Source organism: Streptomyces acidiscabies (genome assembly GCF_020010905.1).
Classification (GTDB): domain Bacteria; phylum Actinomycetota; class Actinomycetes; order Streptomycetales; family Streptomycetaceae; genus Streptomyces; species Streptomyces acidiscabies.
Genome location: NZ_JAGJBY010000001.1, coordinates 5336667 through 5450183, shown reverse-complemented (window position 1 = coordinate 5450183; position 113517 = coordinate 5336667). Strand labels below are relative to the sequence as shown.

99 protein-coding genes and 4 pseudogenes (2 of these 103 running past the window's edge) are annotated in these 113517 nt (G+C 71.1%); 45 read left to right on the top strand and 58 right to left on the bottom strand.

From position 1 onward, the window contains the following. The 5 genes and pseudogenes from J8M50_RS24785 to J8M50_RS24765 all read left to right on the top strand — a co-directional run. Window positions 1-644 carry the 3' portion of an L-aspartate oxidase gene (locus J8M50_RS24785; RefSeq protein WP_029184496.1) on the top strand. 1087 nt of this gene lie to the left of the window's left edge, so only the last 644 of its 1731 coding nucleotides appear in the window; its start codon lies off the left edge, out of view; the stop codon is at window positions 642-644. Window positions 645-727: 83 nt separating this feature from the next. Further along, on the top strand, window positions 728-1474 hold the full coding sequence (locus J8M50_RS24780; protein ID WP_010359050.1) for an SDR family oxidoreductase: 747 nt from the start codon (window positions 728-730) through the stop codon (window positions 1472-1474). 99 nt (window positions 1475-1573) lie between these two features. Next, window positions 1574-2164 (top strand): YceI family protein, encoded by a 591-nt coding sequence (locus tag J8M50_RS24775; protein ID WP_029184497.1) that lies wholly within the window; start codon window positions 1574-1576, stop codon window positions 2162-2164. An 18-nt stretch (window positions 2165-2182) separates the two neighbouring features. Beyond that, window positions 2183-2450, top strand: a pseudogene (locus J8M50_RS24770) (cupin domain-containing protein); the annotation flags it as partial. A 97-nt stretch (window positions 2451-2547) separates the two neighbouring features. Beyond that, window positions 2548-2826: a hypothetical protein gene (locus tag J8M50_RS24765; RefSeq protein WP_050987385.1), complete on the top strand. Its 279-nt coding sequence runs from the start codon at window positions 2548-2550 to the stop codon at window positions 2824-2826. Window positions 2827-3069: 243 nt separating this feature from the next. Here the strand turns inward: J8M50_RS24765 and J8M50_RS24760 are convergent, their stop codons facing one another. Next, window positions 3070-3798 carry an alpha/beta fold hydrolase gene (locus tag J8M50_RS24760; protein WP_010359054.1) on the bottom strand — a complete coding sequence of 243 codons (729 nt, stop codon included), beginning with the start codon at window positions 3796-3798 and terminating at the stop codon, window positions 3070-3072. A gap of 221 nt (window positions 3799-4019) precedes the next feature. Between J8M50_RS24760 and J8M50_RS24755 the strand changes: the two genes are divergently transcribed. Then, entirely contained in the window at window positions 4020-4544 is a 525-nt protein-coding gene (locus J8M50_RS24755; RefSeq protein WP_010359055.1) for a hypothetical protein, read from the top strand. Window positions 4545-4625: 81 nt separating this feature from the next. On the opposite strand, the gene J8M50_RS24750 is transcribed toward J8M50_RS24755, so the two are convergent. The 8 genes and pseudogenes from J8M50_RS24750 to J8M50_RS24715 all read right to left on the bottom strand — a co-directional run bounded on the left by J8M50_RS24750 (window position 4626) and on the right by J8M50_RS24715 (window position 12083). Next, window positions 4626-5525, bottom strand: a complete 900-nt coding sequence (locus J8M50_RS24750) for an SCO6745 family protein (RefSeq protein WP_010359056.1) — start codon at window positions 5523-5525, stop codon at window positions 4626-4628. Window positions 5526-5683: 158 nt separating this feature from the next. Then, the gene (locus tag J8M50_RS24745; RefSeq protein WP_010359057.1) at window positions 5684-6466 is read right to left on the bottom strand and encodes an MBL fold metallo-hydrolase; all 783 of its coding nucleotides are present in this window, start codon (window positions 6464-6466) and stop codon (window positions 5684-5686) included. A 71-nt stretch (window positions 6467-6537) separates the two neighbouring features. Further along, complete coding sequence (locus tag J8M50_RS24740) at window positions 6538-7356, bottom strand: enoyl-CoA hydratase/isomerase family protein (RefSeq protein ID WP_010359058.1); 819 nt, start codon at window positions 7354-7356, stop codon at window positions 6538-6540. 27 nt (window positions 7357-7383) lie between these two features. Next, window positions 7384-8382 carry an alpha/beta fold hydrolase gene (locus tag J8M50_RS24735; RefSeq protein ID WP_010359059.1) on the bottom strand — a complete coding sequence of 333 codons (999 nt, stop codon included), beginning with the start codon at window positions 8380-8382 and terminating at the stop codon, window positions 7384-7386. Between the two features lie 150 nt (window positions 8383-8532). After that, window positions 8533-9186, bottom strand: coding sequence for a LuxR C-terminal-related transcriptional regulator (locus J8M50_RS24730; RefSeq protein WP_010359060.1), 654 nt, complete (start codon window positions 9184-9186; stop codon window positions 8533-8535). Continuing rightward, window positions 9183-10312: pseudogene (locus J8M50_RS24725) on the bottom strand (low temperature requirement protein A). Before J8M50_RS24725 ends, J8M50_RS24730 begins: the two are co-directional and overlap by 4 nt. 56 nt (window positions 10313-10368) lie before the next feature. Further along, window positions 10369-11220 (bottom strand): alpha/beta fold hydrolase, encoded by an 852-nt coding sequence (locus tag J8M50_RS24720; RefSeq protein ID WP_010359066.1) that lies wholly within the window; start codon window positions 11218-11220, stop codon window positions 10369-10371. A 44-nt stretch (window positions 11221-11264) separates the two neighbouring features. Next, entirely contained in the window at window positions 11265-12083 is an 819-nt protein-coding gene (locus J8M50_RS24715) for an oxidoreductase (protein WP_040838189.1), read from the bottom strand. 167 nt (window positions 12084-12250) lie between these two features. Between J8M50_RS24715 and J8M50_RS24710 the strand changes: the two genes are divergently transcribed. Next, the gene (locus J8M50_RS24710) at window positions 12251-12814 is read left to right on the top strand and encodes a TetR/AcrR family transcriptional regulator (RefSeq protein WP_010359068.1); all 564 of its coding nucleotides are present in this window, start codon (window positions 12251-12253) and stop codon (window positions 12812-12814) included. 52 nt (window positions 12815-12866) lie between these two features. Here J8M50_RS24710 and J8M50_RS24705 read toward each other — a convergent pair whose 3' ends face one another. Further along, a complete protein-coding gene (locus tag J8M50_RS24705) occupies window positions 12867-13703 on the bottom strand; it encodes an ATP-grasp domain-containing protein (RefSeq protein ID WP_010359069.1) in 837 nt (278 codons plus the stop codon). A 158-nt stretch (window positions 13704-13861) separates the two neighbouring features. Between J8M50_RS24705 and J8M50_RS24700 the strand changes: the two genes are divergently transcribed. After that, window positions 13862-14545, top strand: a complete 684-nt coding sequence (locus J8M50_RS24700) for a class I SAM-dependent methyltransferase (protein WP_010359070.1) — start codon at window positions 13862-13864, stop codon at window positions 14543-14545. Window positions 14546-14984: 439 nt separating this feature from the next. Here the strand turns inward: J8M50_RS24700 and J8M50_RS24695 are convergent, their stop codons facing one another. The 4 genes from J8M50_RS24695 to J8M50_RS24680 form a co-directional block, all read right to left on the bottom strand. After that, entirely contained in the window at window positions 14985-15146 is a 162-nt protein-coding gene (locus tag J8M50_RS24695) for a hypothetical protein (protein ID WP_158002831.1), read from the bottom strand. 40 nt (window positions 15147-15186) lie between these two features. Then, entirely contained in the window at window positions 15187-15723 is a 537-nt protein-coding gene (locus J8M50_RS24690) for a hypothetical protein (protein ID WP_010359071.1), read from the bottom strand. A 162-nt stretch (window positions 15724-15885) separates the two neighbouring features. Continuing rightward, complete coding sequence (locus J8M50_RS24685) at window positions 15886-17145, bottom strand: SufS family cysteine desulfurase (protein WP_010359072.1); 1260 nt, start codon at window positions 17143-17145, stop codon at window positions 15886-15888. Further along, the gene (locus J8M50_RS24680) at window positions 17142-18560 is read right to left on the bottom strand and encodes a family 2B encapsulin nanocompartment shell protein (protein ID WP_050987386.1); all 1419 of its coding nucleotides are present in this window, start codon (window positions 18558-18560) and stop codon (window positions 17142-17144) included. Before J8M50_RS24680 ends, J8M50_RS24685 begins: the two co-directional genes overlap by 4 nt. A gap of 144 nt (window positions 18561-18704) precedes the next feature. Between J8M50_RS24680 and J8M50_RS24675 the strand changes: the two genes are divergently transcribed. From J8M50_RS24675 to J8M50_RS24650, 6 genes are all read left to right on the top strand, one after another. Then, the gene (locus tag J8M50_RS24675; RefSeq protein ID WP_029184499.1) at window positions 18705-19127 is read left to right on the top strand and encodes an OsmC family peroxiredoxin; all 423 of its coding nucleotides are present in this window, start codon (window positions 18705-18707) and stop codon (window positions 19125-19127) included. A 76-nt stretch (window positions 19128-19203) separates the two neighbouring features. Next, window positions 19204-19971: a hypothetical protein gene (locus J8M50_RS24670; RefSeq protein ID WP_010359077.1), complete on the top strand. Its 768-nt coding sequence runs from the start codon at window positions 19204-19206 to the stop codon at window positions 19969-19971. Continuing rightward, entirely contained in the window at window positions 19947-21449 is a 1503-nt protein-coding gene (locus J8M50_RS24665) for an NAD(P)/FAD-dependent oxidoreductase (protein ID WP_010359079.1), read from the top strand. Before J8M50_RS24670 ends, J8M50_RS24665 begins: the two co-directional genes overlap by 25 nt. Window positions 21450-21482: 33 nt before the next feature. Continuing rightward, window positions 21483-23282 carry a polyprenyl diphosphate synthase gene (gene uppS, locus J8M50_RS24660; protein WP_010359080.1) on the top strand — a complete coding sequence of 600 codons (1800 nt, stop codon included), beginning with the start codon at window positions 21483-21485 and terminating at the stop codon, window positions 23280-23282. Window positions 23283-23287: 5 nt separating this feature from the next. Then, window positions 23288-25429, top strand: a complete 2142-nt coding sequence (locus tag J8M50_RS24655) for an MMPL family transporter (RefSeq protein ID WP_178855081.1) — start codon at window positions 23288-23290, stop codon at window positions 25427-25429. After that, window positions 25426-25998, top strand: a complete 573-nt coding sequence (locus J8M50_RS24650; protein ID WP_010359082.1) for a hypothetical protein — start codon at window positions 25426-25428, stop codon at window positions 25996-25998. The genes J8M50_RS24655 and J8M50_RS24650 overlap by 4 nt, the downstream gene beginning before the upstream one ends. Before the next feature lie 195 nt (window positions 25999-26193). On the opposite strand, the gene J8M50_RS24645 is transcribed toward J8M50_RS24650, so the two are convergent. From J8M50_RS24645 to J8M50_RS24625, 5 genes are all read right to left on the bottom strand, one after another. Continuing rightward, the gene (locus J8M50_RS24645; protein WP_010359083.1) at window positions 26194-26859 is read right to left on the bottom strand and encodes a DUF5825 family protein; all 666 of its coding nucleotides are present in this window, start codon (window positions 26857-26859) and stop codon (window positions 26194-26196) included. Window positions 26860-26900: 41 nt separating this feature from the next. After that, window positions 26901-28802, bottom strand: coding sequence for a RiPP maturation radical SAM C-methyltransferase (locus J8M50_RS24640; protein WP_010359084.1), 1902 nt, complete (start codon window positions 28800-28802; stop codon window positions 26901-26903). Window positions 28803-29064: 262 nt separating this feature from the next. Continuing rightward, entirely contained in the window at window positions 29065-30822 is a 1758-nt protein-coding gene (locus J8M50_RS24635; protein WP_010359085.1) for an alpha/beta hydrolase family protein, read from the bottom strand. Then, window positions 30819-32096 (bottom strand): MFS transporter, encoded by a 1278-nt coding sequence (locus J8M50_RS24630; RefSeq protein ID WP_075693715.1) that lies wholly within the window; start codon window positions 32094-32096, stop codon window positions 30819-30821. Before J8M50_RS24630 ends, J8M50_RS24635 begins: the two co-directional genes overlap by 4 nt. A 512-nt stretch (window positions 32097-32608) precedes the next feature. Then, entirely contained in the window at window positions 32609-33220 is a 612-nt protein-coding gene (locus J8M50_RS24625; protein ID WP_010359088.1) for a hypothetical protein, read from the bottom strand. A 245-nt stretch (window positions 33221-33465) separates the two neighbouring features. Between J8M50_RS24625 and J8M50_RS24620 the strand changes: the two genes are divergently transcribed. The 3 genes from J8M50_RS24620 to J8M50_RS24610 all read left to right on the top strand — a co-directional run bounded on the left by J8M50_RS24620 (window position 33466) and on the right by J8M50_RS24610 (window position 37005). Further along, window positions 33466-34896 carry a DUF1996 domain-containing protein gene (locus J8M50_RS24620; RefSeq protein ID WP_029184501.1) on the top strand — a complete coding sequence of 477 codons (1431 nt, stop codon included), beginning with the start codon at window positions 33466-33468 and terminating at the stop codon, window positions 34894-34896. Window positions 34897-35009: 113 nt separating this feature from the next. Continuing rightward, window positions 35010-36140: an NUDIX hydrolase gene (locus J8M50_RS24615; protein ID WP_010359091.1), complete on the top strand. Its 1131-nt coding sequence runs from the start codon at window positions 35010-35012 to the stop codon at window positions 36138-36140. Window positions 36141-36636: 496 nt separating this feature from the next. Then, a complete protein-coding gene (locus J8M50_RS24610) occupies window positions 36637-37005 on the top strand; it encodes a hypothetical protein (RefSeq protein WP_141655650.1) in 369 nt (122 codons plus the stop codon). Window positions 37006-37035: 30 nt separating this feature from the next. On the opposite strand, the gene J8M50_RS24605 is transcribed toward J8M50_RS24610, so the two are convergent. Further along, a complete protein-coding gene (locus tag J8M50_RS24605; RefSeq protein ID WP_075662005.1) occupies window positions 37036-37659 on the bottom strand; it encodes a TetR/AcrR family transcriptional regulator in 624 nt (207 codons plus the stop codon). Between the two features lie 105 nt (window positions 37660-37764). On the opposite strand from J8M50_RS24605, the gene J8M50_RS24600 reads away from it, so the two are divergent. Further along, window positions 37765-38583: an SDR family NAD(P)-dependent oxidoreductase gene (locus J8M50_RS24600; RefSeq protein WP_010359094.1), complete on the top strand. Its 819-nt coding sequence runs from the start codon at window positions 37765-37767 to the stop codon at window positions 38581-38583. A 49-nt stretch (window positions 38584-38632) separates the two neighbouring features. Continuing rightward, window positions 38633-39469, top strand: coding sequence for an oxidoreductase (locus tag J8M50_RS24595; protein WP_010359096.1), 837 nt, complete (start codon window positions 38633-38635; stop codon window positions 39467-39469). 227 nt (window positions 39470-39696) lie between these two features. Here the strand turns inward: J8M50_RS24595 and J8M50_RS24590 are convergent, their stop codons facing one another. The 4 genes from J8M50_RS24590 to J8M50_RS24575 are packed head-to-tail and all read right to left on the bottom strand — an operon-like array spanning window position 39697 to window position 43116. Further along, window positions 39697-40512: an ABC transporter ATP-binding protein gene (locus J8M50_RS24590; protein ID WP_010359098.1), complete on the bottom strand. Its 816-nt coding sequence runs from the start codon at window positions 40510-40512 to the stop codon at window positions 39697-39699. A gap of 25 nt (window positions 40513-40537) precedes the next feature. After that, window positions 40538-41320: an ABC transporter permease gene (locus J8M50_RS24585; protein ID WP_010359099.1), complete on the bottom strand. Its 783-nt coding sequence runs from the start codon at window positions 41318-41320 to the stop codon at window positions 40538-40540. A 6-nt stretch (window positions 41321-41326) separates the two neighbouring features. Then, window positions 41327-42142, bottom strand: coding sequence for an ABC transporter permease (locus J8M50_RS24580; RefSeq protein WP_010359101.1), 816 nt, complete (start codon window positions 42140-42142; stop codon window positions 41327-41329). After that, the gene (locus J8M50_RS24575; protein ID WP_029184503.1) at window positions 42139-43116 is read right to left on the bottom strand and encodes an ABC transporter substrate-binding protein; all 978 of its coding nucleotides are present in this window, start codon (window positions 43114-43116) and stop codon (window positions 42139-42141) included. Before J8M50_RS24575 ends, J8M50_RS24580 begins: the two co-directional genes overlap by 4 nt. A gap of 439 nt (window positions 43117-43555) precedes the next feature. Between J8M50_RS24575 and J8M50_RS24570 the strand changes: the two genes are divergently transcribed. After that, window positions 43556-44410 (top strand): PaaX family transcriptional regulator, encoded by an 855-nt coding sequence (locus J8M50_RS24570; protein WP_010359105.1) that lies wholly within the window; start codon window positions 43556-43558, stop codon window positions 44408-44410. A 207-nt stretch (window positions 44411-44617) separates the two neighbouring features. Here J8M50_RS24570 and J8M50_RS24565 read toward each other — a convergent pair whose 3' ends face one another. Further along, a complete protein-coding gene (locus tag J8M50_RS24565) occupies window positions 44618-44968 on the bottom strand; it encodes a hypothetical protein (protein WP_010359106.1) in 351 nt (116 codons plus the stop codon). A 16-nt stretch (window positions 44969-44984) separates the two neighbouring features. On the opposite strand from J8M50_RS24565, the gene J8M50_RS49745 reads away from it, so the two are divergent. After that, complete coding sequence (locus J8M50_RS49745) at window positions 44985-45302, top strand: hypothetical protein (protein WP_010359107.1); 318 nt, start codon at window positions 44985-44987, stop codon at window positions 45300-45302. On the opposite strand, the pseudogene J8M50_RS49740 reads toward J8M50_RS49745, so the two are convergent. Further along, window positions 45264-45368 (bottom strand): annotated as a pseudogene (locus J8M50_RS49740) (Rieske 2Fe-2S domain-containing protein); the annotation flags it as partial. The gene J8M50_RS49745 and the pseudogene J8M50_RS49740 overlap by 39 nt on opposite strands. 540 nt (window positions 45369-45908) lie before the next feature. Here J8M50_RS49740 and J8M50_RS24555 point away from each other — a divergent pair. Continuing rightward, window positions 45909-46013, top strand: a pseudogene (locus J8M50_RS24555) (short-chain dehydrogenase); the annotation flags it as partial. Window positions 46014-46034: 21 nt separating this feature from the next. Here the strand turns inward: J8M50_RS24555 and J8M50_RS24550 are convergent. After that, a complete protein-coding gene (locus tag J8M50_RS24550; RefSeq protein ID WP_040838190.1) occupies window positions 46035-47264 on the bottom strand; it encodes a DUF418 domain-containing protein in 1230 nt (409 codons plus the stop codon). Between the two features lie 195 nt (window positions 47265-47459). Between J8M50_RS24550 and J8M50_RS24545 the strand changes: the two genes are divergently transcribed. Both J8M50_RS24545 and J8M50_RS24540 read left to right on the top strand, forming a co-directional pair. Continuing rightward, window positions 47460-47999: an RNA polymerase sigma factor gene (locus J8M50_RS24545; protein WP_010359113.1), complete on the top strand. Its 540-nt coding sequence runs from the start codon at window positions 47460-47462 to the stop codon at window positions 47997-47999. Continuing rightward, window positions 47996-48478: a hypothetical protein gene (locus J8M50_RS24540; protein ID WP_010359114.1), complete on the top strand. Its 483-nt coding sequence runs from the start codon at window positions 47996-47998 to the stop codon at window positions 48476-48478. The genes J8M50_RS24545 and J8M50_RS24540 overlap by 4 nt, the downstream gene beginning before the upstream one ends. 137 nt (window positions 48479-48615) lie before the next feature. Here J8M50_RS24540 and J8M50_RS24535 read toward each other — a convergent pair whose 3' ends face one another. Next, window positions 48616-49536, bottom strand: a complete 921-nt coding sequence (locus J8M50_RS24535; RefSeq protein WP_010359116.1) for a helix-turn-helix domain-containing protein — start codon at window positions 49534-49536, stop codon at window positions 48616-48618. Between the two features lie 175 nt (window positions 49537-49711). On the opposite strand from J8M50_RS24535, the gene J8M50_RS24530 reads away from it, so the two are divergent. Together J8M50_RS24530 and J8M50_RS24525 are read left to right on the top strand one after the other, a co-directional pair. Beyond that, the gene (locus J8M50_RS24530) at window positions 49712-51043 is read left to right on the top strand and encodes an aldehyde dehydrogenase family protein (protein ID WP_010359118.1); all 1332 of its coding nucleotides are present in this window, start codon (window positions 49712-49714) and stop codon (window positions 51041-51043) included. A gap of 46 nt (window positions 51044-51089) precedes the next feature. Continuing rightward, entirely contained in the window at window positions 51090-52202 is a 1113-nt protein-coding gene (locus J8M50_RS24525; protein ID WP_010359119.1) for an alkene reductase, read from the top strand. Window positions 52203-52296: 94 nt separating this feature from the next. On the opposite strand, the gene J8M50_RS24520 is transcribed toward J8M50_RS24525, so the two are convergent. From J8M50_RS24520 to J8M50_RS24470, 11 genes are all read right to left on the bottom strand, one after another. Beyond that, complete coding sequence (locus J8M50_RS24520) at window positions 52297-53385, bottom strand: MSMEG_0565 family glycosyltransferase (RefSeq protein WP_010359120.1); 1089 nt, start codon at window positions 53383-53385, stop codon at window positions 52297-52299. After that, window positions 53382-54218 (bottom strand): carbon-nitrogen hydrolase family protein, encoded by an 837-nt coding sequence (locus tag J8M50_RS24515; protein WP_010359121.1) that lies wholly within the window; start codon window positions 54216-54218, stop codon window positions 53382-53384. The genes J8M50_RS24520 and J8M50_RS24515 overlap by 4 nt, the downstream gene beginning before the upstream one ends. Further along, complete coding sequence (locus J8M50_RS24510; protein WP_010359123.1) at window positions 54215-55111, bottom strand: carbon-nitrogen hydrolase family protein; 897 nt, start codon at window positions 55109-55111, stop codon at window positions 54215-54217. Before J8M50_RS24510 ends, J8M50_RS24515 begins: the two co-directional genes overlap by 4 nt. Next, window positions 55108-56541 carry an MSMEG_0567/sll0787 family protein gene (locus J8M50_RS24505; protein WP_010359125.1) on the bottom strand — a complete coding sequence of 478 codons (1434 nt, stop codon included), beginning with the start codon at window positions 56539-56541 and terminating at the stop codon, window positions 55108-55110. The genes J8M50_RS24510 and J8M50_RS24505 overlap by 4 nt, the downstream gene beginning before the upstream one ends. Window positions 56542-56547: 6 nt before the next feature. Then, a complete protein-coding gene (locus J8M50_RS24500; protein WP_010359127.1) occupies window positions 56548-57630 on the bottom strand; it encodes an MSMEG_0568 family radical SAM protein in 1083 nt (360 codons plus the stop codon). Window positions 57631-57640: 10 nt separating this feature from the next. Then, window positions 57641-58165: an MSMEG_0572/Sll0783 family nitrogen starvation response protein gene (locus J8M50_RS24495; protein WP_010359128.1), complete on the bottom strand. Its 525-nt coding sequence runs from the start codon at window positions 58163-58165 to the stop codon at window positions 57641-57643. A 59-nt stretch (window positions 58166-58224) separates the two neighbouring features. Further along, the gene (locus J8M50_RS24490) at window positions 58225-59040 is read right to left on the bottom strand and encodes an amidohydrolase family protein (RefSeq protein ID WP_010359129.1); all 816 of its coding nucleotides are present in this window, start codon (window positions 59038-59040) and stop codon (window positions 58225-58227) included. Between the two features lie 7 nt (window positions 59041-59047). Next, complete coding sequence (locus J8M50_RS24485; RefSeq protein WP_010359131.1) at window positions 59048-60367, bottom strand: MSMEG_0569 family flavin-dependent oxidoreductase; 1320 nt, start codon at window positions 60365-60367, stop codon at window positions 59048-59050. Between the two features lie 134 nt (window positions 60368-60501). After that, on the bottom strand, window positions 60502-61440 hold the full coding sequence (locus J8M50_RS24480; RefSeq protein WP_010359133.1) for a sigma-70 family RNA polymerase sigma factor: 939 nt from the start codon (window positions 61438-61440) through the stop codon (window positions 60502-60504). 10 nt (window positions 61441-61450) lie between these two features. Further along, window positions 61451-62632, bottom strand: coding sequence for an NAD(P)/FAD-dependent oxidoreductase (locus tag J8M50_RS24475; protein WP_010359135.1), 1182 nt, complete (start codon window positions 62630-62632; stop codon window positions 61451-61453). 95 nt (window positions 62633-62727) lie between these two features. Further along, window positions 62728-63606: a helix-turn-helix transcriptional regulator gene (locus J8M50_RS24470; RefSeq protein WP_010359136.1), complete on the bottom strand. Its 879-nt coding sequence runs from the start codon at window positions 63604-63606 to the stop codon at window positions 62728-62730. 90 nt (window positions 63607-63696) lie between these two features. Here J8M50_RS24470 and J8M50_RS24465 point away from each other — a divergent pair, with 90 nt between their 5' ends. Further along, window positions 63697-65097 (top strand): MFS transporter, encoded by a 1401-nt coding sequence (locus J8M50_RS24465; RefSeq protein WP_010359137.1) that lies wholly within the window; start codon window positions 63697-63699, stop codon window positions 65095-65097. Between the two features lie 7 nt (window positions 65098-65104). Here the strand turns inward: J8M50_RS24465 and J8M50_RS24460 are convergent, their stop codons facing one another. Beyond that, entirely contained in the window at window positions 65105-67318 is a 2214-nt protein-coding gene (locus J8M50_RS24460; RefSeq protein ID WP_010359138.1) for an FAD/NAD(P)-binding protein, read from the bottom strand. 28 nt (window positions 67319-67346) lie between these two features. After that, window positions 67347-68465 carry a pyridoxal-phosphate-dependent aminotransferase family protein gene (locus tag J8M50_RS24455; RefSeq protein WP_010359139.1) on the bottom strand — a complete coding sequence of 373 codons (1119 nt, stop codon included), beginning with the start codon at window positions 68463-68465 and terminating at the stop codon, window positions 67347-67349. Between the two features lie 480 nt (window positions 68466-68945). Between J8M50_RS24455 and J8M50_RS24450 the strand changes: the two genes are divergently transcribed. The 5 genes from J8M50_RS24450 (at window position 68946) to J8M50_RS24430 (ending at window position 74351) form a co-directional block, all read left to right on the top strand. Continuing rightward, window positions 68946-69812 carry an isocitrate lyase/phosphoenolpyruvate mutase family protein gene (locus tag J8M50_RS24450; RefSeq protein ID WP_010359140.1) on the top strand — a complete coding sequence of 289 codons (867 nt, stop codon included), beginning with the start codon at window positions 68946-68948 and terminating at the stop codon, window positions 69810-69812. A 74-nt stretch (window positions 69813-69886) separates the two neighbouring features. After that, entirely contained in the window at window positions 69887-71011 is a 1125-nt protein-coding gene (gene aepY / locus J8M50_RS24445; RefSeq protein WP_010359141.1) for a phosphonopyruvate decarboxylase, read from the top strand. 34 nt (window positions 71012-71045) lie between these two features. Continuing rightward, complete coding sequence (locus J8M50_RS24440) at window positions 71046-72734, top strand: Sden_1168 family B12-binding radical SAM P-methyltransferase (protein ID WP_050370317.1); 1689 nt, start codon at window positions 71046-71048, stop codon at window positions 72732-72734. A gap of 9 nt (window positions 72735-72743) precedes the next feature. Next, window positions 72744-73637 carry an Sden_1164 family protein gene (locus J8M50_RS24435; protein ID WP_010359143.1) on the top strand — a complete coding sequence of 298 codons (894 nt, stop codon included), beginning with the start codon at window positions 72744-72746 and terminating at the stop codon, window positions 73635-73637. Between the two features lie 90 nt (window positions 73638-73727). Next, window positions 73728-74351 (top strand): LysE family translocator, encoded by a 624-nt coding sequence (locus J8M50_RS24430; protein WP_010359144.1) that lies wholly within the window; start codon window positions 73728-73730, stop codon window positions 74349-74351. Here the strand turns inward: J8M50_RS24430 and J8M50_RS24425 are convergent. The 5 genes from J8M50_RS24425 to J8M50_RS24405 form a co-directional block, all read right to left on the bottom strand. Next, window positions 74317-74955 (bottom strand): ribonuclease FAU-1 family protein, encoded by a 639-nt coding sequence (locus tag J8M50_RS24425; RefSeq protein ID WP_010359145.1) that lies wholly within the window; start codon window positions 74953-74955, stop codon window positions 74317-74319. The two genes, J8M50_RS24430 and J8M50_RS24425, sit on opposite strands and share 35 nt — an antisense overlap. A 107-nt stretch (window positions 74956-75062) precedes the next feature. Next, entirely contained in the window at window positions 75063-76157 is a 1095-nt protein-coding gene (locus J8M50_RS24420; protein ID WP_010359146.1) for an SGNH/GDSL hydrolase family protein, read from the bottom strand. A gap of 46 nt (window positions 76158-76203) precedes the next feature. Then, window positions 76204-78126 (bottom strand): alpha-L-fucosidase, encoded by a 1923-nt coding sequence (locus J8M50_RS24415; RefSeq protein WP_010359147.1) that lies wholly within the window; start codon window positions 78124-78126, stop codon window positions 76204-76206. A gap of 156 nt (window positions 78127-78282) precedes the next feature. Continuing rightward, window positions 78283-79377, bottom strand: coding sequence for an SGNH/GDSL hydrolase family protein (locus J8M50_RS24410; protein ID WP_010359148.1), 1095 nt, complete (start codon window positions 79375-79377; stop codon window positions 78283-78285). 225 nt (window positions 79378-79602) lie between these two features. Continuing rightward, window positions 79603-80442 carry an SDR family oxidoreductase gene (locus tag J8M50_RS24405; protein ID WP_029184509.1) on the bottom strand — a complete coding sequence of 280 codons (840 nt, stop codon included), beginning with the start codon at window positions 80440-80442 and terminating at the stop codon, window positions 79603-79605. A 97-nt stretch (window positions 80443-80539) separates the two neighbouring features. Between J8M50_RS24405 and J8M50_RS24400 the strand changes: the two genes are divergently transcribed. Together J8M50_RS24400 and J8M50_RS24395 are read left to right on the top strand one after the other, a co-directional pair. After that, window positions 80540-80911, top strand: a complete 372-nt coding sequence (locus J8M50_RS24400; protein WP_029184510.1) for a winged helix-turn-helix transcriptional regulator — start codon at window positions 80540-80542, stop codon at window positions 80909-80911. A 50-nt stretch (window positions 80912-80961) separates the two neighbouring features. Continuing rightward, the gene (locus J8M50_RS24395; protein ID WP_010359151.1) at window positions 80962-81471 is read left to right on the top strand and encodes a GNAT family N-acetyltransferase; all 510 of its coding nucleotides are present in this window, start codon (window positions 80962-80964) and stop codon (window positions 81469-81471) included. 58 nt (window positions 81472-81529) lie between these two features. Here the strand turns inward: J8M50_RS24395 and J8M50_RS49735 are convergent, their stop codons facing one another. Then, the gene (locus J8M50_RS49735; RefSeq protein WP_029184511.1) at window positions 81530-83074 is read right to left on the bottom strand and encodes a cellulose binding domain-containing protein; all 1545 of its coding nucleotides are present in this window, start codon (window positions 83072-83074) and stop codon (window positions 81530-81532) included. Between the two features lie 243 nt (window positions 83075-83317). On the opposite strand from J8M50_RS49735, the gene J8M50_RS24380 reads away from it, so the two are divergent. Next, complete coding sequence (locus J8M50_RS24380) at window positions 83318-86533, top strand: S8 family serine peptidase (protein WP_010359154.1); 3216 nt, start codon at window positions 83318-83320, stop codon at window positions 86531-86533. Window positions 86534-86706: 173 nt separating this feature from the next. Continuing rightward, complete coding sequence (locus tag J8M50_RS24375; protein ID WP_010359155.1) at window positions 86707-87657, top strand: D-alanyl-D-alanine carboxypeptidase family protein; 951 nt, start codon at window positions 86707-86709, stop codon at window positions 87655-87657. A 366-nt stretch (window positions 87658-88023) separates the two neighbouring features. Here the strand turns inward: J8M50_RS24375 and J8M50_RS24370 are convergent, their stop codons facing one another. Together J8M50_RS24370 and J8M50_RS24365 are read right to left on the bottom strand one after the other, a co-directional pair. After that, window positions 88024-88437, bottom strand: coding sequence for a VOC family protein (locus J8M50_RS24370; RefSeq protein WP_010359156.1), 414 nt, complete (start codon window positions 88435-88437; stop codon window positions 88024-88026). Further along, a complete protein-coding gene (locus J8M50_RS24365) occupies window positions 88434-89012 on the bottom strand; it encodes a dihydrofolate reductase family protein (RefSeq protein ID WP_029184512.1) in 579 nt (192 codons plus the stop codon). Before J8M50_RS24365 ends, J8M50_RS24370 begins: the two co-directional genes overlap by 4 nt. A 163-nt stretch (window positions 89013-89175) precedes the next feature. Here J8M50_RS24365 and J8M50_RS24360 point away from each other — a divergent pair, with 163 nt between their 5' ends. The 3 genes from J8M50_RS24360 (at window position 89176) to rsgA (ending at window position 92093) form a co-directional block, all read left to right on the top strand. Next, window positions 89176-89781 (top strand): dihydrofolate reductase family protein, encoded by a 606-nt coding sequence (locus J8M50_RS24360; RefSeq protein ID WP_010359158.1) that lies wholly within the window; start codon window positions 89176-89178, stop codon window positions 89779-89781. A 196-nt stretch (window positions 89782-89977) separates the two neighbouring features. Next, the gene (locus J8M50_RS24355) at window positions 89978-90895 is read left to right on the top strand and encodes an NmrA/HSCARG family protein (RefSeq protein WP_010359159.1); all 918 of its coding nucleotides are present in this window, start codon (window positions 89978-89980) and stop codon (window positions 90893-90895) included. 103 nt (window positions 90896-90998) lie between these two features. Then, window positions 90999-92093 carry a ribosome small subunit-dependent GTPase A gene (gene rsgA / locus J8M50_RS24350; protein ID WP_010359160.1) on the top strand — a complete coding sequence of 365 codons (1095 nt, stop codon included), beginning with the start codon at window positions 90999-91001 and terminating at the stop codon, window positions 92091-92093. Between the two features lie 15 nt (window positions 92094-92108). On the opposite strand, the gene J8M50_RS24345 is transcribed toward rsgA, so the two are convergent. Both J8M50_RS24345 and J8M50_RS24340 read right to left on the bottom strand, forming a co-directional pair. Continuing rightward, window positions 92109-92759 (bottom strand): histidine phosphatase family protein, encoded by a 651-nt coding sequence (locus J8M50_RS24345; protein WP_010359161.1) that lies wholly within the window; start codon window positions 92757-92759, stop codon window positions 92109-92111. 38 nt (window positions 92760-92797) lie between these two features. Continuing rightward, window positions 92798-93550: an SDR family NAD(P)-dependent oxidoreductase gene (locus J8M50_RS24340; RefSeq protein ID WP_010359162.1), complete on the bottom strand. Its 753-nt coding sequence runs from the start codon at window positions 93548-93550 to the stop codon at window positions 92798-92800. Window positions 93551-93726: 176 nt separating this feature from the next. Between J8M50_RS24340 and J8M50_RS24335 the strand changes: the two genes are divergently transcribed. From J8M50_RS24335 to J8M50_RS24305, 5 genes are read left to right on the top strand one after another with little or no spacing between them, the layout of a single operon-like run. Beyond that, window positions 93727-95046, top strand: a complete 1320-nt coding sequence (locus J8M50_RS24335; protein ID WP_010359163.1) for an aspartate aminotransferase family protein — start codon at window positions 93727-93729, stop codon at window positions 95044-95046. Further along, window positions 95043-96464, top strand: coding sequence for a class I adenylate-forming enzyme family protein (locus tag J8M50_RS24330; protein ID WP_010359165.1), 1422 nt, complete (start codon window positions 95043-95045; stop codon window positions 96462-96464). Before J8M50_RS24335 ends, J8M50_RS24330 begins: the two co-directional genes overlap by 4 nt. A 12-nt stretch (window positions 96465-96476) precedes the next feature. Then, complete coding sequence (locus J8M50_RS24325) at window positions 96477-97517, top strand: ketoacyl-ACP synthase III family protein (protein ID WP_010359166.1); 1041 nt, start codon at window positions 96477-96479, stop codon at window positions 97515-97517. Beyond that, window positions 97514-102688: a type I polyketide synthase gene (locus J8M50_RS49215; RefSeq protein ID WP_010359168.1), complete on the top strand. Its 5175-nt coding sequence runs from the start codon at window positions 97514-97516 to the stop codon at window positions 102686-102688. The genes J8M50_RS24325 and J8M50_RS49215 overlap by 4 nt, the downstream gene beginning before the upstream one ends. Next, the gene (locus tag J8M50_RS24305) at window positions 102675-103412 is read left to right on the top strand and encodes an alpha/beta fold hydrolase (RefSeq protein WP_223786259.1); all 738 of its coding nucleotides are present in this window, start codon (window positions 102675-102677) and stop codon (window positions 103410-103412) included. Before J8M50_RS49215 ends, J8M50_RS24305 begins: the two co-directional genes overlap by 14 nt. Window positions 103413-103419: 7 nt before the next feature. Here J8M50_RS24305 and J8M50_RS24300 read toward each other — a convergent pair whose 3' ends face one another. Genes J8M50_RS24300 through J8M50_RS24270 form a run of 7 tightly spaced genes read right to left on the bottom strand, consistent with a single transcriptional unit; the run spans window position 103420 to window position 112702 of the window. Then, a complete protein-coding gene (locus tag J8M50_RS24300) occupies window positions 103420-104376 on the bottom strand; it encodes a Gfo/Idh/MocA family protein (protein WP_010360142.1) in 957 nt (318 codons plus the stop codon). A gap of 4 nt (window positions 104377-104380) precedes the next feature. Further along, window positions 104381-106117 carry a B12-binding domain-containing radical SAM protein gene (locus J8M50_RS24295; RefSeq protein WP_010360140.1) on the bottom strand — a complete coding sequence of 579 codons (1737 nt, stop codon included), beginning with the start codon at window positions 106115-106117 and terminating at the stop codon, window positions 104381-104383. A gap of 49 nt (window positions 106118-106166) precedes the next feature. Beyond that, complete coding sequence (locus J8M50_RS24290) at window positions 106167-107894, bottom strand: B12-binding domain-containing radical SAM protein (protein ID WP_010360139.1); 1728 nt, start codon at window positions 107892-107894, stop codon at window positions 106167-106169. Beyond that, on the bottom strand, window positions 107887-109566 hold the full coding sequence (locus tag J8M50_RS24285) for a beta-ketoacyl synthase N-terminal-like domain-containing protein (RefSeq protein ID WP_010360138.1): 1680 nt from the start codon (window positions 109564-109566) through the stop codon (window positions 107887-107889). Before J8M50_RS24285 ends, J8M50_RS24290 begins: the two co-directional genes overlap by 8 nt. Beyond that, window positions 109563-110498, bottom strand: a complete 936-nt coding sequence (locus tag J8M50_RS24280) for a glycosyltransferase family 2 protein (RefSeq protein WP_079076215.1) — start codon at window positions 110496-110498, stop codon at window positions 109563-109565. Before J8M50_RS24280 ends, J8M50_RS24285 begins: the two co-directional genes overlap by 4 nt. Next, window positions 110495-110770 carry an acyl carrier protein gene (locus tag J8M50_RS24275; protein ID WP_010360135.1) on the bottom strand — a complete coding sequence of 92 codons (276 nt, stop codon included), beginning with the start codon at window positions 110768-110770 and terminating at the stop codon, window positions 110495-110497. Before J8M50_RS24275 ends, J8M50_RS24280 begins: the two co-directional genes overlap by 4 nt. A gap of 30 nt (window positions 110771-110800) precedes the next feature. Then, on the bottom strand, window positions 110801-112702 hold the full coding sequence (locus J8M50_RS24270) for a KedN5 family methylcobalamin-dependent radical SAM C-methyltransferase (RefSeq protein WP_100216935.1): 1902 nt from the start codon (window positions 112700-112702) through the stop codon (window positions 110801-110803). A gap of 497 nt (window positions 112703-113199) precedes the next feature. Here J8M50_RS24270 and J8M50_RS24265 point away from each other — a divergent pair, with 497 nt between their 5' ends. Then, window positions 113200-113517 carry the start of a PIG-L deacetylase family protein gene (locus tag J8M50_RS24265; RefSeq protein ID WP_010360132.1) on the top strand. 711 nt of this gene lie beyond the right edge of the window, so only the first 318 of its 1029 coding nucleotides appear in the window; the start codon lies at window positions 113200-113202; its stop codon lies beyond the right edge, outside the window.

Genomic DNA, 113517 nt, shown 5'->3' with positions numbered 1-113517 from the left:
ACCACAGCACCGACGTACGCGGTCTGTACGCCATCGGCGAGGCCGCCAGCGGACTGCACGGCGCGAACCGTCTCGGCGGCAACAGCCTCATCGAGCTGCTGGTCTACGGGCGCATCACCGGCCGGGCCGCCGCGGCCTACTCCGACTCGCTCACCGCACAGCCCCGCAGCGCGTCCGCCGTGTCCCGGGCCCGCGCCGAGGTCGACGGACTGCTCGCCGCCGACGGGCCCGAGAACGTCCGGGCGCTCCAGCGCGCCATCCGTAACACCATGACGGAACACGCCGGTGTCGTCCGTGACGAACAAGGTCTGCGTACCGGTCTGGCGGAGCTGGACCTCGTCGAGAAGCGCATGGAGAACGTCGGCGTCCATCCCGACATCGCCGGTTTCCAGGATCTCGCGCACGCCTTCGACCTGAAGTCGGCCGCGCTGGCGGCCCGCGCCACCCTCGAAGCGGCGCTGGAGCGCCGGGAGACCCGTGGCTGTCACAACCGCAGCGACTTTCCCGGCCTGGACCCCGCCTTCCGCGTCAACCTCGTCTGGTCCCCGGCGACCGGCATCACCCACGAGAGCATTCCCCCCGTCCCAGATGAGATCGCGTCCCTCATGGGCGAGGTCTCCACCGAGGGAAAGCTCGTCGAGTAGCCGGGGACCCTGTCACAAACACCGTGTGTACCCGGTCTTTCCTCATGCGGACGACATCGCACATTCCCGAAAGGATTCCCACCATGAAGGTCGTAGTCATCGGCGGCACCGGACTGATCGGCTCGAAGCTGGTCGCCAAGCTCAACGGGCACGGTCACGAGGCCGTGCCCGCCGCCCCCAACACCGGCGTCAACACCCTGACGGGCGAGGGCCTGGCCGAGGTCCTGACCGGCGCCTCGGTCGTGGTCGACGTCTCCAACTCGCCCTCCTTCGCGGACGACGACGTCATGGAGTTCTTCCGCACCTCGACCGCCAACCTCCTCAAGGCCGAGGCGGACGCCGGTGTCACGCACCACGTGGCGCTCTCCGTGGTCGGCACGGAAAGGCTCCAGGAGAGCGGCTACTTCCGTGCCAAGCAGGCACAGGAGCAGCTGATCAAGGACTCGGGCATCCCGTTCTCCCTCGTGCACGCCACGCAGTTCTTCGAGTTCATGAAGGGCATCGCCGAGTCGGCGACCGACGGTGACACCGTCCGGCTGGCCCCGGTCAAGATCCAGCCTGTCTACTCCGACGACGTGGCCGCCACCGTGGGCCGCACCGCTGTCGGCACCCCGGTCAACGGGGTGGTCGAGGTCGCCGGTCCCGACGTGTTCCAGCTGGACGAGCTGATCGCCACGGGCCTGGCCGCGAAGGGCGACCCCCGCAAGGTGGTGGCCGACACGCACGCGCCGTACTTCGGTGCGGAGTTGAGTGAGGACACGCTGCTGCCCGGTCCGGACGCGCACATCGGGGAGACCCGTTTCACCGACTGGCTCTCCCAGCAGGGCTGAGCCGGCGTCCCCGTGGGGCTTGTCGTGCCGCACTGCGCTGCGGCACGGCAGGCCCCATGCCTTTGTCTCACCTGCGGCACACACAGGAAGCAGCTCACCATGCCCACCCGGCCCTTTGTTTCCGGCCCTCGTACGTACCCGGCAGTGACCGGTGCCTACACCATCGACCCCGTCCACAGCACGATCGGCTTCTCCGTCCGGCGCGCCATGATCTCCACCGTCCGCGGCAGGTTCGGCCGCTTCGAGGGCCTTCTCCTCCTCGACGGCTCCGATCCGTCCCGGTCCGAGGCGTACGCCAGTGTCCAGACCGACAGTGTGGATACGGGGGTTTTGGACCGTGACACGCAGGTGGCGGGCCCCACCTTCTTCGACTCCGCGACGTATCCGCTGATGGCTTTCCGCTCCACGGGCATCTTCCCGGCCGGCGGCGACGCGTTCCGCCTCGCGGGCAGTCTGCGTATCAAGGACATCGAGCTGCCCCTGGACATCGACGTCGTCTTCGGCGGATCCGGCGACGACTCCTCCGGGCGGCACAGGGTCGGCTTCGCGGGTTCGGCCACGCTGCGGCGTTCGGACTGGGGGCTCGCCTGGAACACGCCGCTGGAGACGGGGGGCGTCCTCATCAGTGACAAGGTGACGCTGAGCCTGGACATCTCGGCGATCCGAACCGACCCGGAAACGACGGCCTGACCGGCCATCGAGGGGGCGATGTCACGAGACCCGGCGAGAACCAATACGTTGCGTGCCACCACCGTCGAAGCCGCACTCGTGGTTCTGGCACTCACGCCGAGCGGCCCTGGGGTCAGCGGCAGGATCCTGGCCCAGCAGACCATCGGCGATCACGACTACACCCTCCGCGAGATCACCATTCCCCCCGGGCAGGCGACAGGGTGGCACTACCACGACGGACCTCGTCCTTGAAGTCCTCTACGTCCTGCCGCACGGCGCCCCCTTCTCCCAGGACGCCCCGGAACCGCTGCGCGACGCGTTGTCACAACTCCCTTCGCTGCCCGGTCAATCCAGTGTCGACGGCCTGCGGCGGGTATCCGCCCGGGCCCCAGCGAAGGAGGACCATGGCAGGGACACATGTGAGCCGATGCGTAGCGAGCGATCACGGTTCGAGAGACACCCGGACCGATCCCGCCGTCACCGCCGCGTCGCTCGCTGCGGAGGCCGCGTTCCTCGATGAGCGGCTGAGCCTGCTCCGGGAGGCGATCGCCGCGGTGGACGCCCGCATGGACGAGGTCTCCACCCGGCTCAGGAGACTGCGGCGCCCGACGCCCGGGGGCCAGGCACCTTCCGGCGGAGAAGACGACACCGGGCTCGATCACTCGGCCACAGACCGTCTTTGACGGACCGTACGGGCGGACACCGAACAGGTCCTCTCCCGCGTCCACCGGACCGGCCGCGGGGTCACACCCTGAGCGGATCGCGGTCCCCCGCGGTGTGGCTCCCCGCCGGTGACGGTGCGGGTCACCGCTCCCGCCGTGACCACCAGGGCGTCGTAGGGGAGGTCGAACGCCGGTCCTGTCCGTCACCGCGCCCGCGGTCACCCCTGTCGCAGCGCTACCGCACACGTGTCCCGCGTCGCCTCGTCACACGTTCGCGCTCCAGTGCCTCTCAAGGATCTCGGCCACCTCCGCGGGCCGCTGGAGTACCGGCCAGTGGTTGCAGTCCATCTCGATCACCTCGGACCCGTGCAGGGAGTCCCCGAGCTTGTGTCCGAACTCGATCTGGCAGGCGGGGTCGAGCTTGCCCCAGAAGACCAGGCACGGCGCCGACACCGCGGAGAGTCCCGGCTCCCACTCCGCCCCCATGGTGACCGCAGACCGGTACAGCCTGAGGATGGAGTCCTTCATCGGCTCGTCCAGGCGGCTCATCATGTCCTTGGCCAGGTCGATGGGCACGTCGAAGCCCGCCGCCACGTCGTCGGCGAAGGACTCCGTCCGCAGTTCACTCATGAACCGGTCGCCTTCGACCCGGTCCTGCCAGATCTTGGCCAACGGGTGCCACACGTAGCCCGAGTTGACCGGACCATTGCCCCCGGCCCAGGTGCGGACCAGGTCGGGACGCAGGGAGGCGACGCGGAGGGTCAGGATGCAGCCCCAGTCGTGTCCGACGAGGTCCACCGGCTCACCGATCCGCTCCAGCCGTTCGACGAGCCAGTCGACGTACTCCTCCTTGGTGGCTCCGAACCCGGCCGGGCGCGGAGCGCCGAACCCGGGAAGGTCCCAGGCTTCCAGGTCGGTCCTGGCCAGGTGCTGTCGCACGCCGTCCCATACGTGGTGGGTGTCGGGAACTCCGTGGATCAAGATCGCGGGCATGATTCCTCCATCGACGGACGGCGCATTGTGTGCGAGAGACCTGAACACATCTTGGCACACGGTGTGTATCACCCGTCGCGCCCCACCGACAGTGGCAACAACTGTGTGCAAGCCGCCGGTGTTCTGCTGTGAAGGGCCCATGGTGCATATGATGCTCCGAAACAGCTGCCACCGATGTTCGGTCGGATCGCGGCAGGGAGAGTCGAGGTTGAGAGGGAGACATGGTTCCGGCATCTCGCGCGGCACACAACATTGAGATCACCGCTGAGAGCCTCCAGGAGGACCTCAGCCGCCTGGAGTTGCAGAAGCGGGCGCTGGAGAGGGAACTCGCCGCCGTTGTCGCCCATCTGGGATCCGTCCAACGGGCCCTGAGTGCCCTTGAGTACGTGATGGCGACCCCTGCGGAAGCGACGCCGGTCAGGACGGCGACCGCCCCTGTCACCCCCTCGGACGATGTCACCCCGGTCTCTCGGCGGCCCGCAGCCCGCAAGGGAGCCGGGAAGAAGCGGGAGCCCCTCTCACAGGCCGACACGGAGCGCACGTACGGCAGGCTGACCGAAGAGATCCTGGAGTACCTCGCACAGGTCGGTGACACCGATGTGCGCGCCCGCGATGTGGCAACGGCGTTGGGTCGCGCCACCGACAGTGGCAGTATCAACGCGATCCGCAGCACACTCGACCGCCTCGTCGGCGCGTCCCGGATCAGGCGTACCGGCCGGGGTCTGTACCGCGCCCAACGGCCCTGATCAGCGCGGTGCCCGAGGCCCACTCGGTCACGTGGACGAACCGCGTCTCAGGGGCAGCGGACCCGGCCTCGCGCTCTTCTCTCACGCGCTCTCTTCGCTGAGGCTGAGGCTGAGCCGGTCGACCGCCCACGGCATGAGCTCCTTGGCCACCGCGAGGCTGAACGGCCTCACCAGTGAACGGAGTTCGGCGCAGGCGGCCGGGCCGAGCGTGGTGTAAGGAAGCGCCGCCAGCCTGTCGGTGGTGTGCTCGATCTCCGCCCTGCGCCGCGTACCGTCCTCGGTCAGGGCCAGGTCGGGTCCGTCGTCGAGCCAGCCACGCTCACGCAGGTCCTCCACGGCCTGTTCCCACTGCTCCGGCGTCCACGCCCGCGAGTCGCGCAGCGCCGCCACGCTGATGTCGCCGGTGGCGGCGTGCGTGACGAGAGCCTCGATCCCGCTCAGCCCGGCAGCCAGCAGCGCCGCCACATGGCCGTCGCCACGGAACTCCCGCAGCAGCGTCTGCGCGTGCCAGAGCACGAGGTGGGGTGCGTCCGGCCACGGCAGTGCGGCGTGCGCGGCGAAGAGGGGGCGGCCCTGTGGATGGCTCACGGTCGCTTCAGCAGCGGTACGGGCCAGTTCCGCCGCGCGGACCAGCGCCGGTGAGGAGACGTCCGCGCCGAGGATGCGGCGGAGCGTGGCGTCGATCCCGGCGAGCCGGGCGGCGGTGAACTGCTGCGGCGTGGCGGCTTCCCACGCCGCGGGTATGGCTCGGCGTACCAACTGGGGGTTGAAGTTGTAGAACGTGGCGATGACCAGATCCGCCGGCGCGGCGCCGAGCGCGGCGGAGCGGGACGCGAAGTACCCCGTCCTGGCGTCCACGCCCAACTCGGCGTACTGGCCTGCGGATTCGGGCGAGAAGTAGACGGCCCCGTGGTAGGGCTCGAGCGTTCTCCAGGTCTGGCGCGCGAGGGCCAGGCTGTCGCCGTCCGTGTTCTGCGTCATGAGGGGTTCGCCGTCCTGTGGCAGATGAAGTGTCCATCGAGCACACGACGGCGCGCGGGGCACACCCTCGTACCGTCTGGTCGGTACGCTATCGGAGAACGGGCTCCGGCGGCTACCGCCCTTCTCTCCTCACCAAAGGTACGACCCACAACGGCAGTTCAGTCCTTGGGGCCGAACAAGTAGGCGTTGGCGATGTCGATGAGTGCCGCGCCCCGGTAGTCGGGGTAGCGCGCGGTGATGGCCTCCTTGTAGGCGTCGCCGTCGTCGCCGAGCAACTCGCGCCCGGCGTCGACGTAGTCGGTGAGTTCGGCCCAGACCGCCGGGCCGGTCGGCTCGCCGTGGCCGGGCAGGACGGTGTCGTACCCGGTCTCGGCGGCGAAGCGGTCGATGTTGGCCTGCCAGCCGTCGAAGTCCTTGTCCAGGAACCACAGGTGGGTGTGGTCGTAGACGACGTCCTGGGCGACCAGTACGCCCTGTTCGGGCAGCTTGATCACGAGGGTGGTGTGGATCTCGCCGCCGGTCACCTTCTCGAACACGAAGGGGACGCCGTCGACGACTTCGATGCCCGGGGTGATCGCCACAGTCGGGGTCATGCCGGCGAGCGGGATCGGGGTTCCGGTGGGCAGGTCGGTCTTGTCGTCCATGGCGACGATCGCCGCGATGGTCTCCGGCAGGGCGTGTACGGGGACGTCGAAGCGGGCCGCGCCCTGGTAGTGGTCGGGGTGCGCATGGCTGATGACCAGGCGGTCGAGCGGCTTGCCGAGCCCTCGGGCGTAGGCGGCGGCCTCGTCGGCGTAGGCCAGGACGAACTGGGCGTCGACGGCGATGATCCGCGACGGCGTCTCGATCAGTTGGGTGGTGACGGCGAGGCCGTCCTCGGGCGCGGTGTAGCTGTGGATGCGTATCGGGCCCTTGTCGATGACGGTGACGGTGCCGTGCATGGTCGTACTCCTGATGGAGGCGGGGGGTGGAGGATTTCGTGGGCGCCGGGAGAACAGGTCGGCCTCGGCGCTTACGCCTGTTCGTTGATGAGCCCGGCGTAATGGCCCAGATCGCGCTCGATCTCGTCGAGACCGATCTCGGCGATGGCCTTCCCGAGTCGCGGCAACCGGCCCTGGAATCCCGGCCAGTTGACGGACTCCGCGAACTCGGCCCAGGACGCGCGCAGATCGGCCACGGGCGGCAGGGTCGACCGGTTGATCTGCGCCTTGGCACCCAGGACGGACGCCCTGTCGAAGGACGCGATGCGCGCCGCGACACCGTCGACGAAGGCGTCGAGTTCGGCGTCGGGGACGGCCCGGGTCACCCACCCGTACCGTTCGGCCGTATCGGCGTCGTAGTCCTGGCCGGTGAGGATCGCTTCGAGTGCGCGGTCGCGCCCCAGCAGCCGGGCCAGACGGTCGCTGCCGCCACCTCCCGGGACGATGCCGATCGCGACCTCGGGCTGGCAGAAGAACGCCTCCTCGCGGCTGGCGTAACGCAGGTCGAAGGCCAGGGCGATCTCGTCCCCGCCACCCCGCGTGCGCCCGCGGATGGAGGCGATGCTGATGAACGGGGCGCCGGTCAGGCGGGTGACGAGTTCGACCCACGTCGGGGTCCCGTCCGCGGCGTTCAGGGCCAGGAGTTCAGGCACCTGGCCGAGGTCGGCGTGGTTGAAGAAGTATCCGGGCGTGCCGCTGTCGAAGACGACGGCCTGGGCCTGCTCGTCCCTGCTCAACTCGTCGACGACGTCGAGCAGTTGCGTGACGGTGTCCGCGCCGACGACATTCACCGGCGGATTCGTGAAGGTGACCCTGCGGATCTTGGGCGCCACGGTCTCGATCGTGAACATGTTGGGCTCCAGTGCTGAGGGGGGTTGTCAGCGGTCGAGGAAGGTGTTCACCTCGGTGCCGAACGTGACGGCGTACTGGTAGAGGAAGCCGTGGCCGGCGTCCGGGTAGATGTGCAGTCGGGCGTCGGGGAGGTACTCGGCCAGCAGGCGGGAGTTCTTGGCGGGCATGAGCATGTCGCTCTCGCCGTCGGCGACCAGGGTGGGCTGGAAGAGGGCGCGCAGGCGTACGAACTTGGACTTGTCGGGGATGCCCCACTCGGACCAGGAGGTGAACTGGTGGTCGCGGGTGACAAGGCTGGAGGGGGCGTCGTGGTCGGTGGTGCGCTCGCCGAGGCGCCGCAGGAACTCGCCCCCTGCGGCCTGGCTGGAGGCGGTGTTCTTGAAGAAGAGGAAGAGGTAGTCCGCGGGGCCGGGGTTGTCCTTGAGGGTCCGCTGCAAGATGTTCGGGTCGGTTGTGCGCTGGTCCACTCCGCCCTGGGGGCCGGTGGCGGCCAGGACGACGCGGCGGACCTGCCAGGGGCGGCGCAGCGCGACCTCCTGGGCGACCTCGCCGCCGAGGGAGAAGCCGAACACGTCGTAGCGGGGCAGCTTGAGGGCGTCGATGAAGTCGATGGCGTCCAGGGCCATCTGCTGGACGGTGCTGGGGGTGGTGCCGGTGGAGCCGCCGACGCCGGCGTTGTCCACGAGGATGACCTCGCGCTTGGCGGCGATGGTGTCGATGAGCTGGGGGTCCCAGTTGTCGAGGGTGCCGCGGAAGTGGTGGAGGAAGACCAGGGGGACGCCGCCCGTGCGGGGGTGGCCGAAGCGGCGGTACTGGTAAGTGATGCCGTTGGCGGCCGTGACGCGCAGGTTGGGAGCGGTGCTCGCGCTCTCGGTGGTCTGCGTCCGGGTGACCGGGTGCCGCGTGCCGCTGACGGCGTTGGCCATGCTCGGTGCCGTGGCGGTGAGGGCCGCGACGACCGACACGCCGGCCAGCGCCATCGCGGTGCGCCGGGAGATACGGGTGGGTCGATCGGTGGAAGACATGCCATTTCCTCGGGTCGGGCCGGAGGTCTCCCCCGGCGCGCTGAACGACTGTGCCGAGCCGGGTCCGCCGTAGAGACTCCGCATGATCGACATGTCCAGAAGCTAGGCAGCGGCGCTGTCGTCGGAAACCATCCCGGGCGCCCGGCGGGGTCATCCCCCAGGGCGAACCAGTCCGCTCTCGTAGGCCACGACGACGGCCTCTATCCGGTCGCGGACGCGCAGTTTGGCGACGATGCGGGCCACGTGGGTCTTGACCGTGGTCTCGCCGAGGAACAGCTTCCCGGCGATCTCCGCGTTGTTCAGCCCGCGGGCGACCAGGCTCAGCACCTCGCGCTCGCGGTCGGAGAGTACGTCGAGGCGTTGGTCGGTGAGGGGGGCGACGGCGCCCGTGACGTACCGGTCGATCAGCCGCCGCGTCACCGACGGGGCGATCACCGCGTCGCCGCGCAGCACACCGCGGATGGCGACGAGCAGCTCGGCGGCCGGCGTGTCCTTGACGAAGAAGCCGTCCGCTCCCGCGCGCAGAGCCGCGTAGGCGTACTCGTCGCGGTCGCACCCGGCAAGGACGAGCACGCGCGTGTCGGGCAGGGCGGCCCGCACTTGCGCGGTGGCCGCGATGCCGTCCAGGTGCGGCATCCCCATGACGACGAGGTCGGGGCGCAGCGTGAGCGCCTGTGCCACGGCCGCCTCGCCGTCCCCGGCCTCGCCGACGACCGTGAGATCCGGCTGGCCGTCCACCACCATGCGCAGTCCGACCCGCATCAACTCCTGGTCGTCACAGACCAGTACGCCGGCCTCGGTCATGGCGCCCCTCCCCCGGACCGCACCGCCCACGCCGACCGGCGCTCTTCGGACACGGCCAGGGCGACGACGATCGCGGCGGCGGCGACGGCCGACAGGTACGCCGGGGCCGTCGTCGTGACGGCGCAGCCGATGACCAGAGCGGACAGCGCGAGCAGCCGTGGCCGGAGCAGGTCGTCGAACAGGGTCGCCCCGTGCCATGCCTGCGGGACGAGGTAGAGGGCCGGCCCGCCGAACAGCAGCAGGTTCGTGGTGATACCGGCGTGTTCCAGGGGGTGGGCGATGACGCGTTCGTCGGCCACGGCCACGGCGATCAGCCCGGCGACCGAGGCCATGAGGCTGATGACGCCGCTGCGCGCGGCCCGCATCGGGTCCTCGGTCCTCAGGAAGTGGCGTACGACGCGCTCGGAGCGGCTGAAGAACAGCCAGAACAACGCGACCGTGCCCGTGAGTGCCACACCGCTGGTCAGCAGGGTCATCGGCTCGTACGGGCCGTGGTGAGCGCGGTGCCGGTGGTCATGACCGTCTCGCCCAGCGCGATGATCACGAACAGGCGTCCGCGCTCCAGCAGGTGCCCACCGGCGAAGCCGACCTGCCGCGACTCCAGCCGGCGGCCGGGCAGCGGGTGGGCCGTCCAGGTGCCCGCCAGCTCGATCGTCAGCGCCACGGCCCACCACCCCAGCCGCGCGCCGCCGTCGGCCGCCGCGCCGGTCAGCCACAGGGGTGCGGCGGCCGCGAACCAGACCAGCACGCGGCGGAAGTGCTCCTGGTTGACCGCGTCGAGGCCCACCCCGAGCAGCCATACCGTCCGGCCGAGGTGGATCAGCAGGAACGTGACGACGAAGACCCACCCGGCGTCGCCGAAGGCGCGCGGGATCGCGGCGTTCATGAACAGTCCGACGAGCATGACCGCCAGCAGCATCCGCCGGGTCCGCGGGTCCTCGGCCGGGACGAGGGTGACCGCCCAGGCGGTGTACGCCCACGCCGCGTAGACCGCGAGGTAGAGGACGAGGGTCTGGGCGGCGCCGGTCCACGTCGGGTGCGCCAGCAGCTGATGCGAGAGCTGGCCGATCGCGAAGACGTAGACCAGGTCGAAGAACAACTCCAGCGGCGTGACCTCGCGGCGCACCTGATCGCTGGTCAACTCCACGACGAACCTCCTGGTGGACGGATTCTCGGCGTTGCTCAGCCGGCGAGGAAGGCCGTCACCTGGGTGGCGAAGTCCTCGGCGCGCTGGAAGAGGAAGGCGTGCCCGGCGTCGCTGTAGGCGACGAGGGTGGCGTGGGGCAGGTGCCGTACGGCGGTGTAGGCGGCCAGGGGAGTGATCATCACGTCCTGCATCCCGGTCGCGTACAGGACGGGCCGGTGGATGCTCGCCAGGTCCGCGCGCACCTGCTCGAAGGGGATCGCCGCGTCCTTCGCGATCGCGGTGAGCTGGCCCATGGCCGCCGCCTCGGACACCGCGGGGAGCCCGGTGGCCAGCCGCGCGGACACCCTGGCGAGGTGGGCGTGACCGGCGGCGCGTCCGGTGTCCGTCTCCGGGAAGAACAGGAACACCAGGTCGTCCCCCGTGACCTCCGGCTTGGTCATGGTGGCCCGCACCTTCGGGTCCGGGTCGGGCGCTCCGGGCACCGTGCCGCCGGGGTTGGCGGCGGCCACGACCAGCCTGCGCACGAGGTCGGGCCGGGTGCGGGTGATGTGCTGGGCGACCGTGCCGCCCAACGTCCAGCCCAGCAGGTCGACTTGGGCGAGGCCGAGGGCCTCGATGAACTCGACGGCGCCGTCGGCCATCCCCTCGACGGAGTCGCGCGGGGTGCCGGTGGTGTAGCCGGTGCCGACGTTGTCGAACACGATCACGTCGTGCTCGGCGGCCAGGTGGTCCAGAAGTTCCGGGTCCCACCAGTCGAGGGTTCCCCGGACCCGGTTCAGAAGCACCAGCGGGGTGTTGCCGGTCGGGCCGAAGCGCCGGTAGGTGAAGGTCGCGGAGGGGCCGTCGACGGTGAGGTTCTCGGCGGCGTCTGCCAGATAGGTGCTCATGGGAGCTTTTCCTGTCGTTGTTGTCGGGAGGCGGGGGCTGGACGTCAGGCGGCGGGCAGGCGGTTGAGCTTGCGCAGCTGCTGGTCGAACATGCGGGAGGGGACCAAGCGGCGCATGGTGCGGACGCGTCCGGTGATGGCGCCGGCGGTGTAGCGCAGCCTGGGCTTGGCGTCGGTCGCCGCCGCGACGATCTCCTTGGCGACGACGGCGGGCTCGTCGCCGTCCTTGACCGCCTGGGCCATGTACTCCTCGAAGACGTGCCTCTGGCGGGCGTAGACGTCCAGGGGCTGGTCGGGACGGACGCTGGCGGCGTCGAACGCGGTGCTGGTCCAGGCGGGTTCGACGAGCAGGACCCGTACGCCGTACTCGCGGACCTCGTGGTCGACGGACTCGGAGTAGCCCTCGACGGCGTGCTTCGAGGCGGCGTAGACGGCCATGTAGGGCTGCGGCATGAACCCGACGATGGACGAGATGTTGACGATGCGTCCGCCGCGCTGGGCACGCATGTGGGGCAGGACGGCGTTCGTCATCCGGATGACGCCGAGGACGTTGATGTCGAACAGGCCCTGCGCCTGCCCGGCGGAGCTCTCCTCGGCGGCGCCCGCCGAGCCGATACCGGCGTTGTTGACCAGGACGTCGATGCGCCCGAACTTCTCGATCACCTCGCCGACCGCAGCGGTCACCGACGCGTCGCTCGTGACATCGAGGTCGAGGAAGGTCACGCCCTTGAGCGGGGTGACGTGCGTGGTGTCGCGGCTGGTGCCGATCACCTCGTGGCCCGCTGCGGCCAGCGCGAGGGCGGCTGCCCTTCCGATGCCGGAGGACGCGCCGGTCACGAGGGCTACGGGTCGTGTTGTCGTCATCTTGGACTCCTGGTTCCGGGACCGGGGGCGATCCCTGATCGGTTTCATCAACGTATCAGTTAATCCAGAAGAAGCAACATCGATGCATCAATTAAGGGGGTACTCGTAGCGTTCACGTATCATCTACAGAGGGACAAGAGCGTGAGCCGACGAGACAGGAGACAGACATGGGCCGAGCACTGCGGGCAGATGCCGAGCGCAGTGTGCGCGCGATTCTGGAGGCGGCCGAGCAGGTCCTCGCCCAGGACGCGGGCGCTTCGATGGAGCAGATCGCCGAGGCCGCGGGACTGACCAGGATCACGGTGCACCGGCGGTTCGCGAACAGGCAGGCGCTTCTGGAGGCGCTCGCCGTATCCGCGAAACAGCAGCTCATCGACGCCATCGAGGAAGCCCGCCCGGACGCCGCGCCCGCCCTCGTCGCCCTGCACCGGGTGACCGCGAACGTGCTGCGGGTCAAGAGCACCTGGCGCTTCACCCTCAGCCACGCCACGGCTCACACCGAAACCGCCGCCGCCCTCTGGGAGGAGATCGACACCCACACCGTCTCTCTCCTGACCCGGGCGCAGCACGAGGGGCTGCTGGCGCCGGGTGCCGACCTGGACTGGGCGCGGCAGGTGTACTACGCCCTGCTCAGCGAAGCCATCGACAGGCCGGGCGCGGAGCAGGACCCGGACGCACTGGCCGCACTGGTCGTCGACACCCTGCTGCACGGCTCGGGGCCACGCGGCTGAGCCTCAACGGCTCGGCCGAACCAGGTACTGCGCGAGGAGCCCGGGTTCCGCCTCAGGGGCGGGGAAGCGTGTCCAGGAATCGGTGGAGGGACGACTTCATGTCCTCCACGAAGGAGTCACGGGTCCGTTCGGGGACCAGGTCCAGGGACAAGTACGGGTTGAGGTCCTCCAGTTCGACGAGAAGCAGTTCGCCGTCCTGGGTGCGGCAGGCGTCTACGCGCTGGATGCCGTGGTCGAGGGTGTTCCAGTCGATGAAGCGCCCGGCGAAGGCGAGGTCGGCGTCGGTGGGCTCGTAGGGTTCGAGGACCCAGCGCCGCTCGGGGTCGGGGGTGCGGAGGGCGTACTGGAAGGCGTCGTCGATGTAGTAGAAGGACACCTCGTAGCGGAAGTCGATGCGCGGTTGGACGAGGATGTCGCCGTAGGCGAGGTCGTCCAGTTGCTTCCGGGGCAGGAAGGTCAGGCCGATGGAGTCCGCGCCCGCCTTCGGCTTGACGGCGTACTGGCCGGCCTCGGGCAGCAGGTACAGATCCTCGGGCCGGTCGATGGTGGGGATGACCGGGTATCCAGCGGCGGTCAGGTCCAGCAGGTACTGCTTGCCCGCCATGTCCCCCCGGCCGGACAGCGGGTTGTAGATCCCGGTGCCGCGGGCCGTGGCCTGGTCCCGGAAAGCGTCGTACTCCTTCTGGTAGTGCAGCACGGGCCCGCTGTTGCGGACCACGACACCGTCGAAGGCGTCCATCAGCGCGGCGGCGTCCAGCGGGTGACACAGGGCGATGTCGAAGGCGTCCCGCAGCCGAGAGGTCAGGAAGATGTCCTCGTCGCAGTAGCGTCGCCCCCGGGCCTGGTAGGCGAGGTCGGTCACGAACAGAACTTTGCGGCGGTCGGGCATCGCGGATCTCCTGAGGTCGTGCAGCGAATCTACAGGAGTACGGGTGTACGACAGGGTTCGGTGTCGCCGCTGGACTCGACAGGCGGGCAGGCGTGCCGCCCGCGACGTCATCGGCGTTCAGCGCCTTCACCAGTTCGCCACCCCGAGCGTCTCGTGCCGTGGCGGCCTCGGCGGACACGGGCCACCGGCGGCTTGAGGCGCTCGCGGCGTTGTGGGATCCGGGCAGCTTCGAACTGCTGGACAGGCTCGGGTTACGGTCCGGATGGCGATGTCTGGAGGTGGGTTCGGGCACCGGTTCGCTGGCGCGCTGGCTGACCTACCGATGTCCCCGCGGTGAGGTCGTCGCCACCGATGTGGACATGCGGTTCCTGGACGACAGGGCGGGAGAGGGCCGCCCGAACCTGTGCGTGCTGCGCCATGACGTGGTGGAGGGACCGGAGTTCGCCGCCGGTCCGTTCGACCTGGTGCGCACCCGGGCGGTACTCGTCCATCTGCCGGACCGGGCCGAGGTGGTCGCCCGCATGGCCCGCTGGCTGATGGTGGAAGAGCCGGCCATCTCTCCGGCAAGCTCCTCGCCGCATCCGCTGCCGAAGGCTGGTGAGCGCCTGATCCGCCTGAGCGGAACACAGGGCAGGATAGAGGTCGAGGAACACGTCCCAGTGCTCACATGCCTCCTCCAGATGACCGAGATCGAGAAGGATCTCGGCGAGTCTCGCCCGAGTGAGCGCGTACGGTCGGCGCCGGCCAGGAGGACGGTGCCGCAGCGCGCTCCGCGACGGCGAGGTCTGTCAGAGCGCCTCCCGGGCTGCCGTCGACGGCCCGTGCCAGCGCGCGCTGGGTGAGCAGGAAGGCGCGCAACGCCGGATCCTCGCTGCGACCGGCCGTGTCGAGCGCGGCCTCGGCCAGGCGCGTGGCCTGCGGCGGGTTCTCCAGGCGCAGGGCGTGGGTGGCATAGGTGTGCCGGTCGTCCGCCCGACGGGCTAGGCGCAGCGCGGCTCCGTGGTACTGATGGGCCGCCCGGTGGAGCCCCGCGTCGACGGCCGTCACGGCCAGAAGATGCGTCAACTGCGCTCCCAGGACGAGCAGTTCGCGTACGAGAGCGTGGTGAACACGCCGATCATGCCGCGAATCCGGTCGATGCCACCGTTCGTCACCTTGCCGGCGCCGACCGGCAGGGTGAGAGCACCGTCGCAGCGCCCAGCGGCCAGGTCTGTTTCATCAGCAACGCTCGGCGGCCTGGGTCAGTACCTGGGCGACGAATTCGGGAACCGGGGGACGGGGTCACGACCCCGACAACCAGTGCGCGACCGAACTCCGGTCGTACCGGAGTGTCATCCCGTGCGCGGCTCCACGGGTGTTGACGGCATGGGCCAACTGTCCGGCGCTCCACCGCCCCTCCGCGAGCAGGCCGGCCAGCCACTCGTTCCTTCCCCGGCGTGACACCGTGACGCCCCCTTCGGCTTCGACGGTGAGAGCGGGCCGGCTAGCGGGTGAGCGGAGCCGTGAAAGTGACCGTCGTCGGGCCGCTGACCGAACTGACGCCTGCTCCCAACAAGCAGGCCAACTGGTCGTCGGCGAGCAGGGTGACCTCGGTGACAACCTTGTCACCCTCGAATTCGCCGTCCACGACCGTCCCGGTGCTGACGGTGACGACGTCCCCGTTGGGCCTGAGAGCGGCGACGCTGGTGATCTGCGCCGTCGACGTACGGCCGTTGTTCCACGTGAACGTCAAGGTCCCGGACGCGCTGCCGGTGAGGCAACTGGCTGTCGCGGTCGAGCTGCCGCCGAACGTGCCGGACGTCAGGGTCGGGTCGCTGGAGATCGCGCAGCCCACCTGAGCGCTGGAGGTGATGGCGGTGGGCCTCGGGATGGGCTGTAGCGGCGGAGCGTAATGGGCTGCGACAGTGCCCGCGCAGGACAGGTCGACGACCGCGGCCTGCGCCGGGGCGGCAGCGCCGAGGAGGAGTCCGGCGGGCAGCAGAACGGTGGCGGCCAGGACGGGGAGACGTGTGCGTTCCAAGAGTGGTCCTCCTTGATGGGGGCGCCCCGTCGACCGGCGCCACGGAAAGTGACGGCTCGACTACAAGCTAAGAGGGGTTGAGGAGGCTCGCCAGCCGACAGCACCGCTCCTGCTGGTTACGACGGAGGGTGAGTGTGCTCCGTGCCGCGCCACTCCCCCGGCCTAATGACGGGCTCGGGCCAGCTCCCGTACCAGCAGGTCGACCTCCTCGCGGGTGTTGTAGAACGCGAAGGACGGGCGTACCGCGGCGTTCAGGCCGTACCGCCGCAGGACCGGCTGGGCGCAGTGGTGGCCGGCGCGGACGGCGATGCCGGCGTCGTCGAGCGCGTCGGCGATCCGGGCGGGGTCGGTGCCGTCGATGGTGAAGGCGGTGACGCCGACTCCGTCCGCCGGTCCGAGCAGGCGCAGACCTGGGACTTCGGCCGCGAGTTGCCGCCGGGCGTACGCGACGAGTGCCGCCTCGTACGCGTGCGCCGCGTCCAGCCCGACGGACTGCACATAGTCGACTGCCGCGCCGAGCCCGACCGCGCCGGCGATATGACCGGTGCCGGCCTCGAACTTCTGCGGCGGCGCCGCGTACTGGGTGTGTTCGAAGCTCACGGATGTGATCATCGAGCCGCCGCCCTGCCATGGCGGCATCTCCTCCAGCAGTTCGGTGCGGCCGTAGAGGACACCGATGCCGGTGGGGCCGAACAGTTTGTGCCCGGACAGCGTGTAGAAGTCGGCGCCCAGGGCGGTGACGTCCACCCGCAGGTGGGGTACGGCCTGGGCGCCGTCCACCACCACGACGGCGCCGTGGGCGTGTGCGGCGTCGGCCATCGCGCGCACGGGCAGGACAGTGCCCAGCACGTTAGACACGTGCGCGAGCGCGACGATCCGCGTACGCGGCCCGAGCAGAGCGCGGTAGGCGGTCAGGTCGACCGTGCCGTCGTCGTGGAGCGGCGCGACCCGTAGCCGGGCGCCCTTCTGCGCGCACAGCATCTGCCAGGGGACGATGTTGGCGTGGTGCTCAAGGGTGGTGAGCACGATCTCGTCGCCGGCCTGCACGCGGATCCGGCCGCAGGTCTGGGCGACCAGGTTGATCCCCTCCGTGGCGCCACGGACGAACACGATCTCCTCGGCCCGCGGTGCGCCGACGAAGGACGCGATACGGGCCCGTGCCTCCTCCAGCAGGGTGGTGGCCTCGCGGGCGAGGGTGTGGGCACCGCGGTGGACGTTGGAGTTGTGACGGGCGTAGAAGACGCGTACCGCCTCGATGACCTGGTGTGGTTTGTGCGCGGTGGCGGCGCTGTCGAGCCAGACCAGCGGGCGCCCCCGAACGGTCCGGGACAGGGCGGGAAAGTCGGCGCGTACGGCGGCGACGGGGAAGGCCGGCGGGGCCGAGGCGGTCTGCTCCAGCCAGTAACGGGCGGCGGCTCTCATGCGTACTCGTGGTAGTGGGCGACCTGCACGCGCTCCAGCATGCCGAGCGCGTCGTCCACGAGTACGGCCACCGAGAAGTACGAGCTGACCAGGTGTGAGGCGACCGCCCGCCGGTCGAGTCCCATCGGCTGCACCGCCAGCCCCGGGGCGTGCTCGTGGGGCAGCCGGTCCGGCCGCAGCCCCACGACACCGCGGTTGTCCTCGCCGACCCGCAGCAGCAGGATGCTGGAGGTGCAGTCCACCGGATCGACCGGGATCTTGTCCGTGGGCACCAGCGGGACACCGCGCCAGCTCAGGAACGGGCTGCCGTGCATCTCGAAGATCGCGGGCGGCACGCCTCGGCGGGTGCACTCGCGTCCGAAGGCCGCGATCGTGCGGGGGTGGGCGAGGAAGAACGCGGGCTGCTTCCACACCACGGCGAGCAGGTCGTCGAGGTCGTCGGGGGTCGGCGGGCCGCTGCGGGAGCGGACCCGGAAGGCGGGGGCGACGTTGTGCAGGAGGCCGAACTCCGGATCGTTCAGCAGCTCCCGCTCCTGCCGCTCCAGGATCAGTTCGATGGTCAGCCTCAGCTGCTCCTCGTGCTGGTCGAGGGGAACGTTGTAGAGGTCCGAGACACGGGAGTGCATCCTCAACACCGTCTGGGCGACGGCGAGTTCACGCTCGTTCGGGGCTGTTTCGTAGTCGACGAAGGTCTCCGGCAGCTCCGCCTCACCCTGATGCCCGGCGGCGACGGCGGACATCGCCTCGCCGACTGCGGCTCTCCCCTCGCCGCCACTGCGGTACGACGCGAAGGCGCGCGCGAGTTCGGGGTGCCGCTCCTCCAGCTGCCGTACCCGGTCCAGGTCCAGGACGAGCAGGGTGCTGTTGGTCAGCGCGACGACGGTATGCGGCCAGTCACCGCCCTTCAGGAACGCCTCCTCGTCGAAGAACTCCTCCTCCCCCATGATCCCGAGCACGGTCGGCTCCCCGTAGTGCCCGGTGCCCCGCCGCTCCAGCCGGCCGTGTGCGACGACGTACAGCCCGTCGGCGGGCATGCCGGCCTCGGCCAGTGTGGTTCCGGCCACGACGCGTCTGGGGCGGAACGCTTCGGCGACCGCCGTCAGCAGGCGCGGGTCGGTCACGTCGCGCAGCGCGAGCAGCTCACGCATGTCCTCCACGAGGATCCGGCTGCCGCCGTCACCGCCCTCCAGCAGGGTGATCCTCCCGTCACCCACGGCGTAGGCGACGCATCGGTTGATCCGATAGGTGCCCGACTCCACCGTCGCCCAGGGCAGCAGACGCAGCAGCCAGCGCGGAGTGGTCAAAGACAGCTGGGCCGGGGCCTTGGTGGTATTGGCGATGCTGCGGGCGGCACGAGTCCCGAGGCTGGTGGAGATGGGGGGCTGGGGGCTTTCCTCTGTGACTGGATGACTCACGGCGGTCCCTCCCTGGACTTCCTGAAACCAGGGATTCCCTCTTCCCACGCCCGCTAAATCACTCGTTTTGGTGTCTTGACCCGATGAAGATTCATTCCTCACCATAATTCTTGGCACGGCGCTTGTACGACAGCAGGAGGATCGATGAAGATCACCGGAACTGTCCTCACACACTGGGAAGGGCCGTTGGACCAGGGAGGGGGGCGTATGGCCTTCGGTTCCGGCGCGGCCTCTCCGGATCTGCGCTATCCGCTCAGCCCGGTCCCGCCGCAGCGGGAGACATCACCCGAAGAACTGATCGCGGCGGCCCAGGGAGCCTGCTTCACGATGATGCTCTCGCACGTCCTCACGGAGGCGGGAACACCGCCCAGTCGCGTCACCACGGAGTGCGACGCGACGTTGAACGTCGGCAAGGGGTTCACCCACATCGCCATCAAGGTCCAGGCCGAGGTCCCCGGCATCAGTGCCGAGCAACTGCGGGAGGCCGCCGCGACCGCCGAGCAGCGCTGCCCCGTCAGCCGAGCACTGCAGGCGATTCCGTCCACCGTGGAGACAGTGCTGATCTGAGAGATGCAGGCGCCGCCCGGGGTCCGTCCGGTCGTCGCGCAGCGTAACCACCCATGCGGTATCTCGTTGCTTCGGCATGGAAAGCGGTCTTGCCTCGAAGGTCATCGACGATGACAAGGTTGTGCCCCTTCCCGGCACATGGTCGCGCGAGGCTCGGGCGGATCTGCTGTGCGGGGTCGGCGGGCTGGCGGTCTGCTCCTCGTCCGTACCACTGGCGGACTCGCTCGGGCCCTCCGGCCAGTTGGTCCTCGCCCTCGGGATCGGCTTGGTGGCGGCCGTACGGCTTGCGCTGCGTGAGGATGCTCTGGTCCGTACGCAGACGCTTGTCGTCTTCGTGAGCACCTCCGCGGTGGAGGTGGCGGCCACCCGGTGGCTGGGCCTGTGGGACTACCGCCTGGGCAGTCCGCCCGCGTACATCCCCGTTCTGCATGCCGTCATCTTCCTCGCGGTTCTCATGGTGACCCGTTCCCTGCCGCCCCGACTGCCCCGGCGGCCCCTGCTGATCTGCGCGCTCGTCGGTGTCGGGCTGTGGGCGACAAACGACCTGCTGCTGAGCGCGCGCACCGATACGGTCGGCGTCCCCTGGTTCCTCGTACTCCTGGTCCTGTGCCGCCACTTCGAGACCGCCGCCCGGATTCCCGCGATCGTCGCTCTCACGGTCCCGCTCGACATCCTGACGACTTGCTCGGGCACGGTGGTCTACCGTCCCCACGACGTCACCGGTCTCCTGTCGATGGCGGCCCTGCCGTCCGCCATCGTCGGCGGCTACGCACTCATCTACTGCCTCGCCTCTCTCACAGCGCCCTGGCTGCTGTCCCTGTGGCGACGGGCCTGGGCGTCATGACGGCGGCGTCCACGCGGGCCGTGGTGATCGGCGGCGGTATGGCGGGGCTCCTCGCCGCCCGTGCGCTGACCGACAGCCACGGCGAGGTACTGATCGTCGACCGGGACGACCTGCCGGTCACGCCGGTCCACCGGGTCGGGGTGCCGCAGGCGCGCCACGCTCACTGGCTGCTGGCCCGGGGGCTTCAGGTGCTGGAGTCCTTCCTTCCCGGGCTGTCGGCGGAGCTGATCGCCGCCGGTGCGACACCGGTCGACCCGCACGGAGACTGCGGTTGGACGTTCGACGGGCGCCCGGCCAAGCGCGGTCCCTCGGAGCTGAACTGCCTGATGATGAGCAGAACGCTGCTGGAGACCCGGGTGCGGGCCCGCGTCGCGGCCCTTCCCGGCGTACGGATGCTTCCCCGGCGCGAGGTCGTCGGTCTGCTGGCGTCCCCCGGCGGCGGCAGGATCACCGGTGTACGAGTTCTGCGGCGCGGTCGGCCCGAACCGGTCCTGGAGGTGTGCGCCGACCTGGTCGTCGACGCCTCGGGGCGTGCATCCCGAACACCCTTGTGGCTGCGGGAGTCGGGCCACGGACCGCCGCGCGAGGACCGGGTTCGCGTCGGCGTGACCTATGCGACCCGGCACTACCGGCGTACACCGCACGACCTGCCCGGAACTCTGGCGATCGGACGGCACGTCACGCCGGACCGGCCCCGGGGCGCGGTCCTGTACGCCCAGGAGGACGACCGCTGGCTGCTCACGCTGGTCGGCGTCCTCGACGGACGACCGCCGGTGGATGCCGACGCGTTCACGGCGTACGGCCGTTCTCTCGGCGCCCCGGGCCTCCGGAGGATCGTCACGGACGCGGAGCCTCTCGACGATCCCGTGCGGATCCGGTTCCCCGAGGCGTTCCGTCGTCGTTACGAGAAGCTGCTCGCGCCTCCCGAGGGCCTGGTCGTCATCGGCGACGCGCTGTGCAGCACCAATCCGACCCTCGCCCACGGGATGTCGGTCGCCGCGCTCCAGGCCGAGGCCCTGCACGACTGCCTCCGCGCGGGGACCACGAGGCTTCCCCGGCGCTACTACCGCAAGGCCGCGCGCGTGCTGAGAGTGCCGTGGGCCGCCACCCGCACCTCCGATGTACAGGCGTACGAGTCCGCGCGCCGGCGGTCCCCGTTCCTGTGGGCGGCCGACCTCGCGCGCACCGCAGTGAGCGCCGCCATGGAACGGGACGCCGCCGTCACCCGGGCCTGTCTGCGCGTCGCACACCTGACGACAGGACTGTGGGCGCTGTGCACCCCGCGCATCCTGATCCACCTCGTCCCCGCCCTCGCCCGACTCCTGCTGGCGTCGGTGTCCGCACGACTCGTACGGCCGACGAGCGGGCCCGAAGACGAGGGCGTGCCGACGACGCCCGGCCGCTCGCACGGACAGCCGCCCGGACAACGGAGTACCCCCGCCGACCACAGGACCGAAGCCCGACTCCCGTTCCCTTAGCACCACTTCCCCCCTCACCGAAGGAAGCCGCCGTTGCCCCGCATCCCCGCCCAGGCCGCCGTCGACGACCCCGCGCTGAGGGCCGCGTACGCGGCGTGCGGCAGGTTCTCCAAGGCCGCCAACCCGACGGAGTACGCGCTGATGCAGCTCATGCCCGCAGCGCTGCGCCCCGCGTGCTGGGCCCTGTGGACCGCGCTCAGCGTGCCCGACAACATCATCGACTCCCCGGACGGCACCCCCGCCGAGCGCACCGCGCGGATGCGGGCGTGGGTCGGGGAACTGGAGGAGGAACTGAGCAAAGGCACCAGCGACGACCCGTACCGGCGCGCGATCGTCGACACGGTCTGGCGGTGGCGCCTCGACCCGCGTGACCTGCACATCTCGTACGCGGCCATCGAGGCCGACGCCACCGGTGCCCGGGCAGCGACCTGGGAGGAGTGGAGCACCCGGGTCCAGCGCAGCAACGTCACCTGGGCGGTCCAGTGCCTGACCTTGCTCGGCCGCGCGGGGCTGCACGTCCCGCTCCGGCCCCAGTACCGGCATGACGTCGCCCGTTTCCTCGACGGCGTCTACCTCACCGACACCCTCGTCGACCTCTCCGCCGACCTTGACCGGGGAGTTCTGCACCTGCCCTCCGAGGTCGTCGAGGAGTGCGGCATCGACTCGGCCGACCTGCTGCAACGGCGTTGGAACCCGGATGTCCAGGCCCTGATCGCCCACCTGGTCGCGCGGGCCCGCCGCCTGTTGGAGCCGCCCCGGTTCGCCGTCTCCGCGCACCCCGGGGCCGTCATCCTGCTCAGAGCCGTCAGCGATCTCTTCCGGGCCAGACTGCGGGCCGTCGAGCGCGCCGGACCTCGACTGCTGCACAACGGCCCGCGCCTCGGACCGCACACCCGGGCACGGGTCCTGGGCCCCGCCCGGGCGAAGGCCGCCCTGGCCTGGAAGCTGACTCCGATCGAGGTCCCGGGTGTCTCTGTACGCCCCTCGGTCCGGACGGCCCCGGTCCCGCCGCAACCGACAGCGCGTAACGCTTCCACCGGACCCCGTCGCGGCCCGCTCCCGCATCCCGGCGGGGCACGTCCTCCGGTGATCGAACCCGAACGCATGCCCCAGCACGTCGCCGTCATCATGGACGGCAACGGCCGCTGGGCCACCGAGCGCGGGCTGCCCCGCCACGAGGGCCACCGCGCCGGATACACCGCGCTGCGGGACATCGTCCATGGTGCGCTGGAGATCGGCCTCGGGCATCTGACGGTCTACGCCTTCTCCAGCGAGAACTGGAAGCGCTCGCCCGAGGAGATCGCCAACCTGTTCGAGTTGATCACGGAGGAGCGGTTCGCCTTCGAGGCCGACGGCGTACGGCTGTGCTGGGCCGGCAGTCCCGAGGGGCTGCCCGAGGACCTGGTCGAGGGGGTGCAGCGCGCCGAGCGCGACACCCGGGACGAGTCGGATCTCGTCCTGACGGTCTGCCTCAACTACGGAGGTCGCGCCGAACTCGCCGACGCGGCGGCCTCGGTCGCGCGCGCCGCCGTCGCCGGTGACCTCGACCCGAACCGCGTCTCCGAACACCTGCTGGCCCGCTATCTGGCCTACCCGGACCTGCCCGACGTCGACCTGCTGTGGCGCACCGGCGGAGAGCGCCGCACCTCCAACTTCCTGCCCTGGCAGTCCACTTACGCCGAACTCCACTTCACCGACACCTACTGGCCCGACGTGGACCGCCGGGACCTGTGGCAGGCGCTGCTCTCCTACGGCCGTCGCGAGCGCCGGTACGGAACCGTGCCCTCGGCGTCCCGGCCGCCGGTGCTCACCGCGGTGGGGGGAGAGGAATGACGGCCGTGACGCGCGGTGGCCGGTGGTGTGTGGCGATGTGGACGGCCGTGGTCCTGGCCGCCCTGGTGGTGCTGCCGGTCGGGCTCGCCCATGTGCGCGGGGCGATCGTGCAGGCGGAGGGAAGTTCCTCGGTACGGGCCACGGCGCTCATCGCCCGCGGGATGCCGTCGTTCGGCACCGAACAGGTCTCCCTCGCTTTCGACTCCCGCACCCTCATGGCCGACAGCGAGCCGTACCAGCAGGCGCTCGTCGCGGCGGCCCGGGCTGCGGACAGCGTCCCCGGTACCGCACAGGTCATCCCGGTGCCGGGCGCCCCGGACCGCGACCCGCACCACACCTACCTGGCCGTCGGCATCGACGGTGACGCCGACGCGCGCCGGCAGCTGCTGCCCGAACTGCGCTCGGCGACCGGGCGGGCGGTGGCGGCGGCCTCCCACGGCCGGGTCACCGTCGCCCTCACCGGCGCCACCCCGGTCTTCGCCGAGCAGATCAAGGCGGACCTGGCCGACCTGCGGTACGCGGAGGCCGTCACGGTGCCGGCCGCGCTGCTGCTGCTCGTCGTCGGCCTGGGCTCCCTCGGCTCCGCCCTGACGGTCCTGGCGACCGCCGCCGTGGGCGTCGTCGTCAGCACGGGCGCCCTGGCGGCCCTCGCCCTGGTCCTGGACATCGACAGTCTGATGGTCACCGTCGCCACCACCGTCGGCTTCGGACTCGGCCTCGACTACGCGCTGTTGCTCCTGCTGCGCTACCGCAGCCTGCGCGACGACGGACTCGCCCCGCACCCCGCCACCGCCGCCGCCACCAGGTCGGCCGGACACGCCGTGCTGTGGTGTGCCGCGGCGGTGATGGTCACCAGTGCCGCACTCCTGACCGCCCCGCTGGCGCTCGCCCGCACGGCCGCCCTGGTCGCCGCGCTCACCACCGCCGTCACCGCCGCCGCGGCCACCACCCTGCTGCCCGCGCTCCTGCCCCGTCTCGACCCGCTCCTCGACCGGGGCCGGGTGCGCCGCCGGAAGCGTGCGAACGAGGAAGACCGCTGGGCCCGTTGGGCACGCCGGTTGATGGACCGGCCCTGGCCCTACCTGCTCGCCGCCCTCGCAGTCCTGCTCCTCGCGGCGGCCCCGGCCGGTGCCCTGCGCACCGGACTCCAGATGAACCCGAGCGTCATCGCGGACACCGACGCCGGCCGCGGGATGGCCCAGATGGAACGGGACGGCCTGGCCGACATCACCCTGATCGCCCTGCCCCACCCACCGGACACGGGCCCGGTGGACACCACCGACCTGACCGACGCCCTGCGCGCCGACCCGCGTATCACCACGGTCGCGGCGCTCGACAACGGCCGCGACCTGACCGTGGTCAGCGTCACCGACCGCATCACCGCCGACCATCCCGGTGCCGAACGCCTGGTCACCCACATCCGCTCACTCGCCGCCCGCACCCTCCCACCCGGCCAACGGGCGTACAGCACCGGCCCGGCCGCCCAACTCGCCGACTTCCACCAGGCGTTGCGCTGCGCGCTGTACCGGATCGTCGTCATCGTCCTGGCCGGGTCCTTCCTGCTGATGCTGCTCGCCTTCCGCAGTGTGCTCCTGCCTCTCAAGGCGATCGCCATGAACGTCCTGTCCGTGGCAGCGTCCTTCGGCCTCCTCGTGTGGGCGAACGGGCATACGGCCCATCCGATCCATCTCGCGATCCCCCTGATGGCCGCGACCATCGTGTTCGGCCTCTCCCTGGACTACGAGGTCTTCCTCGTCCACCGCATCACCACGTACTACCGGGCCACCGGCGACTGCCGCCTGGCCGTCGCCCGGGGTCTCGGCGAGACGGCACGCCCGATCACCCTCGCGGCGGCCACCATGGCCACCGTCTTCGCCGGGCTCATGGTCACGCGCCGCGAGGACTTCCGGCAGACGGGATTCCTGGTCGCCACCGCGGTGATCCTCGACGCCACGCTGATCCGCATGGTCGTCGTGCCGACGCTGATGCGGTTGCTCGGCCACCGCAACTGGTGGCTGCCGGCCCCCCTGATCCGACTGCTGCCCCCACCGCACGACGCACCCGCCGGTGTTCCCGAACAACGCCTGGACGCCGATGTCCAGCCGTGTCCCGATCCGACCGCCTACCACCGAGGAAGCCGCCCGTGAACACCCTTGCCCCCCTGAAGGCCGCCGCCACCGCCCTGGCCGTCCTCGCCGCGCTGGCCGCACCGGCCACGGCCTCCACAGCGGCGCCCACCGCCCAGCAGACAGCGGCCACCCTGCGCTGCCAGGTCCAGACCGTGCCGGGCCGCCCCATCACGTTCTCCCCGAAACTCACCCTCCGGACCCGGACCGTCAAAGTCTCCGGAACGTTCAAGCTGACGGGTTGTGCCTGGTCCGACGGCACGTCCACGCGCCTGCGCAGCGGCACCGGAACGGCGAGCGGCACGGGACGGGCCAGCTGCGGCGGTGCCTCGGGGATCGACGGCTCCGGGACCATCACGTGGTACGACCGCTCCGGCCGCCGCGTCGGCACGTCCACCCTCAAGCCCACGCTCTCCTCGGTGAACAGCTACAACCCCGGGGACTCCCTGCTCGCCGGCAAGATCACCGGCGGCCAGCTCGCCGGCTTCCGCACCGCGGGCAGCGTCACCCCGACCAGCGACGTGACCACCTGCGCCGGCCGAGGACTGGGCTCGGTGCACGGCAGGGGGACGCTGCGCCTGTCGCGGTGAGAACGCCTGCGAGATGCCGGGCTAGGCCCTGTCGTCAAATTCCCGTCGTCCGCCCGGAGGGCGGGCCGGGAGGCGTCTGACGCGTGCAGCTGCAAGGCGGAGGAGGGCGTCGACGCGGAGCGTCGGCAACCGACGACAACGCCGCAGATGCGCGTGGCAGGCGTCTCCCGGCAGGCGGGAATTTGACGACAGGGCCTAGAGCACCCTCGGAGCCTGCGACCAGCGCCGCACGCGGTACGGCATCCACCAGACGAACTCCCCTATCCTCGCGGCCAGTTCCTCCTGGAGGAAGTCGTCCAGGATCGGGCCGGGTACGCGGGATGCGGGAGCCCCGTCGGTGAGGAGGTCGATCGCCGCGCGGTACTCGGGCTCGTCGATGGTGAACCGGCGCAGTTCACCGTGGCGTCGGTCGCGGACCTGGACGAATCCGGGTCCCTGCCGGTAGACGCACTTGCAGATGTAGTAGCTGTCGCGCCAGCGCCGGAGCGCCCCCTCCGGGTCCGGCACGCCCAGGAGCGAAGTCGGCGGGTGGAGGTGGCTCAGTGGGATCCAGGCGTCGGGACCTGGTCCGGGGTGTACCTGCCAGTCGACCGCGACGGCCAGGCTGGTGAGGTCTCCGACGAAGCTCAGCGCGCGTACGGTCCAGGCGGCGTCGGTCTCGTCGGTGAGGTCCACGGGACGGGGCAGGGCGACCCGGCGGGCCCCGGCCTCGAAGAGCCGTCGGGCCGCGGCGCCTCCCGGACCGTCGATGTGCTGGGGGTCCAGGCGCATGCCGGGGAGTTCGTTCACGGTCTCGTCGTGGTCCCGCCAGGCCGTCACCGTGAACGCGTGGGGCCGGGTGGGAGCGGGTAGCGCGGTCATCGTCGTCTCTCCTGTCTCCTGCTTCGGCTGCTGCGGACGGCTCAGGCGAGTGCCGCCACCGGCTCCTGGACGGTGGGCCGGCGCAGGGGATGCATCCTCAGCAGCTCCTCGTTGACCGCGGGCACCGCCACCTGCACGACGTGGCCGCCGTTCTCGAAGGTCAGCCCCAGCTCCCGCCAGCGCCGCAGGATCTCGCCCAGCTCACGGTCACCGGCCGCGTCGCCGTGCTCCGTACGGAGTTTGCGTACGGCGGCGGCCACGGAGTGGGGCTGGTCGAGCAGGCGGAAGAGGGCGACCTCGACGGGTTCGGTCAGTTCCCGCACGTGCCATGCGAAGGCGCGCCGGGTGCTGACGAGGACGATCCGGTCGCCGAGGTCGCAGGAGGTGAGGCGGCTGCCGGGGTACGACTGTTTCCACTGCCTGATCGCCGCGTTGAGCCGTCCCACGACGGCCTCGTCGACGCCGCGCGGCGGTACGGCGAACACGTAGGCGAGGTCGAACATCTCGGCTTCCGGCAGCTCGTAGGTGAGGTGGTACGGCTCGGCCGGCCGCAGGTCCGAGAAGCCGAGGGAGGGGTTGTTGAAGTAGGGGCTGAAGCGTTCAATGGCGATCCTGGCGGATTCGTCGACCGGCGGCTGGAGGTGCTCCAGGGCGGGCAGTTGGACCGTCACGTCGTCGTAGTCCTCGGCGGCCTCTCCCGGGAAGCCGTGGAGGTAGTTCCAGACCACCGACAGCCCTACGGCGGCGCCGTCGCGCATCATCCGTACGTTCTGGCAGCCGGTGACGCCCTTGTCCATCAGGCCGAGCACCCTGCTGCTGAGGCTCTCGATGCCCGGCTGGACGTAGATCAGTCCGGCGTCGGCCAGGGTCTGCAACTGGCCTCTGCGCATGTTCGACTTGATCTCGTAGTGCATCCTCAGGTCGAGGCCGCTCTCGATGATCCTCGGCAGGAGCGAGGAGATGTATCCCATGTCGAGGATGTTGTCGACGACGTACATGTCCAGAATCCGGTGCCGGCGGGCGAGTTCGACGATCTCGTCGAGGAACGCGCTCGGGTTCTTGCTCCTGAACTGCATGAACGAGCCGTTCAGGCCGCAGAACGTGCAGTGGTGCTTCTCCCCCCACCAGCATCCCCGGGCGCCCTCGACGACGAGTTTCGGTTCGACCCAGGACCGGGCGGCGGAGGCCGAGAGCCGTTCGAAGTAGCCGGTGTAGTCGGGTGACAGGATCGCGGCGGGCGGCAGCGGCACGGTGCTCATGGCGTTCGTCGTGGACCCGCCGTCCGTGTCGCGCCGGCACAGCCCGGGGACGGCGGCGAGGTCCCCGTCCCCGTCGAGGGCCCTGAGCAGGGCGGGGAAGGACGCCTCGCCCTCGCCGCGCACGACGTGGTCGACGAACGGGAAGTTGCGGTGCACGGCCTCGCCCTGCTTGCCGTCGCAGTTGGCGCCTCCCATGACGGTCACGATCCGCGGGTCCAGCCTCTTGACGTACCGGGCGGCGGCCAGTGCTGCGGTGTTCTGCTGGAAGGTGGAGGTGAATCCGACGACATCGGGTTCGAGCGCTGCGACGCATTCGGCGATGTGCTGGACGAATTCGGGCGCGGCCGTGTGCAGTTCCCTCGTCATCGCCATCCGTTCGCCGGACAGCCGGTTGTGCATGGCCTCGGTGAATTCCGCGACCCGCCACTGCGGGTCGTCGTACAGCGCCGAGGAGAAGACCCAGTCGCCGCAGCCGAGGAAATAGGAGGCGAGGGAGTAGTAACCGTAGTCCCCGAGAGAGAAATCGGTGCGCTCCGTCACCCAGTCCACGAAATCGATGTTGGCGTGCATGATCTCGGCCCGGCCGCCGGGAACGTGTTCGTCGACGCTGCGTTTGAGGATTCCGAGGGCCAGCGACGGGAGATCGATCGGCGCCCAGGGCATGTTCACCAGGAGTACGCGCACGGCTTGCCTCTTTTCATGGGTCGGGATCGTTCGGCCGGGCGGGGGTCGGCTCGCTGTGGCTGTCCGGGCCGACCCCCGGTACTGCTACTGCTCCTGCTGCTCCTGCTCGTCGGCATTGCGGAATCGGATCCTTATGCCGACTCCGACCGCACGGTTCTCGTCGGCGTCCTCAAGCGGGTCGTCGTGGAATACGTCCTTCTGCATGGCGCACCCCCTCTCTGTCGATCGGATCGGGCTGGGTCGTGGTGCTGTTCACCCCGGCTCACTGCGGAGCCGGGACGTCTGGGGCCGGGGTGCTCGCGAGACTCCGGCCGAGGAAGCGCAGGGACCGTTCCATGACGGCCACGTGCTGGGCGCCGTCGTAGCCGTCGTGCCCCGAGTCCAGCCAGAGCAGGTCGTGGCGGACCGCGCGGGCGCGCAGTGCGGCGACGTACACCTCGATCTGCTCGGGCGGGCATTTGGCGTCGCCCCGCGCGGCGACGATGAGCAGGGGGGCGCGGACCGCGCCCGCCCAGGTGGTGGGCGACGCGTGGGCGTAGCGCTCGGGGACCTGGTCGGGGGTGCCGCCGAACAGGGCGGTGTCCAGGGCCTGGAGGGCCGGGGTGGAGTGGCGGAAGGACGTCGCGCAGTCGGCCACCGGTTTGACGGCGACCCCGGCGTTCCACAACTCCGGGTGGGTGCCGAGGGCGAGGAGGACGAGGTAGCCGCCCCACGAGGTGCCGCACAGGCCGACCGCCCCTGCGCGGCCGACTCCGCGCCGCAGGAGGTCCGCGCGGACGCGTACCAGGTCGGCGACCTGCGTGTGGCCGACGCCGTCCGGGTAGGCGGTGCGCCAGGACGGGCCGTACCCCGTCGAACCCCGGTAGTTGACCCGGGCCGCGGCGAAACCGGACGCGGTGAGCGACTGGACCATGGGGTCGTAGGCGTCGCGGTCGTGGTCGGCCGGGCCGCCGTGGAGCAGGAACACCAGCGGCCAGGGGCGGGGCCGGTCGGTGGGCAGGGAGAGCAGGGTGTGTACGGGGCCGTCGGGGCCCGGGGTCCACAGGTCCTGGTGCCGGCCGTGGGCGGGGACCCGCCAGTCGCGGCCCGGCATGCGGGTTCCCGACAGCGACAGGGTGCGCGGCGGGGTGACCGCGTCGGTCCAGAGGTAGTGGACGTCTCCGCCGCCGCGCGGGGCGGCGTCGAGAATGCTGCCGGCGGGGACGGGCAGTGCGGTGACGGTGCGCCATTGCGGGTCGGCGGTGAACAGGCGGCTGCGGCCGTGGCGGTTCTGGCGCAGCAGGATGCGGCCGTCGTCCGGGTACCAGCGTGCGGTGGTCTCGGTGTCGAACGAGCACCAGGGGTACAGGTCGACGCCGCGCGACGGCCGCCAGGTGCCGAGGCGGTAGCGGCCGTCCTGCTCGCGCATGACCAGCAGCAGGGGGTCGGCGGAGGCGGGGTGGAAGCCGAGGGGCCAGATGCGGCCGGCGGTTCCCGGGAGTACGTCGACCGTGGTGCCGTCGGGGGTGAGGAGGGTGATCGCGTGCGGGGAGTGGGCGGGGCCGGCGAGCGCCAGCAGGTCGCCGTGCGGGGCCAGGTCGCACAGCCGTGCGTGCCGGTCGGTCCGCAGGACGACGGTGTCGGGGGCGCCGCGTCGGCCCAGGTGGACGCGGAGTCCTTCGGGGTCTTCGAGCCCGGCGGCCACCAGGCCCCGGTCGGTCATGGCCAGGCCGCGCGGTCTGCCGGGGGCCGCCTGCGGGAACGCCGGGAGGTGCGGTCCGCCGTCGAAGTCCTGGACCCGCCAGTGTCCGTGGCCCCGGTGGTCCTCGTCGAACCACCACACGGCCGCTTCCGCGTCGATGGTGCACAGCAGGGTGCCGTGCGGGCGGGCGGTCACCTGGCGGGAGATCCCGGTGGCCCGGTCCCAGGCGAAGATCTCGCAGCGGCCGTCGGCGTCGCCCGCGTAGGCCATCCGGTCGGGGTCGGCCGGGCAGACCGCGGGCAGCAGGGGGCGGTACACGCCGTAGTCCCGCCCCGTCACCGTGGGCGTCCCTCGGGGGCGGGTTCGCGTTTTTGCTCCGCTTCCGGCCGGGGGTCGTCGGCGCGCAGGTGGGTGGCGCCGAACGTCGCGTACAGCGCCAGCAGGGCGAGGGCGCCCGCGCAGCCGAGCCCCGTCGTCCGGCCGCCGTACGCGGACACCAGGACCCCGGCCGCCAGCGGCGCGCAGGCCGCCAGGCCCTCACCGGCCGTGCCCAGCACGGTGCCGACGCGGGCCTGGAGGGTGTCGGGCACCACGAGGACGGCGCGCGCGTGCAGGACGATGACGACGGACGGCGCGGTCAGCGACACGGCACCGAGCAGCAGGCCGTAGCCCCAGGTCGTGGTGGTGAACGCGAGCCCCACAGCGGCCGGAACCATGATCCACGAGGCTGCCGCGACGACCAGCGCACGGGGCAGCAGCCGCACCAGCCAGGGTGCGCCGAGCGCGCCGACGAGCCCGCCGACGCCGGAGAAGGTGAGGATCAGGCCGATCGACGAGGCGCTGGCGCCGCGGCTCTGCGCGCTGAAGACGGCGTGGTAGTAGAGGGCGCCGAGTACGGCGTTGAGTCCCGCGGTCCACAGCAGGACGAAGCGCAGGAATCCGTCGGTCCACACGAAGCGGATGCCCTGGGCCAGCTCGGAGCGGAACGAGGCGCCCGGGGTGTCCCGTTCGGGCGACAGTTCGGCGCGTACGGCTCTGACGAGGGCGGCGGAGAGGAGGAAGGAGAGGGCGTCGGCGAGGAACGGCACCCATCTGGCCAGCTGGTACAGGACGCCGCCGAAAGCTGGGCCGACGATCTGGGTGGCCTGGTCACGTGCCTGGAGGCTGCCGATCGCGCGCGGGTAGTCGGCCGGTGGGACGAGCCTGCGGACCGTGCCGTGGGCAGCGGCCAGGTAGCACGCGCTCGCCGTCTGTTCCACGACGGCGGCGGCCAGCAGGTGGGTGAAGACGACCCTGTCCCACGCCACCGCCGCGAACACTGTTCCCATCGCGGCGGCTGCCACGAGCGAGGCACCGATCATCATGGGTTTGCGGGGCCATCTGTCCGCGAGTACCCCCGCGAACGGGGAGACGGCCAGTCCGCTCGCCGTCGCCGTGGTGGCGAGTAATCCCACGAGGCTCGACGGATATCCGGCCCCCAACAATGTCAGGGGAAGAACAAGAACAGATGCGTGCGTACCCAGGCCGTCTATCGCACCGGCCGTCCAGAGTAATCGAAAATCCCGCACCCGAGAAAAAGCGGGAAGCTGGTCTAATTCACCCCGCGTGGTCATAGCGGCCCCTCCCGCTTCATTCTCCGACCGCGTTCGGAAGAATTCGACGCCGTTCGCGGTGGAGCTGGCTCAGCGTAGCGAGGGTCCCGGGCTTCCGCAATACTGCGCGTTACGTGGATTCTCGATCTCTGTACGATCGGCTGGCACAGGGTGTGAGCTGCGAGTTCGTCGCCCCTGGATATCTTGGAGACCCGGCGTACTCTTGATCCGCCATAAAAGAATCTTCGCGGAAATTCGGAGCACTATGAGGAGGGGATGGTTACCGGAATTAAACCCTTCGCAAAATTCCGCCTCGCGGCGGGTCAAGGGTTCACCGGACGGGTGGCGGCACAGCTACGCGGAGAGCCGCCGTGGCGGTGGGAGATCGCCGTGGCCGGGATCAGACGCGGGAGCAGTGCGTGCTGTCCGGCTTCCCGGGCCGTCTCAGCCGGGCGTCCGGCGATGAGCGCGGCGCGCGGCAGCGTCGAACCCGCCGGCACCGGCGGGGACCGTCGCCTCTTGAACAGACGCCGTCAGGGGTTCGTCAGCGTCGGCGCGGTCTCGGCTGGCCGAGTCGACGTCACCGTCAGGAGAGCGAAGGCGGCGGCGAAGCCGAGCATGGTGAAGACCCCTTTGGGCCAGAAGATGTGGCTGTCGACGAACGACCAGCAGGCGGCGAACAGGACGACGGCGCCCGGCAACACCCGCACGCCGTGCCGGCGCCAGAGCACCGCGCAGGTGGCGAACGAGGCCACGGCGAGGCCGTACACACCGGCCCGGCCCAGTTCGTCTCCGACGACGAACAGCGGCCCGGCCGCACCGTGGACACCGTGGTCCACCGCGGTGCCGGCGGATATGCCGGCCACCGCGTCCAGGCCGGAGTAGTACGCGGCGAACCAGAGGCACCCGGCCCAGGAGAGAACCGTCAGCGCCCCCTCCGCATCACGACGCGGCCTCCCCCACAGGGGGACCACCAGTCCGAGAACGAGAAGGGGGAAGACGGGCAGCAGGACGATGTGCATCCCAGCCCAGTGGCCGGCCGTCGATGCCGTCAGATGCCGGGGGTGCATCAGACCAGCGACGGCCAGCAGCAGAGGAGCCACGGTGACCAGAACTGTCGCGTACGCGGTACGGAAGGATCGCATCCTGGCACGTTAGGCAGCCGCCCTCTGCCCCACCGCCTCCACCCACCACGCGTAAGACCACCGTAAGACGCGATCCGCCGGTGGAGACCCGCTCGGTCCTCCATCCCGCTCCGAGTTCTTACGGAGGCATGACGCGGCGCGGGATTCCCGCACTCCCTCCGGTCCCACCCGTAAACATGGGTGCGGCCGGCCCCGCCCCGATGTGATCCGAAGCCCCCTTGATCCGACTCCCCCAGAGGAACCCCATGCGACGCAATACGCGCAAACGATCGAAGACGACGCAGCGAGCCATCGCCGCGGCGGCGGGCCTGGCTCTGGGGGCAGGAGGGTTGATAGCCGTCAGTGTCTATGCCTCCGCCCATGAGAGCGGCAACAGCAACTCGACGAAACGCGCGTCCCAAGGGGATCAGGTCCTGTCGGCCGGAGCTGTCACGATCAGCTGCCCGGATGTCGGGGCGAAGCTGATGTCAGTCCCGGACCGGGCCAGGGCGCTGGTCGACAAGGAACTCGCTCTCCTCGACCAGCAGGTGGCCGAGGCGTACCAGCGGCTGCGGAACTCGGCCAGGGCCGTACAGCAGGACAGCTCCTTCGCCGACAACGCGATCATGGGACCGCTGAAGAACAAGCGGGCCGCGACCATCGACCGCATCGCGATCACCATCGGCAGATCGGGCCCCAGGCCGCAGGGCCTTGAAGCCCTCGCCGCCTGTTCGCTGCGCGCTTCCGGCAACCAGCAGGGCAACGCCGCCGGCCAGGGCGGCAACGGTCCGGTGGCCTCCGACTTCGTGGACATCACCACCGTCCAGCCGAATGTGCGCAGCCCCCGGACATCGCGCGGCGCTTCCACGGGGACCTTCACGACGCGGTGCGGCGTCAACGCCAACAAGCTGTACAACTCCGACAACATCATCGTCGCCCCCGGCGTGGGCAACGGCGCGCACCATACGCACGACTACGTCGGCAACCAGGACAACGACGCGTTCACCACCAACGAGGAGTTCGCCGCCGCCGGGACCAGTTGCCGCAACCAGGGGGACAGGTCCACGTACTACTGGCCGGTGCTCCGTCTGCAGGACGGCACCCGGGAGTTCGACGCCAAGCAGCTCGGCGGCGGTGCCGAAGGCAACACCGGCCGCATCCTGACCGCCTCGAAGGTCACGCTGAACTTCGTCGGCAGCCCCCGTGGCAAGGTCGTGGCGATGCCCAAGTTCCTGCGGATCATCACCGGCGACGCCAAGGCGTTCACCAACGGCACCGCGAACGCCAACGCGGCCTGGAGCTGCACCGGCTTCGAGAACCGGCAGCTGACGGACAGGTATCCGATCTGCCCCCGGGGCAGCAAGCTGGTCCGTACGTCCACGTTCCAGAGCTGCTGGGACGGCCGGAGCATCGACAGCGCCAACCACCGCTCGCATGTCGCGTTCGCCGACCGGAGGACCGGCGCCTGCCCGACCGGCTTCAAGGCCATACCGCAGCTCGTCCAGCGCCTCGTCTACTCCGTAGCGGCCCCCAGCCTCGACGACAACGGCAAAACCCGGCCGTTCTACGCGGTGGACGGCTTCCCGGAGCAGATGCACAAGCCGATCACGGACCACGGCGACTTCATCAACGTCTTGGACGAGCGCCTGATGAACAGGCTGGTCCAGTGCATCAACACCGGCCGAAAGTGCCAATGACCTCGTCCCTGGGAAACAGGGGCAGACCCGTAGCACCGTGAACTGGCCGGTCGTACCGGGACAGCGCTGCCCTGCGTACTCGACCGCCCACCGTTAGTGAAAGGCAGGGATACATGCCCTCTCCCTCCCCTTCGAGGCACATCACGCCGCGTGCCGCTCTGCCCCCAGCGCAATACGCCGTATCCCGGCACGCGGCGTGGCTCGGCGCCGCCGCGATCATCACCGACGAGTCCGGCCGGGTCCTGCTGGTACACCCCACCTACCGCAAGGACGGCTCGTGGCTGCTGCCCGGAGGCGTCGTCGAACCCGGCGAGCACCCGCACGTCACCTGTCGGCGAGAGATCACCGAGGAACTGGGCCTGCCGGACCTGCCCCTGTCGGCCGTACTCGCTGTCCACTCCCTCTCCTCGCACCACCCCGGCACACCCTGCCCCGGTGAGGTCCGGTTCGTCTTCGACGGGGGAACCCTGACCCCCGACCAGGTGGAGACGATCCGTCTGCCGCGCGAGGAACTGTCCAAGTACGCCTTCCTGGAAACCCGGGACGCGGTGCGGCGCCTGCGTCCCGTGGACGGGCAGATCATGCTCGCCGCCTACCGGGCCCGGCTCGGGAACACCGCCACCGCGCACCTCGCCGACGGCCGGCACATCCTCGACGTCCCGGCGCTGGACCGCCACGACGTCCACGTCCGCTACCGGCCCTTGTGGAACAGCCCTCTCCGCCACGGCCCCGTCCCCGAGCGACTGCCCGTGAAGCAAGCCTGGGCGTGGTGCTTCGCTCCCGGCGGCCGGGTCGTCGTCGTGGCCGACCCCGGTCCGCAGGGCGCGCTGCCGATGCTGCCCGGCGGCACCGTGGAGAGCACCGATGCGACGCCCGAGGACACCCTGCACCGCGAAGCCGCCGAGGAAGCCCAGCTCACCCTGGCCGACCCGGTACGGCTGGGCTGGGTGCTGGACGAGACCGGCGAGGTCTACGGCGGCGTGGGGCCCAACGCCCGGCTCCGTCTGGCCGCCCGGGTCACCTCCGTCGGACCGTCGGCCGTGGACCCCGCCACCGGCCGCCCCTTCGCCCGCCTGCTCACCACCCCCGCCCAGGCAGCCGCCCTGCTGGGATGGGGCCCGCCCGGAGCGCGCCAAGCTCAACTCGCGGCGGAGACGGCCCGCGAGCGGTGGGGCCTGCCCGCTGCTCGCGCCGTCGCCGTCGCCGTCGAGGAGATCCCGGCGGAGGGGATGCGGCTGAGCTGACATGGACAACCACCCCGCCTCGCTCGTCACCCTCCTCTCCCCCGGCGGACACACCGAGCCCGCCGACGAGCCCCTGGCAGCAGCGGCGCTGCAAGAGGAGACCGGCGCCTCAGGCCGTGGCACCGTGGCCCGACGACCTCGACCGCCTTCAGAGGAAAGCGGGTCACGGAAGGTGTTGCCTACGTCGGTCAGGGGCTGGCCTGCGGGACGATTCGCCGCGCGGGGCAGGTCAGCATTTATGCAGGTCGCGCCCCTCACCGGGCACCGCGAGGATCGGGGGACGCGTTCGAGTGAATTGCCTTGCGGGACGGCGTCGCTCGGGCCTGGCCTGGACAGGGATGCCCCGCCCTCTCTGCCTCACCCGAAGGAATCCCATGCGCCTGCCGACCCTGGTGCCGACGCTCATGCTCGCCACCGCCGCAACCTTCGCTTCAGTGACTCCCGCCGGAGCCGTGCCGCCGAAGACCTATCAGATCGTGAACGCGACCACCCGGGAATGCCTGTCGTCCTCCTACAACTGGCAGGAAATATCGTACGGCCGGTGTTTGTCAGCGGCTGCGAAGCGGAGGACCGCTGGGAGCTCGTCAGCGTCGACGGCGATCCGGACATGGTCAACCTCAAGAGCGTCAACACAGGCGAGTGCGCCAGCGCTGTCCGGAACTTTTTCCTTGACGGATACCCCGTGGAGGTGAGGGACTGCGACTCCCCTGAGGCAACCGTCTGGCGCGTGGCCCCGGACCGCGACACAGTCCGGTTCATTGCCGGCTACCTCGACACGCTGGGCGCGCAGTACATCAAGGGGAGGGCAGCGGTCATCGGGCGCTACGGCGACTGGAACGACACCTGGGTTCTCAAGAGCGTGTGACCCGGACTCATAGGCGAGTGAGGCGCTGGGCTACAGGCGAACCTGCGGAGCCACTGCGGCCATCGCCTCATCCAGCGCATCCGCAAAAGTGCCACCAGAGCCGCTTTCGAGCCACGCCCGCTGAGCCGCGACAAGGCAGCCGAACGCAGCCGCAGTGATCGCGCGTAGCGCCGAGTCGCCGGCAGGGCAGGGGGTTCCCGCCTCGGCTGCGCGTTCGCTCAGGGCGGTGACGACCACCTCCTGCATCTGCTGCTGCTTCTCCAGGTAACTGCCGAGCAGGTTCGGCGTGTTGAAGATGACCCGCTGGATCGGCGCCGCGACGGAGTCCTTGTCGAGGTCGTCGATGTGCGGCACCAGCAGATCGAAGAGCGCGCGCAGTGACTGCCAGACGGGCTCATCGGCCGGGCGGGCGCGCAACCCCTGGAGCATTTCCTCGGCGAGGTAGTCGACCTTGCCGACGACCAGGTCTTCCTTGGTGGGGAAGTAGCGGAACACGCTGCGCTTGGACATGCCCACCGCCGCGGCGATGTCGTCGATGGTCGTCGCCTCGTAGCCGCGCTCGATGAACAGGGCGTTGGCGGCCTCCGTGATCTCGCGCCGCACCGCCTGTCGCGTGCGTTCCCGCAGCCCTGGCCTCGTCTTCTCCGTCGTCACCGCTTCAGGTTATCACCCATGGTCAGAGTTGACACTCGATGACACGTTCGTCATTGTGTGATGGAAGCCAGGGGTCACCCCGGCCACGGAGAAGGGCAGATCGGCATGAGCAGGACGTGGTTCATCACGGGCGCCGGACGCGGTTTCGGCATGGAGTTCGCGCAGGCGGCCCTCGGGCGCGGCGACCAGGTCGCGGCCACGGCCCGGGACACCGAGGCGCTGGCCGGCCTCGTCGAGAAGTACGGGGACGCCGTACTGCCGCTGGCGCTCGACGTGACCGACCGGGAGGCGGTCGTCGCCGCCGTCGCGGCCACCGAGGAGCGCTTCGGCGCGCTCGACATCGTCGTCAACAACGCCGGTTACGGCCTGTTCGGCGCGATCGAGGAGGTCAGCGCGGAGCAGTTCCGCCGGCAGTTGGAGGTCAACGTCCTCGGGCCGTTCCATGTGACCCAGGCGGTGCTGCCGATCCTGCGCGAGCAGGGGCACGGGCACATCATCCAGATCTCCTCGATCGGCGGCGTGGCCGCGTTCCCGCTGCTGGGCACGTACCACGCCTCCAAGTGGGGGCTGGAAGCGTTCAGCGAGTCACTCGCCCAGGAGGTCGCCGGCTTCGGCATCAAGGTGACCCTCGTCGAGCCCGGCGCCTACGGCACCGACTGGGGCGGCTCCAGCGCGGTCCGGGCCGAGGCGCAGCCGCCGTACCAGCCGGTGCGGGACGCCATGGTCGCGGCCACGGCGGACATGCCGCAGTACGACCCCGCCCACGTGGGCGCCGCGATCCTCGCGGTCGCCGATGCCGCCGAGCCGCCGCTGCGGGTCTTCTTCGGCAGCGCGCCCCTCGACATCGCCGAGCAGGTCTACGCCTCGCGCCTGCGGACCTGGCGCGACGGTGCCGGCATCTCCGTACTGGCCGAGGGCCGCTGAGCCCGCCCCCCTGAGACCCCGAAGAACCACGGAACGAGAAGGAATCGACATGTCCAGCACCACCAAGGTCGCCCTTGTCACCGGCGCCTCCTCCGGAATCGGCGCCGACACCGCGCTGCGCCTGCGGGAAGCGGGCTACACCGTCTACGGCGCCGCCCGCCGCGTCGAGCGGATGACCGCGCTGCGCGACGCCGGGGTGCACGTCCTCAGCCTCGACGTCACCGACGAGGACTCCCTCCGCAAGGCCATCGACCAGATCATCTCCACGTCGGGGCGCATCGACGTCCTGGTCAACAACGCCGGGTACGGCTCCTACGGCTCCGTCGAGGACGTCCCCCTGTCCGAGGCGCGGGCCCAGATCGAGGTCAACGTCTTCGGTCTGGCGCGCCTGACCCAGCTGGTGCTGCCGCACATGCGTGCCCAGCGGAGCGGCACCATCGTCAACGTCAGCTCCATGGGCGGCAAGCTCGTCACTCCGCTGGGCGGCTGGTACCACGCCAGCAAGTACGCCGTGGAGGCGCTCAGCGACGCCCTGCGCATGGAGACCAAGCAGTTCGGGATCGACGTCGTGGTCGTCGAACCCGGCTCGATCCGCACGGAGTGGGGAGCCATCGCCGCCGAAACGCTCAAGGAGACCTCCGGCAAGGGGGCGTACTCGGGCCTCGCCGAGGGGGTCTCCAAGACGCTCGCCGCAAGCTCGCAGCCCGACGCCCGTATGACCTCCGCGCCTTCGGTCATCGGCAAGACGATCGTCAAGATCGCGAACGCCCGCCGGCCGCGCACCCGTTACCGGGTCGGCTTCGGGGCCGCCCCCACCATGTTCCTGCGCTGGCTGCTCCCCGACCGCGCCTTCGACTTCGTCGTCCGCAGCGCCTTCGGCGTCTGACCCGGCATCGAGAACACGGCCATGCCAGAACTGAGCGACACCGTCGTCATCGCCTCCCCGAGCGATGCCGGCGGGACGGTCGCCGAGATCCAAGCGACCGGCGCCCGCGCCGCATGGGTACGGACGGACGCCCCCGTGGAGGCCCTCGCCCACATCCTGAACGTAAGCTCCGAACACTCCCTCTGCAAACCTCTGCCCGTCCCCCGCAGCAGGCCCGCCGGATTCTCTCAGCCTCCGGTCCGTACGGCCGGTGGGCTGGGCTGTTCCGGCTGTTCCTGTTTGGCTCGTTGGATCTGCTCGTAGACCCTCGCCCGGAGCTCCGCGAACCGAGGGGTGGAGCGGGTGTGGAGTTGGTCGCGTTCGTCGGGGAGGTCGATGCGCAGGTCTTCCTTGACGACGGTCGGCGACTTCGACAGGACGATCGTGCGCTGGCCGAGGTAGACGGCCTCGTCGATGTCGTGGGTCACGAACAGGACGGTGACGCCGAGGTCGCGCCACAGACGTCGGACGAGGTCCTCCAGGTCGGCGCGGGTCTGGGCGTCGACGGCGGCGAACGGCTCGTCCATCAGCAGCACTTCGGGCTGGTAGGCGACGGCGCGGGCGATGGCGACGCGTTGCTGCATGCCGCCGGAGAGCTGCCAGGGGTAGGCGGCGTGGGCGTCGCTCAAACCGACGACGTCCAGGGCGTGTTCGACCAGTTCGGCCTGGCGTGCTTTGCCGAGCTTCTTCCCGCGCAGGGGCAGCGCGACGTTCTGCCGGACGGTCATCCACGCGAACAGGGAGCGGCCGTACTCCTGGAAGACGACGGCCATCCCGGGCGGCGGTCCGGTGATCGGCCTGCCCTGGAGGCGCAGTTCACCGCCCGTGGGGTCGAGGAGTCCGGAGACGCACTTGAGGAGGGTGGTCTTGCCGCAGCCGGACGGCCCCACCAGGCAGACCAGTTCGCCCGCGTCGAGGGAGAAGGTGACGTCGCGCAGTGCCTCGACCGTGCGGCCGTGCCCGGTGTAGGTCTTCTGCAGATTCCGAATGTCAAGCAAGGACATGGGCACCTCCGGGAGAGCCGGTCGGTCAGGAGTCGCGCTGGGCACGGCGCGCACCGTGGTACCAGGCCAGGGCCCGGTTCTCCACGAACCGGAAGAGCTGGGACAGCAGGAAGCCGAGCAGGCCGAGCAGCAGGACGCCGCTCCACATCTCGGGGATGGCGAACGAGCGCTGGAACTGCACGATCGTGAAGCCCAGGCCGTTGCTGGAGGCGAACATCTCGCTGATGACCATCAGGATGATGCCGATGGACAGGGCTTGGCGCATGCCGGTGAGGAGCTGCGGGCTCGCCGAGCGCAGCACCAGGTGCCACAGCCGGGACGGTCCGGTGATCCCGTAGGAGCGGCACGTGTCGTCGAGGACCTCGTCGACGGCGCGGACCCCCTCGGCCGTGTTCAGCAGGATCGGCCAGACGCAGCCGCTCGCCACCACGATGATCTTCATGGTGTCCCCGATGCCCGCGAACAGCATGATCACGGGAACGAGTACGGGCGGCGGAACGGCGCGGAAGAGTTCCAGGACGGGCTCCAGCACCTCGCGCAGCACCCGGACCGAGCCGACGGCGAGGCCCACCGCGACGCCCACGGCCGCGGCGAGCAGGTATCCGGCCGTCAGCCGCAGCAGGCTGGGCAGCACGTCCGCCTTCAGCCGGTCGAGGGTCCAGACCTCGGTGAACTTGTCCAGGATCGTGGAGAGCGGGGGCAGGTAGAAGTCGGTGCTGCCGGCGCTGGCGAACCACCACACGGTGAACAGCACGGCGGGCAGGGTGACGGCGAGCAGGACACCGCGTACGGCGCTGCGAACGGACATGTGCGGCTACCTCCCGGTCCGTTGGGACTGGTGCCAGTGCAGCACCCGGCGCTCGACCGCCCGCGCGGCCAGGTTGACCGCGACGCCGACGAGACCGGTCGTCAGCACCAGGGCGTACACCCTGGGCACCGCCCCGGAGGTCTGGGCGACGGCCAGTTCCTGGCCGAGGCCGGGTGCGCCGATGACGAGTTCGGCGGTGACGGCGAGCACGAGCGCCACGGTCGCGGCGAGCCGTACACCGGTCATGACGTAGGGCAGCGCCGTGGGCCACAGGACGTACCTGACCCGCTCCCAGGCGCTCAGCCGGTAGCTGCGGGCGGTGTCCCGGGCCACCGGATCCACGTCGTGGAGGCCGGCGAGCACCTGGACCAGCATCTGCCAGAACGACGCGTACACCACCAGGAGCAGTTTCGACCGCAGGTCGGTTCCGTACAGCAGTACCGCGACGGGTATCAGCGCGACGGAGGGGATGGGCCGCAGGAACTCGATGGTGGAGGCGGTGGCCGCGCGCAGCAGGGGTACCGATCCGATGACCACGCCCGCCACCGCTCCGGCCACGACGGCGATGGCGAGGCCGATCCCCCAGCCGGTCAGGGTGTCGCCGAGAGCGGACCAGAAGGTGCCCTCGCCCAGCATGTCCCAGAAGGCGCGGACCGTCGTGGAGGCCGGGGGGAGGTAGTCGGGGGAGACGAGCGAGGTGCGGGGCAGCGTCTCCAGTACGGCCGCCAGCCCGGCCACCCCGGCCAGTCCGCGCAGGACGGACGGGCCGGGCAGGGGCACGCGCCGCGCGGTCGCGGGGCTCTTGACGTCCGCGAGGGTCATGAGAACAGTGCTCCGATGTCCGGCTTCTTGTCGCCGAACACGCCGTCCTGGCGGCCGAGTTCGGCCAGCTTCTCCAGGGAGGCGCGGTTCACGGCGGTCGTCCAGCTCGGCAGGATCAGCTTGTCCAGCACGTCACCGCTGATCTTGGTGTAGGTGGTGAGGGTGCTCCGTGCCTCGTCCGGGTGGGCGGACGCGTACTCCAGGGACTCGTTCATCGCCTCGGTGAACTTCTTCACGAGGGCGGGGTTCTGCTGCGCGATCTTCGTCGAGGTGAAGTACGCCGCCACGGTGAGCGCGGGGTCGGTCTCGGCGAAGGGCGAGGCGATGACGCGGGCTCCCTTGCCCTTGGCGATGGTCTGCGAGGGCTCCCCCATCCAGGCGGCGTCCACCCGGCCGTCGTCCAGCGCGGCCGGCATCTGGTCGAAGGGGATCTCGACGAACTTGACCTTCGAGGGGTCTCCCCCGGCCTTGCGCACCGTCTCACGGACCGTCGTGTCACCGATGTTCTGCAGCGTGTTGACGGCCACGGTGTGTCCGGCGAGGTCCTTGGCCGACTTGGCCGGGCTGTCCTTCTTCACCAGTACGGCGGTGACGTCGGCGCCCACCTTGCCGTTGGAGGCGGCTCCGTTGGCGACGGCCTTGATGGGCACGCCCTTGGTCTGGGCGAGCATCAGGGACGTGGTGTTGCTGAAGCCGAACTGGAACTGGCCGCTCACCACACCGGGGATGATCGCGGCACCGCCCTGCGCGGTGACCGTCTTGAGGCGGATGCCGCGCTTCTCGAAGAAACCCTGTTTCTGGCCGAGATACAGGGGCGCCACGTCGACGATGGGGATGACGCCGACGGTCACCTCCGTGGTCTTGCCACCGGAATCCGACGTCCCCTTGGCGTCGCCGGAGTCCGACGAACCGCATGCGGTGAGTCCGGCGACGGACAGCACGACCAGGGCGAGACCCGTCATACGCCTGTGCATGAGCTCCTCCTTGAGCAAGAACGGATAACGAGACGCGCTGCCGCACGGGGAGAGAGGTGAAGGGACGAGCCGACTGGGTGCGTGGGGCTCGGCCGACGGCAGCCATGGGGTCCGGGAGAACCGCTCAGGCGCCGAAGCCGGAACGACCGAGCCCATGTTGTGCACTATCTTGACGACCGCAATCTACACATCTAACTTCGCCGTGTCAGTGCCTGCGACGAAGGAATTCGCCACCGATCCTCCACCCGCCATTCCACGACGACGAGGAGTCCCGGCCCATGCCGCACCGCACCAACGCCCGCACCCTCACAGCTCCCACGGCGCCACCGTCGAAGTCCCCGTGCACGACGGACGGGCCCGACACGCGTACGGCCGAAGCCGATCCCCCGGCACCCGCCCTCCGCCCCCGTCCGGACCGGTCGGCCATGGCCTCGCCCGGATGGACGTGAACGCCACGCACGACCGACTGCTCGGCCCACCGTCACCGGTGCGTCCGCAGTCGCTCCTGCTCGCCTTCTTCGGCAACCACGTCCTGAACGAGGGCCCCCTCTACGTCTACTCCGGGAGCATCATCGACATCCTCGCCAGGACCGGAGTGGGTGAGCAGGCGGTGCGTTCCACACTCAGCCGCATGGTCAACCGCGATCTCCTCGCGCGCCGAAGGAACGGCCGGCGCATGTACTTCGGGCTCACCCCGCTCGCCACCGAGATCCTCTGCGACGGCAAGCGCCGCCTCTGGCAGACGAGCGTGGTGAACGAGGACTGGGACGGCACCTGGACGCTGCTGGGCTTCTCGCTCCCCGACTCCTGGCACAGCCAGCGCCACGACCTCCGCTCACGTCTGGGCTGGCTGGGTTTCGGACCGCTCTACAACGGCCTGTGGATCGCCCCCGGCCACGTCGACCTCACGGCCGTGATCGACGAACTCGGCGTCTTCGCGCACGTGAAGGTCTTCCACGCCCGCGCCGACGAGGCGACCGACATCCGCCGGATGGTCAGTGACACGTGGGACCTGGACGCCCTGGCGGCCCGCTACACCTCCTTCTCGCGGCGCTGGTCCGCCACCGAGTGGTCCGCGTCGGACGCCATCGCCGTCCGGCTGCGTCTGGTCAGCGAATGGCTGGAGATCATCCGCTCCGACCCCAGACTCCCCGGCCCCTGCCTCCCCGCCGACTGGCCCGCCCGCCCCGCGGAGGACACCTTCCGCCACATCGCCTCCGGCACGGCGACACCGGCCCGCCTCATGGCCGCCGCGGTGCTCGACACCATTCCCGGGACTGCCCCGACGGCGTGACAACCACAAGGCCCTGCGTGCTCGCCGAGCGCCTCCGGTCGGTGCCCGGGACGCGGGCAGGGTGCTGAGTGATCGCGATGACCTGTGGGCTCGCGGAAGCAGGTCCCGACGGCGCCGACGGGTTGTCCGCGGCGACCTGGTCCAGCAGCGTGATGCCGGTGGCGGCCTTGGGCGCGTTGACGGAGGTGTGCACGGTCTGGGAGACCATCACGATCGCGGACGGGTCCTCATGGCGGCCCGCGGCTCTCGCACCTGCCGGCGCAGCAGATCGTGGATCACCTGGTCGGGGCCGCGTTCATCCACCGGCTTTGCACCGTTGGGAGACGCAGTGTCGAGGCTGGGGTAGAACTGCCGGGCCCATCGGCGGTACGGGAGGGCCTGCATGATCCGTCGGCCGCCCGGCAGCCAGTGGGGAGCGGGCAGGGTGAGGCTGGCACCGCTGTAGATGTGGGTGCGCCAGGGGCCGGCGACGGTCGGCAGGAGCCAGAGGCGCAGGACGGGTCCGACCTTGGGGAGATCTGCGGTGGCGAGAATGTAACCGAGGCCGTGGATCTCCATGATGTAGGTGAGCGGGATGCGCAGGCGGCGCAGGCCGGCGAGGGGGACGCGGGTGGTGGGTGGGCAGTTCGACGACGGCGTGGGCGAGGGAGGAGAAGCCGGTGGTGTCGAGGTCGGGGATCTCGTAGGTGGGTCCGCCGCCGTCGGGGTCGTACCAGGCGACGACGAATCCGTGTTTCTCCTGGATGTGCAGCTGGGCGAGGCGGATTTCGGCGGGCGGGGTGCCGTCGGGGCCGAAGGCGTGGAAGGGGCAGACGAGATCTTCGCCCTGGACGGTGCCGCCGACGCCGAGATGTGCGCCGAGGTGGGGGCAGTAGGGTTCGATCGCCCGTAGCCTGCCACTCTTGGTGCGGTAGAGGACGACGACTTTTCCCGGTGTGATCTCGTCCCAGAAGCCCACGCAGAACCAGCCTTTGGAGTCGGGAAGGGCTGGAGGGAATGCTTGATCTGCCGGTGTCGCCTGCTGGTCGAGGGTGGCTGACGGCCCCGGTGACCGGGTGGACCGAGTAGACGAAGTCCGGGTCCGCGACGAACCTGGGGTCGCGGTAGTCACCGAGCCGGGCTCGCAGGGCGGGGTCCAGGGTCGCCGGGTAGATCCGGGCGCCGCCCGGGTCGTACGCCGTCCGCGTGCACGGATCGACCGAGTAGCGGGAGCCGGGATCGATCACGCGGCGTTCGGTGGGCCGGCCCTGGGGGGCGAGCAGGAAGGGGGCGTACAGCTTCTTCGGCCGGCCGTCGGCGTTCTGTACGCCGAGGAGCCAACTGGCGTTCGCGAGCAGTTGCCCGGCGAACGGTTCCCCTGCGGGTCGAGGACCCGTACGAACTCCGCCTGGTAGCCCGTCGCCGGATCGACGAAGGTACGGCCGGTCAGCTGGTCGTCAGGCAGTAGCGGGCGTCGTCGGGCCACTCCGCCGCAGCTCTCGTGCCCGGTGTGGTCGGTCTGGTCTCGGGCATGCACCGCTGGGCCGAACGCGACGGCACCTACGACGGCCTCGTCGCGCAGCGCTCCCGGGCCCTGGCCATGCTCCCCGGCCGCCAAAGCTGACGCCCTCGCGTATCCCAGGTTCTACGACGATCGCCATCTGGGGCGTCGTGCGTAAGTGGCCGCTCGCAAGGCCCATTCGACGGGGCCGTGGGGGTGGCGGCGCAACCACCAGGCGCTGGCGGCGAGTTGGGCGGCGTACGTGAGCGCGGCCAGGGCCACGATGCCCAGGGCCGGTACGTCGTCGGCGAGCGCGAAGCCGTAGCCGGTGTACAGGACCATGAACACGGCCGATTGCGCGACGTAGTTGGTGGCGGCCATGCGTCCGGCCGGGGCGAGGGCGGTGATCACGCGGCGGCCGGCCCGGCCCCGGCAGAGGCGGACCACGGTGGCGATGTAGAACGCGGTGACGAGGGTGTCGGTGATCGGGACCACCGCTTCGAGGAGGGCGGGAAGGCCGGTGTCGTACCGTTCGGCGATCGCGGCCCAGACGGCGACCGGGCCGCCGACGAGCAGGCCGGCCACCTGGACTCGGCCGAGCCAGGGTCGTAGCGCGTCCGTGTCGGTCAGGAGGCGTCGTTTGCCGGCGGCGAAGCCGAACAGGAACAGGGCCAGCGCCTGAGGTCCCTGGCCTGGCCAGATGACTTCGAGGGCGAAGCGGGGCCCGACGTCGAGCTGGGTGTGCAGGGTGTCGTGGAAGCCGCCCAGGAAACCGGCGTCGCGGGTCGCGTCGAAGAACCAGACGAGGTCGCTGCCGCCCGTGGGAAACAGGCCGAGGGTCCATAGCTTGTCCGCGGACAAGGCGGCCAGGACGCAGCAGCCGAGGGCCGCGGTGATCGCCGGGCGGGTGTTCCGCAGTACGACGAGCACCACGCACAGCAGTGCGTACAGCGTGAGGATGTCACCGAACCACAACAGCGCCGCGTGTACGGCCCCGAGGGCGAAGAGTGCGGCGCAGCGCCGTAACAGGCAGGGCAGAGCCGGCACACCGGCACGCTTGACCGCTTCGAGCTGCAACGTGAACGAATAGCCGAACAGGAACGAGAAGAGCAGGAAGAACTTGCCCAGGAACAGGCTGGTGACGACCGTCCAGACCGCCGCGTCGACCGGCCCGGTGAACGGGACGAACAGGCTGTCGTCGTCGATGCGGATGGATACGAGGGTGCTCACGACCATGACGTTGGCCATGAGGATCCCGAGTAACGCGAACCCCCGCAGGGCGTCGACCTCGTCGATCCGTGGCGCGGCCGGCCCGTTCGGCGCGGGGCGTTCGGCCGGCGGGGCAGGGGGTGGAGTTGTCCCTTTTTCTGACATTCCAGAACGGTAGGGACGGCCGTACTGTCAGTCGTCACTCCATGGGTTGACGCCGCCGTAGCTCTGGCGAGTGAGGGGATGAGACCTGAGGCGTACGTCGAGGCGGCGCGGGGAGCGAGGCTCCAGGCCCTGTGAACCTTTCCGCCCTGGACACCGACTCTCTTGGTGACGCGTGGCGTGGGGCAGGGAGGTGCGGTGGACCAGGACAGGCGCAGTGCGCTGCTGGTGGTGCGCTGCCAGCTCGGGGAACGGGAGGCGTTCCGCGAGCTGGTGGGGCTCTGGCACACGCCGCTGTGGCGCTATGTGCGGGCAGTGGCGGGGTCCGGGTACCTCGCGGACGATCTCGTCCAGGAGGCATGGGTCGCCGTGGTGCGCGGGCTGCCGCGTCTGCGACAGCCGGAGCGGTTCGCGCCGTGGCTGTTCACCATCGCCCGGCGCACGGTGGCCGACCACCTCCGGCAGGCGTACGCGGACACCTCGACGGTGGAGGACGGCACGATCGCCGACGACGTCGACCCGCTCGCCGCCGTCCTGACCACGCTGGAGATCGAGGCCGGCCTCGGCGGACTGCCGCCGCTGGAGCGGGAAGTGCTGGTCCTGTTCCACTTGCAGGACCTGTCCCTGGCCTCGTGCGCGGAGGTACTGGGCGTACCGCCGGGCACGGTCAAGAGCAGGCTGCACCGCGCGCGTCGCTTGCTGCGGGACGTCCTGACCGAGAGGGGATACGAGGCATGAGCGAGCATCACGGAGTACCCGCGGAACTGGAGCGCGTGCTGGCGGCGGAGGTCTCGCTGCGCTCCCGGATGCGGTACGTGGGCATCGGGCTGGCGGGAGGGTGCGCGGCGACGCTGATCGCGGTGCTGTGGGCGACCGAGCCGGACCCGCTGCCCGCGCGTACCCAGGCCGCCTTCGCGGTACTGATCGCCATCGGGGTGGCCTGGGCCGCCTTCTCCGGCTGGGCCCTGTCCCGGCGCAGGCCGCTGTTCGCCCGGGACCGGGTGCTGGGCGCCCGACTCGCGCTGGTGGCGACCGTGACCACCGGCGTCGCCGGGACGGCTCTGACAGCGGTACGCGGCACGACGGCCGAGGCGCTGGCGGTCGCATCGACCGGCACCGCACTTGCCGCCGCTGCGGGACTGCTCCTGACGCGGGCACGCTCCCGGCGCCGGGAACTGCTGCGACTACGCGACTCCCTGCGGGAGGAACCCTCGTAAGACGCGACCACGAATGTCTGTTCCTGTTCGAGGAGCTGCCGGAAACGCACCGGGACTTTACACATGCGCTCGGAGCCTGACGGCGGGCGCCGCACGCGCCCCCGAAAGGAGCCAACTACCCGATGATCAAGGGGTGTTCATCGAGCCGTGTGTGTCGGCGGCATCCCCGCTTCCGCGCCTGCCCTTGTCGCGTCGGTGCCCCAGCTGGCCAGCAGCCGTAGTGCTTCCGCGGAGGGGGAGCCGGGTTCGGCGTGGTAGGTGACGAGCATCTGTTCGTGGTCGTCGGCCTGGTGGAACGATTCGAGGCGGAGGTCGAGTCGGCCGACGAGGGGGTGGTGCAGGCGCTGGGTGCCGTGGCATTTCTCCTTGACGTCGTGGGTGGCCCACAGCCGCCGGAACTCCTGGCTCTTCACGGAGAGTTCGCCGACCAGGGCGGACAGGAGGGGGTCGTCGGGGTGGGAGCCGGCGTCCATGCGCAGCTGGGCGACGACGTCGGCGGCTTTGTGGTCCCAGTCCAGGAACAGGTCGCGGAATGCGGGCCGCAGGAACATCAGCCGCGCCCAGTTGCGTTCCGGCGCGGGCAGGTCGTCCCAGTCGCCGAAGACGGCCGCGGCCATCCGGTTCCAGGCGAGGATGTCCGAGCGCCGCCCCACGAGAATCGCGGGGACGCTGTCCATGGTGTCCAGCAGCGTCCGCAGATGCCCCCGCACCTGCTGGGTACGCCCGGCCGGCTTCTTCTTGCGCTGTAGGGGTTTCGCCAGGTGGATGAGGTGGGCGTGCTCGGCATCGCTCAACCGCAGCGCGCGGGCGATGGCGTCGAGGACCTCCGCCGACACGTGCCGCCCGTTGCCCTGCTCCAGCCGCGTGTAGTAGGCCACCGACACCCCGGCCAACTGGGCCAGCTCCTCCCGCCGCAGCCCCGGCACCCGCCGGTAGCGCCCGAAGTCCCGCAGCCCCACGTCCTCCGGCTTCAGCCGGGCCCGCCGGGTGCGCAGGAACTCGCTGAGCCCGGCCTGCGGGTCAAGCCCGCCACCGTCGGGCTGGTGGTGTTCGTCCATGCCTTCGAGTATCCCCGCCCGGGCGTACGTCTGCCTGACCCAACCAGTGGTAGGCATCGCAGGCCTACACAGAGCCGTGACCTGGGTGAATACCGGGCCGTCCCGGACGCTGGTCACTGTGCCCGGCCGGAAGACGGCCCGGGCGTGAGCTTGCACCAGGAACGGAGCACACCCCATGACCGCACTACAGGAGACGCACCGCAGCGAGACGGCGGCGGAGACCGTCGGCCGGCTGCGCACCACGTTCGACACCGGTGTCACCCGCCCGCTGGAGTGGCGCCTCGACCAGCTGCGGCGGCTGCGCGCCCTGCTGACCGACAACGAGGAGGAACTCCTCGCAGCGCTCTGGGCGGACCTGCGCAAGAACCCCGCCGAGGCCAAGACGCAGGAGATCGACTTCACCGTCGCCGACATCGACGAGACCCTCGCGAGCCTGGAGGAGTGGCTGCGGCCCCGCCCGGTGGAGGTCCCCGCCCACTTCGGCCCCACCACGGCGTACACGACGTACGACCCGCTCGGGGTCGTCCTGGTGATCGCCCCCTGGAACTTCCCCCTGCACCTCCTCATCGACCCCATCATCGGCGCACTCGCCGCCGGGAACACCGTGGTCGCCAAGCCGAGCGAGATGTCGGTGCACACCTCGGCGGTGGCTTCGCGGCTGCTGCGGGAGTACTTCGACGCCGACGTCCTGACCGTCGTCGAGGGCGGCGCCGAGGAGACCACCGCCCTCCTCGCCCAGCGCTTCGACCACATCTTCTACACCGGCAACGGCACCGTCGGCCGCATCGTCATGACCGCAGCCGCCCAGCACCTGACCCCCGTCACCCTCGAACTCGGCGGCAAGTCACCGGTCTTCGTCGCCCCCGACGCCGACGTCCACGAGACCGCCAGACGGCTGGCCGGCGCCAAGTTCGGCAACGCCGGACAGCAGTGCATCGCCCCCGACTACGTCCTGACCGACCCCGCCACCGCCACCGCCCTCGTCCCCGCCCTCCGCGCGGCGCTCCAAGACCAGTTCGGCACCACCCCGCAGACCTCGCCCGGCTACGGCCGGATCATCAACGAACGCCACTTCGACCGCCTCACCAGCCTCCTCGACTCCGGCCACACAGCCGTCGGAGGCGAACACGACCGCGACGACCTGTACATCGCACCCACCGTCCTCACCGACGTCGACCCCTCATCGCCGGTCATGCAGGAGGAGATCTTCGGCCCGCTCCTCCCCGTCGTCGAAATCGCAGACCTGGACGCCGCCATCGCCTTCGTCAACGAACGCGACAAGCCCCTCGCCCTCTACGCCTTCACCACGTCCGAGGCCACCAAGTCGCGCCTGGTGAACGAGACGTCCTCCGGCGGCGTCGCCTGGGGCCAGCCGGTGATGCAGCTCCTCATGCCCGGCCTCCCCTTCGGCGGCGTCGGCGAAAGCGGCACCGGCCGCTACCACGGCCGCTACTCCCTCGAAACGTTCAGCCACCTCAAAGCCGTCACAGACACCCCGCTCGCCTAGACCCACGCCTGCCGTTTCCCTCCGCATTACAGAAAGAAAGAAACCCATGACTGCCAACCATTCAGAGATTTCGCCCGCCCCATCGCTCTTCTCCCCCGTCTCCCTAGGGAAGATCGAGCTCGCCAACCGCATCGTCATGGCACCGCTGACCCGGGTCCGGGCAGGTTCGACCGGCGTTCCCGGCGACCTGATGGTCGAGTACTACCGGCAGCGGGCGAGCGTCGGGATGATCGTCACCGAGGGCACCTACCCCGACCACGCGTCGCAGGGGTACGTCGGTGAGCCGGGCATCGCCACCGACGAGCAGGCGGCCGGCTGGCAGCGGGTGTTCGAGGCGGTGCACGCCGACGGCGGCCGTATCGTCCTTCAGATCATGCACGCCGGCCGTGGCACCCACCCCGACATCAACGGCGGCCGTCGCATCCTCGCCCCCAGCGCGATCGCCATCGACAACAAGACGTTCACCGAGAAGGGCGAGCAGCCCTACCCCGTACCGGAAGCGATGACCAGCGCGGAGATGCGGGGAGCCCTGGAGGACTTCGTCGCGGCGGCCCGCCGGGCCATCGAGGCGGGAGCGGACGGCGTGGAGATCCACGGCGCCAACGGCTACCTGCTCCAGCAGTTCCTCTCCCCGGCGGCCAACCAGCGCACCGATGGATACGGCGGCTCGCCGCACAACCGCGCACGCTTCGCCGTCGAGGTCGTCACGGCGGTCGCCCAGGCCGTCGGCGCCGAGCGGGTCGGGCTGCGGATCTCGCCGGAGGTCGACCTCGGGGACGTCTTCGAGACCGACCGGGACGACGTCCTGGCCACCTACGGCACCCTGCTCGACCAGCTGCGCCCGCTGGGCCTGGCCTACCTCTCCGTCCTGCACGTCGAGCCGGGCGGCGACCTCGTACAGGAGCTGCGGCGGCGCTTCGACGGCAAGCTGATCGTCAACAGCGGCCCCTTCGGCGGGCAGACCACCCGCGAGCAGGCGCTCCAGCAGATCGAGGCCGGCCACGCGGACGCCGTGGTCGTGGGCCGGGCCCTCATCGCCAACCCCGACCTGGTCGAGCGCTGGCGGGGCGGCCACCCGGAGAACGAGCCGCGGCCGGAACTGTTCTACGGGGTGGGCGCGGAGGGCTACACCGACTACCCCTTCCACGAAGCGGCTTGACGCCCACGGTCACGCCTGTTCATGCGGCAGCCCCACTTCCCCATGGACAGGCACCCGACCCTTTGAGCCCGCGATCACACCGAGGATCACCGACTCAAGGACCATCGCCGAGCAGCGAACGGTAGAAGGCCAAGTGCCGGTGCGCCGCCGCGTCCCAGGTGTGCCCGGCGGCAAGCTCGCGTCCAGCGTCCCGCCGGGCCGGGTCCGCGACGGACAGGGCATCCCCCAGTCCGGCAGCCAGCGTGCACGGATCGTCCGCAAAACGCGCCGCAGGTCCGAACACCTCCCGCAGCACAGGCAGATCCCGCACGACCAACGGCACACCGGCCGCCAGCGCCTCCATCGCGGCCAGGCCGAAACCCTCCTTCAAGGACGGGAAGGCGAAGGCCGCCGCCGCGCCCACCAGGGCCGGGAGTTCGTCGTCCGCCACCGGACCGAGCACGACCGGCTCGACCCCGAGTTCACCGGCCCGCGCCTCCCAGCGGGCCCGGTAGTCCCGGTAGTCGAAGAGGGTCTCGCCGCCGGCGATCACCAGCCGCACGTCCGGGTGTCCGGTGCGCAGCAGGGCGTAGGCCTCCAGCAGGTCGAGGGAGCCCTTGCGGGGTTCGATGCCGCCGACGGCCAGGACGTAGCGGCCGAGGCGTGCGCGCCACGCTTCCCGCGCCGCCGGATCGACGGTGGCGAACCGTTCGTACGCCACCCCGTTGGGGATGACCTCCGCCGTCAGACCCCAGCCGTCCTTCAGTTCCCGCGCCACCGACCGGGAGACACAGATGTGCGCGTACGGCTCGACGATCGCCTTCTCGTGGCAGGCGGCGAGTTCGGGGGTGGTGAAGTGGTCGAGGTGGTGGACGGTGCGTACGCAGCGGCCGACGGCGTTGGCGCTGATGCAGTCCTGGGCGTGGACGATGTCGTAGGGGCCCGGTTCGAAGGCGGCGCGGAGGGTGGCGATGGAGCGCAGGACGCGCTCACCGACGCTCTCGCCGGGCAGGCCGTCCGGGAACGGTACGACGCACACGCGTACGGAGGGGTCGACGCGGCGGTAGAAGCCCTCGTCGCCGCCTCGGCCCAGGGTCCACACGGTGACGTCCTCGCCCAGCGCGGCGAGGGCCTCGGCGAGGGCGAGGGTGTGGACGACTCCGCCGCGCGGTTTGGTGGAGTAGCTGAGCAGGGCGATCTTCACGACGGGGTCTCCCGGTAGGCGGCCGGCCTGCGTTCGTCGAGGTGGCGCAGGACGCGGCGGGCCCGGTCGATCTCCTCGGCGACGTCGACCTCGGCCACCGCGAGTCCCGCCTTGGCCCAGGTGCGGGCGAGGATGTCACCGCCGGGGCCGACGACCTTGGCCTGGCCGAGGAAGCGCATGCCGCCCATGGCGCCGGTCTGGTTGGAGGAGGCGAGGACGACCTGGTTCTCGGCGGCGCGCGCCTGGTCGTAGAGGTCGAACAGCTTGGCCTGGCGGTCCTGGGCCATGCGCGGTGCGCGGTTGGTGATGCTGGTCGGCCAGGCGGAGAGACAGGCGAGGATCTCCGCGCCGTCCAGCGCGAGCGAACGGGCCGACTCGGGGAAGGTCTTGTCGTAGTCGATGAGCATCCCGAGCCGGCCGGCCGGGGTGTCGAAGGCGTCGAAGCGGTCGCCGGGCGTGTAGGCGGCGGTCTCCCCCGCCGGGAGGTGCACCTTGCGGTGGCGGCCGAGGACGCCGTCGCCGGACACGCAGACGGCGGCGTTGTAGCGGTCGGTGCCGCCGTCCTCGCAGTAGCCGACGCACACCACCAGCTCCGCCGCGAGCCGGGCGACCCGGAGGATCAGCGGGTCGTCCGGCTTGAGCGCGGGCGGCAGCGCCTCGGGGTCGGGGTGGCGCAGGTCGGCGAGGTAGCCGCCGAGCGCGGCGTCCGGGAGGACGAGGAGCCCGGCGCCTGAGGCACGGGCGTCGTCGATGAGCTTGGCGATCCTCGCCAGGTCGAACTCCAGGTCGCGGCCGAAGTGGGCGGCTGCTGCCGCGATCCGGACGGTGCTCATACGGTGACTGCTCCTGCTGGTGTGTAGGCGTCCGGGCGCCGGTCGCGCAGGTGCCCCATGGACCGGCGGGCGGTCCGGAGGGCCTGCGTGACGTCGATGTCGGCGACGGCGATGCCGGCCGTCACGCCCGTTTCGGCGAGGATCTCGCCGCCGGGGTCGACGACCTTGGCGCTGCCGACGAAGCGTAGCGACCCGAAGGTGCCCGCCTGGTTGGCGGACAGCCACACGATCTGGTTCTCCAGGGCGCGGGCCCGGTCGAAGAGGTCGAAGCGGCGCTTCCAGCGGTCCTGCGCCAGGTCGGCGACGGCGTTCGTGCGGGCCCCCGGCCAGGCGGAGACGCAGACGCCGATCTCGGCGCCGTCGAGGGCCAGGGCGCGGGCGGACTCCGGGAACGCCTTGTCGTAGCAGATCATCATGCCGATCCGGCCGACGGGAGTGTCGAAGGCGTGGAAGCGGTCGCCGGAGGCGTAGGAGGCGTCCTCGTTCAGGGGCTGGTGGACCTTGCGGTGGTTGCCCAGGACGCCGTCGCCGGTGACGCAGACGACGCTGTTGTAGCGCTGTCCGTCGGGCGCCGCCTCGCAGTAGCCGGCCACGACGGTCATCTCTCCGGCGAGCGCGGCCAGCCGGCGGATCTCGGGCCCGTCGAGGGCGAGCGCGGGCGGGCCCCCATCGGCTTCGGCACTGTCGGCTTCAGCACCGTCGGCTTCAGCACCGTCGGCTTCGGCGCCGCCGTCGAGGCTGAGCAGATAGCCGCCCAGACACGCCTCCGGCAGCGCCAGCAGCCGTACGCCCTCCTCGCGCGCTTCCTCGATCAGCCGTTCGGCGGTCGCGAAGTCCTCTTCCAGGTCGCGGCCGAACTCGGCGGCGACGGCTGCCAGGCGCAGGGTGCTCATGCGGGTCCCATCCCGGTCACCGTGGACGTGACCGCTTCGGTGATCTCTCCGTCGGGCCAGCGCAGCCCGACGCCTTCTCCCGTGGTCAGCGCGCCGCACACGGCGCCCGTGGCGGGACCGGCCGCGAGCGGTGGTCCGCCCGCCGGGCCGGCGGTGAGCATGGCGAACCCGGGGAAGCAGGTCAGCCAGTCGCCCATGGTCGCGGTGCGCGGCCGGGGTACGGCGGCCACGTCCAGCACGGCCCGGCAGCCGCCCGCCTCGGCGAGCATGCCCAGCGTCCCGGCGATGCCGGCCATCGAGACGTCCTTCGCCGCGGCCGGGCGGGCGGCGGCCACCGCGCCGGTCATGGCGCGCAGTTCCTCCGTACGGCGGCTGCTGGTCGAATCCCACTGGCGGCCGGCGTATCCGGGACGCCAGCCGCCATCGAGGTCGGCGGTCAGCCGCACCAGGTGTCCGGGACGGCCGCCGCCCCCGGGAACGGGACGGTCCGTGCGGCCGAGCGCGGTCACCGACAGGGCGGCCGGGACGCCGAGTTGGGTGTGCCCGCCGAGCACCGGGACGCCGTACGCCCGCGCGGCCCGGGTCAGGCCGGCGAGGATCCGCGCGGCGTGTGCCGCGTCCTTCGCGCCGACCGCGTCGAGCAGGCCGACCGGCGCGGCGCCCATCGCGGCGAGGTCGTTGACGTTGACCAGGACCGAGCACCAGCCCGCCCACTCCGGGTCGCGCTCGACCATCGACGGCACGATCGCGTCGCACGCGGCGATCACGTCGGTGCCGGGGACGGGCGCGCCGTCGTCGCCGACGAACCCCTCGCCGCCGGGTGCGAGGGACGCCAAGAGGGAACCCAGCGGGGCCTTGGTGGCGGCGACGAGAGCGGCGATCCGGCCGATCGGCCACCGCATCAGGACGTGGGGCGCGGCGGCGACCGTCACGTCCCGCACCCGCTGCCAGCCGAGCCGCCGGAACAGGACCTGTGCCCGGGGCTGGACGGTCGCGTCGAACCGCAGCACGCCTTCCGACTCCGCCCGGGCGCAGGCCGCCCGGACCAGCGCGGCGCCGATGCCGTGGGCGCCGCGCGCCCGCCGGTCGACGACCAGCCGCCCACCCTGCCACCAGCCGATGTCCGGGCCGTCGTCGACGGGGCCGAGCCGTACGCCGCCGACGACCGTGCCGTCCTCGGTGGACCTGGCGAGAAGGACGACGGTACGGGGGTCCGCGTCACGGTCGTCGAGGTCGTCGCCCGTGAACAGCCCCTGTTCATGGACGAACGTCTCCTTGCGCAGCCTCCGGTAGGCGGCCAGTTCGGCCGTGCTGTCGGCCTGCCGGAGGTGGAAGGCCGGGCGGCGGGCGAGGGTGCTGCGGTCGCCGAGCAGCGCGAGGATGTCGGTCTGCTCGCCCACCGCGGGCGCGGCCACGTCGTCGAGGTACACGCGCCCTCACCCGCCCGCCGTCTGGAGCACGCTGCACGCCCCGCAGGCCGCGCAGCCCGCCCGCTGGTCGGCGCCGCTCATGCCAGCCGCGCGCAGCTTCTCGGCGACCCGCTCGGTGACGTACCGCAGCAACTCGGCACTCGGGGCCGCGACACCGTCCCGTGCGGCGAGGGTGCCGCTCATCGGCCGGAAGGGGACGACGAACGGGTACACGCCCCGGTCGATCAACTCCCCGGCACCGTCGATGAGTTCGTCGGGATCTTCACCGAGGCCGACGAGCAGGTACGTGGACACCCGGTTCGGCCCGAAGACACGTACCGCCTCGTCCCACGCGGCTTCGTACTCGGCCATCGGCACGGACGACTTCCCGGGCATCCAGCGCCGGCGCACCTCGTCGTCGAGGGACTCGACGTGGATGCCGATGGCGGTGGCCCCGGCGTCGTGCAGGGCGCCGATCCAGGACAGGTCGCCGGGCGGCTCGCACTGCACCTGGATCGGCAGCTCCGGTACGGCCCTCAGGACCGCGCGGACGGAGCGGACCAGGGTGCGGGCGCCCCGGTCCGGGCCGGTGGTCGTACCGGTCGTCATCACCATCTGCTTGACGCCGTCGAGCCGCACGGCCGCCTCGGCGACCTCGGCGAGCTGCGCCGGTGTCTTGGCGGCGACGGTCGCGCCGGAGCGCAGGGACTCCTCGATGGTGCAGAAGCGGCAGCGGTCCGGCTCGGCGTAGCGGATGCAGGTCTGGACGACGGTGGTGGCGAGGACGTCGGCGCCGTGCAGGCGGGCGATGTGCTCGTAGGGGATGCCGTCGGCGGTGGTGAGGTCGTAGAACTTCGGACGGTGTACGGCGGTCAGGGTGAGGCCGGTGTCCTCTTCGCCCAGCCAGACCTTGCCGTCGCGTACGGAGTAGGGACTGTCGGGGTTTCGCGGCAGCGCGGCACCGGCACCGTCGATGAGGACGTGGCCGTCGTCGCTGGGCCCCGCGCCGTCGGGGCGTCGCACGGCGGCGTCCAACGCCACGCCCCGCAGGGCGAGTTCGGCGCGGGTCATGATCCGCACGTCCACCGTTGTTCCGGTGCCGGTGCTCATGGCGGGCTCCCTACAGCTGGTAGGTGGAGTTGATGATGGCGCCCTTGCGCGCGTAGTGGATCAGCGCGTCCTGGACGTCGAGGGGGTGGGTGGGGATGACGCCCTCGATGAGGTCCTCCTCGCGGGCGCCGTGCAGGGAGAGGCCGAAGCGGCAGCAGTAGACCTTGCCGCCCTCGGCGATGAACGTCTTGAGCTGGTTGTTGATGTTGTGCTCGCCGGGGAAGGCGGAGTTGCCGACGGTCGGGAAGCCGCGCGTGGCGAGGCAGTTGAGGGAGCCGGGGCCGTAGAAGTAGATGGCGGTCTCGAAGCCCTTGCGCAGGGCGCGGGTGGCCTGGAGGACGGCGACGAAGGACACCGACGACTCGTGGGCGATGCCGTGGACGAGGGTGAAGTAGGTCTCGCCGTCCTCGGCCTGGTAGTCGGGGAAGACCTTGGTGGAGCCGTAGATGCTGGAGCCCTCGGCCAGGGAGGGGTGCGGGATCTCGTCGAGGGACTTCTGCTCGACGTCGCTGAGCTCGGCGGGGGATGCGGACATGGCTGTCTCCTTTGCGCGGTACGGATTTGCGCGGTACGGGAAGGGAAGAGGGGCGGGCGTCAGTCGTAGAGGGTGGCGAAGGTGTCCCGGAAGACGAGGTCGCCGAGTTCGCCACCGCCCGTGGCCGCGGCGAGACGGGCGTACTCGCCCGCGAAGTCGCCCCACGGCTGGTCGCTGGCGAAGAGCACCCGGTCGTGGCCGATGCCGCGGTGCTCGATCTCGCGGGCCAGCCAGTGCGGCAGGAAGCCGATGGCCCAGGAGAGGTCGGTGTAGACGCGTTTGCCGGCCGTGATCCAGTCGAAGAAGCGGGAGCCGGCGAGCTTGATGTGGCCGCTCATGCCGCCGCCGAAGTGCACGAGGTGGACGGCTACTCGGTCGGCGTACCAGTCCACCAGGTGGCCGACCTCGTCGATGTCGGAGGCGGCGCCCGGGGAGGTGTGGACGTGGACCACGAGGTGGTGGCGGGCGGCGGTGGCGAAGATCCGGTCCAGGTGCGGGCGGCAGGCGGGGTCGGTGGGTCGGCCGCCGAGCAGGAAGCTGAGCTTGAGCGCCTTCACTCCGGGCTCGCCGGCGAGCCTGAGGGCCTGTTCGGTGCGTTCGGCGTCCTCGGGGCGGGGCGAGACCCACAGTCCGGCTCGGATCCGGTCGTCCGTCTGGGCGGCTTCGATCACCAACTCGTTGAAGGAGAAGGCGATCGCGGGGTCGGGGACGCCGTAGTTGGGGATGACCAGGGCGCGTTCGGTGCCCTCCGCGTCCAGGTCGGCGATCAGTTGCTTGACGGTGGCGCGGGCGGTGGTGTCGGGGTGGACGGGCGGGCCGCCGTAGAAGGGGAAGGCGGGCAGGACGCCGATGTGGCGGTGTGCGTCGTGGACCATGGGGCGCTCAGCCGATCGGGAGGGCGCAGGCGAGTTCACCAGTGAGGGTTCCGCACACGTCGGTGAGGCGGCGGGAGGCGTCGATGTGGCCGGCGAGGAACTCGGCGTCGCGGCCCACCGCTTCGAAGCGGCCCGAGCCCCACGAGTACTGCCAGGGCAGCCCCAGGAAGTACAGGCCGGGCACGTTGGTGACGCCGCGCCAGTGCATGGGGTAGCCGCGCCCGTCGAAGACGGGGACCTCGATCCACCGGTGGTCGCGGCGGAAGCCGGTCGACCAGACGACGGAGGTGATGCCGGCCTCGGCGAGGTCGAGTGCGCGGGGCTGCTCGGCCGGCTCCCACACGGGTACGTAGCGTGCCTCGTCCGGGGCGTCGGTGCCCCGCGCGGTGATGTGGGCGTCGATGGCGTCCTTGATGCCGTCCGCCACCGCGTCCGCGTGGTCGAGGTTGGCCTTCAGGTCGTCGGCGAACTCCAGGTGCTCGCCGGAGACGGCGGTGAGCCGTCCGTACAGGCGCATCCCGTCCCGAGCGAAGGCGCGCAGGTCGATGTCCCGGCCGCCGTCCCGGCCCGTCACGTAGTGGTTGACGCGCATCCGGACCGCGTCGGCGTCGTCGAACTCGTCGATCGACCTGCCGTAGTGGCCCATCTCGTCCAGCCAGGCCACGCAGTCCCGGCCCCGGTAGGAACGGGCCACGCGCGGTGCGCCGCCCACGGCCAGGTGCACCTGTCGTCCCGCCAGGTGCAGGTCCTCGGCTATCTGGCAGCCGGACTGCCCGGTGCCCACCACCAGCACCGCGCCCTCGGGGAGTTGCTCGGGGCTGCGGTAGCCGCTGGAGTGGACCTGTGCGATGCCGTCGGGCAGGCGCTGGGCCTGTGCCGGAACGGACGGCGTGTGGTAGGGGCCGGTGGCGACGACCACCTGGTCGGCGGTGAAGTCCCCGTCCGTGGTGGTGAGTTCGTACGTCCCCTGCGGTGCCCGGCGCAGCCGGGTGACCGACACGCCCTCCACCAGCGGCGGCCGGAAGAAGGCGACGTAGTCCTCCAGGTACCGCACGATCTCGTCGCGGGCCATGAAGCCGTCGGGGTCGTCGCCCTGGTAGGGGAAACCGGGCAGCCGGCACTGCCAGTTCGGGGTGACCAGACAGAAGGAGTCCCAGCGGCGCTCGCGCCACTCGTGTCCGACCCGCTTCGCCTCGATCACGACGTGCTCGACGCCGCGCTGCCGCAGGGCGTGGCTGACGGACAGGCCCGCCTGGCCGCCACCGATCACGGCGACCGGGTGGTGCGAACCGGCGAGCCGGCGCACGGGGAAGTGCGTCTCAGGCATGTGATCCTCCGGGGAGGCACCGAGGCGGCGGCCTCTCGCCGCTGCCTTACGGAGAACCACTTCAGCCCTGGCGGATTGCCGAACGGATTCATCCGGAACAAGGCGCCGTTACCAAACCCTCACTCCGGTTCAGGTCACCACGCGGTGACGACCGTCGTGTCGGGTCCGTGCCGCCGCCAGCCCTCGTCGAGGCGCGTGAGCCGGTCCGCGGCGCCGATGCCGTGCAGGGACGCGATCCTGCCGTCGCGGACCTCGAACGCCACGGCGCCCACGACCCGGTCGTCGACCACGGCGAGGACGGCCGGGGAGCCGTTGACCGGCGCGATGTGGAACGCGGGTGAGCCGCCGGCCAGCTTCCGCTTCCCGGGCGTGGGCTTGAAGCCGGCCCGCACGTGGGTGGCGATGCGCTCGGGGGTGTCGTACCGCAGCAGCCGCCCGGCCAGTCCGTAGCCGTCCGAGACCGCGGTCGCGTCCGCGGTGAGCATCGCCACCAGCCGTTCGGTGCGCCCCGACGTGGCGGCGGCGAGGAACTCCTCGACGATCCCGCGCGCGGACGCGGCGTCCGCCTCGTCGCCGCCGCGCCGCCCGGCGGTGATCCGACGCCGGGCCCGGTGGACGTGCTGCTGGCTCGCGGACTCGGTGATGCCGAGGATCCCGGCGATCTCGGCGTGGGGGTACGAGAAGGCCTCGCGCAGGACATAGGCGGCCCGCTCGACCGGCGAGAGGCGTTCCATGAGGATCAGTACGGCAAAGGACACCGATTCGCGCTGCTCGAAGGTCTCGGCCGGACCGAGCATCGGGTCGCCTTCGAGAAGCGGCTCGGGCAGCCGGGCGCAGGCCGCTCGCTCGTGGCGGGCCCGCGCCGAGCGGAGCCGGTCGACGCAGAGGTTGGTGACGACCTTGGTCAGCCACGCTTCCGGCACCGCGATACGTTCCCGGTCGGCGGCCTGCCAGCGCAGGAACGCGTCCTGCACGGTGTCCTCGGCGTCGGCGGCCGAGCCGAGCAGGCGGTACGCGAGCGAGGCCAGCCGGCCCCGGCCGGCCTCGAACCGTTCGACGGTTGCGCTGTCCATGCCGGGGAGCCTAGGCGGCGGCCCGCACGCCGGCCCGGTCCGGCCGGGTGGTCAGGGGGTGCCTGCGCCTGGGCATGCCGAAGGTCGGGTGGGCGATGCCCCACGCGGCCCCTTTGAGCACGCCCGACTTGAGCCGCGCGGCCGTCCGGCCGCCCAGGTACCAGGACTTCGCCCGGGCGTTCCCGTCCACCATCTGGAAGATCGCGTCCCGCCGCCCGAGGCTGATGTGGTTGCCGTAGTACTTCAGCCCGGCGACCGGGACCTTGCCGCCCGTCAGGCGCGCGACGATCGCGGCAGTCGCCTGCGCGTCGGTGGCACCGGCCGAGGCGCAGGACATCGGCAGCGGCCGGCCGTTGTCGCCGATCGCGTAGGCGCAGTCACCGGCGGCGTAGACGTCCGGATGGGAGACCGAGCGCATGGTGCGGTCGACGACGATGCGACCGGTCCCGGTGACCTCCAGACCGCTGTCGGCCGCGATGGGGTCCATGGCGAACCCGGCGGCCCACACGGTCACATCGGCCGTGATGGACGTGCCGTCGGCGGCGATCGCCCGGCCCGGCTCGACGGCTTCGATGCCGGTGTGCTCGTGGACGGTGATGCCGAGCCGGTCGAAGGCCCGGCGCAGATGGCGGCGGGCCTTCGGGGAGAGCCCGGCGCCCAACTCGCCGCGGGCCGCGAGCGCTACGGAGAGGTCGGGGCGGGACTCGGCGAACTCGGCGGCGGTCTCGATGCCGGTCAGCCCCTCGCCGACGACCAGTACGGCGCCGCCCTCCCCCAGTGCGGCCAGACGCTCGCGCAGACGCAACGCCGAGGACAGGCCGGCCACGTCGAAGGCGTACTCGGCCACGCCGGGGACGCCGTGGTGGGCCACGGTGCTGCCGAGCGTGTAGAGGAGCGTGTCGTACGTGAGCTGGTCGTCGCCGGTCACCGCGACGGTCCGGCGCTCGGGGTCGACGCCGGTGACACGCGCCAGGCGCAGGCGTACCGGGGTGCCCGCGAAGAGGTCGGTGAGCTTGCGGAACGTGAGGTCCTGGCCGACCGCGAGCTGGTGGAGCCGCATCCGCTCGACGAAGTCGGGTACGGCGTTCACGACGGTGATCTCGGTGTCGGCCGGGGAGAGCCGACGGGCCAGGGTACCGGCGGCGAAGGCCCCGGCGTATCCGGCGCCGAGGACCACGATGCGGTGCTTCATGGCGATGCTCCTGTCTCGTTCGCGTGCCCCTTGAACGAGACGGCGCCCCGGTCCCTGACAGAAGCGGAGTGTGACGCCGGTCACCGAACCAGACGCTACCCCGCCACGGGGTACATCGCCCCGCGCCGTCCCTCCGGGGACGCCAGCCATTGCAGCTTGCCCGCCGTGTCCGCCTCGTCCAGCGGTGTGTGCAGCACGATCGACAGGTCCGGCCGTGCCGGCAGCCTCATCACGCTGGACTCGAAGCACAGCAGCCCCAGCAGCGGATGGTCCATCTCCTTGCGGATCTGCCCGGCCTCCTCGATGTCCCGCCGCTCCCACAGCGCGGCGAACTCCGCGCTCGCCGCCTTGAGTTGGGCGGCCACCGCCTGGAACCCCTCGTCGTCCGGGCTGGCCAGGCAGGCGGCCCGGAAGTGCGCGGCGACCGTGCGCGCGTTCTGCTCCCAGCTCCGTGAACGGGAGCGGTACATCGGGTCGGTGAAGAAGTCGACGAGGCAGTTCTGCGTGATGCCGGGCCGCATCCCGAGGACCGTCTCGGCCGCGTCGTTGAACAGCACGGTGTTGTAGTACCGGTCCATGATGTGCGCGGGATACGGCATCCACGCGTCGATCAGCCGCCGCAGCCCCTCGCCGGCGCTGCCCCGGCTGTCCGGCTCGGCCTCCGGCACGGGCGGGTTCATCCCGGCGAGGACGTAGAGGTGGCGGCGCTCGGCGTTGCCCATCCGCAGGACGCGGGCGACGGAGTCGAGGACCTGCGGGGAGACCGAGATGTCCCGGCCCTGTTCCAGCCACTGGTACCAGGAGACGCCGACCCCCGCGAGCACCGCGACCTCCTCGCGGCGCAGCCCCGGGGTGCGGCGGCGGGCGCCGCCGTCAGGGAGTCCGGCGTCGGCCGGGGTGACCCGGGCCCTGCGGCTCATCAGGAACGCGCGCAGCTCACTGCGCCGCCGGGCCTTGGGTTCGTCCCCGGGCATGGGCCGGTCCTCCTCGTGTCCTGGTGGTGCCACCACCAGGACAACTTGTCACTCCCCACGGCTATTCCGCAGGCCACAGGCTCTTGGCCCATGGCGACCGACACCCTTCCCGTCCCCGCACCGCCCGGCACCCCACGGCTGTCGACGCGCGACCGACTCGTCCTGACCGTCCTGTGCGCCGCCCAGTTCATGGTGGCGCTCGACTTCTCCGTGCTGAACGTGGCGCTGCCCGTCCTCGGCGCCGACCTCGGCATGAGCCGGTCGACGCTGCAATGGGCGGTCACCGCGTTCGCGCTGCCGTCCGGCGGCTTCCTGCTCCTCTTCGGCCGCGTCGGCGACCTGTACGGCCGTCGGCGGCTGTTCCTGAGCGGACTCGCCCTGTTCGGGGCCGCCTCCCTGCTGGCGACCTTCGCCTGGGACCCGGCGTCGTTCCTCACCGGCCGGGCCCTGCAAGGGATCGGTGCGGCGGCCATCGTCCCGACCGGGATGTCCCTGCTCACCACGACGTTCCCCGAGGGACCGGCCCGCGACCGCGCCCTCGGGATCTCCGGCACGCTGCTCTCGCTCGGCTTCACCGTGGGCATGGTGGCCGGCGGTGTCCTGACCGACGTACTGGGCTGGCGCTCCACCATGGGCATCCTGACCCTCTTCGCCCTGATCGTCCTGCCCCTGGCCCCAGGCCTGCTGCCGGAGTCCCGCACCCCTGAGCGCCCGCGCCTGGACGTGCCCGGCGCGGTCACCGTCACCGGCGGTCTGCTGTCGGTGATCTACGCCCTGTCGACGGCCGCCGACCGCGGCTTCGGCCACGCCGACGTCATCGCCGCCCTGGCCGCGGGCCTCGTGCTGCTCACCGTGTTCGTGCTCGTCGAGTCCCGCACCGAGGCGCCGCTGGTCTCCCTGCCGATGCTGCGCCGCCGCACCGTGGCGTGGGGCAACCTCGGCGGTCTGGTCACCTTCTCGATGATGTCGACGCTGGTGTTCGTGCTGACCCTGTACTTCGAGGAGACCCTTAACCTGTCCGCCTTCCGGACCGGGCTGGTCTTCGGCGTGGCGGGCGTCCTGTCGGCGGTCGCCGGGGCGTACGCCCCGAGGGTCATCGGCCGTTTCGGCGCCCGCCGTACGCTCGTCGGCTCGCTCGCCGGGCAGGGCGTGCTGACGGGGACGCTGTTGGGTGTGGGCACCCACGCCTGGTCGGTGTGGCTCGCCACGGCCGCCGTCTCCCTGGCCTGCGTGTGCCACCTCGGCGTGATCGTCTCCTACGGCCTGACGGTCACCTCCGGAGTGCCGGACGCGGAACAGGGCCTGGCGACCGGCCTGGTCACCTCCACCCAGCAGATCGGCATCACCATCGGCATCCCGCTGCTGGGCGTCCTCGCCACGACCTCGCCGGACCTGCTGACGGGCCTCCACACGGTCCTCGCGGTGGAGACGGTGATCGTCCTGGCGACGGCCGTCCTCGTCGCCGTCGGGCTCCGGGGCGGCCGGAGGTAGGCCGCTCCTACCCCGCCGACCGCTGCCAGAAGTCCCTGATCCAGCACAGGATGTCCTGCATGACGTGGTGGTTCTGGTACGGCCGCAACGCGCCCAGCTGGAAGAACATCACGCCTTCGCTGGGCGGGCCGAGGATGGTCAGGCGCGGGTCGGGGCGGCCGTCCCGACCCAGGGGGTGGAAACCGGGGGTGAGGTCGAGGCCGCCGGGGACGAAGTCCGGGGTGCCGGGGTTGCGCCACTTCCGGATCAGGCCCCGGCGCAGGAGGTTGGGGTAGAAGGGGCTCGCGTCGTGCTCCGCGTCGAAGGGGTGGACCCGGGAGTCGACCAGGATGTCCACCGGGATCGTCGCCCCGGTCGCCGGGCCCTCCACCTGGTAGCGCCCGGACGCGGGGTCGGTCTGGACTCGCGCGTCCGGGCCCGCCGACACGTCCACCGTCCCGGCGCGGATCAGCGCCCGCATCTTCTCCATGACCTCCAGCGCGGCCCCGTTGCACAGCCGGTTGTGGTGGCGCATGAAGACGTCCAGGAAGTCGCGGTGGGAGGGAGCGAGGAGTCCGCCGAAGTCCAGGGCGTCGGCGAGGACGTCGCGCAGGTCCCGCCAGACGCCGTCGGCCGCGGCCTTCGCGGGGTTGGTCAGGTTGTCCTGCGCGGCCCAGCGGTGGTCACGGTCCATGAAGTCGAGCACGGCCGCCGTGTAGTCGTCCGGCCCGTCCCACTGCCGCCCGGCGAGCGGGTGGACGGTGCCGGTCCAGGAGAAGCGGTGTTCCTCGGCGGAGGTGGGGTGCCGGTACGGGGACCGGGCTGCGGCCACCGCGTCGGCCAGGGCCACCGGGGGCGCGTCCAGCAGATCCGCCAGCGGTTTCGCCGACTCCGCGCCGAACACGACGGTCAGGTACCGGCGTACGGCCTCGTCGGCCCAGGGGGTCTCCCGTACCGTCTCCGCGTGCGTGCGGGCTCCCGACAGCACGCCGTCCACGATGTGCACCGCCTCGTCGACGGCCCGCTCCAGGGGTGCCAGCAGCCGCTGTTGGGCGTCCTCGGGCCCGGCGCCCGCGCCGCCGTCGGCCAGGAACGCCTCGTACTCGTCCCCTGCGGCGTGCCGTGCGCGGGCGCCGAAGGCGGGGCCGAAGAGGGTCGTGTAGTAGAGGTGGGCCATCTCCAGGAGGAGGACGGGCAACAGGTGGGCGCGGAAGTCGAGTTGGCGCTGGATCCGGTCGCCGACCCGGCGGGGTGTGCCGACTGCGGCGCGCAGGCGTCGTACCGCCTCCGGGACGAGGAACACGCCTCGGTGTTCCAGTTCCTGGGGGGCGCGTTCCTTCGCGTTGTAGGGGCGGGCGAAGGTGAACAGGCCGGCCCGGCTGAAGACCGCGATCGCGTCGGGTTCGGCGCCCGAGCGGTGGTACTCGGGACGGCCGTCCGCGCCGGTGCGGAACGTGCCGCCGCGGCCCTCGGTGAGGTGCAGGATCACGTCGATCGCGGTCAGCCCCATCCCCAGGCAGCCGACGACCGTGCCGGGCCCTGCTTCGCCGGGCGCGAAGGCGTTCTCCAGCGGATAGGCGGACGGTACGAACCGCGCGCCGTGCTCGCGGGCGAACTCGGCCCAGCCTCGCTGGCGGGCGTAGTGGCGGGGGTCGTTGGAGGAGTGGCCGGTGAGGATGAGCACCTGGTCGGCGTGGACGGTGCGGTCGCCGTCGGAGGTGACGACGGCGAGCCGGCCGTCGGCTGCCCGGTCGTCGAGGTCGACGACCTCCGCGCGGTGCAGGACGACGGAGGCGCCGGCCCGCTCGCGCAGCATCCGTACGTAGAAGTCGAAGCGGTCGCGCAGGGCCTGGCCGTGGATGTACCGCTTGGGCCAGTCCTCGGCCGCCAGGTCGAAGACGGGGTCACCGGTGTCGCGGAACCGGCTGCGGCACCACTCCAGGAGGGTGGGGCGGTCGGCGGGGGCGAGCAGCGGGCCGGCGTCCTCGACGCTCTCGTCGGCCGCGAAGCCGACCTGGCCGACGATGCGGTTGAGGTAGCTGGTGACGGGCTGGTCGGGGCTGTGCACCTGGCCGGCGCCGAACTGCCCGGTGCGGTCGAAGATGTGGATGTCCAGCCGCCGTCCTGCGGTGCCGTGCGCGACGGCCGTGGCGGCGAGGCGTTCCAGGACATAGGTGCAGCTGGGGCCCGCGCCGATGACGGCGAGGGTGGTGGCCGGGGCGGGGTGGGGCGTCGTCCCCATGGGGAAGCCTCTCGTCGGTGCCGGGTGCTCAGACCTGCGGTGCGGGCGCGGTGACCTTGTCGTAGGCGGCGAGGAAGCCGGTGATGTCGTCCTCGGTCAGCCGGCCCATCGTGGCCACTCTGAACTCGTGCTCCCCGGGGGACTGTCCGGCGTACACGACGTACCCCTCGGCCTTGAGTCCGTCGTGGAGCGCCTCGTAGGTGAGGCCGTCGGGCAGGCGGAAGGCGGTCAGGGAGCTGGAGCGCTGGTCCGGGGGCAGGCGCGGGCTCAGTCCGCGGTCGGCGAGACCGGTGCGGACCTGTTCGGACAGGGTGGCGTAGCGGGCTCCGCGGGTGGGGACGCCCTCCTGGAGCATGAGGTCGAGGGCGGTGTCGAAGGCGGTCATGGTCTGCACCGGGAGCGTGAACAGGGAGGTGCCGTCGTGTTCCTGGGCGGTGTGGTGGCGGTGCAGGTCGAGGGAGAAGGTGCGTGGCGGCACGGTCTCCAGCGCGGCGAGCCGCTCGCGTGGGGCGACGACGAAGCTGAGTCCGGGGTAGCCCTCCAGGCATTTGTTGGCGGTGCCGACGCACCAGTCGACGTGGTCGGCGTCCAGGTCGAGCGGTTCGGCTCCGAGGCTGCTGACCGCGTCGACGATGAGGGATCTGCCGTGACGTGCCGTCAGGGTGCCCAGTTCCCGCAGCGGGTTGAGCATGCCGGTGCTGGTCTCGTGGTGGACGGCGGCGACGTGGGTGAGGGAGGGGTCGTCGGCGAGGGCGTCGTCGACGGCCTTCAGGTCGAGGGGGGCGCCGTGGCCGAGGTCCAGGTAGCGGTGCGGGAGTGCGTGGACGGCGGCGATCTGGCGCAGGCGTTCGCCGTAGTGACCGTTGCCGACGATCAGGACGCGGCCGTCGGGCGGGATCACCGAGCTGATCGTCGCCTCCAGGGCGGAGGTGCCGGAGCCGCCGAGCAGGACGGCGCTGTGCCGTTCGTCGCCGCCGCAGACGAGGGTGACCTTCTGCCGGATCAGGGACAGCAGCCGCAGCACCTCGGGTTCGCGGTGGCAGCGGTCGGGGGAGGCGAGGGCGGCGCGCACGTCGTCGTGCACGTTCACGGGTCCGGGGTTGAGAAGAACCTGCCGGGTTTCGGGGACGGTCGGGGATGACGTCATGGGCCGGGCTCCAGGAAGTTGGCGCGGACGGCATGGGCACGAGGCGTACTCGTGGGGCGGAGGCGCGAAGGCGCACCGCGGGTCCGTGGCCTGGTGGGTGACCGAGCAGCAGATCACCGATGAGTGAGCGGGAGCCTATGCCCGGCTCCGGGGAGCGGCAATGGAGCACGCCCGCAATGACTGAAAAGCTGCGGTCCCGTCGGAGGTGAACAGTGATTTACCTCCAGGTTGCCTCCCGGCTGATTGCTGTTTTACGCAATCTGACCGGGAGGCCGGAAACCAGGCTTGTTTGAATCCTAAATGGCGTCGTAGGGTATTTCCGGCAGGACCTCTTGACCCCCCACGGCATCCAAGGTCGTGCTGCCGTTCCGGGCGGTCGCCTCCCGCTCCTTTCGACACCTCCCCTCAACGTCGACATCCGAGCAGGCATTCAGGTCCACCCCTCCACCGCGCTCGTTGAAGAGAGGGTGTTACACGCGTATGCAGCGCATCACTCACCGCTCGTTCCGTTCGGTCCTCGAAGGCAGGGCCGATGACGTCGTCCGCATAGCCGGCGCCCATGACGCCCTCGGCGCCCTGCTCGCCGAGGAGGCGGGATTCCAGGCCGTCTGGTCCTCGTCCCTGGAGGTTTCGGCCGCTCGCGGGCTGCCCGACGCGAGCTTGCTCGGCATGGACGAATACCTGCGGGCCGCGGCTCAGATGCAGAGCGTCCTGGGCATACCGGTCGTCGTCGACTGCGACACCGGGTACGGCGGCCGGATGAACGTGGCCCACATGGTGCACGAGTTCGAGGCCGCGGGACTGACCGCCGTGTGCATGGAGGACAAAGTCTTCCCCAAGATCAACAGTTTCGCGGGCGGCGATCAGGCGCTGGTCGACGCCGATGAATTCGCCCACCGGATAGAGATCGCCAAGAACGCGCAGAGCACGGCGGAAATGGTCGTCATCGCGCGCACCGAGGCAATGATCTGCGGGCTCGGCGTGGATGCCGCGCTGAAAAGATGCATGGCATATGCAGATTCTGGCGCGGACGCGGTACTCGTCCATTCCAAGTCCAGCAATCGCAAAGAGGTTTCCGAATTCCTGGATAAGTGGGACGCCCGCTGTCCCGTGGTCATCGTCCCGACCACCTATCCCGACTGGCACGTCGCGGACATCCGCGAAGCGGGCGTGGCGGCCGTGATCTACGCGAACCACGGGCTGCGGGCGACGGTCAGCGCGCTGCGTGCCACCTTCCGCTCCGTGTACGACCACGGCCACACACTGGCGGTCGAGGAACGCATCGCCAGCGTGCAGGACGTCTTCGCGCTGCAACGGCTCGACACCTGGCGGGCGCTGGAGGACTAGCCCGTCTACCGAGCCGGGGAGGCGCCCGCCTCGTCCGGCACCGACCGAGCCGCCACGATCTCCCGGGAAACCCCATGGACAACGTCCACCTGGATGCCTCCGCCGTCGCCGGCACCTTCCTCGACGCCGGCTTCGGACCCTTCACCGGTGTCCCCTGCTCCTTCCTCGGTCCCCTGATCAGCGCTCTGCAGACCGAGCACCCCGACGCCTACTTCCCGGCCGCGAACGAGGGCGAGGCCGTGGCGATCTCGGCCGGCGCCCGGCTCGCGGGCCGCCGTCCCGTGGTCATCCTCCAGAACTCCGGGCTCGGCAACACCGTCAACCCCCTCACCTCGCTCTGCCACACCCTGCGCCTGCCGGTGCTGCTCCTGGTCACCTGGCGCGGCCGTCCGGGCCATCCCGACGAGCCGCAGCACCGGCTGATGGGCCGTATCACCCCCGAACTGCTGACCTCGATGGAGATCCGGCACGAGCAGTTCCCCGCCGATCCCGGCCGTCTCGCGGGCACCCTGCGGCTGGCGCAGGCGCACATGGAGGCCACCCGGCTGCCGTACGCGCTGATCGTCCCCAAAGGCACGCTCGCCCCCTACCGCGCCGCACCGCCGCCGGACGCGGGGCGCGGGGAACTCATGCTGCGGGCCGACGCGATCGGCCGGGTCGTCAAGTCCGTCGCCGAGGACGCGCTGATCGTCGCCACCACCGGCAAGACCGCGCGCGAGCTGGAACGGGACTGGGACCGCGCCGGCAACCTCTACGTCGTCGGCTCCATGGGGTGCGCCTCCAGCGTCGGACTCGGCGTCGCGCTGGGCGCCCCGGACCGGGACGTCGTCGTCCTCGACGGCGACGGCGCCGCGCTGATGCGCCTGGAGTCCCTCACCACCATCGGCCGCCAGGCGCCGCCCCGGCTGCTGCACATCCTGCTCGACAACGAGTCGTACGAATCGACCGGCGGCCAGCCCACCGTGTCCGGCGGCGTCGACTTCTGCGCCATCGCCTCCGCCTGCGGCTACCGCTCGGTCGCCGAGGTCAGCGAGGCCGGGATGCTCACGGCCGCGGTCGCCCGGGCCCGCACCCGGCCGGGACCCCACCTGGTGCGGGTCCGTATCCGTCCCGGCTCCGACCCCTCGCTGGGCCGCCCGGCCCTCACCCCGCCCGAGGTCGCCGCACGGTTCGCCGCAGCCGCGGCCACTGCCGCATGACGCCATCCCCCCACTGCAAGAGGAGCGACCGCCGATGACCGAGGAGACTTCCGGAGCGCAGGAACGTGACCTCCGGGTGAAGCAGGGCAAACTCGACCAGCACCTGCCCCAGGAGAGCCCGCTGCGGATCTACCTGGCCGAGAAGGACGAGACCGCCCGCGTCCGCAAGCCCCGCCCCAGCGGACCCCAGCTGCTCGACGTCGCCGAGCCGCTCGGCCGGCTGCCGCGGACCCTGCTCGTGATGCCGCCGATGTGCATGTACGAGGGCGCAGTCAAACGCGTCGTCCCGCCCATCGGCCTGTGCTACATCGCGGGCGCGCTGGAGGCGGAGGGCATCGACATCGACGTCCTCGACTGCATCGTCGAAGGCATCGACGAGGAGGTGCGCGTCGCCGAGGGCGTGTGGAACATGGGCATGACCGAGGAGCGGTTCCGCGCCTACATCGCCGAGAACGACTACGACGTCGTCGGCTTCACCATGATCTACTCCTCCGACCTCCAGAACCTCTACCGGTACGCGCAACTGGTCAAGGAGGTCAAGCCGGAGACGACCGTCATCGCGGGCGGACTGCACGCCAGCATCTACGCCAGCCGCTTCCTGAAGGACGCGGTCCAGGACGGTGTGCCGTTCATCGACTACGTCCTGCGCGGCGAGGGCGAGATCCGCCTCGGCCCCTTCCTGCGCAACCTCGCCGACGGCAGGATCGACACCAACGCGGACGGCCTCGCCGGCCGGCGCGACGGCAAGGTCTTCGCCAACCCCCAGTTCGCGCGGATCACCGACCTCGACGGGCTGCCGTTCCCTGCGTACCACAAGCTCCCGCTGGAGAAGTACTTCGCGCACAACGTGCCGTTCTCCCCCTACCCGCGCGGCAAACGCGTCCTGCCGCTGTACACCTCCCGGGGCTGTCCCGTCGGCTGCACCTTCTGCGCCAGCACCAACTTCTCCAAGCAGTACCTCGCGCGCACCCCCGACAACGTCATCGCCGAGATCCAGTACTACAAGGACCGCTTCGGGGTGGACGAGGTCCAGTTCGCCGACGACAACCTCACCTTCGACCGCAAACGCGCGCAGGAACTCTTCGAGAAGATGGTCCCGCTGGAGCTGCCCTGGTGCACACCCAACGGCATCATGGTCAACACGCTCAGCCCGCCCCTCGTCGACCGCATGGTGGAGTCCGGCCTCTACCAGATCACCCTGTCCCTCGACAGCGGCAGCGCGGAGACCCTCAAGGAGAAGCACCGCAAACCCGTCGACCTGACCAAGGTCCCCGACCTCATGGCCTACCTCGACGGCCTCGACGTCCTCATGCACGGCACCCTCGTCGTCGGGATGCCCGGCGAGACCGAGGAGCAGATCAAGGAGGGCTTCGCCTACGTCGAGCAGTTGCCGTTCCACTCCATCAACGTCTTCATCGCCGCCGCGATCCCCGGCTCCGAACTCTTCGAGGAGTCCGTCAGCAACGGCACGATCACCTACGAAGGCGCCCTGCACATCGACACCGCCCGCTCCACCCTGCAACTGTCGGAGATCTCCGCCGCGACCCTGGAGAAGCTCGTGGGCGGTTTCCTCCAGCGCTACAACCAGGCCATCTACGAACGGGACCCGGTGGCCTGGGAGCGCAAGTACGAGGAGCACCGCGAACGGCTGTCCCGCATCTGCGTGGGCTCCGCCTCCGCGATCACGTCCACCATCATCGACGTCAGCAGCGCGGCGAGCTGAGGAGCCACCATGACCGAATGCGCGATCGTCCTCGCCGCCGGGGAGAACCGGCGGATGGGCTCGGTGGAGGGGGTCTCGCTGCCCAAGTCGCTCCTGCCGATACGGCAGGAGGACGCACCGTCGGCGGCGGCCCTGCCCGGTTCGGCCGGGGAGCACACCAGCTTCATGAGCCGGCATCTGGAGCTGTTCCGGAGCATCGGGGTCGAGCGGACCTTCGTCGTCGTGAGCCCGGCCGGCCTGCCCTGGTTCGAACCGTTCGGCAAGGACGACGGCGTCGAACTCGTCGTCGTGGACACCCCCGATGAGGAGCGCACCGGGTCCAGTGTGAGCATGCTCGCCGGGCTGCGGGCAGCGCTCGCCTGGCGGCCCCAGGGAGCGCGCACCCTGGTCACGGACGCGGACATCGTCTACGAACGCGGGGTGCTGGACCGCATCGTCGCCGAGAGCGCCGCCGGCGCCGGAGCGAGGCTGAGCGTGGTGAAGCGGGTCAGCGGCGACAGCGAGGAGGTACGGGTCTACGGCCTGAGCGCCGACCAGCCCCTGCTGATCGGCAAGGGGATGACCGACACGATGACCCAGGGGCTGTCCCTGCTGGGCGAGAGCCTCGGGCTCATCGCTCTGGACACGTCGACCGCCAAGCTCGCCGCCGAGATCACCGAGTGGATCGTCGGGGACCCGCCGGAGCGGCGGCCCTACGGCTACAGCGGCCGGCTGTCCGAGCACGAGGAGGTCTGGCAGTACCTGTTCACGCTGGGGCTGCTCGAACTGACCGAGTTCCCCGGGAGTCTGCTCTTCTCGGAGTGCGATTTCCCCGAGGACTACCGCGCGATCCGAGAAGGGCTGTTCCCGCAGATCGCGCGAGGGGACGAGCTGAAGGAGAAGGCGGGACCGCTGCTCCTTTGAGGGAGACGGCGCGGTGGGGGGAGAGCGTCCTTGTGCGCTCTCCCCCGGCCGCAGGAGACGGTGCCGTTCCCGTTCGAGAGGCTTTTTCCTGTGCCGCACCCCTACGCGATCGTCACCTTCGCGCTGGCCCTGCTCCCGCTGACGATCGCCCCTGGAGCCAGTCTCACTCTGCTGATCCAGCAGGTCGCGGAGGACGGCCGCAGACAGGCCTGGTCCGTGATCCTGGGCACCACCACTGGGATCTACGCGCACGCCACCCTCGCGGCCGTCGGCCTTTCGGCGCTGGTGATGAGTTCGCAACGCGCCTTCACGGCCGTCCAGTTGACCGGTGCGGTGTTCCTGGTCGGCCTCGGGATCTGGACCTGGCGCAGTGCCGGACCGACGGCGGCAGGCACACCATCGCGACGGCGCTGGCCGGCCTGGGCCTCCTCGACGTACTCGAAGGCCCTGATGATGAACCTGCTCAACCCGAAGGCCGTGTCGATCTACCTCATCCTGGCTCCCCAGTTCATCCGCTCGGGGCACCAGTTCGCCGCGCAGATGCTCTCCTTGGCCACGGTCCATGCCGTCATGACCGCACTGTGGCTGGGCGGCTGGACGTTCCTCGTGGAAAAGGCCGCTCACATCACGCGCACCCCCCGGTTCAAGATCGCCCTCACCCGGGTGACGGCGGTCGTCTTCATCGCCCTCGGGGTCCGCGCCGCCCTGTCCTGAGCGGCGCGTCCCACTCCAGCGACGCGAGTTCCACGGCGCCCGGCACGCTCCACCCCTCAGGCATCCGCCAGTCACGCCACGACTCCCACCAGTCGCGCCCGCGTCCGACCGCGTCACGCACCTCGCGGGCGGCCCGGCGTACGGCGTCGGCCTCCTCCGGCTCGAACTCGCCCCGCCCGGCGCGCGCTTCGAACTCTTCGAGGTCCTTCCACCGCGGCGCCGAGCCGTCGGCCGGGATCACCAGGTCCAGCTCAAGGTCCAGGGTGTCGAAACCCCGGTCCGTACGCCGCAGCGGGCGCTGGAAGTTGACGTACCAGTCGGCGAACTCGTCGCCCTCCCAGCGGCCCCAGACGGCGTACCAGTCGCCCGGCCGCTGGAGCTGGAGAACGCCCGCGGAGCGCCAGAACCGGTCGGACGCCGCCCAGGGGTGTGCGCCGAGGCTGAAGTCGCTTCCGCCGAAGGTGAGTCGGGTCCCCTGGTGCACGTACACGGCGAGCAGGTCCGGTGCGTCCAGGACGACCCGGACCGGGTAGACGACCCACTCCTTGCCGTCGAGGACCTCGCTGCGGACGATGACCTCACCGGGTGCGAAGGACCGGCTCACACGATCACCCCTGGGTGGTAACTCCCCCGACCGATACGCCAGTTGCCGAAGGTATCAGCGCGACCACGGCCGTGTCGGGTGGTTCTCGGTGCGGAAAACCGCAGGTGTCATCCGGCGGCGAGAGTCGTCCACTTCTGGTTGGTGCCCCCGTGGCAGTCCCACAGCTGGAGCTGGGTGCCGTCGGCCGTGGTGGAGCCGGGGACGTCGAGGCAGCGGCCGGAGGCGGGGTTGCGGTAGCCGCCGTTGTAGGCCTGCCAGACCTGGTTGGCACCGCCGTGGCAGGTCCACAGGTGCGTCTTCGTGCCGTTGGCGGTGCCCGCGCCGACGACGTCGAGGCACTTGCCGAGGGAGCGCAGGGTGCCGTCGGTGTAGGCGGACCACAGCTGCTGTGCGCCGTCGCCGCAGCTCCAGGTCTGGACGGCGGTTCCGTCGGCGGTCCCGGCGCCGGCGACGTCCAGGCACTTGCCGGCGATGCCGGAGGCCACGCGGGCGGGGGCCGGGGCGGGGTTTCGCAGCCAGCCTGCGGCGTCGGCGGTGCGGACGCCCTGGTGGAAGGCGGCGGCCATCTTCTCGTAGCCCGCGTCGTTGGGGTGCAGGGCGTCGGCCAGATCGGACCTGGTCAGGGCGCTCATGTCCACGTACCCGACGTGCCGGCCCGCCGCCTGCGCCTCGTTCACGATCTGCGGGACGGCCTGGTTGTACGCGGCGCGGTACTGCTCCTCGGAGCCGCTGGTGGACACGACGAGGGAGGCCACGAGGACCGTCGCGTCGGGCGCGGCGGCGGTGATCCGCTCGACCAGCGACTTCAGCCGGGCGGTGGCCGTGGAGACCTGGTACGACCGGTCGAGGTCGTTCGTCCCGATCATCAGCGTCACGACGTTGGGCCGGTAGCGGGTCAGCGCGGCGTCGGCGAGCTCGGCGATCTGGTGGATCAGGTATCCGGAGTGGCCCTCGTTGTCGGGGTCGGACATCGAGCCGGCTCGCCCGGTGCCGACGAAGTCCACGGGATGGCCGTCCGCCGCGAGCTTGTTGTACAGCGAACTCCGGTAGCCGTTCCCCGTGCTGCTGCCTACGCCCCAGGTGATCGAGTCGCCCATCGGCATCAGGCGCACGGGGGTGGTGGGGGCGGCGGAGGCGGGGGCCGCCGAGCCGAACACGGCGGCGACGAGCACGGCCGTCAGGAGGGTCCAGAGCTTTCTCACAGAACGTCCTTTTCTCTGAGTAAGTCGGATCGATGAAGGGGTCGGCTCACGAGGTGGTGAAGGGCCGGTCGTAGAGCTCCAGGCTGCGGATCGAGGCCCAGGCGCCGGAGGGCAGGCCGGTGACGGTGACCCGTACGTACCGGGCCTGCGTCTGGAAGGCGGCGACCTGTACCTGTGCGGTGGCGGTCGTGGCGGACAGGTCGGCCAGGGTGGTCCAGCCGGCGTCGTCGGGGGAACCCTCGATCCGGTAGCGGTAGTTCGTGTCCGGGAACTCCCAGGCGATCCGCGCTCCGGTCAGCTGCCTGCGCTCCCCCAGGTCCACCTTCAGCCACTCGCCGCTGCCGCCCCCGGCCGCGCACCAGCGGGTGGCGGTGGAGCCGTCGACGGCCCTGGCCGCCGTGTTGCCGTGGGCGCTCTCCTGGCTGCTCGCCGTGGCGGTCCGGCCGGCGGCGATGTCGGACGGCTCCACGGAGCGGTCCAGCGTGACGCCGACGACGCTGTCCTCGGGGACACGCGTGCGGTCAATACCGGTGACGGTCACCGAGCCGTCCGGGCCGACGGTGTACGGCAGGCCGGTGCCCGTGGCGACGTCGAAGACGCGGGTGACCCGGGCGTCCCCGGTGGACGGGGTGGTGAAGGCGGTGCCGCTGTGGCCGGGCAGCAGGTGGACGTAGAAGGTGTCGCCCCGGTAGGTGAAGCCGTGGCGGCCGTCCACGGGTTGCCAGGGGCCGCCGCGCGTGCCGTAGACGGCCTCGCCGCAGGTGGTCAGGAAGGCGCCGACCCGGCGCACCGCCGCCGCCTGGTCGGCCGGTATCGCGCCGGTGCGGTCCGGGCCGACGTTGAGCAGGCAGGTCATGTTCCGTACCCAGGCGTTGACCAGGATGTCCATGATGGCGCCGAAGCTCATCACGGGCGCGCCGGCCGTGTAGCCCCAGGCGCCGCCGATGGTGAAGCACTTCTCCGCCAGCTTCCCGGAGCGGATCGCGCCGGTCGGCACGGCACCGCCCTCCTCGCTGGCGTAGTCGCCGATCCAGCCGGAGCGCAGGGTGGTGACGATGTCGGGCTGGTGCTTGCGGACGAGGCCGGTCAGCCCCAGGGGTTTCCCCGTCTCGGTGTCGGTGTCGCCGTATGCGGCGTCCACCGGCCACTCGTTGGCCGGGTCCCGGAACCTGCCGGGTTCCCAGAAGAAGGCGGCGTCCGCGTCGGAGCCCTGCTGGCCCAGCCAGCCGCCGTCCCACCACAGGTCGTCGATCGTGCCGTACTGGGTGACCAGCTCCTTGACCTGCTGGTACACCTCGTTCTTCATGATCCGTGCGTTCTCGTGGTGCGCGGGGTCGGTGACGTACCCCCACTTGTTGGGCAGGCAGCCCGTGCCGTGGACGTCGTAGTAGCCGGGGTAGCGCCAGCTCAGGGGCGAGTAGTACAGGCCCACGCGCAGTCCGGCATCGCGTACGGCGGAGACGTACCGGCCGATGAAGTCGCGCCCCAGCGGTGCCTGGCCGGAGTGCCAGGCGTTCGGGTGCGTGGACGGCCACAGGGCGAACCCCTCGTGGTGGCGGGCGGTCAGGACGGTGTACCGGGCGCCCATGTCCCTGGCGAGGCGCGCCCATGCGGCGGGGTCGTACGCGTCGGCGGTGAACTGCGCGGGGCCCTCGTCGGTGACGTACCTGCGGTAGTTCTCCGGGGTGACGGCCGCGTTCTCCATGTACCACTCGCCCTTGGCCGGGCCGGCGTACACCCCCCAGTGGATGAACATGCCGAGCTTGGCGTCCTGCATCCAGCGGATCTTCTCGTCGGGCTGCTGCTCGACGCCCAGGTCCGGCCGGGGGATCCGCAGTGGGGGCAGGGGCAGGGGCTGGTTCGCGGCAGCGGCGTGGGCGGGGGGCGCCAGGACCGGCGGCACCACTACGGCAGCCGTCATGGCGGCCACGCCGGTCAACGCCGTGCGGCGGCTGATCGGTTGGGACACGGCTCTCTCCTGCCTATCCATGGGATGTATTAGCGGGTGCACAGGCGGCAGTTGTCCAGAACCGGGGCAGAAGTAGCCTTAAATCAGCGGTACTTGTGTGGCTCGCTTCCGCCCAGGGAATGCTTTACATCGGATGTATCGGCGAGGGTGGGCGCCTTACCAGCCTGTCGGCAGGCCGGAGAGGAAGGGGGTGAGCCGGTCGGCGATCAGGCGGTCGTCGTGGGCGGAGTAGTGCCAGTCGCAGCCGAGGAAGTCCAGGCCCTCGTCGTCGAGGAACCAGTACCGCACCCGGCTGTCCCCGGCGGCGTTGCGTGCCCTCACGACCTGCTGGACATGGTCGGCGTACCGGCCCGCGCCCACCGCCACGATGGTGGTGTCGGCGCCGTAGCGGGTGCGCAGCTTCTGGACGAAGTCGCCGTAGGCGGCGCGGTAGGCGGATGCGAGGCTGTCCGGTGTCCAGGGTTCGCCGGGGTTGGGGGCGGTCGAGAAGTCGTTGGTGCCGAGGTTGATCACGACGACCTGGGGGCGCCAGGTTCCGGGGTTGTGCCAGACGTCGCCGGGCACGTTCAGCAGGGCGCGGTCGTAGTAGGTCCGGTACGTGACGTCCGGCGAGCCGCCGTTGTAGTTGCGCACCATGCCGAGGCCCGAGTAGCCGTTGACCTGGTAGTCGGCGCCGAGGCGCCGGGCGGTGAGGGCGCCGTAGCTCGCGTCGGTGTTGGTGGTCCTGCGCAGTTGGTCCCCGGTGCAGGTGCGTGAGGTCGAGAGGTTGCCGTAGCCGACCGTCAGGGAGTCGCCGATGAACTCGATCTGGCGGCTGCGGGCGACGGGCTTGGCCAGTACGGCGCCGCCGGGTGCGGCGAGGAAGCCGCCGAAGGAGCCGGTGCTCCAGGGGGTGTCGTTGCGCTTGACGAGACGGACGGTGTGCGTGCCGTTCGCCAGGCCGTTGATCCAATGCGTCGTGCTGCTGGGGGTGACGAGTGTGGCGACCGTGGTTCCGTCGATCTGTACGTCGTAGTCGGCGGCCGGGTCGTCGAGGACGACGCCCACGCCGGTGCCGCTGAAGCGTCCTTCGAAGTACACGCCGGGCCAGCTGTACCGAAGCGTGCCGCCCGCGTCCTGGACCCGCCCCGCCGTGTGCACCTGCGCTTCTGCCGCGTTCGCGTCGACCGGTAACGCCACCATCAGGGCGGTCGCCGCCGCGAGCAGCGCCGTCCGCATCACGCGTCGCGGGGTCTTCGAGGTGATGGTCATGAGGGGTGCCTCCTCGCTGGGATTCGTACGAACGTAGAAGCTCCGGCCGGGACCGGTGGTGGGCCGGAATCGTCCAGTGCTGGTCGTTTTCCGCCAGGCGATGCGGAAGTCGTCTTGGAATCGCTCCTCGTACGGGTGGTACGGCTGAGATTCGACGGCCGTGAACGAGGTGCTGTCCCGGTTGCAGGAGGCACTGCGCACGCCCAGCAGAGACAGGGAGCGGGCTCAGCGGAACGCGGCGACGTTGCGGGCGGCCCAGTCGGTGAAGGGGCGCGGGGTGGTACCGAGGACCCGCTGAACGTCCGGGCTGACGCGCAGTTCGTCCTGGTTCGGAGATCCGAGGATGTCCAGGGTGTCGTCGGCCAGCTCCGCCGGCATGCTCTGGGTCATGGCGGCCTTGGCCTCGTCACGGCTGAGTTCGTGAAACCTCACCGGCGAACCGAGCACGGCGGCGATGGCCTCTGTCTGCCGGCGCGGAGTGATCACCTCTGGGCCGGTCAGCTCGTACACACCGCCGGTGTGCCGGTCATCCAGCAGGCAGGCCGCCGCGACTGCGGCGATGTCGGCCGGGTCGATGATCGGCACCCCTGTGTCCCCGAAGGGCGCGGCGACGACCCGACGCGAGCGGACGGACTCGGCCCACCACAGGGCGTTGGAGGCGAAGCCGCCCGGCCGCAGGATGACCCACTCAAGGCCGGACTCCCGCAGCGTGTCCTCCAGTGCGCGCATCGCCATCCGCGTTGTGCCGAAGGGCCGGGTGACCACGCCCAGCGTGGAGAGCAGGACGACCCGGCGGACACCGCAGGCCGCAGCTTCACCGATGATGTCGGCAGGGCCGGCTCCGGTGGCGTGCAGGTCGCCGGACAACAGCAGGAACAGCGCCTTCGCGCCGGACAGCGCGGGCTTGAGGCCGGCCGGCTCGGACAGGTCGGCCACCACGTGGCGGACGCCGTCCGGGACTGTCGCCGAGTGCCGTGACACCGCCGTCACCTGCTGGCCCGCCTCGGCCAGTTCCCGCGTCAACGGTCGGCCGATATTCCCGGTGGCCCCGGTCACTACGAACATGATCAGCTCCTTGTCGGTCGCCCTGTCCTCTGTGGTCTTCACGCTAGGAGGGCTGGCTAACTTTTAGTAAGGACATACCTGGAAGTAAGCTCATGCCATGACGGGAAGCGTGCAGCGCAGACAGGACACGACAAGGGGGCGGTATGACGTGCTTCACACGGACTGTCCCGCGCGCGACGTGGTCGACCACGTAACCAGCAGGTGGGGCGTCTGGATTCTGATCTCCCTGCGGAGCAATTGCCTCCGGTTCTACGAGCTGCGCGAGAGCATCCAGGGCATCAGCGAGAAGATGCTCGCCCAGACTCTGCGCGCGCTGGTTCAGGACGGCCTGGTCTGGCGGGAGGTCGAGCCGACGACGCCGCCCCAGGTCACGTACGGGCTGACCGAGTTCGGCCGGGACATCGGCGAGCCGCTGACGGAGCTGTTCGACCGCATCACACGACGGCTGCCGCCCCACGGGGAGTCCTGACGGCAGAACCGCTCAAGACACCGCACCGTTTGGTTCGTAGCCTGAACTCCGTGATCACCCTTGGGCTTTCCGACAGAGCGGGACGACATGTCGTCCTGCATGAAATAAGCGACGCGAACTGGCGTGCCGTCGCGGACGTCGCTCCGCTGGACGAACAGCGCCGGTACGTGCCCGCGTTGGCGGCTCGCTATCTGCTTCTGTCGTTGCGGGAAGGCGTCTGGCACTCGCTGGCGGTCTGCGCCGATGACACGGTGGTGGGCCACATCATGTGGGGCCGCGACGAGGACGGCTCGTACTGGCTCGGGGGGATGGTGATCGACGGCGCCGAGCAGGGCAAGGGGGTCGGGCGGGCGGCGGTACGAACTCTCATGGAGTGGCTGGCCCTGCGCGAGGGCTGCCGGGAGCTTCGCTTGTCGTATCACCCGGACAACACCGTGGCGGCAAAGCTCTACGCCTCTGTGGGCTTTCAGCCGACGGAAGTTGTTTCCGGTGACGAGGTCATTGCCAGCCTGTCCGTGCTCGACGGCCGTCCGAAGGACCTCAACTCCCCGTCGCCATGACTAACGGGGGCGGGTCCGCTCGTCCGGCACACCCGCCCCAACCCTGCTATCGCCCGGCTCAGTTGAGTGTGCAGACAGCGCTGCTCGGCAGACCGGAGGCGTCCCCCGTCGCGTTGAAGCCGAACGTCGTCCGGCCGCCCGGCGGGATCGTGCCGTTGTAGTCGGCGTTCGCGCCGGTGACCGAGGAACCCGACTGCGTCAGCTTGGTGTTCCAGGCTGACGTCACCTTCTGGTTGCCGGGCCAGTTCCAGCCGGTCCGCCATCCTGTGCTGGTGGAGGTGCTGGTGTTGGTGACCGTCACCTCGCCGGTGAAGCCGCCGGACCAGGAGCTGGCCACCCGCGTGGTGGCGGTGCAGCCGGAGCCCCCGCCGCCACCCGTCGTGACCGAGACACCGACCGAGGCGGCAGAAGTGCCGCCCGCGCTGTCGTACGCCTTGACCGTGTAGGTGTAGGAGGTCGCGGCGGACAGCCCGCTGTCCGTGAAGGACGTGCCGGTGGTGGTGCCCACCGACTGCCCGTCGCGGTAGACGGTGTAACCGGCGGCGCCGGACGAGGCGTTCCAGGACAGCGAGACGCTGGTCGCGGTGGTGGCGGTCACCGCGAGGTTCGTCGGTACGTCCAGTGCCCCGCTCCCGCCGGTGGTGTAACTGACGCCGGTGTACGGCTGGGAGCACCCCGAGGAGCAGGAGCCCGGCAGGGCGAAGGTGTACGTCCGGCCGCTTTGGACGAGCTTGTCGTCGACGTCACGGACCCGGATCGTGTAGTTCGAGCCGCCCGAGGAGTTCGGGCCGATCGCGTACTGCTGTCCCAGGTCGCTGACCATGGTGGCCGACACCCACGCGGCGCCGTTGTAGTACTCGACACCGTGGATGCCGTTGGGCAGGTGGGTGACGTCGATGGTGGGCCACCACGGCGCGGCGTTCTGAACGAAGCCGATCGCGATGTCGCCGGAGTAGCCGGGCGCCGGGATGAACGACCAGGAGACGTGCCGGTTGTTCCACCGGCCCGGGTACATGTCCGCCACCGGCCGCCCGCCGAGCTGGAAGGCGTTGAGGGACTGGGTGGCCAGATCCAGGTGGTACGGGTCGTCCCGGCACCACGCGTTGGTGTCGCCGCAGCTGTCGGCGACCAGCATGTCCAGGGTCGCGCCGTTGTACTGGTCCGACGTCCAGCTTCCGTTTCGGCAGAACGCCTGGCCCGCCGCGCCGTCGTTGACGCCGGTGCAGTAGTCGCCGATCGCCACCCGGACCCAGCGACCGCAGTTGTGGCCGTTGGCGAACAGCCCCATGCGGGCGGCGTCGCCGGAGGGGATCGGCCGCGGGGTGGGCTGCCCGGCGTAACTGCCCGGCGTGTTCCACACGTTGAGCGCCACGAAGTTCTGTGACTCCAGGTTCGCCTGCGGCACTCCGCACCCGCCGTACGGCGCTCCGAGGCCGTCGAAGTGCGTGGCGTTGCCCAAGGAGTCCGCTAAAGCGACGCGCGCGGCCGGTGCGGCAGACGCGGACGGGGACGACAGGCCGGACAGGAACGACGAGACGAGCAAGAGCACGCCGAACACCGCCGTGCGAAGTAATCGACGGCGCGCGCGAGGGGTGGTGATCACGGTGACCTCCCTGGTGCCGGCCCGATGACCGGCACGTCGACAGTCCCGACCTCGCGATCCCGCTCCATCGGTCGGGTCCATGCCAATAATGCGACCGGAACCGCTCCCGGTCACACCCTCGCCGCGCACTTGAAACTTTAAGCATCCTTTGACATGAAGTGCCTTACGAAGTTCACGAGTTGGGGCGAATGATCATCGACGGCGGTCACTGCCGTCCCGCACCCCCCACAAGCGGAGAACTTCATGCACGACAACAGAAGACGAGCGGCGCTCGCGGCCACGATCCTGCTGGGAGCCTTCTCCCTGGGAGCAGCCCCCGCGCAGTCGGCCGCCGACAGCCCGAGCGGCCCAGCGCAGCGGGTCATCGTCGTCCTGCGCGACCAGCTCACCGGCCTCCCGATGCGGACGCGCTCCACCGAGCGCGCTCACGCCGCGGCCGAGGACCAGGCCCCCGTCATGGCGCAGTTGGAGAAGGACGGCGCCACCCACGTCAGCGGCATGAGCCTGATCAACGCCGTCTCCGCCACCCTGAAGCCGGACGCCATAACGCGCATCCGCGCCGACCGGAACGTGGCCGCGGTCGTACCGGACCTCCCGATACGCCTGCCCGACACGCACGGCGCCACGACGACCGCCGCGAGCACCGGCGCCCCGTCGTACTGCCCCAAGAGCCCCGCCGAGCCCCTCCTTGAACCCGAGGCCCTCCAGCTCACGCACACCGACGCCGCGCAGCGCACCGCCACCGGCAAGGGCGTGAAGGTCGCCTTCTTCGCCGAGGGCATGGACGCGGACAACCCGGAGTTCATCCGCCCCGACGGCACCCATGTGGTCACCGACCGGGAGGACTTCAGCGGCGACGGCGTGAACGCCGCGACCGGCGGCGGCGAGGCGTTCGGCGACGCGAGTGCCATCGCCGCGCAGGGCAGCCGGACGTACGACATGTCCGCGCAACTGCCGTACGCCAAGCTCCCCAAGGGCTGCACCTTCCGGATCCGCGGGTTCGCGCCCGGCGCCGAGCTGATGGACCTGCGGGTGTTCGGCAAGAACACCTGGACCTCCGGGTTCGTGCGGGCCATCGAGTACGCGGTGGACCACCACGCCGACGTCCTCAGCCAGTCCTTCGGCGGCAACACGTACCCCGACGCGGCCACCGACCCCATCCGGCTGGCCGACGACGCCGCGGTCGCCGCCGGGGTGACCGTGGTCGCCTCCAGCGGTGACTCGGGGACGTCCGGCACGATCGGTTCACCGGCCAGCGACCCGCACGTGATCGGCGTGGGCGCCTCCACGTCCTTCCGGCTGGCGGCGCAGGGCCTCGGCTACCGGAAGTGGACCAGCGACAACATCGCCGGGCTGTCCTCCGGCGGCACGACCCAGGACAACAAGCTGGTCGACCTGGTGGCCCCCGGCATGGTCGGCATGTCCGCCTGCACGGCCTCCCCGCGATTCGGCGACTGCGCCCTGCCCACCCAGGTGTTCGGCGGCACCAGCCAGGCGGCGCCCTTCGTGGCCGGCGCGGCGGCCGTCGTCATCCAGGCGTACAAGGACGCGCACGGCGGGCTGCGGCCCGCGCCGGACCTCGTCAAGCGGCTCCTGACCGGCACGGCGCGGGACCTGCACGTTCCCGCCGACGAACAGGGCGCGGGCCTGCTGGACACTGCGGCGGCCGTCCGGGCGGCACAGTCGAGCGGCGCCGAACTGATCCCCTCCGCAGGCCAGTTGACCATCACCGGCAAGCCGGGGAGCACGCAGGACACCGCCGTCTCCCTGACCAACACCGCCGCCCGCCCGCAGCGGGTCACCATGACCTCCCGCACGGTCGGCGCCCAGACCTTCAGCTCCCAGCGCAAGGTCACCGTCGGCGCGCCGCTGGCCGGGGACGACCGCGAAGGCGCGCTCGCCGCGCGGCCGTTCACCGTCCAGGTCCCCCAGGGCACCCCGCTGCTGGACGCCGAGATGGTGTGGCCCGGCACCGCCGACTCCGGGAAGCTCGCGCTGGTCCTGGTCGATCCGGACGGGCGGCTGACCCAGTTCAGCTACGACTACGACGGCTACGGCCTGCACAGCAACTACCAGCACGTCGACGTCCACGACCCGCGCCCCGGCGCCTGGACGGTCAAGGTGGTGTGGAGCAACGGCCGGATGCACCTCCAGGAGAAGCCGCTGAAGCCCGGCAGCTACCGGGGCCCGGTCACCGTCCGGCTCACCGGTCACCGCTACACCACGGCCGGGGTGCCCGAGCAGACGCGGACCGTCCCGGCGGGCGGCACCGCCCGGTTCCCCGTACGGGTCCCGCTGCCGCGTACGGCCGGTGACGCGCCGTTCTCGCTCCAGTTCGCCTCCGACGCGGGGACGCGGATGTCCCTCCCGGTGGCCCGCCGCACGCTGATCCCCACCGACCCGGCGCCGGGGCACAGCACCTCCTTCGCGGCCACCGTCACCGGCGGTGTCGGCCGGGACGTCGGCCAGACCAAGGGCTACTACCTGGACGTACCGGCGGGCCGGCGCGGACTGACCATCGACCTCACGGCCGAGGACCCCGCCGCCACCCTGGTCTACTACCTGATCAGCCCCGACGGCCAGGTCCTCGCCCGCGACACCGACCGCACCGCGGGGAAGGACAGCGTTCCGACGAAGTACGCGAGCCTCGCCGCGAACCGTCCGGCCGCCGGGCGCTGGACCCTGGTCGTCGGACTGCCCGACGCCGTCAGCGGCAAGGCGTTCAGCCAGCAGGTGACCGGGAAGGTCCGCTTCGACTCCGTGACGGCGTCGGCACCGGGGCTGCCCGACAGCGCGTCCCGCGTCCTCAAGCGCGGCAGCTCGCTCACCGTCCCGGTCCGGGTGGTCAACTCCGGCCCGGCCGTGCGGTTCTACTTCCTCGACCCCCGGCTCGACAGCATGGCCGAGATCAGCGCCTTCGAGCTCGGCGACGACAAGTCGGGGACGGGGAAGGTCAACGAGGGCGGCCCGACCTGGACCGTGCCCTCGCACACCACCGGGCTGGTCGCCACGGCGAGCGCGGACCGGCCGGTCGATCTGAACCTCTACCCCTGGACCGGCGCGCCCGCCGTGTTCGGGCGGACCGGGCCCGGCGGCACCACGGTCGCCGCCGCCCGTGCCGGCCAACTGGCCGCCGGACAGTGGATCACCGACGTCACCGACCAGGGCCCCTACCGGGACAAGCCGGCCGGCACGGGCACCGCGAAGGTCACGCTCACCGCCACGACCCAGGCGTTCGACCCGGCGGCCAAGGCCTCCACCGGTGCGTACTGGGACCCGAGCGCCGACTTCGACAGCGTCCGGGCCGCCCCCGGCAAGACGGCGACGATGCACCTGACGCTGACCCCGACCGCGCCCGCCGGCACGGTCGTCCACGGAACCGTCTACATCGACACGGACTCGCCGTTCACGGCGGGCTCCGAGCTGATCGGGATCCCGTACACGTACACCGTGGGCTGAGCCTCCACTCCCCTCTCCGCCCCGCGTGCCGTTCACGGACGCGGGGCGGAGTTCACCCAACCTGCACAACACCCGCCGCTTCCAGCGGTGTTGGCCCAGACCGAAACCGTCGAGCCTCATGTGATCGTCATACAGGCAAAGGCTTGACGAGACATCATCGAGGACGGAACGACATGGACAGCACGCACGACGGAAGAACCCCCGGCCGCCGCCGGTTCCTCGGACTGGCCGCCGCCGGCGCGGGTGCGGTAGGACTCGCCGGGCTCGGGGAGTCGGCGTTCGCCACGGACGAGACGCCGGTGCGGACGTACCGCTCCCCGTACGGGATCGACCACCGCAAGTGGGCCGTCGCGCACGTGCTGAAGAGCTCCGACCCCGCCGCCGTCGCCGCGTGGATCACCGGTACGGGGACCGCGCCCGGCGACCTCAAGGCGGAGATGGACGCGCAGGTCGGCGGGCTCGCCGACGCCGCCGCGGCCGGACTCGGCGTCCCGCGTGACACCGTCGTCGTCTCCTGGGTGCGCGCCGCGTCCGTGCAGCGCCAGATATGGGACCGCAAGTACGACTTCCTGCGCACCGGTTCGGGCGGCGCCGGGACCTTCGGGATCATCGTCGACGCCGTACGCGCCCAGTACGCCGCCCAGTTGGGCACCGACCCGCAGTGGGACCCGGACAAGGACTCGCACCGCGAGGTCTGGGCCGCGCTCACGCCCGACGAGCGGCAGATCGAGATCCTGCGCACCTCGACCGCCCCCGGCGTCTCCCGCCACCACCTCGGCAGCGACGCCGACTTCTTCGACACCACCCCGCAGAACTGGGCGGACGGCGGCCCCCAGTCCGCCCACTACACCTGGCTGCGCGCGAACGCGTCCCACTACGGCTTCCTCCAGACCTACACCTCCTCGTCCGCGCAGGGCTCCCCCGCGATCAGCGAGGAACGGTGGCACTGGTCGTACGCGCCCGTCTCCGAGGCCGTACTGGACTACATCCGCGCCGACGAGAGCGTGCTCGAAGGCGCGCTGGACCAGCTGTGGAGTTACGACCCGGCGCGGTTCACCTACATCAAGGCGCACTGGCGGGACTACATGTTCCATGTCAGCGAGAGGGCGTACTTCGGGAGTTGAGCCGCTTCAGCCCCTTGAGGATCTGGGCGGGCAGAGCCACAAGCGAGGGAGCACCGAAGACGCCGGGCGGAGCCTAGCTGTCAGCTGAGCCCCGGTTCTCCGCCACCTTCCAGCAGCCGGGCCCGGCGAATTGGATGACCGTCGGCCGCCATTGGCGGTGGCAAATCCAGTTGTACTGCCGCTGCTGCCGTGCGCGGAGCCGGAAGGAACTGGTGCGGTGTCGGCGCAGGCCGCGCTCGGAGTCGGGGGCGGCGGATCAGGCTGGGGCGAGGCCGACGTCGACCAGCACCACCAACAGGCCCACCCCGGATGCCGCTCCTCGTGCCATCCGCCTCCGCCTTCCCCGGCTGTGAACTCCTGGCCGCCTCAGGTGAAGTCTTCCGCGGTGATGCCGTCAGCATGTCCGGACGGCCACTCCACCAACTCGATCCGGTAACCGTCCGGGTCCGTGAGCCACGACGTCTTCGGGCCGTGGGGGCCGCCCGGGTACTGGAGGGGTCCGGGGCTCAGGCCCGCTTCGGCCAGCGTCTCCCGTGTGGTGGCGAGCGCTTCCACCTGGATCGCGAGGTGGTCGAAACCGCTGCCCACGTCGACCGGTCCGGCGCCGGGACGGTGGACCAGTTCGAGCGAGGCCGCCGGTTCCTCGGGGAACTTGAGGATCGCGAGGCACGCGCCGTCGCCGATCTCGACCCTGCCCAGTTCGGTGTAGCCCAGGGCCGTGTAGAAACCGAGCGAGCGGTCCAGGTCGGTGACGCGGTACGAGACGAAGAGCGTCTTCACGCCGCCGCCCCCTGCACCCGGTACCGAAGGTGGGTGACGTCCCGGTCCTCCAGCCGTCGGACGAGGTCGAGTTCGATGTGGTCACTCCCCAGGTGGTCGAACAGCCGCCGGCCGCTCCCGAGGAGGACCGGAATCAGATGGATCTCCATCTCGTCCAACTGCCCGGCCCGCAGCAGCGCTTGCGCCGCCCCCGCCCCGTGCACCAGGACCGGCCGGTCCCCCGCAGCCGCGCGCGCCTGCCGGGCGCAGTCCTCGGCGTCGGTGACGAAACGCGCGTGGCCGGGTGGCACGTCCCCGTCCGCCACCCGGTGGGTGAGGACGAAGATCGGTACGCCGTCGTGGTGGTCGCCCTGCCAGCGCCCGGCGAGTTCGAAGGTGCGCCGGCCGGAGATCACCGCGCCGGTCCCCGTCGCCTCGCGGTAGACCTGACCGCTGGGACCGTCGGACTCCCGGTCGTCGAGCCAGTTGAAGAGCCGCCCACCGTCACGCCCGAGCTCCTGCCCCGGGCGGTCGTCCGGACCGGCGATATAGCCGTCGAGCGACATCGACATGTACAGCCGAATCGGGTTGTCCATCATGTCCTCCCTCGTTCCTGGTCCGCCGCCAGGGCGGCCTTGTCACGAGGAAGACCTCAGCCGACCGGCAAACTCATCGGTCCTCGACATTCCGCGGCGCGGCCGATGAGTTTTCGGCTCCCGGCCGGTCCAAGCTCGTGACACCCAAGGAAAGGACACCGCGATGTCGGAACTCCTCGTCGACTTCATCACCTCCCTCGACGGCTACGCGTCGGGAGAGGGATGGCCCGGATTCTGGGGCCTGGAGGGCCCGGAGTACCTCGCGTGGCTCGGCGAGCAGCCCAAGGTCACCTACCTGATGGGCGCGAACACCTACCGCCTGATGTCGGGCTTCGCCACGGGCGAGGTCCCGAGCGGCCAGGACGAGTTCAGGCCCGAGGAAGAGGCGTCCGTCGACGAGCTCACGCAGGCGTCCAAGGTGGTGTTCTCCTCCTCGCTCAAGGAGCCGCTGACGTGGGCCAACTGCACGCTCGTCCGCGACGACGCCGTAGAGACGGTCCGCGCCATGAAGGCGAACGGCTCGGGGCTCCTCAGCACGATCGGCAGCGTCAGCCTGTGCCGGTCCCTGCTCCGTGCCGGACTCGTCGACCGCTTCCGGGTCGTGATGTTCCCGGTGATCACGGGGGCCACGGGCGAGGAACGCATCTACGACGGCTATCCGGACGTCGCCCTCGAAATGACCGAGCACCGCACTTTCGACGGCCGCATCCAACTGGTCGAGTACAAGCCCAGCGTGCTCGACCACCCACCGCTCGGCACCCCTGCGTGACGTCACCCGTCGGCGCCGGTCCGGACAGTCACCGGGCCGGCGCCTGCGGGTCTGCTCCTGGGAGGCCTCGGCTTCGGCGAGATGCGCCGGCCGGTCACCGTCTCCTCGTTGCTCAACGGCGGGCCCTGCCCTATCTTGGCGCCACGAAGCGGAGGGTCCCGCCGTTTTCCCTCCCGGTCCGTGAGGAGCAGCGATCATGCCCGTAGACAGCGACACCGTCCTGGTCACCGGCGCCACCGGCCAGCAGGGCGGGGCCACGGCTCGCGCGCTCCTGGCCGCCGGGATACCCGTACGTGCGCTCGTCCGCGATCCACAGTCCGAGCCCGCCCGCGCGATCGAGACGCTGGGTGCCGAGCTGGTGCGGGCGGATCTTTCCGACCGGTCCTCCCTCGGTCCGGCGGTCGAAGGGGTCCGCGCGGTGTTCTCCGTGCAGATGCCGCCGATGACCGAGACCAGCGTCGACTTCGCGGGCGAGCTCGCCCAGGCCACCAACCTGGTGGACGCGGCGAAGGCCGCGGGAGTACGGCAGTTCGTGCAGTCCTCGACCAGTGGAGTCGGCGAGCACACCCAGGTCCCCGGCTGGGCCGAGGGCCGCTGGGCGGCGTCGGCCGACTACTTCAACACCAAGCAGGCGATCATCGAGGCGGTACGGGGTGCGGGTTTCGCCCGCTGGACGGTGATCAAGCCCGCCTTCTTCATGGAGAACCTGCCCCTGCTGGCACCCCGGGGGCCCCGGGGCGGGCTGCTGACCGTGCTGAAACCGGATACCGAACTGGCCCTGGTCGCCGTACGGGACATCGGTACGGCTGCTGCGCACGCCCTCCGGGACCCCGACCGGTTCCACCGGGTGGAACTGGAACTGGCCGGCGACCTGCGCACGATGGGACAGATCGCGCAGACCTTGTCCGCCGCCTGGGGCGTGCCCGTGACCGCGCCCTCCATGACCCTGGAAGAGGCCCTCGCCGCAGGCATGCCGACGTGGGGAGCCGGACACGAGTGGAACAACGCGGTCCTCCAGCCCGCCCGGCCCGCCTACGCCCACGAGCTGGGCATCCCGCTCACCACGTTCACGGAGTGGGCGGACGAGCAGCTGACACCCGATCCGACGCCATGACCTTCAGCAGCGCCCTGCACCGGCCCTTCGTGTGCCCGCCGCCCGGCGACTAGACTGCGGGTCCGAGCACCCCCACCCGCACACCCCCTCTGGAGGGGCAAGCTTGACCGCCTCCGACTCCCATCCACTCCACCCGTACGGCTGGAACGCCGCGTGGGCCGCCGACTTCGCCCCGTACGAAGCCGACGGTCTCCGGCCGGGCCGTGTGGTGCGGGTCGACCGAGGGAGCTGCGAGACCGTCACCGCCGCCGAGGACGGCCGGGTGTCGACCGTACGGGCGGGCACAGGCCCCGTGGCCTCCCCCGACCCCCTGCTCACCCCCTGCACCGGCGACTGGGTGGCGCTCGACGCGGACCAGGAAGTCGTCCGGGTGCTGCTGCCCCGGCGTACGGCGTTCGTCCGTGCCGTCTCCTCGCAGCGCTCCGACGGTCAGGTCCTGGCCGCCAACATCGACCAGGTCCTCATCGCCGTCTCGCTCGCCGAAGAGCTGGACCTCGGGCGCGTCGAGCGTTTCCTCGCCCTGGCGTGGGAGAGCGGCGGGCAGCCGGTGGTGGTCCTCACGAAGGCCGATCTGGTCCCCCACCCGGTGACGCTGTCCCACCTCGTCGAGGACACGGAACGGGCGGCCCCCGGAGCGCGCGTACTGCCGGTCAGCGCGGCCACGGGACAGGGCATGGACGCCTTCGCGGCCCTCGTCGACGGAACCGCCGTCCTCCTCGGCCGGTCCGGTGCCGGCAAGTCCACCCTCGCCAACGCGCTCACGGGAGCGGACGTACAGCGGGTCGACGCCACGCGTGACAGCGACGGCAAGGGGCGGCACACAACGACGACCCGCGACCTCCTGCCGTTGCCGGGCGGCGGTGTCCTGATCGACACCCCGGGGCTGCGCGGGGTGGGACTGTGGGAGGCCGACCACGGCGTCGCCCAGGCGTTCACCGACGTGGAGTCCCTCGCCGGGAACTGCCGTTTCCCCGACTGCTCGCACCGTGAGGAGCCCGGGTGCGCGGTGCTCGCGGCGGTCGAGGACGGCGAGTTGTCCCCGCGTCGGCTGGAGAACTACCACAAGCTGCTCCGCGAGAACGACCGGATCGCGGCCCGCAGCGACGCGCGGCTGAACGCGGAGATCCTGCGGAGCTGGAAGCGGAAGAAGGCGCTGGGCCGCCACATGATGGAACGCAAGCGCGGCCCGCAGCAGTAAAACCGGCGTAGACGACTACGCGGCCGTATCGAGGTGCCGCGCGTCGTCGAACCGGAGCAGGCGCCACCCCGAGCCGTCGTGCACGAACTCGTTGATCGACGTCGCGGCGGGTGTCGAGTCCGTGAACAGCACGGGCGGCAGGACGTCGAGCAGCGCGGACATCACCGCGACGATGAACCCGGCGTGGCACACCACGAGGACGGTTCTGCCCCGGTGCCGGGAGACCAGGTCCTCGACAACGCGGCCGGCCCGGGTCCGGAACCGGTTCCAGGTCTCCCCGCCGGGGGCGAACGGCCGGTCGGGATGGGCGGTCATGTCGAACGCCCCGTGCACGCGCTGGTATTCGTCGATGGACAGACCGTCGGCCGCCCCGAAGTCGAGTTCCCGCGCCTGCGTCTCGACGACCGGTGCCCCGAACTCCGGTCCGCTCGCCAGGATCTCGGCGGTCTCGCGGGCTCTTCGTACCGGGCTGGTCAGCAGCGCGTGCGGCGGCTGCGGTTCGGCCGCCAGCCGTGCCGAGAGCCGGGCGGCCTGTTCCCGCCCCCGCTCGGTGAGCCCGGAGCAGGTGCGGACCCCGGCGATCAGCTTCTTCACGCTGGCGTGCGACTGGGCGTGCCGCACCAGCAGGAGCCGGGTGGTGGAGAGCTGTTGCTGTTCGTGTGCCATGGGCGTCAAGGTTCCTCGGATCGGCCTGCGCGGGCAGGTCAGTGGAGATCCCAGCCGCCGTCGACGGTCAGACTCTGGCCCGTGATGAAACCGGCTCCGGGAGAAGTCAGAAATGCTACGGCCTCAGCCACGTCCTCGGGGCTGCCATGGCGTTTGACGCATTGCCGGTCGAATTCCCGTTGCCTCCAGGAAGGGTAATCCGGGTGGGACCTCTGTTCGGTACTCAGTTCGATCGGCCCCGGTCTGACGGAATTCACGGTAATGCCGTGCGGACCGAGTTCGCGGGCAAGAGCACGAACGAATGCCTCCAGGCCGCCTTTCGCCGCGATGTAGGGGGCGAGTTCCACGCGCCCGATCCGGGTGAGCACCGTGGAGACGGCCACGATCCGGCCGGTTCCGCGCGCCACCAGATGGGGTGTGGCGGCCCGGACGCAGGCGATGTGCGCCAGGAGATTGACGTCCACGGCCGAGCGCACGGCGTCCCACGTGGTGTCCTGCCAGGGGGTGTACGTGTACGCCCCGGCGTTGCAGACCAGGACGTCCAGGCGCGGCCCGCAGGCGTCCATGGCCTGTCCCAGCCGGTCCACGGTCTCCTCGCGGGTCAGGTCCCCGACGACGGTGGCGACGACGTCAGCGCCGGCCGCTGACGCCTGGTCAGCGGTGTAGGAGAGTCCGGCGTCCCGGGTCAGATGGGTCAGCACCAGGTCATGGGTGGTGGCCAGCCGTACGGCGATGGCGGCCCCGAGGCCCGATCCGGCCCCCGTGACCACCGCGACGCCCCGAGACGACATCACATTCCCCTTCCGCGACGGGCGCCGATCACCTGTCCGATAGTGCCATCCAAGACAGGCCGATCACCCCCCATGATCCGGCCAATCCGGCAACGCCCGCTGTCGGCCCCGAAATCCCTGGGGCATTCTGTGATGCTGGATCAGGCCGACGAAGCTGGAGGTTTTCAGTGGGTGCCATGGACGCCAAACGTCGGACGAACGCTGATTGTCTGGAGGACATCAAAGAGGTCATCGCCGGCGGTGTCAGCAGCAGTATGCGTGCGGCGGCCGTCCCCGTTCCCCTGGTCGTACGGCGTGCCGAAGGCTGTCTGATCCGCGATGTCGAGGACGGCGAGTTCGTCGACTTCAACATGGGCTACGGCCCGAATCTCTTCGGCTATGCCGACCCCGACGTGGCCGCCGCTCTGGCCGACCAGTTCACCCGGGGCCATATGACCGGCCTGCCGCATGAACTGGACGCCGAGGCCGGAGCCCTGGTGGCCGAACTGGTGCCGGGCGTGGAGCAGGTCAGGTTCGCCAACTCCGGGACGGAGGCGGTCACTTCCGCGCTGCGGCTGGCGCGCGCCTCCACGGGCCGCTCCCTGGTGGTCACCTTCGAAGGGCACTACCACGGCTGGAGCGAGACCGTCCTGCGCGCGGGCAAGAACACGCTCCAGATCCAGGGCACCCGGCCGACGGACGTCGTCCCGGGCGCGCCCGGGATGATCCCCGAGGCCCTCGCGCACACCGCGCAGTTACCGTGGAACGACGCCGCTGCCGTCGAGGAGTTGTTCGCGCGGGACGGCGACCGGATCGCGGCCGTCATCCTGGAACCGGTCCTGGTCAACGCCGGGGTGATCCCCCCGCTGCCCGGCTTCCTCCAGCTGCTGCGCGACCTGACCGCGCGCAGCGGCGCGATGCTGGTCTTCGACGAGGTGATCACCGGTTTCCGGGTCGCCCGAGGCGGGGCGCAGGAGCTGTACGGCGTCGAGCCCGACCTCACGGTCCTGTCCAAGGTGATGGGCGGGGGGTTCCCGGTCGCCGCCTTCGGCGGGCGGAAGGCCGCGATGCGGATGCTCGCCACGAACGAGGCGCACCACGCGGGCGTCTACGCCGGGAACCACGCGGCGCTGCGTGCGGTCGTCACCGTACTGACCAAGATCCGTGCGCTGCCCGGCCTCTACGAGGAGTTGGAGGCCGTCGGCGCCGGTGCGGAGGAGGCCGTGCGTGAGGTCTTCGCCGTGGAGAAGCGGCCCGTGCACATCAGCCGGGTCGGCTCGCTGATGTCCGTGGCCCTGCTCAGGAAACCGCTGGAGAAGGGCGACAGCCTGCGCGACCTCGCCGGGGCCGCCGACTTCTCGCGGCACCGGCGCTTCCAGGCCCTCGCCCAGCGGGAGGGCGTCTACTTCCATCCGAACGCGCTGGAGCCGTGGTTCCTGAGCACCGCGCACACCGGGGACGTCCTCGACAAGGCGGTGGGGGCGCTGCGGCGCGCCCTGACCGATCTCGGAGGATGACCGCCGCGCGTACGGAGCTGCTCTCCCTGCTGCGCGCCCAGGCTGCCCGTGCCGGGGACGCGCCGCTGATCAGCGACGACTACGGGACCACCAGCGCGGCGCAGTTGACCGAGCGGGTCGACGCCCGGGCGCGTGCCCTGCGGGAGGCCGGCGTCGGGCCGGGCGTCCTGGTGGGAACCGTCGCCTGGCCCGCGGCCGAGTTCAGCGCCGACGTGTTCGCGATCATCTCCACCGGCGCGGTCGCGGTGCCGCTCTCGCGCCGGCTGACGCCGTGGGAGCTCCAGCGGCTACAGGAACGCTGTCCACTCGACTTCCTCATCGCCCCGGACTCGTCGCCGGCCTTCCCGGTCACGGCCGCGCGCTGGGAGGAACGGACCTTGAGCGTCGGCCGGGAAGGACCCCCGCGGCCCGCCTTCGAGGAGGCGGCGACGGCGCAGATCACGTCGGGCACCACCGGCTACCCCCGGGTCGCGCTGCGCTCCGCCGCCGCCCTGCTGTCCGAGGCCGGGCATTACCGTACGGCGCTGGGTCTTGGGCCGGAGAGCCGGTTGCTGTGCCCCGTACCCCTCCAGCACGCGTACGGCTTCGGCCTGTGCGCCGTCGCCGCGCCGCTGGCGGGCGCGCCCGTGCGCTGTACGACGCCGGGCAAGCCGCGCGTGCTGCTGCGCGAACTCGGCGCCGGGGACGTGACGTTGTTCGTCGGGGTGCCCCCCATGCTGCGGCTGCTGGCCAAGGCCGCCCGCTCCCGCCCGTACGACGGCCCCGCGATCGGTTTCCTCTCCGCCGGCATGGCGCTGGACGCGCACACCGCCGAGTTGGTCGCGACCCGGCTCGGCGGGCACGTCGGCCAGGTGTACGGCACCACGGAGACCGGGCCGATCTGTGTGAGCCGCCCGGCCCCGTGGCAGCCCGGCGCCCGTGGTCCCGGCCCGCTCCTGCCCGGGGTGCGGGTCGAACTGTCCCCGGTTCCGGGGGACGACGTGACGGGGCTGGTGACCGTCCGGTCGCCGTCGATGATGCTCGGGTACGTCGAGGGCGGCGCCGTCGACGCGAGCGGGCTGCGGGACGGGTTCACCACCGGTGACCTGGCCCGCTGGGAAGGGCCCGACCTCGTGCTCGCCGGGCGTCTGTCCACCAGCATCAACGTCGCGGGCGCCAAGGTCAGTCCCGAGGAGATCGAAGCCGTTCTGCTCGCCTTCCCGGATGTCGCGGCCTGTCTGGTGTCCGGTGTGGACGATCCTGTCCTCGGACAGCGCATCAGCGCGACGGTGACGCCCGACACGGTCGACCTCGACAAGCTGGAGCGCTTCTGCCGGGAGCGGCTGTCGCCCTCCTGGGTCCCCCACGCCTTCGCCTCCAGGGCGGAACTGCCGACCACCGAGACCGGGAAGGTCATCAGGCCCCGGACCGGTCAGTGAGGACATGTGAGAGTGAGAACAGAGAACATCTTCCTGGCAGGCACCGGGGCGTTCGTCCCGCCCCGGGTGAGCGTGGAGGAAGCGGTCCGGCGCGGGGCGTACGACCGGGAGCGGATGGAGTCCTGCGGCTGGCGGAACATCGCCGTGGCCGACGGCATCTCCGCGCCGGACATGGCGGTGGCGGCCGTCCGGCAGGCGGTGGACCGCTCGGGCCTCGGCCCCGAGGACATCGACCTCCTCGTCCACTCCTGCGCGTACCACCAAGGCCCCGACGGCTGGTCGGCGCCCCACTACATCCTGCGCGCCACCCTCGGCTCCCCTATCCCGGCGCTGACGGTGGAGCAGGGGTGCAACGCGTTCCTCGCCGCCGTCGAGATGGCCACCCAGTACCTGCTGTGCTCGCCGTCGCGCACCGGCGCCGTGGTGAGCAGCGCGGACAACTTCGGCGCCCCCTCGGTCGACCGGTGGTACGCCCACCGCGACGCGGTGCTCGCCGACGCGGCCACGGCGGTCGTCCTGTCGAAGCAGTCCGGCTGGGCGGCGCTGCGTTCCGTCGAGTCGGTGTCGCTGCCCCAGTACGAGATCCTCAACCGCGGGCACGAGCCGATCTTCCCTCCGGCGGTGACCACCGGGCGGGCGCTCGACATGAACGAGCACCTGGAGGCGATGGTCGAGGAACTGGGCCCGAAGGCGTCGGAGATCGGCCAGGAGTACGGCGCGAGCGGCGCCAAGCTGGTCGAGCAGGTGACGGGCGAGGCGGGGATCACCGTCGCGGACCTGTCGAAGGTGCTCCATCTCGGGGCGGGCACCACGGACTTCCTGGACAGCCATCTGCGGCCGATGGGCCTGGACGCGTCGCTGGGCGCGGTCGACTTCTTCCGCGACATCGGCCACGCGGGCGCCGCCGACGTCGGGTTGCAGCTCAACCACCTCGTCGAGGACGGGCAGGTGGACGCCGGTGACCACCTCCTGCTGCTGAGCGCCGGCCCCGGCCTCATGATCACCGCGGCCGTGGTCACGGTCCTGGAAGCTCCCGCCTGGAGCCTCGTGTGACGGGCACCTCGCAGGAACAGGGCGACGAGCCCATCGCGGTCGTCGGGCTGAGCTGCCGGTTCCCCGGTGACGCCGACTCCCCCGACGCGTTCTGGGACCTCCTCGTCCAGGGCCGGGACGGCATCGGCGACGGGGCGGAGCGCTGGGCCCCGTACGCGGGCACCGGGCCCGAGCACGCGGCCGTCGTGCGGGAGACCCCGACCCGGGGCGGCTTCCTCGCCGACATCGCCGGTTTCGACGCGGAGTTCTTCGGGATCGCGCCGCGCGAGGCCGAACTGATGGACCCTCAGCAGCGGCTGCTGCTGGAACTGGCGTGGGAGGCCCTGGAGCACGCGGGGCTCCCGCCGCTGGGCCTGGGCGGCACCGACTGCGGCGTCTTCGTGGGCGTCGGTTCGGACGACTACGGGCGCCGGCTGCTGGAGGACCTCGCCCGGATCGAGCCCTGGACGGGTATCGGCGCGGCCCTGTGCGCCACGGCCAACCGCATCTCGCACAGCCTCGACCTGCGCGGACCCAGCCTAGCCGTGGACACCGCGTGCTCCGCCTCCCTGGTCGGGGTCCATCTGGCGTGCCGCAGCCTGCTCGCCGGGGAGTCGGACGTGGCGCTGGCGGCGGGCGTGAACCTCATGGTGGCGCCCGGCCTCTCGGTCACCCTGGCCCGTGCGGGCGCCACCTCACCGGACGGCCACAGCAAGCCGTTCGACGCCTCGGCGGACGGCTACGGCCGGGGCGAGGGGGCGGGCGTCCTCGTCCTGAAGCGCCTCTCGGACGCCGAGCGGGCGGGGGACCGGGTCCTGGCGGTGATCCGGGGCAGCGGGGTGAGCCAGGACGGCCGGACCGCCGGCATCATGGCGCCCAACGGTGAGGCGCAGGCGGACCTGTTGCGCAGGACGTACGCGCAGTGCGGGATCGCCCCGCAGAGCGTCGACTACGTCGAGGCCCACGGCACCGGAACCGTCGCGGGCGACCCGCTGGAGGCCGGTGCGCTCGCCGCGGTCTTCGGCGCGGGCCGGCCGACGGACAGCCCGTGTCTCATCGGCTCGGTGAAGGGCAACATCGGGCATCTGGAGGCCGGTTCGGGGATCGCCGGGATGATCAAGACGATCCTCGCGCTCGTCCATGAGGAGATCCCGCCCAGCGTGCACTTCTCCGCCCCCAACCCGCGCATTCCCTGGGCGGAGGCGCGGCTGCGGGTGACGCGGGAGCGCACTCCGTGGCGCCGTGGGGAGCGTCCCCGCCGGGCGGGTGTCTCCAGCTTCGGCTACGGCGGCACGATCGCCCACGTCGTCCTGGAGGAGGCGCCGGCGGCCTCGCATCGGGAGGAAACACCGGCAGCCTCGCAGGACGCACTGCCCCGCCTGTTCCCTCTCTCCGGCCGGTCCGAAGCGGCCGTCCGGGAGGACGCCGCGCGGCTCGCCGACTGGCTGGACGGGCCGGGCTCGGACGTCGCGCTCGCCTCTGTCGCGCAGTACCTGGGAACCCGGCGCAGCCACCTGGAGCGCCGGGTCGCCGTCGTCGCCGCCGACCGCGCGGAGCTGGCGGGCGGGCTGCGCCGCTTCGCCGCCGGTGACGCGGCGCCCGGCCTCGTCGAGGGGACGGTGACGGACGAGGGCCTGGACGACGTGGTGTGGGTCTTCTCCGGGACCGGCGCCCAGTGGCCGGGCATGGGCCGCGAACTGCTGGCCACGGACGCCGTCTTCGCCGAGGTGATCGACCGGATCGGGCCGGTCTTCGCCGAGGAGTTCGGCGCGACGGCCCGGGAACTGATCGAGGACGGCGACGTCAGCCGCGTGGACGTGGCCCAGACGATGATCTACGCGGTGCAGATGGGCCTGGTCGCCGTCTGGCGGTCGCTCGGGGTCCAGCCCGCTGCGGTCATCGGCCACTCCATGGGGGAGATCGCCGCCGCCGCGACGGCCGGGGTGCTGTCGCTGGAGGACGGCGCCCGGCTGGTGTGCCGGCGCAGTGTCCTGCTGCGGCGGGTGGCCGGCGCGGGCGGCATGCTGATGATCGGCCTGCCCGCCGACGAGGCCGAGGCACGGCTCGGTGGCACCGACGGCGTGGTGCCTGCGGTCCTCGCCTCGCCCACCACGACCGTGGTGGCCGGCGCGGTCGCGGAGATCGAGGCCCTCGCCCGGGACCTGTCCTCGGACCCGTCGCTGCTGGTGCGCCGCGTCGACAGTGACGTGGCCTTCCACAGCCCGCAGATGGAGCCCCTGCTGAAGGAGTTGGCCGAGGCGGCGGCCGACCTCACCGTGCACGCCCCCCGCATCCCCGTCTACAGCACCGCGCTGGCCGACCCGCGCGACACGGCCCTCCGCGACGGCGCCTACTGGGCGGCCAACCTGCGCAGCCCGGTACGGCTGTCCGGCGCCGTGTCCGCAGCGGCCGAGGACGGATTCCGTACGTTCCTGGAGGTGTCGGCCCACCCGGTGGTCCGGCACTCCGTGCAGGAAACCCTGGACACGGTCGGCGCCGACCGGCACTGCCTCGCCGCCTCCCTGCGCCGCGACACCGGCGAGCGGCAGCACCTGCTGCTGAACGCGGGGCTGCTGTACTGCCACGGCGTCCCCCTCGACTGGCCGTCCGCCCCGGACGCGCGGCCCCTGTCGCTGCCGGTCCGCAGCTGGCGGCGTCAGCGGTTCTGGCGCGACCTGCCGGTCCACCGGGCCGACCGGGGCCGGCACGACCCGGCGAGCCGTACCCTGCTGGGTCCGCGCACCACGCTGGCCGGGACGACGCCGCTGGACCTCTGGCGCACCCGCGTCGACCTGGAGTCCCGGCCGTATCCGGGCAGCCACACCATCCACGGCGCGGAGATCGTCCCGGCGGCCGTCGTCCTCCAGACCTTCCTGGACGCGGCCGGGGTGAGCGGCCTCTCCGACGTGTCGTTCGACCTGCCGCTGGCCCTGTCCACGGCCCAGGACGTCGACGTGATCGCGCAGGACGGCGTACTCCGCCTGCTGTCCCGGACCGCCGACCCGGACGGGGACGAGCGGTCGTCGCTGACCCACGCGGTGGCGTCCGTGTCCGGCGACGCCCCGCCGCCCCTACAGCCGGCCGTGGACGGACCGGGAACGGCACTCCCCCACGACCAGATCACCACCCACCTCGCCTCGGTCGGCGTACCGAGCATGGCCTTCCCCTGGCGCGTGGAGCGTCTGGAACGGGTCCCGGACGGGCTGCGCGCCGACATCGTCGCGTCCGATGAACCGACGTCCTGGGCCCCGCTGTTCGACGCCGCGCTGTCCATGGCGGCCGTCGCCTTCCCCGGACCCGCCGCGCTGCGGGTGGTGGCCGGCGTCGGCCGCGTGTGGACCACGGCCGAGCCCCCGCCCCGCGCCCGCCTAGAGGCGTACGTCGACGGCGGGGACACGGTGAACGTACGGATCACGGCGGCCGACGACCGGACCGTGGCCGTGCTGTCCGGGGTCCGGTACGCGGGCGGCGATACCGAAGCCCGGTCGGCCCCGCCCGGCGACCTGCTGTTCCGGACGGACTGGAACCCCCTACCCCTCGACACCCCCCGCCCGCACCGGCCCCTGGTGCTGGTCGGCGCGGACGGCGAGCTGACGGCGGCACTGCGCGCCACGGCCGACGGACTCGGTGTCCCGTGCCTGGCGGCGGAGTCCCCGGACGGTCTCGACGGCCTGCGCGGGCAGGTCCCCGGTCCCGTGGACGTGCTCCTGCTGCCCCTGCCGGACCGTCCGGCCGGGGAGAGCGAGGCGGCGGAGCGTGCCGTGCGCGAGGCGTGGCAGCTCGCGTCGGTGGCGCGGCTGCTGGGCGCGTGGCCGCCCGGTACGGCGCGGCTGTGGTCGCTGACCCGTGGTGTCCGCGAGGCGGACCGGCTGGAGTCGGTGGCCCAGGCAGCCCGGTGGGGTCTCGGCCGGGTCGTCGGGGGCGAGCACCCCGAGCTGTGGGGCGGCACGGTCGATCTCGCCCCACGGCCCACCGGGGACGACCTGGCCGCCGTGCTGCGCGTGGTCGCCGCGAACCCGGGCGAGGACGTCGTCGCCGTCCGGGAGGGCGGGGCCTGGGCGAACCGGCTGGTCCGCTCCGTGAACGCGGAAGGCGCGCCGCTGCGGTGCCGGCAGGACGGCACGTATCTCGTCACGGGCGGTCTGGGCAGTCTGGGCGGGGAGATCGCCCGGTGGCTGGTGGAGCGGGGCGCGCGCCGCCTCGTGCTCGCCGGACGTAGTGCCCTGCCGCCTCGTTCGGAGTGGGACGCCGTCACCGACGAGGTCCAGGCGCGCCGCGTGGCGACGGTCCGCAGGCTCGAAGCTCTCGGGGCGACCGTACGGGTGCTGTCCCTGGACCTGTCGGACGCTGAGGCGGCTGCCGCCGCTCTGACCCCGGACGCGCTGGGCATGCCCCCGGTCCGTGGGGTGGTGCACGCGGCCGGTGTGCTCCAGGACCAGTTGGTCGACGGGCTCGACGCCGACGCCCTGGCTGCGGTGATGCGGCCGAAGGCGGGCGGTGCCCTGACCCTGCACCGGCTGTTCCCGCCGGGGAGCCTGGACTTCCTGGTCCACTTCTCGTCGTGCGGGCAGTACCTGGGCCTCACCGGCCAGGCCGCCTACGCGTCGGCCAACGCCTTCCTCGACGCCATGGCCGGGTACGACCACACCCTCGGTGCCGTCGGCAGCATGAGCCTGGCGTGGACGTCCTGGCGGGGCATGGGCATGGCGGCCAACGCGGCGGTGGACGCCGAGCTCCAGGCGCACGGCGTCGGCGACATCACGGCGCCGGAGGCCTTCGCCGCCTGGGACCTCGCCGGCCGGACCGGCGCCGCGTCCCTCGCGGTGCTGCGCACCGTGCCGCTGCCGGGCGGGGGCCGCCGTACGGGGTTGCTGCGCGACCTCGCCAAGGAGGCCCCGGCGCGGGAGGCGGCGGTCGGGGCCCTGCCGTCCGAGGAGTTGTCGGAGGAGGAGTTGCGGGCTCTTCTGCACGAGCAGACGGTCTCCGTGATCGTCAGTGAGATGAAGCTGGAGCGGGCGCAGCTCGACCCCGACCGGTCGCTGCTGAAGTCGGGGCTGGACTCCGTGATGGCGATCGTCATCCGGCGCCGTCTGGAACGGCTGCTGGAGCGCAAGCTGCCGGCCAACCTGGTCTGGCATCAGCAGACGGTCACGGCCATCGTGAACTACCTCGTGACCAGTGCACGTTCCTGAGGCGCCGTTGACGCTGAACTGCCGGGTCACGGGTGACCCGGCGGGGAGGCCGGCGGTGCTGCTCCACGCGCTGGGGAACACCGGGCGGAGCTGGGACCGGCTCGTCTCCGCGCTGCTGCCCCGGGGCCGCCGATTGTTCGTGCCGGACCTGCGCGGACACGGGCGCAGCCCCCGGGCGGAGGCGTACACGTTCGAGCTGATGTACCGGGACGTGCTGTCCCTGCTGGACCGGCACCGCCTGGACGAGGTGGACCTGGTGGGCCACTCCATGGGGGGTCATGTGGCCTGGCTCATCGCCCAGCGGCATCCCGCGCGGGTCCGCAGGCTGGTGATCGAGGACACGCCTCCGCCGCCCCGGGACGCGGCGGCGCAGGCGGAGTTGTGGGCGCGGTCCGGGGCGGGCGGCGGGCAGGCGCACGTCATCTCGCTGTACCGGGAGTTCCGCGAGCTGCACCGGGCCGGGGAGCTGGACAGCGCTGCGGTACGCCCTGTCATCGACGGCCTGCGCACGGCGGACCCCGGGTGGTGGCGGCGGCTCGCCGACGTCACCGCCGAGACGCTGGTGATCAGCGGCGGGCTGTCCAGTCCGGTCCCCCGTTCGCTGCTGGCCGAGGTCGCCGAGGCGGTGCCCCGGGGACGGCTGCTGGCCATCGACGCGGGTCACTACGTGCATCGCACCGAACCTGAGTGTTTCTGCGCCGAGGTGGCCCGCTTCCTGCGCTGACCGTCCGTCACCCGCCCTGTGGCAGGGGCGCCGTGGCGCGCCGGTAGGCCGACTCCACGACGAGCTGGACCTCCAGGGCGTCCTGGGCGCTCACCTTCGGATGCGCGGCGGGGGCGCCCGTCACCAGGTCGAAGTGGGCCGAGATCGCGGCGAGTTCGGGGCGTTGTCCGGCCGATTCGACCGTGCCGTCCGCCCGGCGCAGTTCACCCCGGCGCAGGTCGAGGACGTGGTCACCGTCCTCGGTGGTGACGGTGACCGAGGTCTCCAGCCTGCGCGCGGCCCGGTCGATACGCAGTGTCGCCGGTACGCCCTGGAACGACAGGTCCAGCCGGACCCGCTCCTCCACGCCCGGCGCGTCCACCTCGCACGCCTCCACGTCCGGCGCTCCGAAGACCGTCATGAGCAGGTCGAGGGCGTGCGGCCCGAGGTCCAGGAGCGCGCCGCCGCCGGCCCGCCGTGCGTCGCCGTACCAGGGCGTGTAGGCCCGCCAGACGCGGTTACCGGGGGTGGCGAAGGAGAAGTCGACGCGCTGGGCGCCGGGCCGGGCCGCGTCGGCGAACGCCTCCAGGAGCGGGTGGAAGCGGAAGGGCATGTTCACCCCGAGCAGCTTCTCGGCCGCCGGGTGGGCCGCCATCCGCCGCGCCTCCTCCACGGTGGCGGCGAGGGGCTTCTCGCACAGCACCGCGATGCCGGCGTCCAGCGCCGCCAGCACCGGTTCGGCGTGGGCGTCGTTGGGCGTACAGACGCTGATCAGGTCCGGGCGCGTCTCGTGGATGAGGCGGTCGACGGAGGTGCCGGTCCACACCTGCGGGCGGTCCGCCGTCAGCGACCGGGCCCGTTCGACGTCGGCGTCGACCAGGCCCACCAGTTCCATGGCGTCCCGCTCGTCGGCGCAGGGCAGGTGGTAGCGCTCGAAGACCCGGCCGCAGCCGACGGCCGCGTACCGGATGCGCTCGCGGGTCACCGCCTCACCCCCTCACCTGGGCGAGGGCGTGCTCGCCGCACGCCTTCGCCGTCTCGGCGACGAAGTCGGGGAAGGCGTGGCCGAGGTGTTCGCGGTCGTACGCGGTGATCATGGCGCGCAGTTCGGTCTCCAGCCGGTCGGCGAGTCCGGGCGGGTTCTCGTCCGCGAGGAGCAGCCCCGCGTTGAGGAAGGCGATCAGCAGCCCGGCGAGCCCCTGGTCCCAGCTGCGCAGCCGGCCCAGCAGGGGGCGCAGGGACGCGGCGCCGGTGCCGCGCCGGGCCCGTACGGTGTCCGCGATGCTCTGCGCGAGGAAGGGGACCTCGTTCTCCTTGCGGTCGTTGATCTCCGAGGAGACCCGGCTCCAGGCCGTCCACAGGTGTTCCACCCGCTCGTCCTCGACGAGGTAGTCGCGCCGGGCGTGCCGCAGCACTTCCCGGGCGACGCCGTCCACGCCGGGGATGTCGGGTTCCTCGTACCGCGTGGCCTTGTCATAGATCTCGGTTCCGCGCAGGGCGATGGCCCGGTTGATCAGGAAGAACGGGTTCTCGCTCTCGTGCACCCGGGCGGCCACGATGAACTTGAGGTTCTCCCAGAGCTCGTCGAGGGTCGTACCCGGTTCGATCATGATCCAGCCGGGTTCGAGTTCGATGCCCTCCTGTTTGAACAGGCGGGCGGCGTCGAAGTTGTACTCGACGGTGGTCCCCTTGCGGAACCGCTTCATCATGCCGGGCGACCCGGTCTCCATGCCGAGGAGGGCCAGGTCCATGCCGGCCCGGCGCAGGGTGCGCAGCGCCTCCCGGTCGATGAGGCCGGTGTCGACGCGGAACTCGCAGTGGAAGGTGAGCTTCAGGCCCCGGCGGAGGATCTCCTCCGCGAAGCCGACGGCATGGTGGTAGCCCTCCTGGAAGGCGCCGCCGAAGTTGTCGTCGTTGAACCACAGGAACCGGGTCCCGAACTCCCGTTGCAGATACTCGATCTCGTCGACCGCGTCCCCCACCGGCCGGACCCGCCAGGGCCCGTCCACCACCCCGGGCTGCCGGGGCGCGTAGCAGAAGGTGCACTTGGCGTGGCAGCCCCGGCTCGTGTACGTGGACGCGCGCGGTGTGGGGATGCCGTTCTTGCGGTGGTGCACGAGCAGGTCCCTCGCCGGCCAGGGCTCGTTGGCCAGGTCGGGGAGCTTCGGCGGGCCACTGCTGCGGACCCGGCCCTCCTGCCAGAACCACAGCCCCGGCACACCACGCCAGTCACGCCCGGCCGCGAGGCACTCCATCAGCCCTTCCACCGTCAACTCGCCCTCACCGAAGGCCACACAGTCCGCCTCCGGGATGCGCTCGGCTATCAGCTTCGCGTTGTACGTGCAGAACGCCCCGCCGATCGCCACGAACACCGACGGATCGGCCTCACGGACGCAGCGCAGCAACCGCACCGCATCGACGATGTGCAGGTCGTACATGATGCTGATCCCGACGAACTTCGGCCGCTCACGCCGGATCAGATCCGTGATCACCTCATCGCTGGGGTTACGCCCGTGCAGGTTCAGCGCCCGCACCGAGTATCCGCACGCCCTCAGATGACCGGCGATGCAGGCCACTCCCAGGTTCTCCCGGACGCGCTTGTAGAACAGGCGCATCGCGGGGTCGAGGGACAGGTACTCCTCGTCGTTGATCAGGACGTTCTGGTTGTTCAGGCTCGCGGCGCCGGTGGGGATCTCCCGGGGGGTCAGCAGGACCACATCCGCCATGACCGGTCTCCTCTCTCGTCTTCATGTGCGCGTCCCGACACCGGCCGGGTCAGCCGGCCATGACCTGCTCTCCGCACAGCCTCTTGGTCTCTTCGACGAACACCTGGTAGGTCTCGCCCAGGACCCTGCGGTCGTAGGCGTCGACCAGCGTGCGCAGCTCGGCTTCGAGCCGTTCGGCGAGCCGTGGCGGGTTCTCGTCCGCGAGGAGCAGCCCGACGTTGAGGAAGGCCACCAGCAGGTCCGGCAGGCCGTCGGCCCACCCGCGCAGCCGGCTGAGCAGCGGGCGCAGCCCCTGCTCCCCCCGGGCCCTGCGCGCCCTGGTGGCGTCGACGATCATCTGGGCGACGAAGGGCAGCTCCTCCTTGCGGTTGGCGACCTCCGCGCTCACCGTGCTCCAGGCCGCCCACACGTCCTCGACCCGGGCGTCCGGGATGCGGTACTCCCGGCGGGCCTCCAGCAGGACGTCCCTGGCCGGCCCTTCGACGCCCGGGAGTTCCGGCGGGGTCGGGTCGGCGATCTTGTCGTACATCTCCGTGCCGCGCAGGGCGATGGCGCGGCTGATGAAGGAGAACGGGTTCTCGCTCACGGCGATGTCGGCGGCCACGATGAACTTCAGGTTCTCCCAGAGTTCGTCGAGGGTCGTGCCGGGTTCGACCATGATCCAGCCGGGTTCGAGTTCGATGCCCTCCTTCTTGAACAGGCGGGCGGCGTCGAAGTTGTACTCCACCATGGTTCCCTTGCGGAACCGTTTCGCCATCGTCGGCGCCCCGGTCTCCATGCCGAGCAGCGCGGAGGCCATGCCGGCCCGGCGCAGGGTGTTCAGGGCCTCCCGGTCGACGAGGCCGGTGTCGACGCGGAACTCGGAGTGGAAGGAGATGTCCAGCCCCCGGCGGAGGATCTCCTCGGCGAAGCCGACGGCGTGGTGGTAGCCCTCCTGGAAGGCGCCGCCGAAGTTGTCGTCGTTGAACCACAGGAACCGGGTCCCGAACTCCCGTTGCAGGTACTCGATCTCGTCCACGACGTCGACCGGCGAGCGGACCCGCCAGGCGTTGCCCGCCGTGACACCCGGCGCCCGGGGCACGTAGCAGAAGGTGCACTTGGCGTGGCAACCACGGCTCGTGTAGGTCGACGCCACCGGTGTGGGGATGCCGTTCTTGCGGTGGTGCACGAGCAGGTCCCGGGCTGGCCAGGGCTCCTGGGTGAGGTCGGGGAGTTTGGGCGGGCCGCTGCTGCGGACCCGGCCCTCCTGCCAGAACCACAGTCCGGGCACACCGTGCCAGTCACGGCCTGCCGCGAGGCACTCCATCAGCCCTTCCACCGTCAGCTCACCCTCACCGAAGGCCACACAGTCCGCTTCGGGGATGCGCTCGGCTATGAGTTTGGCGTTGTACGTGCAGAACGCCCCGCCGATCGCCACGAACACCGACGGATCAGCCTCACGCACACACCGCAGCAACCGCACCGCGTCCACGATGTGCAGGTCGTACATGATGCTGATCCCGACGAACTTCGGCCGCTCACGCCGGATCAGATCCGTGATCACCTCATCGCTCGGATTACGCCCGTGCAGGTTCAACGCCCGCACCGAATAACCGCACGACCTCAAGTGACCGGCGATGCAGGCCACCCCGAGGTTCTCCCGGACCTTCTCGTAGAAGAGGCGCATCGCAGGGTCCAGGCGGAGGTACTCCTCGTCGTTGATCAGGACGTTCTGGTTGTTGACACTGGAGAACCCGGTGAGGATCTCCCGGGGTGTCATCAGCACCGCGTCAGCCATCCGTACCCCACTCCCTGCGCCCGGCCGCGCCTCCCGTCAGGAGGAACGCGGCGTTGTTGCCGCCGAACCCGAAGTTGTTCACCAGCACGGAGCGAATCCCGTCACAGGGCTCCGGATCGCGCAGTACCCGCACATGCCGCGCGTCGAGGGGCTTGCGCAGCCCGGGGGTCCCCGGAAGCACCTGGTCGCGCAGGGCCCGGACCGCCGCCACGACGCCGGGGAACACCGAGGCGTGCAGCAGGTGGCCGGCCGCCCCCTTGTACGAGCTGACCGGGACGCCCCGCCAGTCGTGCTCGGCGCCGATCTGGTCCAGGGCCAGGAGTTCGGCTTCGTCGCCCTGCCGGGTGCCGGGGGCGTGGCCGTGGACGTAGTCGACGGTGGTGAGGCCGGCCATGGCCAGCGCGTCGCGCATGCACGCGGCGCCGATGTGCGCGTTGAGGCGGCTGAGGCCCTGTCCCGCGACCCGGCAGGAGATGCCGCTGAGCGTCGCCAGGGGCGTCTGTCCACGGGCCGCCGCGCGCTCGGCGGTCTCCAGGACGATCACTCCGGCGCCTTCCCCGATGGTGACGCCGGAGCGGTGCTCGTCGAACGGGCGGGCGGCGGTCGTGCTCGTCGCGCGCAGGACGTCGAGGCAGGCGTAGTCGTAGGCGTTGAGGGACGACACTCCGGTGACGACGGCCGTGTCCGCGAGGCCGCACAGCAGCCATTCGCGTGCCATGGCCAGCCCGAAGGCGCCGGACGCGCAGGCGTGGGCGAGCAGCACCGCGTCTGATGGGGCGACGCCTGATCCGTCCGCGTCCCAGTCGGGCTCCACCGCGATCTCGTCGATCCGGGGGGCGTCGGCGACCTGTGGGAGGTGCGGGACGACTCCGGCGGACACGAGCAGGGTCCGGCCCGGCAGTTCGTCGAGTCCCGCTTCTTGCAGCGCCTCCGAGCGGGCCCTCTCCAGTAATGCACGCCGTGTCGGGTGTCCGGAGACCCGTGTCTGGCACACGGTCCTGCTGCGGAAGCGGGACGCGTCGAAGCGGGTCAGCTCGGACAGTTCGCGGCGGCCGTCCAGCAGGCCCTGCCAGAACGCGGTTCCTCCGTCGCCGAAGGCGGTGACGAGGCCGGTGCCGGAGACGACCACGGACGCTCCGCCGGTCCGGGGGGCGCTGTCGGCGGCGGTCACGGGGACGGCCGCGATCCGGTAGCCGTCCTCGTGCTCGGCCTGTACGACCTCGCACACGACCATCGCCTCGTGCAGCCCTGCGGCGACGGCGCCCCATGCCCAGCGCACCGCCTGGAGGGTGGCCGCGCGCGGGCTGATCAGCACGTGGCCCGTCCCGTTCCAGCCGCCGGCCTGCGCCAACTCCTGGAGCAGTTGCGCCGGTTCCGGGGTCATGGCCTCGGACGGCCGTAGCCTGCGGCCTCCCGCCTCGGCCTCCACGCACCGGCCGACGTACTGGGAGGTGGCCGCCACGCAGTAGTCCGTGGCCGCCATGATCACGGGGACACCGGCGCGCAGGGCGGCGGGCAGGTGGTCGAGTGCGGTGGACAGTACGTCGACGAAGGCGGCGGGCAGCGACGCTCCGGCGGCGAGGACGGACAGGTCCTGCCGGGAGCGCAGTGCCTCCAGCGACCGGGGCGCCGTTCCGCCCACGGTCACCGTGCCTGCCGTCGGGTGCGTCATGACACCGCCGTTCCGGGGGCCAGCGCGTGGCCCAGCCTCGCGGCCAGTTCGTCGAGGGAGAGGCGGCCGGTGAGGAAGGGGCCGACGTCCGCGAGGCGCGGGTCCCCGTGCCGGTCGGCGACGCGCTGCCAGAACCTCGGCAGGAGGTCGCCGGTGTCCCGGCGGGCCGTCGGCAGGTGGTACGCGGTCGTGTCGAGCAGGCCGAAGGCGGCGCCCTCGGCGGCGAGCCGCAGTCCCAGTTCGAGGTCCTCGCCGCCCCACAGCTGTCCGTAGTGCTCGTCGAAGCCGCCGACCCCGTCGAACACCGTGCGCCGGACGCTGGTACTGGTGCCGATGCAGCTCAGCCAGCGCAGCGGGGCGTACGCGGGTGACCGTGTCACCTGCCGGGCGGTCCGCTCGATGAACGAGCGGCGCGGCCCGAGCAGGGGGACGGCGGCGTCGAGGCCGGCGACGGTGGCGGGGTCGATCGTGCGGTTCCGGGCACCGGTCAGGGTTGTTCGCAGGGGCCGGGGTTCGGGCGTCAGCGTGAACGCGGACAGGTCGGTGACGGCGCCGTGCACCACGGTGGCGCCGGGCGCCTCCCGGTGGGCCGCGAGGTGTGCCTCCAGGAGCCCGGGGGTGGCCAGGGTGTCGTCGTCGAGGAAGAGCAGGAGTTCCCCGCGCGCCAGCCGGGCCCCGGTGTTGCGGGCGCAGGCCACCCCGCGCCCGCCCGTGGTGGCCTGGCGGACCGGCAGGCCCGGGGGAAGGGCGGACAGCACCTCTTCCACCGCGCCGCGCTCCGGTGCGTCGTCGACCAGGACGACCTCGAACCGCTCACGGTCCAGGGTCTGGTGTCCCAGGGCCGTCAGGGTGAGCAGGAGCCGGGTGGTCCGGTCGCGGGTCGGTACGACCACGCTGACCGCCACGGCTGCCGGTGTCATGGCCGTCGTCACGTCAGGGAGGGGCTCTCGCCGGCCTTCTGCTGGAGGATGTAGGAGGCGAGGCCCTCGATGGAGAAGAGGGTCTCCTCCGTCAGGTCCTCGTCCTCGAAGACGACATCGAACTTCTCCTCAAGGATCAGCAGGTACTCCAGGGCGTCCAGGGAGCTGAACCCGTACTGGTCCACGAGGCTGGCGTCGCCCTCCTGGGGGGCCGGCCGGTGCTCTCCCTTGGTCATGCCCGCCGCTATCTCGTGGAGCTCCCGTATCAGCCCGGCGCGGTCCATCGTCGTGTCTCCCGTGGTGAAGGATCTCGGTCAAACCTTGGTGAACTGTTCGTCGAGCTGCTGCTCGGTCAGTCCGCGGAAGCGGTCCATGCGGAAGTAGTGCTGGAGGTCACCGCCGAACTCGGTCCGGTAGTAGAAGTCGGCGGTGTGGCGCTCCGGCTCGGTGCTCACCGTCTCCCCGCGCCGCAGCGCGGCGATCAGCCGGGGCACGGGGTGGGTGAACTCCGCTTCGCTGCGCAGGTACCAGCTCTCGCCGTACTTGCTGACGACCGGGAGGTCCTCCTCGGGGCCCGATCCGTCGGGCAGCCGGCGGACGGGCTGGCACAGCAGGTCGTAGCGGAACACCTCGTCGAGGACCGGCAGCAGGTGCTCGGGCAGCGCGGGGCGCATGGCCTCCTCCCACCACTGCCGCAGCAGCCTCTTGGTGAGCAGTCGCCAGACGTTGGGGTCGACGAGTTCACTGGCGGAGTTCGCCGGCCTGGCCACCGCGCACAGCTCCCTGGCGTCGGGGTCCTCGCTCTTGTCGACCCAGTCGGAGAAGCTGAGGAGCACCTGTGACTGGGGGACGCCGGCGAGCGAGCGCAGGGCGACCCAGATGTTGTGCAGGAACAGGCTCCGGGCCAGGACCCGGTTCCAGCAGATGAAGCGGAGCATGCGCTCGTTGTCCGCGAGCGTCATCGTCCGGTGGGAGAGCACGTAGTCGAAGTCGTCCTGCTCGCCGCGCACGGTCACCAGTCCGTGCTGTTCGCGCTTGTCGTGGTATTCGGTGTTCGGCAGCAGCATCAGCGGGTGGACCGCGATGAACGGCGTGTGCTGTGCCGCCCGGTCATAACCGTCCAGGAACGATTCGACCGTCTCGCCCGGCGCTCCCCAGATCAACTCCAGATACGGGGTGATGCCGTGATCGGTCAGCCAGGCGACGAGGCTTTCCCAGTCGTTCAGCTTCATGTTCCGCCGGCGCATGAGATCCAGCACCGAGTCGTCCATCGTCTGGAGGGCGAGGATGAAGGCGCTGTGCATCCCGGACTGTTTCATCTTCTCCATGATGCGGTAGAAGCCGGGAGACTTGTTCTTGGCCCAGGAGGTTTCCAGCCGCTTCGGGAACCCGTACTTGCGGCGCACCCGGAGCATGTCGTCCAGGAATTCCTCGTCCTGGCGCATGAGTCCGAAATTGGAGTCGGCGAGCATCAGGATATCCGCGCCGTGCCGCCCCAGGACTTCGAGTTCCTCGCGCAGCCGTTCCCGTGAGAACGCCCGGATCTTCTGCCCGGTGGCGCCTCCCCAATAACAGAAGGCGCACTTGTACGGGCATCCCCGGTTCGTTTCCATCAGCGCGTAGTCGTAGCGGAAGCCGCCCTTTTTGTCGACCAGTGGAATCGCGCCGGTCAGAATGGGGGACGGCAGGATCTCCAGGTCCTGGATGCGCTCGCGTTCGGGGGTGGTGACCAGGTTCCCGTCGGCCTCACGGAAGGAGATGCCGCCGATCTCGTGGAGTTCGCCGCGCTGGGCGCCGTCCAGGTAGCCGTTCAGCAGGTCGCGGAAGATCAGCTCCCCTTCGCCGTTCACCACCACGTCGACCTGGGGGAACATGCGGAAGACCCGCTCGGCCTGGTAGGCGACGTGGTTGCCGCCGAAGACGACCCAGCCCTGCGGGTTCATCTGCTTGAACGTCTCCGCGAGGGTTCCGAAGGCGCGGAAGTTCCAGCCGAGGACGGAGAAGCAGAGGATGTCGGGGCAGCCGTCCCGAATCAGGTCCCGGGCCATGGCGTTCAGGCCGGCGTCGCCCGGATAGTTCCTGATGGAGATGTCCATACGGCGTCGAATGCGGTCGTCCGCGTCGGCATAGGCCTTGAGGTAGCCGATCGCCAGAGGCATGGAGGCAGCGGAATTCCCCCAGACTCCTTGTTGAACCAGCAGTACGCGAGTCTCCATTCCCCTGCCTTGTCCTCTGAGTCGCCCGACAGGTCAAATCGCACTTTGAGGCTACAGGAGAAGATCTCCGACGCAATGGCGCGTCCGGAACCGGGCCGTCGGCGTGGCCTATTCCTTCCGTTTACCATCCGTTCGGCCCTGTCGACGGCCTGATGACGGCCACCGCCCGGGTCCGGGTCGGCCACTCGCGGCGCCTTCGGAAAAATGGGTGCTGACATGCGAAGTTCGTCGGCGCGGGCCCGGCCGCCGCCGGATTCCGGAGAGGGTCTCCGGATATAACACGTGAACCGAAACGAATGACCGAAAGCTATCGTCCCGGTGGTTACCCAGGGCAATCGTGATCATTAGATCACCATATTTTCGGCCACCCGTCCCCCCATTTTCTGCCTCTTCGGATCACGCTCTGGGCACACCTGGAGGCGATCTGTATGCTCCGGCCCTATGGCGTCTGTCATTCGTCACCACGGGCTCGGAGTCATCGGAGTTATCGGAGTTACATGACGGAGATTCCTGACACGTGGTACCCGATGGTCCTGCCGCACGTGGAAACAGCGGACGGGACGCTGCGTTTCCTGGGGCACCAGGTAGAGGGGTACGGCCATCTGTCGGACCGTGACACCGCCCTGCTGTCCCGCTGCGACGGCAGCTGGCCCCTCGCCGGGTTCCCCGAGGCGGACCGCGAGACCATCGGCCGGTGGCGTCGGCACGGCCTGCTGCTCATGGCGCCCCCGCTCCCGCCCGGCCCTCCGGCCACCGAGCCCCCGGTGATCGTGTCCCCGCATCCGGACGACGCCGCGCTGGCCCTCGGCGGAACG

What these genes read in the sequence shown, in the direction of transcription:
- J8M50_RS24470 (WP_010359136.1), bottom strand. Translation starts at nt 63,606, where the DNA reads ATGCCCGGGGACGAACCCAAGGCCCGGCGGCGCAGTGAGCTGCGCGCG.
- J8M50_RS24575 (WP_029184503.1), bottom strand. Translation starts at nt 43,116, where the DNA reads ATGCACAGGCGTATGACGGGTCTCGCCCTGGTCGTGCTGTCCGTCGCC.
- J8M50_RS24585 (WP_010359099.1), bottom strand. Translation starts at nt 41,320, where the DNA reads ATGTCCGTTCGCAGCGCCGTACGCGGTGTCCTGCTCGCCGTCACCCTG.
- J8M50_RS24580 (WP_010359101.1), bottom strand. Translation starts at nt 42,142, where the DNA reads ATGACCCTCGCGGACGTCAAGAGCCCCGCGACCGCGCGGCGCGTGCCC.
- J8M50_RS24645 (WP_010359083.1), bottom strand. Translation starts at nt 26,859, where the DNA reads ATGACCGCGCTACCCGCTCCCACCCGGCCCCACGCGTTCACGGTGACG.
- J8M50_RS24435 (WP_010359143.1), top strand. Translation starts at nt 72,744, where the DNA reads ATGACCGAATGCGCGATCGTCCTCGCCGCCGGGGAGAACCGGCGGATG.
- J8M50_RS24600 (WP_010359094.1), top strand. Translation starts at nt 37,765, where the DNA reads ATGAGCAGGACGTGGTTCATCACGGGCGCCGGACGCGGTTTCGGCATG.
- J8M50_RS24450 (WP_010359140.1), top strand. Translation starts at nt 68,946, where the DNA reads ATGCAGCGCATCACTCACCGCTCGTTCCGTTCGGTCCTCGAAGGCAGG.
- J8M50_RS24360 (WP_010359158.1), top strand. Translation starts at nt 89,176, where the DNA reads ATGTCGGAACTCCTCGTCGACTTCATCACCTCCCTCGACGGCTACGCG.
- J8M50_RS24295 (WP_010360140.1), bottom strand. Translation starts at nt 106,117, where the DNA reads ATGGCGGATGTGGTCCTGCTGACCCCCCGGGAGATCCCCACCGGCGCC.
- J8M50_RS24740 (WP_010359058.1), bottom strand. Translation starts at nt 7,356, where the DNA reads ATGTTCACGATCGAGACCGTGGCGCCCAAGATCCGCAGGGTCACCTTC.
- J8M50_RS24355 (WP_010359159.1), top strand. Translation starts at nt 89,978, where the DNA reads ATGCCCGTAGACAGCGACACCGTCCTGGTCACCGGCGCCACCGGCCAG.
- J8M50_RS24330 (WP_010359165.1), top strand. Translation starts at nt 95,043, where the DNA reads ATGACCGCCGCGCGTACGGAGCTGCTCTCCCTGCTGCGCGCCCAGGCT.
- J8M50_RS24620 (WP_029184501.1), top strand. Translation starts at nt 33,466, where the DNA reads ATGCGACGCAATACGCGCAAACGATCGAAGACGACGCAGCGAGCCATC.
- J8M50_RS24685 (WP_010359072.1), bottom strand. Translation starts at nt 17,145, where the DNA reads ATGAGAGCCGCCGCCCGTTACTGGCTGGAGCAGACCGCCTCGGCCCCG.
- J8M50_RS24485 (WP_010359131.1), bottom strand. Translation starts at nt 60,367, where the DNA reads ATGCCTGAGACGCACTTCCCCGTGCGCCGGCTCGCCGGTTCGCACCAC.
- J8M50_RS24540 (WP_010359114.1), top strand. Translation starts at nt 47,996, where the DNA reads ATGAGCGAGCATCACGGAGTACCCGCGGAACTGGAGCGCGTGCTGGCG.
- J8M50_RS24550 (WP_040838190.1), bottom strand. Translation starts at nt 47,264, where the DNA reads ATGTCAGAAAAAGGGACAACTCCACCCCCTGCCCCGCCGGCCGAACGC.
- J8M50_RS24530 (WP_010359118.1), top strand. Translation starts at nt 49,712, where the DNA reads ATGACCGCACTACAGGAGACGCACCGCAGCGAGACGGCGGCGGAGACC.
- J8M50_RS24750 (WP_010359056.1), bottom strand. Translation starts at nt 5,525, where the DNA reads ATGACGCAGAACACGGACGGCGACAGCCTGGCCCTCGCGCGCCAGACC.
- J8M50_RS24375 (WP_010359155.1), top strand. Translation starts at nt 86,707, where the DNA reads ATGGACAGCACGCACGACGGAAGAACCCCCGGCCGCCGCCGGTTCCTC.
- J8M50_RS24340 (WP_010359162.1), bottom strand. Translation starts at nt 93,550, where the DNA reads ATGTCGTCTCGGGGCGTCGCGGTGGTCACGGGGGCCGGATCGGGCCTC.
- J8M50_RS24410 (WP_010359148.1), bottom strand. Translation starts at nt 79,377, where the DNA reads ATGACCATCACCTCGAAGACCCCGCGACGCGTGATGCGGACGGCGCTG.
- J8M50_RS24760 (WP_010359054.1), bottom strand. Translation starts at nt 3,798, where the DNA reads ATGCCCGCGATCTTGATCCACGGAGTTCCCGACACCCACCACGTATGG.
- J8M50_RS24515 (WP_010359121.1), bottom strand. Translation starts at nt 54,218, where the DNA reads ATGAGCACCGTCCGGATCGCGGCAGCAGCCGCCCACTTCGGCCGCGAC.
- J8M50_RS24715 (WP_040838189.1), bottom strand. Translation starts at nt 12,083, where the DNA reads ATGACGACAACACGACCCGTAGCCCTCGTGACCGGCGCGTCCTCCGGC.
- J8M50_RS24480 (WP_010359133.1), bottom strand. Translation starts at nt 61,440, where the DNA reads ATGGACAGCGCAACCGTCGAACGGTTCGAGGCCGGCCGGGGCCGGCTG.
- J8M50_RS24495 (WP_010359128.1), bottom strand. Translation starts at nt 58,165, where the DNA reads ATGTCCGCATCCCCCGCCGAGCTCAGCGACGTCGAGCAGAAGTCCCTC.
- J8M50_RS24735 (WP_010359059.1), bottom strand. Translation starts at nt 8,382, where the DNA reads ATGTCTTCCACCGATCGACCCACCCGTATCTCCCGGCGCACCGCGATG.
- J8M50_RS24440 (WP_050370317.1), top strand. Translation starts at nt 71,046, where the DNA reads ATGACCGAGGAGACTTCCGGAGCGCAGGAACGTGACCTCCGGGTGAAG.
- J8M50_RS24525 (WP_010359119.1), top strand. Translation starts at nt 51,090, where the DNA reads ATGACTGCCAACCATTCAGAGATTTCGCCCGCCCCATCGCTCTTCTCC.
- J8M50_RS24345 (WP_010359161.1), bottom strand. Translation starts at nt 92,759, where the DNA reads ATGGCACACGAACAGCAACAGCTCTCCACCACCCGGCTCCTGCTGGTG.
- J8M50_RS24745 (WP_010359057.1), bottom strand. Translation starts at nt 6,466, where the DNA reads ATGCACGGCACCGTCACCGTCATCGACAAGGGCCCGATACGCATCCAC.
- J8M50_RS24730 (WP_010359060.1), bottom strand. Translation starts at nt 9,186, where the DNA reads ATGACCGAGGCCGGCGTACTGGTCTGTGACGACCAGGAGTTGATGCGG.
- J8M50_RS24500 (WP_010359127.1), bottom strand. Translation starts at nt 57,630, where the DNA reads ATGAGCACCGGCACCGGAACAACGGTGGACGTGCGGATCATGACCCGC.
- J8M50_RS24705 (WP_010359069.1), bottom strand. Translation starts at nt 13,703, where the DNA reads ATGCCCGACCGCCGCAAAGTTCTGTTCGTGACCGACCTCGCCTACCAG.
- J8M50_RS24675 (WP_029184499.1), top strand. Translation starts at nt 18,705, where the DNA reads ATGAAGATCACCGGAACTGTCCTCACACACTGGGAAGGGCCGTTGGAC.
- J8M50_RS24595 (WP_010359096.1), top strand. Translation starts at nt 38,633, where the DNA reads ATGTCCAGCACCACCAAGGTCGCCCTTGTCACCGGCGCCTCCTCCGGA.
- J8M50_RS24380 (WP_010359154.1), top strand. Translation starts at nt 83,318, where the DNA reads ATGCACGACAACAGAAGACGAGCGGCGCTCGCGGCCACGATCCTGCTG.
- J8M50_RS24755 (WP_010359055.1), top strand. Translation starts at nt 4,020, where the DNA reads ATGGTTCCGGCATCTCGCGCGGCACACAACATTGAGATCACCGCTGAG.
- J8M50_RS24400 (WP_029184510.1), top strand. Translation starts at nt 80,540, where the DNA reads ATGACGGGAAGCGTGCAGCGCAGACAGGACACGACAAGGGGGCGGTAT.
- J8M50_RS24475 (WP_010359135.1), bottom strand. Translation starts at nt 62,632, where the DNA reads ATGAAGCACCGCATCGTGGTCCTCGGCGCCGGATACGCCGGGGCCTTC.
- J8M50_RS24455 (WP_010359139.1), bottom strand. Translation starts at nt 68,465, where the DNA reads ATGACGTCATCCCCGACCGTCCCCGAAACCCGGCAGGTTCTTCTCAAC.
- J8M50_RS24335 (WP_010359163.1), top strand. Translation starts at nt 93,727, where the DNA reads ATGGACGCCAAACGTCGGACGAACGCTGATTGTCTGGAGGACATCAAA.
- J8M50_RS24775 (WP_029184497.1), top strand. Translation starts at nt 1,574, where the DNA reads ATGCCCACCCGGCCCTTTGTTTCCGGCCCTCGTACGTACCCGGCAGTG.
- J8M50_RS24275 (WP_010360135.1), bottom strand. Translation starts at nt 110,770, where the DNA reads ATGGACCGCGCCGGGCTGATACGGGAGCTCCACGAGATAGCGGCGGGC.
- J8M50_RS24365 (WP_029184512.1), bottom strand. Translation starts at nt 89,012, where the DNA reads ATGGACAACCCGATTCGGCTGTACATGTCGATGTCGCTCGACGGCTAT.
- J8M50_RS24780 (WP_010359050.1), top strand. Translation starts at nt 728, where the DNA reads ATGAAGGTCGTAGTCATCGGCGGCACCGGACTGATCGGCTCGAAGCTG.
- J8M50_RS24490 (WP_010359129.1), bottom strand. Translation starts at nt 59,040, where the DNA reads ATGGTCCACGACGCACACCGCCACATCGGCGTCCTGCCCGCCTTCCCC.
- J8M50_RS24710 (WP_010359068.1), top strand. Translation starts at nt 12,251, where the DNA reads ATGGGCCGAGCACTGCGGGCAGATGCCGAGCGCAGTGTGCGCGCGATT.
- J8M50_RS24630 (WP_075693715.1), bottom strand. Translation starts at nt 32,096, where the DNA reads ATGACCACGCGGGGTGAATTAGACCAGCTTCCCGCTTTTTCTCGGGTG.
- J8M50_RS24510 (WP_010359123.1), bottom strand. Translation starts at nt 55,111, where the DNA reads ATGAGCACCCTGCGCCTGGCAGCCGTCGCCGCCGAGTTCGGCCGCGAC.
- aepY (WP_010359141.1), top strand. Translation starts at nt 69,887, where the DNA reads ATGGACAACGTCCACCTGGATGCCTCCGCCGTCGCCGGCACCTTCCTC.
- J8M50_RS24610 (WP_141655650.1), top strand. Translation starts at nt 36,637, where the DNA reads ATGCCTGTCGTCCTCCTACAACTGGCAGGAAATATCGTACGGCCGGTG.
- J8M50_RS24405 (WP_029184509.1), bottom strand. Translation starts at nt 80,442, where the DNA reads ATGTTCGTAGTGACCGGGGCCACCGGGAATATCGGCCGACCGTTGACG.
- J8M50_RS24270 (WP_100216935.1), bottom strand. Translation starts at nt 112,702, where the DNA reads ATGGAGACTCGCGTACTGCTGGTTCAACAAGGAGTCTGGGGGAATTCC.
- J8M50_RS24460 (WP_010359138.1), bottom strand. Translation starts at nt 67,318, where the DNA reads ATGGGGACGACGCCCCACCCCGCCCCGGCCACCACCCTCGCCGTCATC.
- J8M50_RS24765 (WP_050987385.1), top strand. Translation starts at nt 2,548, where the DNA reads ATGGCAGGGACACATGTGAGCCGATGCGTAGCGAGCGATCACGGTTCG.
- J8M50_RS24465 (WP_010359137.1), top strand. Translation starts at nt 63,697, where the DNA reads ATGGCGACCGACACCCTTCCCGTCCCCGCACCGCCCGGCACCCCACGG.
- J8M50_RS24625 (WP_010359088.1), bottom strand. Translation starts at nt 33,220, where the DNA reads ATGCGATCCTTCCGTACCGCGTACGCGACAGTTCTGGTCACCGTGGCT.
- J8M50_RS49745 (WP_010359107.1), top strand. Translation starts at nt 44,985, where the DNA reads ATGCGCAGGCGGCGCAGGCCGGCGAGGGGGACGCGGGTGGTGGGTGGG.
- J8M50_RS24565 (WP_010359106.1), bottom strand. Translation starts at nt 44,968, where the DNA reads ATGGAGATCCACGGCCTCGGTTACATTCTCGCCACCGCAGATCTCCCC.
- J8M50_RS24615 (WP_010359091.1), top strand. Translation starts at nt 35,010, where the DNA reads ATGCCCTCTCCCTCCCCTTCGAGGCACATCACGCCGCGTGCCGCTCTG.
- J8M50_RS24535 (WP_010359116.1), bottom strand. Translation starts at nt 49,536, where the DNA reads ATGGACGAACACCACCAGCCCGACGGTGGCGGGCTTGACCCGCAGGCC.
- J8M50_RS24670 (WP_010359077.1), top strand. Translation starts at nt 19,204, where the DNA reads ATGGAAAGCGGTCTTGCCTCGAAGGTCATCGACGATGACAAGGTTGTG.
- J8M50_RS24285 (WP_010360138.1), bottom strand. Translation starts at nt 109,566, where the DNA reads ATGACGCACCCGACGGCAGGCACGGTGACCGTGGGCGGAACGGCGCCC.
- J8M50_RS24720 (WP_010359066.1), bottom strand. Translation starts at nt 11,220, where the DNA reads ATGAGCACCTATCTGGCAGACGCCGCCGAGAACCTCACCGTCGACGGC.
- J8M50_RS24570 (WP_010359105.1), top strand. Translation starts at nt 43,556, where the DNA reads ATGGACGTGAACGCCACGCACGACCGACTGCTCGGCCCACCGTCACCG.
- J8M50_RS24290 (WP_010360139.1), bottom strand. Translation starts at nt 107,894, where the DNA reads ATGGCTGACGCGGTGCTGATGACACCCCGGGAGATCCTCACCGGGTTC.
- J8M50_RS24590 (WP_010359098.1), bottom strand. Translation starts at nt 40,512, where the DNA reads ATGTCCTTGCTTGACATTCGGAATCTGCAGAAGACCTACACCGGGCAC.